This window comes from Neptuniibacter sp. QD37_11 (assembly GCF_047778105.1).
Lineage (GTDB): Bacteria > Pseudomonadota > Gammaproteobacteria > Pseudomonadales > Balneatricaceae > Neptuniibacter.
The window spans coordinates 1,152,347-1,267,689 of the sequence record NZ_CP180552.1; the positions used below are offsets into that span (position 1 = coordinate 1,152,347).

The following is a 115,343-nucleotide window of genomic DNA, read 5'->3' on the forward strand; positions in this document are numbered from 1 at the left end:
ACAGACATCTTCCGGTAATGATCAAGTACTAAACTTTGCTGGGCAAGGAGCAGAATTGTGGTGCAAAGGCGGGGAAATTGCTTTTGTACGTCAGATGATCAAGGAAAGTGCTGAATTTGCTGAGCAGTCACTTTGGTTTACCTGCTTGATATCCAAAAAAGATAACCTGCCCATGGTTTACCAAGCTTTAAAAAATGTAAAAGCTAAAAAAGTAATCACTATTGAGATGTATCAAGGGCAAAAACTTACTCGTTTTGTGGCTTGGAGTTTCCACTCAAACCAATTACGAAGCGGTTGGTTTAGTCGGGACTAGATCAATATTTTGGTCCATTATTGAGTATCGTTATCATTAATGAGCTATAGTTAGTTTCCAGTATGGAATCCAAATTGGATCGTAATGTTACATAAGGAAAAGTTGATGTTGGTTAAGTGTCTTGTCACAGCTATTGCGCTTAGTATGAGCATTGCGATGCCTGTTAGTGCTGAAAATCACCACCAACAATCCCCTAAGTATAAAGTGCAGACCTTGACCGAGAACATTTCGATGTTGAAAGGAAAGGGCGGCAATATTGGGTTGTTAACGGGCAACCAAGGCTTGTTGATGATCGATGACGATTACCGTTCGATGTCACCAGCATTACAGAAGACCCTGCAAAAGTTTGGCGGTGAAGATAAGCTGACTTACATTATCAACACCCACTGGCATGGCGATCACACAGAGGGTAATCACCATTTTGGTCATCATGCGACGATCATTGCGCATGATAATGTTCGTGAGCGATTGCTTACCTCTCAAGAGGTTAAGCTCTTCAATATGAAAACGGAGCCTTATCCCGAACATGCGCTGCCTTCTATTACCTATCAACAAGCACTGACGCTCTACATTAATGATGAAGAGGTCGAGTTACTTCATCTAGCTGGTGGTCATACCGATGGCGATTCTGTCGTTTTCTTCAAAAAGGCCAATGCCGTCCATATGGGTGATCTTTATTTCAATGGCTTTTTCCCGTTCGTAGATATCCAGAATGGCGGTAATGTTGCCCGCATGGCAGAGAATGTGGGTCAGGTGCTTGAACTCATTGATGACAAAACCATTGTTATCCCAGGTCATGGCCCTGTATCAAATAAAGCTGAATTGAAGACATTTAAAATGATGCTGGAAGGCACGTTGGCTGAAGTAAAAGCGATGCAAGATAAAGGGATGAACTTGGGCCAGATGCAGTTAAAGGGTCTATCCCCTAAATGGCAAAGTTGGACTAATGGTTTTCTGTCAACAAGTGTTTGGATCGGCATTCTTCACAGCAGTCTTGAAAAATAAGCTTATTCATAACGCGCACTTTTTCTATCTCTAAGTTTTTTGCTTTCAAACCTTCGTTTAGGGGGCGGCGCTTTTGATAGTGAACGCTGTCCTGTTTCTATGACTTCTTTAAAATCAATAAGTAATGACGATGCTTAAGGATAGGTTTATCGATTTTAATTGAGGCTTAATTCCAGAATAAACTCGAAAAAACTGAAATTATATCTACGCTTTGATTATGTGCTTAACAGCGATTACTCGCTGAGTCTGTGACATAAGAAGAGTGTGCCGATGTATAAATTGTTGTCGTTTCTGCGTGGTTTTTCGTTAAAAGCTCGCGTGCGTTGGGCGTTTTTTATTGTTCTAAGTATTGGTATTACGCTCTCTGCCTTTCTTTACTGGCACTATACAGAAAAAAATAGACTCCACGGTCAGGTGCAGCATTTAAGTAACAGCCTGCATGCGGTTGATGAGTTTAGATATAACCTTTCTCGGATCGAGTTAATCAGTGCAGAAATGCTGGTGTCCTATCCAATCGATCAGGACCGATACCTCGAAGCTTATACCGCTCTGCAAGAGACCAAACAGATCTTTAACTTATCTATCGCGCCTTCACTCTCGGGTCGAGAAGGCCTATCCGAATTTAATAAGCTGCTGTTTCATCACTTTACGCTATATAGCCAACAGTTAAGACACTTTCAGAGCCTCCTAGAGGAAGATCGCATTTCCGATGCCAAGCAGTTCTATGTGAAAGCACTGGGTGTGCAGGAATATCACAAGCAAGTAGATTCAGTTGCTGCAGAATTCAGAAAGAAGCTCCTAGGTGTTAAAGGAGACCTACTAACTCACGCAGAAGAGCAAGAAAAGCTCTTTAATACCCAAGGAGGCTTGCTCTTAGTTTTCGTCGTAATTGCTAGTTTCTTGATGGTTTCAGCCACACTCAAGGCGATGTTTAGACCGATAGGATTGGTGAAAAGAACCTTAACCGCTTTAGCTAATAAGAAGACGGCCCAACAGGAGATTTCTAAAGCTGGTCAGCCTCAAGAGATTAAAGAGTTGCTTGAGGCGGCTACAGAGCTGCGAGATGAACTGTTACAAGTTGAAAACCAGCGCTGGATCAAAACTAATATTTCGGAGATCAGTGCTGAGCTCCAGCAGATAAGAACGACCAATGAGCTGGCTAAATCGTTTTTGCAAAAGATCGCGCCTTTGATTCATCTAGGCCACGGCGTTTTCTATCTATTTAACGAGCAGGAGAAAGCACTTCAGCTATTAGAGGGATATGCATTTAGAGAGCGCAAATTTCTTAAGCAGACTATTGCTGTTGGTGAGGGGTTGATTGGTCAGTGTGCTTTAGAGATGGCCCCTATTATTTTAACTGACCCACCAGAAGACTATATCAAGATCAGCTCGGGTGTCGGCGAAGCGAAGCCTAAGAATATCTCTGTTTTCCCTGTGATCCACAATAACAAACTGCTTGCGGTGGTTGAGCTCGCTAGCTTTGTTGAATTTGGCCAAACAGAACAAGCCTTTATCGAGGGTTTACTGCCTATATTGGCCATGAATTTAGAGATCATTGAAAGGAGTAATAAAACCCAGCTATTGCTTAATGAGAGCCGTGAGCAAGCTGAAAAAATGGAACGCCAAGCAACATTGCTTGAAGAGCAAACGGCGGAGATGGAAGGGCAGCAGAGAGAGATTAAGTCGGCAGAAAAACGTAGCCGTCTAATTCTTGAATCAGTAAAAGACGGCATCGTGGGATTAAACACCGAGGGGCGAATCACTTTTGCCAATCCAGCTGCTTATGACTATTTAGGGTTTACCGAGGAAGAGTTTTTAGGTCAAAGCTTCCAAACACTGGTTCATTATGCCGATGAAGATGGGAAACCTTATGCTGAGGATTCACATAGCATCTGCCATACGGCTACTGATGGTGTCGCTCGATCTAGTGAAGACGAAGTCTTATGGCATAAACAGGGTCATTCCTTACCGATTGAATACACATCCACGCCAATTTTTAGTGACGATAAAATTATCGGTGCGGTGGTTGTTTACCGTGATATTACGGAAAGAAAACAAGCGCAAGATGCTCTTAATGAGGCAGCTATTGAGCAGAAAGCGATCCTAGAGTCGGCGACAAGGGCGATCGTACTGCTCAAGGACCGTGTGGTTCAGCAAGCGAATAATAAACTCTCAGAGCTGTTTGAACGTCCTATGGAAGACCTTATGGGGCACAGCACCCTGCAATGGTACCCAGATGAGGAAACGTTCAACTATATCGGTGAGTATGCCTACGGCGAACTTGCGAAAGGTAAGGTTCATCAACAAGAAGTGCAGATGGTTAAAGCTGACGGCACCCTGTTTTGGTGTCATTTGAGCGGCAAAGTTCGTGACGCCGATGATATGTCTAAAGGCACCGTTTGGATGCTTGAAGACATAACTGATCGAAAAGAAACCGAAGAGAAAGTGAATGCTTATTTTGAAAACTCCAGCGATGGCCTTCTGGTTCTAAGTCCAAAAGAGGGCTTTATCCATGCGAACAGAAGAGCTGCAGATATCTTTGGGTTTGATGATGTTAATGAACTACTAAAATGCACACCTGAAATGCTATCCCCTGAATATCAACCAGACGGATTACTTTCATCTCAAGAGATAGAGCGGCACATGGAACTCGCTCTGTTTGGAACTGAGCCTCACCAATTTGATTGGGTTCACAAAAACACATCAGGTAAAGAGGTGCCTTGTGAAGTTTCTTTAGTACCTATCAGCTTAAAGAATAAGCCCGCTCTGATTGTCAGCCTTCGTGACATAGCTGAGCGTAAAGCGGCTGAACAGGAGATGCTAAAAGCGAAAGAGCTTGCTGAGGAGGCAACCCAAGCTAAGAGTGATTTCCTCGCTAACATGAGCCATGAAATCAGAACACCGATGAATGCCATCATCGGCATGTCCCATCTTGCCCTGCAAACTGAGTTGAATACTAAACAGAGAAATTACATCGAGAAGGTCAATCGCGCAGGGGAAAACCTACTTGGGATCATCAATGAAATCTTAGACTTTTCTAAAATTGAAGCAGGCAAGATGACACTCGAATCGACCGAGTTCTACCTTGATGATGTGATGGAAAACATCGCCAGCATTCTTGCCATGAAAGCGGAAGAGAAGGGCTTAGAACTGCTGTTTGATAGCCCTGCTAATATCCCTACCGCTTTGATTGGTGATCCACTAAAACTCGGCCAAATACTGACTAACCTTGCCAACAATGCTGTGAAGTTCACTGACGAGGGCGAGATTGTAATCAGCATCCATGTGGAAAAGATGGAGTCCAAGCACGTTACCCTCCATTGTGCGGTTAAAGATACTGGCATAGGCATGACCCTTGAGCAGAAAAGCAAAATGTTCCAGAGCTTCTCTCAAGCCGATACTTCAACCACCCGTAAATATGGCGGTACTGGATTAGGCCTAGTAATTTCCAAAAAGCTAGTCGAGCTGATGGAGGGTGAGATCTGGCTGGAAAGTGAAGTCGGTCAAGGCACTACGTTCCATTTCACGGCGCGTTTAGGCTTACAAAAAGATCCTATGCATCGCCGAATGTTCCATGCAGAAGAGCTTGATGGCGTCAAAGTGCTGGTGGTTGATGATAATGCTGCTGCTCGCGACATTATCGCTAATCTTATTAACAGTTTTGGTATGCAGGCTGACACTGCCAGCGATGGTGATGAAGCAGAGCAGATCATTATTGAACATCAATCCTCTGAAAATCGTTATGACCTCTTATTAATCGATTGGCAAATGCCGCAAAAAGATGGAGTCACCACTCTGTATGAATTAATGAATAATGAGAGCGTTATCTGTCCGCCCGCCATTATGGTGACTGGTTATAGCCGTGAGGATGCTATCGATGAAGCAAGCGAACGCGGGGTGGAGATAGAATCTGTTCTGACCAAACCTGTGACTGCCTCGTTCTTGCTTGAAGCCATAGGCACATCGCTGAACAAAGGCACAGTGGTCGAAAATCACCGCTCTGCTGTGAAAGAAAAAGAACGTGTTGATCTAGCCGGGCTCTCAGTCTTGTTAGTTGAAGATAACGAGATGAATCAAGAGCTGGCTACAGAGCTATTAGAGCAAGCAAAAATCAGCGTAAAGGTTGCTAATAATGGTCAGGAAGCTGTTGATATCTTATCGATGGAAACAAATTTCGACATTGTATTGATGGATTGCCAGATGCCGGTGATGGATGGTTTTCAGGCAACCGAAAGAATACGGCAGATGGAGAAAGTGAAACACCTGCCAATTATTGCCATGACCGCCAATGCCTTAACAAGCGATAAAGAGCGAGTGCTGAATGCGGGCATGAATGATCATATTGGTAAGCCGATCAATATTGATCAGATGTATGCAACCATTGAGCGTTGGGCCTGTGTATCAAAACGTAATTCTCGTGTTATCGAGTCTGCTCCGGTTACCCAAGACTTAGACTTTCCAGTAATACCTCACGTTGATACAGCCAAGGGACTCTCCAGTATGCGGGGAAACCAAGAGCTCTATCTTAAAATGTTAAAAGGGTTTTATGAGCACCACCGAGATTTTGATGCTCAATTCACCGCAGCGATTGAAGATGAAGATCCTACCGCACCGATGCGCTGTGCCCACACTTTGAAAGGCGCTGCTGCAACCATTGGTGCCACAGAGTTGGAAGTTTTAGCAGAAGAGTTAGAAAGCTTATGCGCCGAAGCAAACTTTAAAGTGGCTGACATTCAAGGCGCTGTTAAAGACGTTGCTGAAGAGGCCGCGTTAGTCGTGGAAAATATAGAGGCATCAGGTCTTATAGCTACGGCTAGTTTGGCATCAGGTCAAAACTGTAATGCAGAAAAACTAATTGCATCTATCCCTAAATTACGAAATTACCTTTTAGAGAGTGATAGTGAAGCGCTTGAGGTTATAGAAGCCCTTGAGAGTGAATTAGGTGGCAAGGCTTTAGAGCTACTTGAGCCAGTTGCGAAGGCGATTAACGTGTTTGATTTCGATCTGGCATTAGAACGTCTTTCGGAGATGGAAGAGGCTATCAACAATCTCTAGATATTTAAGTGTTTGGCTGTAGTTAGTCCCAGTTAAGGGTGTAGCTATACTGTTTTAAACGGCCTGCTAGAAAGACATATTTGCATAATCCAACGCTTTATTAAGCAATGATGGAGTACGTAAATGAGCAAGACGCAGTCTCAGTGGGTAGAAAAACCTACTGTTCTTGTTGTTGATGATACGCCAGATAATCTGGCGCTTATGTCTGCGCTTTTAAAAGATCACTACCGTGTTAAAGTGAGTAACTCCGGCGCCAAAGCACTAGATATAGTCAACTCGGCAACCCCGCCTGATCTAATCCTACTCGATATCATGATGCCCGAGATGGATGGCTACGAAGTTTGTAAGCGCCTCAAAGAAACGGAAAACACAGCAGATATTCCCATCATCTTTTTAACAGCTAAAACAGAAAGCCGCGATGAAACCAAAGGACTGGCATTAGGAGCGGTGGATTACCTAACGAAACCCGTTAATCCAGAGATCCTGATGGCAAGGGTGTCTAACCATTTGCAATTGAAAGCACAAAAAGACTTCTTAGCGGATAAAAATGAGTTCTTAGAAAAAGAGGTTCGTCGTCGTACTCAAGAAGTGACAATGGTGCAGGATGTCACCATTCTTATTCTTGCCTCGTTAGCGGAAACACGAGATTCCGATACCGGTAACCATATTCGCCGTACGCAATTTTACATTCGTGCCTTGGCTGAAAAACTCAGATTCTTACCTAAATACAGCGAACTCTTAACCGACGCTTATATCGATGTGCTGTTCAAATCAGCGCCTTTGCATGATATCGGAAAGGTCGGTATTCCAGATCATATTCTTTTAAAGCCAGGGCCATTTGAGGATGACGAGTTCGAAATCATGAAAAGCCATACCACCCTAGGTAAAGAAGCGATCGAACAAGCGGAAGCTCAGTTGGGTGTTGAAGTGGATTTCTTGAAGGTCGCAAAAGAGATCGCTTACTCGCATCAAGAGAAGTGGGATGGTTCAGGCTACCCTGAGGCCTTAAAAGGCGAAGAGATCCCGCTTTCTGCAAGGCTAATGGCGATCGCCGATGTCTATGATGCCCTGATCTCAAAACGTGTTTATAAAAATGCCATGTCCCATGAACAAGCAGTGGCGATCATCGAAGAGGGCAGAGGCAATCATTTTGACCCAGAACTCGTAGATTGCTTTATCGAAATTAAGGACGATCTACTAGCAATAGCACTGCGCTTTGCCGACAGTGATGAAGGCGTTTTAAACGTAAATTAATCAAAGCTCTGTAATGTGATACTAAGATACGCAAGCGCCACCAAATCACTAACGTATCTTAGCTAATACAGTTTTAACGTCTAAAAGTGCTTTGCATGAAACCTTAGATGCTCTTCTATAAAACTGGCGATAAAGTAATAGCTATGGTCGTAGCCATCGTGTAATCGCAGCTCCACAGGGTTATCCCCAGCCGCAGCTAACAGCGCTTCCGGTTTTAACTGTTCATCCAAAAACTGATCTTTCTTACCTTGATCAATCAGTGTCGGCATAAAGTTATTAGCGTGCTTAATCAGCTCACAGCTATCGTATTGTTTCCAAACCTCTACATCATCACCAAGATACGCACCAAATGCCTTCTGACCCCAAGGGCAGTTGATCGGATTGGTAATCGGGCTAAATGCACTCACAGATGAGAAACGCTGCGAATTGCGCAAAGCGATCATCAACGCGCCGTGTCCACCCATGGAATGGCCGGAAATCGCTCGTTGTTCTGTGACAGGGAAGTTCGCTTCAATCAGGGCAGGTAGCTCAGTCACAATGTAATCGTACATCTGATAGTGCTGTTGCCACGGTGCTTGGGTAGCGTTGACATAAAAGCCAGCACCCATGCCTAAGTCATAGCCGGGATCGTCCGCTACGCCTTCACCACGAGGGCTGGTATCGGGTGTGACAATGGCGATACCTAACTCCGCAGCAATACGCTGTGCTCCGGCTTTTTGAATAAAGTTCTCATCGGTGCATGTCAGGCCAGATAGCCAATACAGCACCGGTACTTTCTCTCCAGCCAGTGTTTGCGGCGGAAGAAAAATAGAGAAGCGCATACTGCAGCTTAAACTGGTGGAATCATGCTGATACTGCTTCTGCCAACCACCAAAGCTTTTGAATTGAGCTAAATTTTCAATCTGCATTGAGTTTACTCACATCCACCCTGAATAGACTTAGGGCGGATTTCGGTTAGGGTTACTTAAGACAATTACTTATCGAAGTGGATGACGCTGCGAATACTTTCGCCTTCGTGCATCAAGTCGAACGCTTTGTTGATGTCCTCTAGTCCCATGGTGTGGGTGATAAAGTCAGACAGCTTAAACTCACCTTGTAAGTAGCGTTCAACGTAGTCAGGAAGCTCAGAGCGGCCTTTAACACCACCAAAGGCAGTACCGCGCCATACGCGTCCAGTCACCAACTGGAATGGACGGGCAGAGATCTCCTGACCTGCACCGGCAACACCGATAATCACCGACTCGCCCCAGCCTTTGTGGCAGCACTCAAGGGCAGAGCGCATCACATCAACATTACCGATACACTCAAACGAGTAATCCACACCGCCGTCGGTTAATTCAACGATGACATCCTGAATCGGCTTGTCGTAGTTTTTAGGGTTAATACATTCGGTTGCGCCTAGCTGTTTAGCTAGATCAAATTTACTTTCGTTGATATCAATGGCGATGATGCGGCTCGCTTTCGCCATGGTTGCACCAATCACAGCAGACAGACCAATGCCGCCCAAGCCAAAGATGGCAACCGTTGCGCCTTCCTCAACCTTGGCGGTATTCATTACCGCACCCATACCGGTTGTCACGCCACAGCCTAATAGGCAAACCTCTTCAAGCGGTGCCGCTTTGTTTACTTTCGCCAGTGAGATCTCAGGTAGTACTGTGTATTCAGAGAAAGTAGAGCAGCCCATATAGTGATAGATCGGCTGACCATCTTTATAAAAACGAGTGGTGCCATCGGGCATTAAGCCTTTACCCTGTGTTTCTCGTATTTTCTGGCAGAGGTTGGTTTTGCCAGATTTGCAAAACTTACACTCGCCGCATTCAGGTGTGTATAGCGGGATCACGTGATCACCCACTTCTACACTGGTCACACCTTCGCCCACGGCTTCAACAATACCGCCACCTTCATGGCCTAAAATGGAAGGGAAGATGCCTTCTGGGTCTTCACCAGAAAGGGTAAAGGCATCGGTATGGCAAACACCTGTCGCCACAATCTTGATAAGCACTTCACCTTTTTGCGGTGGCATTACGTCAACTTCTTCGATGGATAGTGGCTGGTTAGGCCCCCAAGCGATGGCTGCTTTGGATTTAATCATGGCTCTACTCTTTATTTAGGACAGCGTTTTTAATCAATAAGGATCAATGTGCTAAACATTATAGTTTTTTCATAAATCGCTATAATCTAGCTAAATATGAAAATACTTTTACGAGGTTGTAATAATGTTTGGCTGGGAGGGGGTAACCGAATTTGTTGCCGTAGCAGAGACAGAAAGCTTCACAACAGCATCGCAGCGCTTAGGTATCTCTACTGCACAAGTGAGCCGACAGATCAGCGCATTAGAAAAGCGCCTTGCGACAAAACTGTTTTATCGCACAACCCGCAGGGTATCAGTTACAGAAGAGGGTAAGATCTACTATCAACACTGCCGCCAACTGTTAGATGGCCTAGACGAAGCAGAAAGAGCATTAAGCCAGTTACAAAGTCGCCCACAGGGAAAACTAAAACTGACCGCCCCAACCACCTTTGGCGAAACCAAAATTATCCCACTGCTAAACGACTTTATGTTGCAGTACCCAGAACTCGAAGTGGAATGCCACCTAACTAACCAGAAAGTGGCGCTGGTGGAAGAGGGCTACGACTTAGCGATCCGCCTAGGTAAATTGGCAGACTCCAGCATGATTGCAAAAAGGCTCGGTGCCAGACAACAGTTTATCTGCGCCTCAAAAGATTACCTCAACGCCCATGGCCGCCCCGACTCTATCTCTGAGTTAGAACAGCACAACTGCCTAAAAGGCACATTGGATTACTGGCGCTTATTGGATGGAAGCGAAGAGAGGGAAGTACGGATTAAAGGCAGATTCCGCTGCAATAGCGGTTTAGCGCTGTTAGATGCTGCGCTAAAAGGACTGGGGATAGTGCAACTGCCAGATTACTACGTGAAAGAACATATTGAGCAAGGAAGGTTAGTGCCTCTGCTTGAGACCTACCAACCTGAGCCTGAAGGTATCTGGGCTTTGTATCCTCATAACCGCCATCTTTCCCCTAAGGTACGGATGCTGGTGGAGTATTTATCAAATCAGCTTTAGATATATCCATGTTTGTTATGCGGGTAAATGTAAGATTCGCTTGCATAAATCATTACCAAATACTGAGGGGGTAATAGATCTAAATTTAAACTTTTCCTACAGGGTCAGAATTTAGTTTTAGTACCAGTTCCGTTTGACGATGGGTATCTGTTTTCTCAAATATCGATTTTAAATACCACCGTGCAGTTTCATATGAGACTCCTATGATTCTTGCTGCATTTTTTAGTTCGGTTCCTTCTGCTAACTGTTGAGCGAGTCTGGCTTCACTATTAGTAAGGGAATATGAAGAGGTAAGGTGAGTTAATTTAATTGGAGTTGGTGCTGTACTGTTCTTGATGATCACAATTGCTGCTGCATCATTAAATAGAGGAAGTTCTTGTATTGGTAGAGGGAGAAGGTTAATAAAAAAATTATTTGCATCAGTTAATTTTAAATTAACAGGTAATTCTTTATTACTAACTCTAAGTAATTGAATTTGTTCTAATGATTTACAAAGCTTGTCTCGATCTTCTGCTAGTTTGGCAGTTATTCGGCCATTATGGATAAATAAACTTTTGCACCGATCAAAACTATCTCTAGCGGTTTCATTCATCTCAATTAAGTCTCCCTGTTTCGAGATGATCGCAACACCAAGCCCTATGTTTTTTATCAGTAAGTTACTACAACTAGACTTATATTCGAGCTTTTGAAACATAGAAGACATTTCTAATGCACGGCATATATGACGGCTTAGGGTCTTCTGTAACAGTATTTCTTGATCGCTATATTTGCCCTGTTCGAAGGATCGCATCTGGGTAAAGCAAACCAGATTGTTTTTTTCTGCTATCAATACTCCGCCTGAAGTGTGATCAAAGTTTTGCGGTTTCATCCATTCGTTGTAGAAGGCGGTATTGTGATAGTAGTCGCTATCCTGATTCAACTGATTGAATAGCTGTTCAGAAAAAAAATGTCCAGGTAGAAGGTCTTCAAGTTCAGCAAAGGTTGGGTTTAAGAGAGCATAGTCTTTGTTATAACTTGAAAGTGCTTCCTCGCTCACACCTAAAAATGGTATCTGGGTGGACATTAGGGCGTTGTTGTTACTCACAAATATTCCGGTGGCATTAGAGTTAAAGTACTTATTAAGCAGAAGCAGGGTTTCTTCCCAAGATTCGGGATCAATTGCTGATTGGTAGATGGACTCTATGAGTTCATTAAATTTGAGGTAGTCCATTACAAAGTTCCTTTGTTCCTACCTTTTCTATTGAGTGTTTATTCATTATTTCAATGAAACTATAGACACTATCTGGTTTCTTAGACGTTTTACGTTTTTGCTATTTAGCTGAAAAAAAACTGCTTAAAACACTTGTTTTAATATTCCACTCAATTGGGGGGAGGCTTTTTTCGAATTCCTATCCAATAATTCACTTCACAGTAGCTATAGGAATAGCTTTGGAAAGAAGGGCTTAGAGTTTTTATCTTTTTTAAGTGATTGCTTTTAAGACTTGCTTTCCCTATGAGGTTTTCAGGGAATGAGTGAATGTTAAGTTAGGTGAGGGCATTGTTATTTAAACATGAAAAGTTTATTGCTTTTTTTGTTTTAATATTAAAAAAAATAATATAGCTATATTGAGGGCAAATATTTGTATTTAAAAACAATTAGTTATATGTGGCTTTCGTGAGGTCTGCATTTTTTTGTATTCAACTAGAGTGTAGCATCAATAAAATCAGCATATGCTAATTTGCGATTTGGCTTGAGGCCGAGCCTAGGACATGGATGTGCAGTAGAAGTTCCCTTGGATTTAATACATCCATCCTAAAGATCTGGTTACCCCAGTGCCTCATTAATGACCTAAATATGGATAAAAATTGGGAGTTAATGATGAGTGATCAAGTACTAACAGGGACTGATGATTCAGACCTAATCGAAGGCACAACTTCGGATGATAAGATAAATGGCGGCGATGAAGGCGATGTTCTTCTTGCTGGCGATGGGGACGATAAAGTTAATGCTGGTGATGGCGATGACCTCATAGAAGGTGGTGCTGGCGACGACTATATCAATGGTGGTGATGGTTTTGACATCGCTTACTACGATGGTGAAGTTCAGGTTTACGTTAATGACGATGGCGTATTAGAACTATCCGACGGCAAAGGTAATACCATTATTCTTGATGCCGGAGATGATGGCACTGATATTCTGCGAAATATCGAAGCGATTCAGTTCACTAACTACACCTTCTATCTAGATGGCCGCAACAATGCGGTTCTTGCCGTAGATGATGCAGCTTCTACTGATGAAGATACATCGCTATTAAATATTGATGTTCTGTCAAACGACCTAGATCTAGATGGCGATACTCTTTCTGTAACCGGTTTAGATACTTCCGGCTCTACGGGGCTGTTTACCCTGAATCTTGATGGTTCTATTAACTACGATCCTAATGGTGGATTCGAATATCTGGCTATAGGTGAAAGTGCTACGGATTCCGTTATTTATACCGTAACTGATGGCAACGGCAGTGTTGTGACAGGTACGTTAACCTTAACGGTTGATGGCGTAAATGATGCGCCTGTGGCTGCAGATGATGCTGCAACAACTGATGAGGATACATCTGTTTTTGGCAATGTTTTAACCAATGATTCAGATGTAGATGCGTCAGACACCCTGACAGTTACTCCACAAACAGATGTGGCGGGTGATAACGGTGGTACTTTTACACTGTTGGCTGATGGTTCTTTTACTTTTGATCCTAGTTCTGATTTTCAGACATTGGCTTTAGGTGAAAGCCTGACAAGTAGCATATCGTATGATATCTCCGATGGTAATGGGGGAACATCTACGGCAATTTTGAGTGTGTTGGTTAACGGTGTGAATGACATGCCTGTAGCGATGGATGATTTAGCCACTACCGACGAGGACACAGTTGTATCTGGAAATGTTCTAATCAACGATTCAGATGTAGATGCATCTGACATTCTGACAGTTACGCCTCAAACTGATGTAGCGGGTGATAATGGCGGTACTTTTACATTGTTGGCTGATGGTTCTTTTACCTTTGACCCGAGTGAGGATTTTCAGGCTCTAAATGATGGAGAAAGCTTCACTACAAGCGTTGTTTATGAAGTCGTAGATGGGAATGGTGGGGCAGCTACAGCAACTTTAAGCATTGAAGTTTTAGGTGTAACTGATACGGCCCCAAGTGATGCAACTATAACATTCGATTCTTTAATAGGTTTTGAAGATTATAACAATGGTGTTCCATTTAGTTATGACGAAGCTGGTTTTAGCTTTACCGCCACAGGAAATCATGTAGATGGTACTGGAGTCTTGTCTTGGCACGATGGTGGATATAATGCTGGAGACAACGACATTACGATGACTGCTGGAGGTGAGACATTTGATCTGTTGTCTCTAGATATCATTTATAACAGTGGTTTTTCAATTGTCACAGATAATGGAAGTTGGAGTTCAGGTGGTTTAACAGGAACCGATGTAGAAGTGAATCTGACAGGTATTACTTGGGCTACTTTTGAAACATCTTCAACATCAAGTATTGATAATATCGATGTGAGTTTCGGCCTGCCTGATCATTATGAAGGATCATTGAATGCGGGTGAATCAGGGAGTGGTTTTGTATCAAGTAGTGGTTATTGGTATGACCCAAGTCCAACAACAAGCGATTATTGGCAGGTCAGTGGGGATGCTGGTGACACAATAACGATCACTGTTGAACGTACTGAACTGAATTATGATCCAGCGTTTTGGATTGTAGAGGGAACAATTGAGGACCCATCTACATATTTCTCTGGTGGCTCTAACGCAGGTATTGACTATTCTGATCCAGGCGTTGTGAATTTCTCTGATGATGAAATCTATAGCCCCGGTCCATATGGTGATCCACATGAAACCTTTACTCTAGCTGCTGATGGTGAATATACGGTAATTGTTACTAACTATGCTAGTGGCAGTGACGGAGGTGATGGGCTGTTCTCTTATGATATTTTTGTTGCTTGATTAAAGTAATTTAGGGCCGCTTGAGATATCAGCGGCTCTAGTTACTTAAAAAATAGCAAACCATCTAGTTGGTAATAATGAGTGTGTTTAGGATGAACCATCCAGTGTTAAAAATAATTTTATCAGTACGAAAGGCAATTATTTTCTCTTTGGTTTTGAGTTTTTTTATCAATTTGCTTTTATTGGCATCCCCCCTTTACATGCTTCAGGTATACGATCGCGTTTTGAGTAGTCGTAGTCTGGATACGCTTTTTTTCCTTACAATCATTGTTATCTCAGCAATTTTGTGTCTCTGCCTGCTTGAGGCAATTCGTTCTGCTATAGCAGTTAAAACAGGCCTTTGGATGGATAAAAAAGTTTCAAGCTTGTTATTACCTTCAGTAGTAAAAATAAGTTTACAAACTAAATCTGAATTATCAGGTCAGGGATTGAGAGATATGGGAACAGTGAGGAGTTTCATTACTGGAAACTCGATGTTCTCGTTAATGGATGTTCCTTGGATGCCTTTGTATCTATTAGTGCTCTATTTGTTACATCCCATTTTGGGACTCCTTGCTCTAGGAGGGGCGCTATTTATTTTTATGATTGCCGTAGTTAATGAGTTACTGACCCGAAAATATCAGCAGAACTCGAATGCTTTAGTCGCACGAGCGTATGGTTTTTCAGATTCAGTATCAAGAAATGCAGACGTTGTTGAAGCGATGGGAATGGTCCCTCAAATAGTCTCTTCATGGCAAAAAATGAATGATGAATCTTCTAATAGTCAGCAGCGCGCTCTGGGGTTTACCGGTTGGTTAGGAGCTGTAAGTCGTTTTATTCGTTTGGGGCTGCAAGTCGCGATTCTGGGTATGGGAGCGTTACTTGCTATAAATGGTGAAATTTCTGCTGGGGCTATTATTGCTGCGTCTATTCTTGTGGGCCGAGCATTACAGCCTGTTGAACAATCTATTAATTCATGGCGTTCTGCTACTTCAGCTTGGGACGCCTACATTCGGGTAAAACAACAACTTCTAGCTACCCCTGCTTATGACGATCAAATGGAATTGCCTAACCCTGAAGGCAAACTATCTATTGAGGGACTAAGTTACGCATTTCCAGGTTCTCAACAGGCATATTTGAAAGGAATTAGCTTCAGGGTTGGCCCCGGACAGCTATTGGCAATCATGGGGCCTTCTGGCTCAGGCAAAACAACACTTGTACGACTTTTATTAGGCAATCTGAAACCCAATTCTGGCTTTGCTCGTTTAGATGGTATGGATATGTCCATGTGGCACTCTGATGATAGAGGCAAACATATAGGGTACCTACCTCAGGACGTTGAGCTGTTTGCAGGTACAGTGAAAGAAAATATTGCCAGAATGGCCAATGGCGTTACTGATCAGATAATAAATGCCTCTAAAATGGCAGGGGTGCATGAAATGATCATGCGCCTTCCGCAAGGATATGATACCCAGATCGGCAGTCATGGTATGTCATTGTCTGGCGGGCAGAGACAGCGTATAGGTTTAGCCAGAGCTTTATATGGGGAGCCTAAGTTACTTGTACTGGACGAACCCAATTCCAGCTTGGATCAGCAGGGTGAAGGTGCGCTAATGAAGGCTCTGAAAGCCGTTAAAGAGAAGAATATTACCACTGTAGTGATTTCTCACAGGCCTTCCGTATTGGAACATGCTGATCTTGTATTGCTTATGCAAGAGGGAATGGTTGCCAATTTTGGCCCACGAGATGAAGTATTGAAAGTGCAACCGGCTAGTGTAAGTACACCAAGAAATAATGCTGTTCCTATCGGTAAGTCTGCAAAAACTGCTATTTCATACACGATTAAAAAGTAGGGAGACGGTGATGGATAAAGAGCTTTCTTCATTAATATCGAAATATACAGTGGCAGGTTTTTGCGTTGTTGTTACCTTTTTCGGTTTGTTTTTAGGTTGGTCAATACTTTCTCCATTAGACAGTGCAGCTATTGCAACAGGTGAGGTGGGATCAGAGGGCAAACAAAAAATAGTGCAGCACCTAGAAGGGGGAATTGTAAAAAAGATCTTAGTTAAAGATGGAGATCAGGTTAGAACGGGACAGATACTGGTGAGCCTTGATGATACGCAAGCACAAGCAAGTTTGTCTTTGATTGAGGATAGGTATTGGTCATCTATAGCCTTACAGTCAAGGCTGGTAGCTGAAAGAGATGATTTATCAGAAGTTAAGTATCCAGAAAGCCTGATTAACTCTGGCAACAAAAATATTAAGGCAATCCTTACGGCGCAAACCAATATATTCTCCTCGCGCAGAGCATCACTGGAACAGAAAAAAGGGATTCTTGCGCAACGCATTGCTCAATCTAAGGAAGAGATTAAGGGACTCAAAAACGCTGTTCACTCTCAATATGAGCAACTCTTGTTGGCAAAGGAGGAAATCGATGCTTATGACTATCTAGAGCAAAAAGGGATGTCTATGGGCAAGTCGCGTTTGTTGGCTATAAAAAAGGATGCCGCCAGAGTTAGAGGAGAGCGAAGTAAAAACTTAGCTGCAATCGTTCGCACGGAAAAAGGAATCGGTGAAACTGAGCTAAGAATTAGTACCTTAAATGCAGAACACCTAAATGAAGTGGTTGAGCAGCTTCGAACTGTACAAACAGAGTTATTTGATTTGGAAGATAAGCTTCGTGCTGCAAAGGATGTTTTAGACAGAACCAAGATTAGAGCTCCTATAGCAGGAACCATTGTTGGTTTACAGATTCATACCGAAACAGGCGTGGTTGCTCCAGGGGCTGAAGTGTTAGGTATTGTACCTTCCGGCGAACAATTGGTTGTAGACGCGCGAATTAATCCGAAGGATATCGATGTTGTTCGCCCCGGATTACCTGCACACGTTAGGTTTACCGCTTTTAATAGCAGAAATCATCAGCCAGCACAGGCTAAGGTTATAAAAGTGTCTGCTGATAGATTTACAGATGATCGTACAGGTGAGGCGTTCTACAAAGCGACTATTATTGTTGATGATGTAAATGAGGCTCTCAATGGGAAATCCTTATATCCAGGGATGCAGGCAGAGGTGATGATCTTGATTGAGTCTCGCACGCCAATGGATTATTTACTTGAGCCGTTTACGCAAAGCTTAAATAGAGCTTTTAGAGAGACGTAATTGTTGTAATTAATTCGATATTCAGTGCATCGAGCTGATCCATTATGTCTATGCACTGACTTACTAGTTAACTAGTATTGAAGTAATGGTGAAGTGAGACAAAAAAAATAGGCCACTAAGTTAGTGGCCTATTTTATTAGATCAGATAAGTAATTCGGAATTACTCAGCGTAATCTTCAACCGGAATACAAGAACAGAACAGGTTACGGTCGCCGTATACGTTATCGATACGGTTTACTGTTGGCCAGATCTTGCTGCCTTTCAGGTGATCAGCAGGGAAGGCTGCTGTTTCAAGTGAGTAAGGACGGTTCCACTCAGAATCGATAATGTCTGCCATAGTGTGTGGCGCATTACGTAGTGGGTTGTTTTCGCCGTCGATCTCGTTTGCTTCAACCTGACGAATCTCTTCGCGGATTGTGCTCATCGCTTCGATAAAGCGATCTAGCTCAGCTTTAGATTCAGATTCCGTTGGCTCGATCATCAATGTGCCTGCAACAGGGAAGGACATTGTTGGCGCATGGAAGCCGAAGTCCATCAGACGCTTAGCTACGTCTTCTTCTGTGATGCCAGACGCTTCTTTAAGTGGACGCATGTCGATGATGCACTCGTGTGCAACACGGCCGTTACGACCAGAGTAAAGAACAGGGAAGTCTTCGCCTAGTTTCTTGGCTAGGTAGTTAGCGTTTAGGATCGCGTTTTCAGTTGCAGCGCGAAGGCCTGTGCCGCCCATCAGTGCGATGTAAACCCAAGAGATCGGAAGGATAGATGCGCTACCCCAAGGTGCAGCAGATACTGCGCCGTTCTCAGCTTTAGGGCCTTCGATCTGTTGTACTGGGTGGTTAGCCACAAACGGTGCCAAGTGTGCTTTAACACCGATAGGGCCCATACCTGGACCGCCGCCACCGTGAGGGATACAGAATGTTTTGTGCAGGTTCATGTGCGATACGTCGGCACCGATCTCTGCTGGCTGGCTGATCGCTACCTGAGCATTCAGGTTAGCGCCGTCCATGTAAACCTGACCACCGTTATCGTGAACGATCTGGCAGATCTCGCGGATATCTTCCTCATATACACCGTGTGTAGATGGGTAGGTGATCATCAAACAAGAAAGGTCATCTTTGTGCTGTTCTGCTTTAGCGCGCAGGTCAGCTACATCTACGTTACCGTTTTCATCACATGCTGTTAGTACCACTTTCATATCAGCCAGTGCTGCTGATGCTGGGTTAGTACCGTGTGCAGATGTTGGGATTAGGCAGATGTTACGGTGCGCTTCACCGTTTGACTGGTGGTAGTTACGGATTGCCAATAGACCCGCGTACTCACCTTGTGCGCCAGAGTTTGGCTGCATGCAGATCGCATCAAAACCAGTGATCGCTTTTAGCTGATCTTCTAGCTCAGTGATTAGCTGTTTGTAACCTTGTGCTTGATCCATTGGTGCGAACGGGTGGATCTGACCAAATTCAGGCCACGTCACTGGGATCATCTCAGCTGTAGCGTTTAGCTTCATAGTACAAGAGCCAAGCGCGATCATGCTGTGAGCAAGGGAGATATCTTTGTTTTCCAGCTTCTTAAGGTAGCGAAGCATCTCTGTTTCGCTGTGGTAGCTGTTGAATACTGGGTGCTGAAGAATCTCTGATTCACGTACTAGTGCTGCATCAAATGATGTTTCACCAGAAGCAGAGATCTCTGCATCGATGCTGTCTAGGTCTAGACCGTGACCTGCACCTAGGATGCAATCCCAAAGGGTGTTGATGATGTCGCGGTTAGTGCACTCATCACAGGTCATACCAAGCTTGTTATCGCTGATTTTACGTAGGTTGATACCAGCGTCTAGTGCAGCTTGGTAAACCTCTTCAGCGTTATCTAGCTGAATGGATAGGGTATCGAACCAGCTGTTGTTTAGTAGCTGAACGCCTTTAGCCTGTAGGCCTTTCGCAAGAATCGTTGTTAGACGGTTGATGCGGCTAGCGATTGTTTTTAGACCTTGTGGGCCGTGGTAAACCGCGTAGAAGCCTGCCATGTTGGCAAGTAGTACCTGAGCAGTACAGATGTTAGAGGTCGCTTTCTCACGACGGATATGCTGCTCACGTGTTTGCATCGCCATACGCAGTGCTTTGTTACCGCGTGTATCAACAGAAACACCAATGATACGGCCAGGAACCGAACGCTTGTAAGCATCACGAGTCGCGAAGAATGCAGCGTGAGGACCACCGTAACCCATTGGTACACCAAAGCGCTGAGCAGAACCGAATACAACGTCTGCACCTAGCTCGCCTGGTGATTTCAGCATGATCAAGCTCATGATGTCTGCAGCTGCACAGAATAGCGCTTTTTTGCTGTGAACTTTCTCGATTAGCTCTGCGTAGTCGTTCACATCACCATACGTACCTGGGTACTGAACTAGTACACCGAATACTTCGTGCTGATCGATCAACTCGCTTACGTCACCCACGATTACTTCGTAACCTAGTGGCTCAGCACGTGTTTGAATAACGCTGATACTCTGTGGGTGAACATTGCTATCGATTAGGAATGTGTTCGCTTTTTTCGCTTTAGACATACGCTTACATAGCGTCATCGCTTCAGCGGCAGCCGTTGCTTCATCCAGTAGGGAAGCGTTGGCAAGGTCTAGGCCTGTTAGGTCTAGCACCATTGTTTGGAAGTTAAGGATCGCTTCCAAACGACCTTGAGAAACTTCTGGCTGGTATGGCGTGTACGCCGTGTACCAACCTGGATTTTCCAAGACGTTACGTAGGATAACGTTTGGCACGATAGTGTCGGTATAACCCATACCGATCATCGATGTGTTTACTTTGTTCTTTTGCGCAACAGATTTTAGGTACGCAAGTACCTCATCTTCAGAGCGGCTTTCTGGTAGGCCAATCGGTGACTTGAGCTGGATAGACTCAGGTACGGTTTGGCTGATCAACTGATCCATATCAGTTACATCAAGCTCGGCAAGCATCGCTTGTTGCTCGGCTGCGGAAGGTCCAATGTGACGCGCTATAAAGGCATCTTTTTGCTCCAAAACGGAAAGCGGAGCCTGATTCTGTGTCGGCATTTTTAACTTACCTGTGATCAGTTGATTATGGTGTGCTCAAAAAGTGGCTAATGATACCCGTTTTTTGCTCATTTTGTGATAGAAAATAGACAAAAGTTTATTTTAGGAAACCTTGTTCTATATAAGCACTTCTTATCGCTGGGAAATTGATCTGTGTAATTCACAGCAATTAACTTGGTTATGTATGATCATCAACTATCATTGTAAGTAGCACCGATCTTTTTCCGGAGAAAGATCAGTAGGTTAGTTTCACTGTAGGGAAAGGTATGCCAGCGGTAGAGAAGTTAATTAGTCTGCACAAATCTTTACTAGTGCTGAGTCATGGGGAAGGCTTTATTGATTATCCGCGGATATCGAAGCTAAAACACATTATTCAGTCCTGTGCAGAACAGTTGAATGTTTCTCGGGTAAGCGTCTGGAAATTAGATACTGATGCTCAGCGAATCGTCTGCGAGGTTTTGTATCTGCATGAAACTGATCAGTATTACCAAGGTGCAGCACTGTACCAGACTGATTTCCCGAAGTACTTTCGAGCCATCGCAGAAGATCGCTTAATCAATGCCGATAATGCGATTACTGATTCGCGTACCAAAGAGTTTGCCGATTCTTATCTTATCCCCAACGATATCTGTTCTATGTTGGATGCTCCGATCTTCTCCTCAGGAAAGTTACAAGGCGTGATATGCCTTGAACAGGTTGGTGAAAAGCGCGTTTGGGATATGCCCGAGATGTCTTATGTTGCGTCACTGGCTGATCATATCTCGATGATTAATGAACACGAGTTGTGGCTAAGAGATCGAGCGCAGCTGGAGTTTCTTGAACAGTACGATCCACTTACCGGGTTAGAAAAGCGTAACCAGTTTCAAAAGCGGTTGGACTTTAATCAACAAGAGAGTGGGGAAAGTGGGAATCCAAAAGCGCTTCTTTTAATCGGCCTTGATTCATTTGCCTCCATTAATGACCAGTATGGTCATATGGTGGCTGATCATTTGTTGGTGGCCTTTGCCCGACGCCTAGAGAAATTAACCCGTCAGATCGATTGTCGTTTGGCACGGGTAGGTGGGGATACCTTTGGGATATGGATTCCTAATCTTGAAGATACAGAGCAACTCAACTCGCTTACTCATGAGCTAAAACTGACAAGTCGCACACCGCTGAAAATCTGCAATGAAGAGTTCGTCAATGTCAGTAGCAGCACTGGGGTGGTTATCTACCCGATAGAGGGAGAACCGGTTACTAGTCCGATGCGTTGTGCTGAACTAGCTATGCGGCGAGCCAAAGAGAGCACACGTGGTGGCGTACAATATTTTGCTAAAGACTGGTTGGTTCAGCTGCAAAGTAAGCGTACTTTCGAACATGATCTGGTTGAAGCGATTGAACAATCCCTGCTCGTACCTTTTTACCAGCCTATCTATTGTGCTCAGCAAGAAAAAATTATGGGGTTAGAGGCGTTAGTGCGCTGGCCTCACCCTGAAAAAGGATATATTTCGCCTGCTGAATTCCTACCTACTGCTAAAAAGCTCGGTCTGATGGAACGATTGGGCAGTTTGATGTTGAGGAAAGCTTGTGAAGATCTGGTGACATTTGAGCAGCATGGTAAATCGGTCGATTGGGTTTCGGTGAACATTGCCTCTGAGCAGTTACATAACTCGGCGCTTTCCGAAGAAATTGCGTCTTTACTGCAGGAGCACGATCTACCTGCCTGCAAAATCGAGCTGGAAATCGTTGAGGAGTTGATTGGTCAGAACTCTGCTTTTGTCCGCTCTCAATTAGAGGCCCTGTCTAGCCTTGGTGTACGTATGGCGATTGATGATTTTGGCACCGGTTATTCATCGCTTTCGCGCTTAAAGCATATGCCGGTGACTAAATTAAAAATTGATAAGTCGTTTGTAGATGGCTTACCGGATGCCGACAACGATCGTTGTATCGCTAACTCGATTGTGGGTTTGGCTAAAGGTCTGCAGATGGAATTGGTAGCGGAAGGGGTGGAGCTACTCGAACAGGCTGACTATCTCAAACAGATGGGCTGTGAATATCTGCAGGGGTATTACTTTGCTAAGCCTATGTCGAAAGATGAGATTTTAAAACTGCTCTAGATTCGTTATAGATCGGATAAATAAAAAGGCTCCTATGAAAGCCTTTTTAAGAGTTGTTTTTTGAAGCGCTGCTTTAGAGGTTATAGCTTAGAGACTATAAGAGTAACTTAAGCTCAGTGAACCAAAGGAATGGCCGTCGGGCTGGCCTTTAAACTCTTTGCTGCGATGGACTTTGGCAAACGACAGTTTCCAACCTTTATATAGAGCCGCGATACCTACTGCGGCTTCGCCAACTAAAGGTTCTTTATCTACAGAGTGACTGCTTCTAAAGGTATTTCCATCAAGGAAGATATCTCTTAATACCCAGCGTCCATCCATCGACGCAAATGCGTGAACACCCAAATTATTGTCACGGCTACCGCGCTGGTAGCGTCCATCTCCCAAACCTGGCGCGCTATTATCGCCACCACTGCGTAGGGCAGATGTGCCAAAGTCTTGGGGTAGATTCCAACCGACACGCACTTCAGCACCAGCGTTTAGATAGGTCGCAACATTACCGAGGCTACCACCGCCATGAAAGATGGTATCGTATTCAAACAGTGGAGAGATCGGACCTTCTAAGAAGCGATATTTATGTTCGTAAACAAGTTGAATGCCGGGCTCGTTTTTAAGCTGGTTATCCCAACCATTAAACTTTTTAAATCCTCGCAGATCATGAATAAAGTCTTGAGCTTCTTCGCCAAAAGCCCAGGGGCCGACAATACCGATATTTAGCTCTGCTGTATTCATCGAGCGGCGGGTACGGCTATGGTAAGACAGACCACCGTAAAGCCATGCTGCATAAGGACGATCATTGGGATCAAGGGTGAAACGTTCGAGATCTTCTGGGGTGTAGATCTGCTGACCTAAGCTCACAACAACATTACGTTGTATCGGTTCGCCAGTTGGATTGGGTGGATCGAACCTTGGTAAATAGGGGGCAACTTTGCCTACCCACTCTGGCAAATTAGGATCGTCCAGATGGTTGCTCACATTAGGGGAGACCCAAGAGGCTTTAATACCGTTGGTGTAGTTTTGGTCTGTTTCGGAAAACAGATCATTCTCAAAATAAAGATTGAGCGTCCATGGATTAGATTCATTAGCGTCATTGGCTAAAGAAGCGATGGTATCAGCTGATGCGGTGCCTGTACTGAGAAGGGTAGCGGTTAACGCTGCAATCAGTTTTGGGCTATGGGCTGACATTCGAACGTCCCTTTCTTTGTTGCGAGTGGTTTTGGATAAAATTAGCCGAAGGGAAATGTCCCCTCGGCTAAATCTTGAAAACTACTTCTTACGCCACTTGCCGTTTTGTAGCTGGATAAATTGTCCAGCAGGTGTGCGGTCCTGAAGGCGTTGACCCATACGTAGTTCAAATACGGTACGCTCGACACCAGCTTTTTTAGATCCTTTGTCATAAGCTGCGCGGCGCTTTTTATTAATGCCAGCAACCAAAGATTTTAGATCTGCAGTTGGCTTTGAGGTCACTATACCTAGATAGCCGTTGGTACGCTCACCGATTAGACCTTGAGCTTTGGCATCGTCTTTAGAGATAGCCCAAGCAGGTGTTGCAATGATTGATAGCGCTAGGGCTATCATGCTGAATAGCGTTCGAAACTGTTTCATCATCATACCCCTTTAAAAAATATCGCTGTTTTCTGTGAGCAGTTCATCAATTTCCCTATCAACCTTGACCAGAATCTCGTGCTCAATTTTAACATTGAGGTTAATGGTAATAGGTTCGCTAGGTACCGCGACTTCCACGCGGGGTGAACAACCGCTCACACCAGCCAACGCAATTGCTAACGCAAAAGGTGGGAGTAAATGGGTTAATTTCATGGTTGTTCCTCAAATTTGGTTTCAATCTGCGTTAACGGTAACGCTTCTCGATTGTCTTCGTCAATTTATCTGCAAACTGTAATGTTTTGATTAACTTAGGAATATTCTCTTCCACATTAATCGTGAAATCTACCGGATGGCCATTTTGCCAATCTGGATTTCTACCTTTTAAACGGGTTTCCAATAAGGCCGTACCATCCGCTAAATAGTTAAGCCCTATATCCAGCTCTTCATAGTGAAAATTCTGAAGCGCTTCTATCGCCATTTTTAAGCCAACATTCGCCGCAGCATAGGCTTGTACTGCTGGGGTCGGCTCAAACAAAATTTTGCCCCCAGGCGGCAAGCCTTTGATTACACCATCAGTGATGGTAAAAGCGTTATCTTTGTAAGCTAGAGGGAAACTTCCCCCCAATTTACCTTCACCGGATAAGCCTTGCTGCCTTTCCAAAGCCATCACCGCGCCAAGATCTATATTGTCTACCTTAACCTGACTGGTGATATCGGGCTTGCTTGGGTTGAACTCGAAATCTGAGAGGCTAATTAAACCCTCAAAAAGTTCAGCCTGCATACCCTTCAGTTTAAGCAGGTCACCGCTGTTTCGCTGCTGATACTGATAACTTGTTTGCACATTTTTGATTTCAACTCCTGTTGTAACCTGATCCAGCTTAATGCTGCCTGTATCGCGTAATCTACCTGAAGTAGAGAGTCGGGAAGTTGAATCTAAATTAAGCCCTTCGATTAAGGTTTCATCCCAGCTTAGATTTGCTGCTCTGATGCTGTTGTTAAATTGTGCTGAGAACTTGCCGTTCTTTAAGTTACCGCTGCCTTTGTGGAAGAATGTGCCTTTAAGCACGCTTAGCTCTTTTGGGATAGGGGCGTAGGCTTCTAGTGAGCGATCAATCGCTTTTAAGCTGATAGGTTGTACGGACCAATTTAGCTTAGTGTTGCCGTTACTTAAGGTGGTATTTGCACGGCCTTTCAGATCTAGCTTTATAGGAGTGTTGCTCGATACCTGATAGCGATTGCTTAACTGATCTTTATCCCATGTGAATTTAGAACTCAGTTTCAATTGTGGAAATTGGGTTTTCCCTTGGCTCAGGTTTAGCTGAGGGATAGCAATCGAACCGGAAATATTAGACTTAGCCAGATCAATGGAGTCGAGGCTTAACTTAGAACCTATAGGTGAAACATGAATTCCCTCTAGTGCAATCGCACCGGCTTCAATATCTAAATGCAGCGGTGATACATCTGGTATCAAAGCACCATCTAAAAGCAGTTCGCCTATATTCGCTTTGATCGCGAGTGGCTTTTGTAAGGTCGCTTTCAGGTTTTGTATCGGTTCTTTTAAGCTCGGGTGCTTTAGCTCGGGGACTTGTATATTGGTGTCGGCATTAAGCGTGATCTCCGCTTCTTTCAATGAGAACTTAAGCGCACCTTCTAATTCGGTAGAGGCTTTTTCTAGAGACGGAATTGGGTTAAACGCAGTTATTTTTGCCTTACCGGTTTGATCGATCTGGATACTTTTTAACAGTTCATCTGGCGAGAAACGAGTTTGTAGCGGGAAGTGAATTTTGCCCTGCAGTTCGACCATACCTTCCAACTTAGGAATAGGTAGGTTGTGCAATTCGAGTTTTTGTCGCCAGCTTTGCAGGCCAGCCAGTTGGATCTCTTGCGCTGAGGTTAAAGTCAGTTTGTCATCAAACGAGAGATCGCCTGCAATATTAAAGAACGGCTCCTCATCCTCTAACAACCTAAACGTAAATTGATTTTGCTTGTTCAGATTCAGGTCGCTCCAACCAAAATCTTTCTCGTCTCTTAAGGCTTTGACGCGGCTATACAGTTTGTCGTCTTCAAATAGCAGTGCGCCGATAAATTGCCAATCGCTTTGGTTCTCCGGGTAATCCAATTCTAGAGTGACTTGTCCAATTCGAATGGCATCAATCGGGATCTGATTAAACCAAACCGAGGGTAGCGCTTGGCTTAGATCAACCACTTCATTATTGCTCTCACTGCTCTGTTCTGTGGTGTAGGTGATTTTTATATCTGAGCGCGGCATTGATAGCAGTTTGAGGCGCTGCTCCTGCCAGAGTGTATAAGGATTAAACTGTAGGGTGATATCGCTGGATTGATAACTGATGATCTGAGTAGGGGTGTGTTTTTCTAGTTTTACATTAGCGATATGCAGCTCGTTCCAGCTAGGTGTTTGCATATCCAGTTCAACAGCGGAGAAGTCATTTTGCTCCAACCAATATTGTAGGCTTCTGTGTGCAATAACAGGGGAGAAAAAGTAAGCGGCTAAAGGTAGGGCAATTACAAAAGTGAAAGTTAAAAGGAGGCACGCCCATAGTATTTTATGACCTCTGCGCATACTGCCTCCCTTAAACGTACAGCGGTGCTGTTAATCCAGTTCTATATCGTACAAGCGTTCTACGGCATCTTTGAGGTGGAAAATAAGTTCGCCATATTGATCAGTATCGTTCTCTATATCGATATCGCCTAATCGATCAGCGGTTTCTTCTAGAGATTCGCCGCGATTATCGACGCCATGATCCGCTAGCAACCAATACATCAGACCGTAAATCTCAGCAACAGTTTCTACTTGGTCTAAATCTTCGATAATGGCATTGCGGACTTGTTGTAGTGCTGCCATTAAAGGTGCTTTCTCATCGGTATCGAGATAAAGCTTTAGCACCGCATCTGCAGATTCGATTGTATAGCTTTCCTCAGGTGTAGCTTCGTTACTGTTAAGTGCTACCTGAGGAGTGTCTGAATTAATCGCACTGATTAGGTGTCGCATTAACGTAGTTTCCGTACCACATTCATACCGTCGCGAACGGTTAGGAAAAGGTTTTCTACATTTGGATCTGCAGCGATCTCTTTGTTTAGATCGACTAATACGTCATCAATGTCAGATTCTGGCTGTAATACTTTGCCAGACCACAACATGTTATCCAGAATGATCAGGCCGCCTGGGCGCGTCATTTCCAGAACCTTGTGGTAGTAGTTTAGGTAGTTGCGCTTATCAGCATCGATGAAAGTGAAGTCTAGCTCCATATCCAGCGTTTCGATGGTTTCGATCGCTTTGCCGAAGATTACTTCGATCTTGTGGCCGTGAGGGCTACGATCAAAGAATGTTTTGGCAAAGTCGATTGCGCGAGGGTTCGTTTCGCAGCAGATGATCTTGCCATCTTCTGGCATGCCTTCTGCGATGGATAAAGCGGAATAGCCAGTGAACATACCAATCTCTAGTACGTTCTTTGGTTGGTGCAACTGTGCAAGAAGTTTTAGCGTTCTGCCAACTAAACGGCCAGATAGCTTCTGCGGCCAGCCCATGTTTTTGTTGGTTTCATCGATCAGCTCTTGCAGCAATTCAGGCTCAGCTGTAGTGCTTTGAAAGGCATAATCTTCAATTGCTTCGTTAACCAAAAATTCCACTTAAATCTTCTCTAATCTAGGTTCGACGGCGTTAGTTTAACGTTGTCGAGGGTGATAAAAGTCATGACCCAAACTGAAAAAACAGCTTTTATTGGGCGTTATATAAATATTGCCGCGCATAATACCATTTTCTAGCCTGATTGCGTTACGACTGACTCATCGCTATTAAAGGATGATATGCGGTAAAAAGCGTGAAAGATCCTGTGTAATCGGTTGCTTGTCTTCTCTTAGGGAGATACCAGCGGGTTGATCGTCTATTAACCAGCTACCGATCAGTGTGTGATTGTCGCCAAATTTAGGTAATGGATGGCAAGCCTGAACGATGTATCCCTCTTCACCGTAGGGCCCTTCTGCTTTCGCTACTACTTCGCCTTGATTAACGATGCTGATATTGGCGCCTTCGCGAGAGAAGATCGGCTTGCGGACATAATGCGTAAGTTCTGCAGCACGGGGATCATCTTCAAAATAAGCAGGTAGTAGGTTGGGGTGATTTGGAAAGAGTTCCCACAATAAAGGTAGTAGTGCTTTGTTGGAGACTAAGCTTTTCCAGATCGGCTCTAGAAAGGTGGTACCGCTTGGAACAATGTATTCACCGTATTCTTCTCGCTGCATAAACTCCCAAGGGTAAAGTTTAAACAACCAGTTGATCGGTTTACCTAGCTGATCGACAAAGCGCTGGTCTTCATTGATGCCGATATCTTCTACATAGATGAAGTCGTTTAGTAGGCCGGCTTGTTGGGCGCAATCTTGCAGATATTGAACAGTGCCACGATCTTCGATCGTGTCTTTGCAACTTGCTAGGTGCAGTAAGCGAGAAGGCTGGCGAACTTTGAGTGCTTTGAAGCGCTCGATCAGTCGCTCTTGCAGGGAGTTAAATTGATCAGCATTACGAGACAGCTTACCGCGATCCACCTGTTGTTGAAGCCATACCCACTGCCAGAACCCAGTTTCATAAAGGCTGGTGGGCGTATCCGCATTATTCTCTAAGAATTTGGCAGGACTTTTACCGTCATAACAAAGATCGATGCGGCTGTAGAGGCTGTCTTCGCGGGCAAACCAAGAGCGCGCAATCTCATCCCAAAAGGCTTCGGGGATTTGAAAGCGTCGTAGCAGTTCCTCATCACCTACCACGTGCTCAACCACCGCCAGACACATCTGATGAATCTCAGCTGTTGGTTCTTCAATATCTTGTTCTATCTGTTCGAGAGAGAACTGATAGTAGGCGGATTCATCCCAATATGGCTCCCCATACATGGTATGAAAATGGAACCCATATTGTTCAGCAGTTTCGCGCCAATCAGGCCGCTCGGCGCAGGTGACTCTTAGCATCTACAGGTTAACCGCCATAAGAGCGACTGGAGATGGTTTTACCAAAACCACCGCGCCCCATAACGCGGGCACTACCTTTACTGCCTTTGAATGCAGAAGAGCTGACCTTAACTTTGTTCTTATGGTAATCACCAAATAGATCGCCAGATGAGCTTACCCAGCGATGAAAAGCAGGGGTGCCTCTTCGGGTGCTATAGCCTAATCCTCTAGGTCGGTCGAAATCGAGATCGAAGTCTTCCTCGGTACGATGATTTTCGCCCAACATAAAGCCCGTCATTAGCGGGATAAAGTAGGGGGAGTATTCGAAGCACTGATGGTTACCAAAATCATAAGTACAGTTGCTTTCACTACGATATCGAGGTGCGGTGCGTTTCCAATCTGCTAGCGCTTTTTGATAGGCGCTTTCACATCTATCGTCATAGCCTGGGTTATCTAGTTCACATGCAGTGACTGATTTGTAGATGTAACCATCTTCAGAATCACAGCCACTCAGTAGTGCAGCACCAGTAGCGACAGCTGATAGACGTAGTCCGTTTTTCAGCAATGTAGCATCAAATGCAAAATCACTTTTTTGCAGATGGTTTATTTTTGTACGTTTCATCCCTGATGCCTCCTTAGTAGGTCATAGAGGCTGCATTAATAATACCGATGGCGATCGATACCGCACCCAGTACGATACCAGCAGGTGTTTCTCCATCTTGGATGCGTTGGGTGATTTTAGGCATAAACAAACGTACAACCAGATAAGCGATTAACTGAGCGACAAGCGCGATAACTGCCCATACAGCAAAATCTACTAAGGATACGGAGTTGCTGATGGCGCTAGAAAGGGCAATGGTGAAACCGATGGTTGCACCGGAAAGCGCACAGGCAGCCGCCATGTTTTTTTCTTTAACTAGCGCCCAGTCATCATAAGGAGTCAGGAAGGTATAGATGACTTTGAATAGTAGTAGGGCAAACAGTGAAAGACCGAAATAGATAGCAAAGTTGGTAAGCCCGATAAGTAGAGCGTCCATGCGAGACTCCTAAAAATTATGAAAGTTGGGTAATTGCAGCCCAGTCCAAAGCTTTTAAACGGGACTGTGCAATGTAATAAATAGTGCAGCCTGATCTAACACGTTTATCGAGTGAAGGGTTCACTTCTGGTTTACCGTCGTTATCCAGATCAACAGCGATTAGAGTCGCGCCATAATTTTCTTTTAATGGCACGTATAGATCACGTACAGACATCTCTGGTAAACCTTCAGGTACGACAACGGAGAACTGGGTCATGCCTGTGGTTGTGTTGAGAAGTTCGTGATGCAAAATACTGGAGCCCGGGTCCATTGCTGATTTCACCAGCATCTCTGTAGACACAGATGGCGTGCACTCTATGGTTGGGCAGTGTTGTTTGAGCAGGTTACTCAAGCTCTCATCCCTGAAGTAGGTGATGATGTGTGCTTGAGGATTGCGATTGTAGATATTTAAAGCCGCGCTGAGTGTTTGATCATCATGCGCACAATCAATAATGATTGTGGAGGCATCTTCAATATTTGCACGATTTAAGCCTTCATCATCGTTTAGTGAAACGGTACGAACAAATTCGATGTGGCCTGGCATCGGATTTTCCATCTCATCGGCGACGCACAAACAGATCTCTCGATTAAGGTTGTTCTTGGCTTCTGTTTGGAGAAGTTTAAGAAGAGGCAGGGTGCGAACTTCGTTCCAGCCAACGACGACGATATGATTTGAGAGGTTGAGCTCTTTAAGACCCATAACACCTTTTCTCCATTGAAAAGCACTGAATGCAGCAAACTTACCGACGACGAGTGCAAATAGACCAAGACCGAAAGGAATAATGTAGAACGCAACTAATGCTTTGCCTGTTGCCGTTTCGGGAGAGAGATCTCCGTAGCCTACAGTCGAAGCCGTTACGATTAACCAGTATATGTAATCCGAGCCAGTGAGGTTGGATTCACCCGCCCATTCCAAAAACAACCAGCTACTTAGGCCATATAATAGAAGCAGCGCAAGTACAGCCTGCCATTTCATGTTCTTGAAATGACGGTTGAGCAGTTTGCGTAAGCTTTTGAAAACCTGCATTAAAAATCCGTGTACATGGAATTGAGGCGGGATTTTAATCTCATCTAATAATAGATGCAAAAGGGAGCCATTTCTTAACAGTGGGCCTTAAAAGCCTTACAATAGCCCGCCATGAGCGCCTGAAAAAGATCTGTTATGGGCGTAGTTATTAAATGATCCACAATGTTCTGGAGTTTAGTGTGCCTAGTATCGATCCTCTTATCATTTTTCTAGTCTCAGGTGTGTTCTCTATGTCTGGTGCGTTAAGCGCTGGTGCTATCAATAAACTGCCTGAAGAGGATAAGCCTGAATTCGCGCATAAGCGTAACGGTTTGATGACGATCGTTATGGCGGGTAACCTTGCTGCTGTCGCATTGCTATTCTCTATGGCGTACGGTTTCAGCAACCTAGACTGGTGGATCCCACTGCTATGTATGTTCATCACTTTCCCAGTGGTTCATTTAGTTATTCTTCAGCCGATGCTGGGTGAGTTGAAAACGCTGTTTATGTCATCGATTATTTCTGCGGTTTCCCTAGTCGTTTTATATCTCTATTGGTAATTTTCTATGCCTGAGCTGCTAGCTTCATTTGATCTGAATAGTTTGCTGCTGGGCGTATTGATTACAGGATGCCTGTTCTTCTTTATATACAGGCACCTGACTTCCCAAAAAGAAGATCTCTTACAGCAGGTTGCTGAAAGCGAGACCACAATAATCTCGTTAAAGGCGAAACTCGAAACGGAGTTGGCTGCGCAGCAATCTGCCTATCATGAAGTATCTATCCAAAAAGCACGTATCGAAGAGCGCCTGCATGCGCTAGAACCAAGACTACGTGACACGCTTACAGAAAAGCATCAGCTTGATAAACGCTTAGAGCAAACCAAGTTTGAGTTGGCTGATCGGAATGAAGTGATTGCGGATCTAGAAGCGAGATATGAAGCCACTCAAGAAGCGCATTCTGAAAAGCTTCAAGTGTTAGAGCAAGCTCGCCAACAGTTAAAGCAAGAGTTCCAGAATCTCGCTAACCGTATTTTTGAAGAGAAAGCTCAGCGATTCACTCAGAGCAATCAAGAGAATATGGGTCACCTGCTGACGCCTCTGAAGGAGCAATTGGGTGAGTTTAAGCGTCGGGTTGAAGACGTTTACGATAAAGAATCTAAAGATCGTCGAGCTCTCTATGAGCAGATATCTCATCTAAAACAGCTTAACCAGCAGATGAGTGAAGATGCGATCAATCTGACCCAAGCCCTGAAAGGCGAAAACAAAACTCAGGGTAACTGGGGCGAGGTTGTACTAGAACGTGCCTTAGAGGAATCGGGTTTACGCAAAGGCTACGAGTTTGAGCTGCAAGTATCAGCATCAGTTCAAGGTAAACGCTACCAGCCTGATGCGGTGATTCATCTTCCGGATGGTAAAGATGTTATCGTCGACTCAAAGGTTTCCCTTACGGCTTATGAACAATATTGCTCTACAGAAGATAAAGACCTGCGCGAGCGGATGTTGCGTGAGCATTTGATCTCGATGCGAGGTCATATTAAAGGACTGAGCGATAAAGCTTACCAAGGGCTAGAGGGTATTCGGTCTCTCGATTTCGTACTTTTGTTTATACCAGTCGAAGGCGCTTTCTTGTTGGCGTTAGAGAAAGAACCTAATCTGTTTAAAGAAGCGTTTGATCGCAACATCATGTTGGTAAGCCCTGCGACATTGATGGTGACGTTAAGAACTATCCACAATATCTGGCGTTACGAGCATCAGAATCAAAATGCTCAAGAGATCGCTCGCAGAGGTGGTGAGCTGTACGACAAATTCGTTGGCTTTATTGACGCTCTGGATGAAGTAGGGCGTAACCTGCAAAGAACACAAGCTGCTTTTGATACTGCGAATAAGCGGCTATCAACGGGGCGTGGTAATTTGGTGAGTCAGGTGACCATGCTGCAAAGCCTTGGTGCAGATGGCAAGAAGAAGCTTAATTCTGAGCTTGTTGAGCGCGCTTTAGAATCTGACCAGTAAAATTGATAGGAGATCTATATGATAAGTATTGTTGGATATGGCTCTCTTCTATCTGAAGCCTCCGCAAGGGAAACCATTCCAGGCCTTACGAACTTCAGGGTCGTAACTGTCCCCGGTTACAAACGTATCTTCAATAAAGTTGGTGTGGTGTTTATCAGTCGGCATAAGGCTGATCCTGACTCTTTACAGTTGGCCTCCTGCTCGACTTTACCTGCGCCCGGTTGTGAGATTATTTGCAGCCAGTTTGAATGTACTCAAGAAGAGTACGAGGCGCTGTTCGAACGCGAGCATCGGTTTAACTGGGTGGAAGTAGAAACTTTTATTGATGGTCAAAGCTCGACCGGGCTGATGTGCACAGGCTCAAGTGATCAGCACTACCGCTATAGCAAATGCCGCAGCGAGCAAGAATATCATGAGCGTGTAGGGCAGTTTTATGCGGGTAACCTATGGCGAAACGATATTCTGCCATTCCCGCGTTATCTATCCTTCTGCTTGAAAGCGGCAGCGTCGCAGGGAGAGGCTGTTTTGAATAACTTTCTCGACAATAGCTACCTTGCAGATGGCGAAACTACCATTCGTACTTACTTAGATAACAGCGGTTCAAATTGGCGTGAAATCGATAGCGCCTATCATTACTAAAAAGCTCTTTCTGAGCTGTTTACCCCTTTCTCAGTTTTATCCTCTTTATGCTTTCTAGGGCTCTCTACAGAGTCCAGTGTTGAGCTTGTTTTCTGGGTTTGAATATCCGCCTTATACCATCAAGAAATAATTGCTTTTTTGAGGCCAACTTGAGTGCGTTGAACAAAATTCATACAGATTTGCACAAGTTTATTGGTTGTTTAATGAGCATTAATTAATGGAGAGATAATCATAAATGGATTTTGATTTGTTTGTAAATCATCAAAATTAAATATTGATTTTATGTGATTATTCAAAACTTAATTTTGATATTTTAATTAATAATCAATATTGAGTTTTGATTTATAGTTAATTAATCAAAATTAAATTTTGATTTTTGTTGTTTTTTTAACCTATTGAAACGGTTGATTATATTTAAAACAATCGAGCCTGATGCTGGAGTGAGTGAACGTAGTTGTTTGAAATTTATAGAAAAAATTTTCTCAACAATTTCCGTAAGGTGCCGATAAGAAAAGATAGTGTTTTTTTATGAATTGATTTTACGGGCAAATAAACTTTCAGAATTTAAAAAAATTCATCGAAAAAAGGTTGGTTTGTTTTTAGTTATAAGTAAAATTAAGGTTGCTTGAAATAATATTGTTGGCACTGAATATATGACTGCTCACTCTAATATGATCGTTGCGCTAGATATTGGGACTTCCAAGGTGGTTTGCCTTGTGGGAGAGATCAATATCGACGGCTCAATCGATATTGTTGGTATTGGTTCACATCCGTCTCGCGGCCTGAAGAAGGGCGTGGTCGTGAATATTGAATCAACAGTGAGTTCTATCCAGCGTGCAGTAGAAGAAGCTGAGTTGATGGCAGGGTGTAAAGTTCACTCTGTAACAGCAGGTATCGCCGGTAGTCATATTAATAGCCTTAACTCTCACGGTATTGTCGCTGTTCGTGACCGTGAAGTAACAGATTACGATCTTGATCGCGTAATCGATGCTGCCCGTGCAGTTGCGATTCCAGCGGATCAGAAGATTCTGCATATCTTGCCGCAAGAATATGAAATCGATAATTCCGAAGGTATTCGTGAACCACTAGGCATGTCGGGCGTACGTTTAGAGGCTAAAGTTCACCTAGTCACAGGTTCGGTGAATGCCGCTCAGAATATCGAGAAGTGTGTACGCCGTTGTGGTTTAGAGGTTGATAACTTAGTGCTGGAGCAAGTTGCATCCAGTTACTCTGTTTTGACTGAAGATGAAAAAGAACTCGGCGTTTGTATGGTCGATATCGGTGGTGGTACTTCTGATATTTCGATCTTTACAGGTGGTGCGATTCGTCATACCGCTGTGATCCCTATTGCGGGTGATCAGGTAACTAATGACATAGCGATGGCTTTACGCACACCTATGCAGCACGCGGAAGAGATAAAGATTAAATATGCTTGTGCTTTAGCGCAGCTAGCAGGTCCCGATGAAACAATCATGGTGCCTGGAGTCGGTGATCGTCCAGCGCGTACATTGTCGCGTCAGGCGCTTGCTGAAGTTGTTGAGCCGCGTTATGAAGAGCTTTTCAATTTAGTACAAGCAGAGTTGCGTCGCAGTGGTTTTGAAGACCTGGTTGCGGCGGGCATTGTGTTAACGGGCGGTACTTCCAAAATGGAAGGTGCGGTTGAGTTAGCAGAGGAAATTTTCCACATGCCGGTTCGCTTGGCATCACCGCATGGTGTTCGTGGAATGGAAGATATTTTAGGTAACCCAATTTTTGCAACAAGTATCGGGTTACTTCAGTACGCGCATGAAGATCAGGGTGGCGAACCTGCTCAACCTGAGGTTGCAGAGATCGAGCTGGTTGAACAAGCAAGCGTACTAAGCAAGATGAAGACGTGGTTTCAGGGCAATTTCTGATCCCAGTCAAAGGCTAATCGGAATAGAAAATAACTAAGCGCTGTTCAATTATAAAAGCGCATAATCTGGAAGGAGATCGGTATGTTTGAGTTAGCGGATAGCATTCCTCAAAGCGCCGTAATTAAAGTTGTAGGTGTCGGCGGTGGCGGCGGTAACGCTGTTCAGCACATGGTTAGCTCTGCAGTAGATGGTGTTGAGTTCATCTGTGCAAACACAGATGCCCAAGCTTTGGATAACATGCATTCTAAAACAGTTATCCAGATCGGTGGCGAACTAACTAAAGGTCTTGGTGCGGGTGCAAACCCAGAAGTTGGCCGTCAGGCTGCACTTGAAGATCGTGAGCGTTTAGCTGAAATGCTAGATGGTGCGGACATGGTATTTATCACGGCTGGTATGGGCGGTGGTACAGGTACTGGTGCAGCGCCAATCGTAGCTGAAGTTGCGCGTAGCCTAGGTATTTTAACAGTTGCTGTCGTAACTAAGCCGTTTTCATTTGAAGGTCGTAAGCGCCTTAAAATTGCGGACGAAGGTATACAGGAACTGAAAGAGAATGTTGATTCTTTGATCATCATTCCTAATGAAAAGTTACTTCCAGTACTGGGTAAGAACACCAGTCTGATTAATGCTTTCAATACATGTAACGATGTATTGAAAGGCGCGGTGCAAGGTATCGCTGATCTGATCATCCGTCCGGGTATGATCAACGTCGACTTTGCAGATGTGCGCACCGTTATGTCTGAAATGGGCATGGCGATGATGGGTAGCGGTAGTGGCCGTGGCGAAGACCGTGCGACTGAAGCGACGGAAGCTGCGATTAATAGTCCTTTGCTAGAAGACGTAGACCTGAAGGGGGCGAGTGGTATTTTGGTAAATATCACCGCTGGTCTTGATCTGAGCTTAGGCGAGTTCTCGGAAGTGGGTAACATCGTTGAAGAGTATGCTTCCGAGAACGCCACTATCGTTGTAGGTACTGTTATTGATCCTGAGCTTACTGACGAGCTTACAGTAACAGTGGTTGCAACAGGCTTGGGGCGAGCTGAACAGCAGCATGTAGAAGTTGTTAACACAGGCACAGGTCGTGCGTCTGCTGTTGCAACGGCTGCGGGCGCTGCGTCTGATTTCGATCAGCTAGAGTTGCCGGCAGTAATGCGAACTGCTCGTGATTCCCAGCCAAGAGAACGTGCTCAACCAGTAGAGATTCACCGCGAAGTAGAATCTGAACAGCCAGTTATGCAAAAGACTGGTACTGACGACATGGAATTCTTAGACATTCCTGCATTCTTACGTCGTCAAGCTGACTAATTAAACATCTTATACCTTCCAGGTATTACTTGGCCCGGTTTTCTATAACCGGGCCTTTTTTATCCCTGCTATTTCTGTTTTCTACGTTGTTTGTCGGAATACATTCTTTCATCTGCAATCTGTAATAGATCTTTTGCTTCATCAGCATCTGATTCGCTTGGGTATTCCACGCTGCCATAGCTGAACTTCGCAATGATGCCTTGGCCTTTATAGTGATAAGGGCTGCTGTGTGCGATCTCTTCAATACGCTGAATAAGCTCACTCGCTACATCCTGCGAACTGTCTGGTAACAAGATGATGAACTCATCTCCACCATAGCGAATGACTTTGTCTGTCGTGCGCAGGTTCTCTGACAGAATCTGGCAGAAGTGAATCAGAATGCAATCGCCAGCATGATGACCAAACACATCATTGATCTGCTTAAACCCATTCATATCGATCATGCTGATGGTTAAAGGCCTATTCTGCCGATCAGCTCTAGATCTCTCTTCATCGAGTAATCGCTCTAATTGATGACGGCTGTAGGTCCCCGTTAACTTATCGTAGATAGATAACTCTTCTACCTGCTGAAAGGCAGTCTGTAATAACGCTTGTTGAGAGTTAAAAGAGTGCTCAATGCTATTGATCTCTTCTAGCTCTGAGTCGAGTGCTAGCTTTTCATTAAGGTTGTGGTGACCTTCAGTTTCTTTGAGCTTTCTTTCTAGGCGTTTTAAAGGTTTAACTATATGGGCAAAAAGATCGCGAGAGAGAAAGAGGTAGGAAGAGATAACGGTAATAGAGAAGACTAAGAATAAACCCATCAGAACTTCGCTTACAGGAAGGCGGACTCTGTGTGCGGGAAAGGTCACGTCCAACACGCCGGCTATCTCACCTTGGTGTGCTTCGGTATGACAGGCTAAGCACTCCTGTTTGAATCTGAAAGCATGGTAATAATGAATCTGATCCAGCGATTCGATCTGAGTTGCATCCTGTTTGCTGCCTAACAGCTGGCTTATCTCTTCGGTGATTGCTCGATCACCACCAAACTGCTGCTGAACGGCTGCTCCGCGATACATGCTATAGGTGATATCGGGTGCATCCTCATTCATTGAATCAATGAGCTGATTAACTTCCTCATAACTGGTGCCCTGATTCATCGCTTGGCGCAGATCTTTAAATACTAACTGTCCAAGATATTGACCCTCTTGCCGAAGATCCTTTTCGATAGAAAGAAAGATCAATGCAAATACGATCATGGCTGCAAATAAGCAGCTAATCAAAGCAGCTCGATAGAGAGAGTTGAATAGTGTGCTTTTAAGGTCAGTTATGGGCCGCATTTTAGATTTTATATTTATAATTTTTTATTTTTGAGCGTTTAGTTTACTCACAGTTGTTCAGTGTACAACCAATAAAACTAGGCTATTTATTGATCCTTTGATATTTGTAGTATGAATTACTGAAATTGTTTGCCTTTTTTAACCAAACCGCTTGCGGTCAGTCAGTGCTGTGATACAATTCGCGCCGCGTTGGTGTTGAGCATATCAGCTCCACTAATTGCAGGATGGTCAGGTGTCCGAGTGGCCGAAGGAGCACGCCTGGAAAGTGTGTATACGGAAACGTATCGAGGGTTCGAATCCCTCCCTGACCGCCATCTATTAAAAACGAAAAAGCCTCGCTTAACCGCGGGGCTTTTTTGTATCTACAGTTCAGAGGGATGAGAACCCGAGAAGAGGGTTTGAGCCGAGCGTAGCGAGACAACGTGGGAGCCTGCTACCACGGCCCCGAAGGGGTGAAATAATCCCTCCCTGACCGCGATCTATTAAAAACCAAAAAGCCTCGCTTAACTGCGGGGCTTTTTTGTATCTGAAGTTTGGAGGGATGACAACCCGAGAAGAGGGTTTGAGCCGAGCGCAGCGAGACAACGTGGGAGCCTGCGACCACGGCCTCGAAGGGGTGGAATAACCCCTCCCTGACCGTCATCTATTAAAAACGAAAAAGCTTCGCTTAACGCGGTGCTTTTTGTATCTGTTGTTTACGAACATTCAAACACAGGAATATCTTCTATCCGTGTCGTATACCTTGGAGATAACAGTTCCCGTTTCATTTTAAAGTTCTGTTGAATGCCTTGACGGGCTAGGTGGAGGGTGTCTCGACCGTATTTTGAATTGATTTGATCCAGGCACTTCATCAGTTCTGGCTGGTCAGCGGAAGGGGTAAATATATCTGGCTGATAGGGGGTTGCAGTAGATATTTCTAACAGGCCTATTCCGGCTTTGTAGTATCTGATTCCTGTTTGGTATATCTGCTCAGCCAGTTGGCTTGTTACTTTCACTATGACTGCAGTATCGCATGTGGGAGTAGCAAATTGGTGGAATGCAGAGCGTTTGAAAAATGATTCCTTATCGTGGATAGAGTTGTGTGCAAAAACAATGATATTGCTGGTAGCACTCTCTTGGGCCCTTAGTTTTTGCGCGGCGATGGTTGCGTGTGTAGCAAGTGCCTGTTTTAGATCGGTGAGTCCTGTGATGCGTTGTCCAAAAGAGCGTGTGGAGTAAATCTGCTTTTTGGGTGAGCGAACATCGTCCCAGCTTATTCTTGTTAAACCATTGAGTTCTTCTGCTGTATTAGCGATTAAGATGGAGAAGTGCTTTTTCATCAACGCGGGTTTCGTTTGTGCTAGCTGCCAAGCCGTTTTGACGCCGAGAAGGTTGAGTCGCTCACCTATGCGTCGTCCGACTCCCCAAACATCCCTAATTTCCATCTGCTGCAGAATCTGCTTTCTGATTTGGTCGTTATCGATAACGGCAACACCGCTGAAGCCGGGTAGTTTTTTACTCGCGTGATTAGCAGCTTTTGCTAAGGTTGGGGTTGGGCCAAAGCCTACGCCTACGGGGAGCCTTACCTCCTTCCATACCTTCCTTCTGATTTTCATACTCAGCTCATACCAGCCTTCGGGTGGTATGTAGTGGTCAAAGCGTAAAAAGCATTCATCTATAGAGTAGATGTGTTGTTCTGGAGCAAAAGAGGCGCAGAGTTCCATCATGCGTGAAGATATATCAGCATAAAGCTCATAGTTGCTGGATCGGGCAACTACGCCTGCTCTGTCTAGTTGGTCTTTGATTTTGAAATAGGGACCAAATTTGGGAATGCCCATCTTTTTAGCAATAGGGCAGGTTGCGACAATGCAGCCGTCATTATTACTAAGGACAACAACTGGGCGCTTTCGAATTGTAGGGTCAAATATTTTCTCGCATGAAGCGTACATTCCGGAAGTATCGATCAGGGCGTACATCTTAATTGAGCCCCTTCTTTAATGGGCGAAATAATCGAATAGAACGTGTAACCACACCCTCGATAGAAAATTCATCCTGTTCGGATAGTTGGTAGGGTTTATGGCCGGGAGCAGAAGAAAGAAGTTTTCTCTCTTTGATGCTCGCGATTTTGCAGACGAAGTTGCCATTTAGCGTGGCAACAATTACATCGCCTTCCTTCACCGTTTCGGCTCGTGAAACGACAAGAAGGTCATTTGGGAATATTCCAACACCACGCATAGAGCCACCTTCAACAAAGCCTAGGTAGGTTGCATGAGGGTGATCAATGAGTAGCTGATCGAGTGACAGTGCTAGCTCGGTATATTCCGCTGCAGGTGATTCAAAACCACTGATACCGGCGCTGGAGTAGATAGGAATAAAGCGCAACATAATAAGTACTGTTTATATATACAGTACTTATATTATCAGTAGAGATTTAAAGGTGCCAGTTTAAGTTTGTGTTGTGATGGAGGTGGCTGTGTGAGCCTGGGTAAGAGTTTCCGCCGTTACCGTTGGCATGTATTTAAAGAGAGCTTCTAGCGTCAAAGTTTAAACCTCTGAAGGAGTCTCCGAGGTTTCTTCAAGCTTTGCTCTATCTGCTTTAGATATGTAGCGCGGTTTGTTATTTTTTGGCGCTAATTTAGCCTTGGCCTGTTTTAGTCGCTTGGTGTGGATCTGCTTAATTTTTTTCTTGCGGTTCATGTTGTAGCTCGGCTATTTAAAAATCACAGTGATTATAACTGAAAATGGCTTCGATAATGTCAGGGAGCTTGAAAAGGTCTAGACATGTCACTGCGCCGGCTTTCGCGTATCTGGTCGTTTTATAACCCACTGAGAAAGCATAAGACTTATTCGTAGTTTCCCTAGTGCTACGCATAATGATGTAGCAATTTGAGATCTCACTCTTAATGTAAAACTGACATCATGCTATAAGTGATCTAAGGTTTTAGAGCTTTAAAACCGCCCCTTAGCCCTATATGATCGCCAAAAAAATATTTCTTGAGATGAATACCGATGAATAAAAGCCTTCTAACGAATCTGCTTGCCTTTACTGCATTTGCGGCGGGTCTGATTACAGATGATCGTGTGTTATTGACCGTTGGCTTGTTTGCTCTATCTGGTGCGCTAACCAATTGGTTAGCTGTACATATGTTGTTTGAGAAAGTTCCAGGGCTGTATGGCTCAGGAGTGATCCCTGCACGTTTCCAAGATTTTAAGCGCGGCATCAAAACCTTAATGATGGAGCAATTTTTTACTGAAGAGAATATTGAGCGTTTTCTAAGTGCTGATAATGGTAAACAGCCTGATCTACATTTAGCGCCAGTAATTGAAAAAGTCGATTTTGCTCCGACTTTTGATTCGCTTATCGAGGTTATCCAAAACTCTCCATTTGGGGGTATGCTAGCCATGGTGGGTGGCACCGATGCGCTTGAGCCTTTAAGAGAGCCTTTTGTGGAAAAGATGAAAAGCTCAATTGAAGAGATGACACGTGATGAAAATTTTATCACTCTATTAAAAGACGAGCTTGAAAGCCCTGATGTTATGGCTGAGATGCAAGAAAAGGTTGAAGTCATTGTTCAGCAGCGATTAGATGAACTGACACCTAGTTTGGTCAAAGAGATTGTACAGCAGATGATTCGCGAACATTTAGGTTGGCTGGTTGTCTGGGGTGGTGTCTTTGGTGGTTTGATCGGTTTTATCGCAGCGATTATCGGTGTGTAATGCTTCTATGAGAAAAGCCGCAAACGCGGCTTTTTTTGTGCCTGCTTCGGCATGAATGGTCTATGTTTGAGAGACGATAGAAAGGATAGAGAGATATGAATGATTTAAAAAAATTCTATATTAATGGTGAATGGATTAAGTCATCAGGCAATGACGTCTTGGATGTTTTTAATCCGGCGACCAATGAGGTTGTCTCTCAAATTAGCCTTGGTAATAATGATGATGTCGATCTCGCTGTTGACGCAGCTGTTGCTGCCTTTGCATCTTTCTCGCAAACCTCCAAAGAAGAGAGAGTCGCGCTTTTACAGCGTATTATTACTGAATATGAAAAGCGTGCCGAAGCACTTGTCGAGGCGACTACTGAAGAGATGGGCGCGCCATTGGGTTTATCGCGCCAAGCTCAAGTGCCGGCTGGGTTAGGGCATTTTAAGGCGGCTTTAAGTCTGCTTAAAAAGCATGATTTCACTGAGGTTATTGGCTCGACCCGTATCGTTAAAGAACCGATTGGTGTTTGCGGTCTTATTACGCCTTGGAATTGGCCGTTAAATCAAATCACCTGTAAAGTTGCGCCAGCTATTGCTGCAGGTTGTGCGGTTGTACTAAAACCTAGTGAGATCGCTCCGCGCACAGCGCACATATTTGCAGACATTATGCATGCAGCTGGGGTTCCTTCGGGCGTTTTCAATTTAATCGATGGTACAGGGGCAGCTGTAGGTGCTGCGCTGAGTGCTCACCCTAAGATCGATATGATCTCATTTACGGGGTCTACAGAAGCAGGCAAGCAAGTCTCTATTGCTGCAGCTGCAAACTTAAAAAAGGTCTCTTTAGAGTTGGGCGGAAAGTCCGCAGCCATTGTTCTGGACGATGCTGATTTCTCTAAAGTTATTTCTCGTTGTGTGAGAGCGGTGATGGGTAACTCGGGCCAGTCTTGTAATGCTCAAACACGCTTATTAGTCCCTGAATCACGTTTGAAAGAAACCATTGAGATCGCCAAAAAAACAGCGGATTTAATTGTTGTAGGTGATCCTCAATCAGAAGAAACAGTGATGGGGCCGGTGGTATCAGAATTGCAATGGCAACGCGTACAAGCTCTGATTCAAAAGGGCATGGATGAAGGCGCTGAACTCGTTGCTGGTGGTATTGGTTTACCTGAAGGTTGTTCATTAGGCTGTTATGTAAAGCCGACGGTATTCGCAGGTGTTACGCCTGATATGACCATTGCTCAAGAAGAGATATTTGGGCCGGTGGTTAGCATCATGACTTATCGCTCTGAAGAAGAGGCGGTAGCAATCGCTAATGACAGTATTTATGGCCTTTCCGGTGGTGTCTACTCAAGTGATTTGGAACGAGCAAAATCAATAGCCGCTCAGATGAGAACCGGTATGGTTCATCTCAATGGTGCGCCGGTTGATATCAAAGCGCCATTTGGTGGTTATAAACAATCGGGCAACGGTCGAGAGTGGGGGCTGTACGGAATCGAAGAGTTTATGGAAACGAAGGCTATCTTAGGGGATCTATCCGTTTCGTAATTGGATTGTTGAGAGCCTTCTTGGTAACACATATTTACACTGAGCTACAAACGATGCAGTTCTTGCCAGCTTTCTTAGCATTGTACATAGCGATGTCTGCATCGTGGATAATTTGGTCTAGATCATGTGTATCGGGCTTGGATTGAGCTAGACCAATACTCGCTTGAATACTGACTTTATATTCGCCAAATGCAAAGGGATTGCGTGTGTAGGTTAATAGCTGTTCTGCAGTCTCCTTTGCACTCTCTGTATTGTCAGTATCCAGAAGTACGATAAATTCATCGCCTCCATAGCGGGCGATGTTGTCGTTTTCACCCAAATTTGATCGTAGCCTTTCTCCGAACGCTTTGAGTAAACGGTCGCCCATTTGATGGCCGTATTGGTCATTGATCGGTTTAAACCCATCCAAGTCTATAAAGAGCAGGGTGAATGGCTCATTTCGATGAATGCGTTTTTGCGCATCTGCGCGGATAGCAATACGATTCGGTAGACCTGTGACTAAATCGTGGGATGCTAAGTGGCGAGCTTGTTTTTCTGCTTTGTGTAATTCTTCTGTACGTTCAATTACTCGCTTTTCTAACTCCTTTTGGCCGCGGTCTACTTCCTCAGCCATAGTATTGAAGCTAGTCACTAAGGTGTCTATCTCGATACTGGTTAACGAGTCATCTTTTTTGAATGGGAGAGGGTATTGGTGATGCGAAAGGTCCTTTGTCATCTTGATCAGTCGTTTAACTGGTTTCACAACAATGCCTGAGATCCACCAACTTAATAGCGCAACGATGATAAAACAGAGAGCGGCTATTAAGTGGGTCACCTGTTTTAAATCTTTAAGTTTTGATTCCAACTCCGATGTTGGTTGTGGAATCATTACTCCCCAACCTGTGGTTGGTACGGTCGCAAAACCAGCGATCATGTCGGCATTCATCGCAGGAGAATAAAATTGTGCTACTCCAGACTCTCCTCGCATCATTTGCTTGATGATGCTGATTTTGGCTATGTTCTTTCCTGCTTGTTCCCAGGACGGGTTAGGGTGAGCGATCACGGAGCCAAATTGATCAACTATTGCTGCATGCCCTTTATCGCCAAAGCTAATAGATTTCTGAATGTTGTAAAGGTAGTTTGGGTTAATAGCCGCAATCCAGATATTAGATTTGGGGCCTACAGACGTAAGATAGATGGTAGGTGGAGCGTTTTCTGAGATGAAAATTTTAGAGAATTGAATCTCTGGTTTTATCTCTGCTGGTATCATTTCTATTTCAGATAATGATGGCGGTACTAAAACTGCTTGACCGTAGTATCTTTCGATTAGGTCTCCTGAAGAATCATATTGTGCAAAAGCGAGTATGTTGAGCTGTTCCATCAAAGAGATCTGTTCTGGATGGAAGTGAAGGTTTTGCGCGAGTTGAGCACTTGTGTCATACACCGCTTTTACATCGAGGGCATAACGATCTAGTGCAGCGGTTGTGTTGTGCGCAAGTAAAAGATGCTTTTCATGAACAGCAGCAAACTCTTTCTCTAGTGCATTTTGAATCGTCCAATAGGAAAATAGGGCGATAGGAACTACGGAAACGCACAGCATAGCCGTCAATAGGATGAATCTTAGGGGGAATCTTAACGGTTTCATAAATGCGTTTACCTGCGGACGCTTTTACTACAACAAACACTACTATAGATAGTTGTTGATTTTTCGCTAAAAGACAATGGTAAAATCTATTTTTTTGTTTGAAAAAATAGATTTTTATATCGGGAAATATAGAGTTTGAGTCTTTCACCTCGTTTGAATTCAATATTGGAAATGATTAATGGTCAATATGACCATATTTGGGATTGTTGCTGTGACCATGGTTATTTAGGTCAGGCTATTTTGCAGGCAAAGCCTGAGGCTCAAGTACACTTTTTGGATGTAGTGGAATCCATTACCAACAAACTTGAAAAGCATTTAGCTGGTAGCGATTATTCAACTGAACGCTGGCAAGTTCATTGTGAAGATCTTCAAAAGCTCCGTTTGGCCCTTCCCGAAACTGCTACGAATATTCAGCATCGTCATCTACTTATTATTGCCGGTGTAGGTGGTGACCTGACGCTAGATATGGTTCAGGCCGTCTTGCAACATAATCCTAATTGCGACATCGACTTTCTTATCTGTCCAGTACGACAACTTCATAAAGTACGTAGTGGTGTAAAGGCATTAGGTTTGGGGTTGGTTAACGAGAAGATTGTTAAAGATGGAGGACGCTATTATGAAGCGATCCATCTATCTACGTTAAGTGATGTTGAGATTCCTGCAGTTGGCGGATTTATGTGGGATCTAGCGAAAGACGATCATCAACAGTACTTAAGACAGAATATCAGCCATTATCAGCGTATGCAGGCTCAAGGGAATGAAAGTGTGCGAAAAATTCTAGCTGAATATATGAGCTTACAAGAGCTATCAGCTTGACGATTATCTTAGGGAGCTAAGATAGGCCCCCTAAGATATATAACCTGTTGATCGAATGTCAGGTTATTTTACTTTCCACGCAATTTGCTCGCCTGCGCGAATAGGAACCACATTATCTTCACCAAGTGGGTAAGTTGCTGGTACATCCCAGCTTTCTTTAACCAAAGTGATGGTATCTGTATTGCGCGGTAGACCGTAGAAGTCTGGGCCATTCAAACTTGCGAACGCTTCTAGCTTATCAAGCGCGTCAGCTGCTTCAAATGTTTCAGCGTACAGTTCAATCGCAGCGTGAGCCGTGTAGGAACCTGCACAACCACATGCAGCTTCTTTGGCGTGCTTCATGTGAGGCGCTGAATCTGTTCCTAAGAAGAACTTTTTACTGCCAGAAGTCGCTGCTTTAATCAGTGCATCTTGGTGAATGTTACGCTTAAGAATTGGCAAGCAGTAATAATGCGGGCGGATACCGCCAGCCAACATGTGGTTACGGTTGTAAAGTAGGTGGTGAGCTGTAATGGTAGCAGCAACGTTATCCCCAGCCGACTCAACGAACTCGGCAGCATCTTTAGTTGTGATGTGCTCAAGTACGATTTTTAAGTTAGGGAAGTCATTTACCACATCTTTCAAAATCGTTTCGATAAAGATTTTTTCACGATCGAAGATATCAATATCGCCATCGGTTACTTCGCCGTGAATCAATAGCAGCATGCCTGCTTCTTCCATTGCTTCAAGAACAGGATAAATATTCTTAACGGAAGTTACACCTGAATCGGAATTTGTAGTAGCACCAGCAGGGTATAGTTTGGCTGCGTAAACCTTGCCTGTATCCTTCGCTTTCTTGATGTCAGCAGGGTCAGTGTTATCTGTTAGATATAACACCATTAAAGGATCGAAGTTGCCTTGTGGCTTTTGATCCATGATGCGTTGGCGGTAGCTTAGCGCCTCTTCTGTGTTAGTTACAGGTGGAACTAGGTTCGGCATGATGATTGCGCGACCCATATAGCGGCTCACGTCACGGACAGTGTCTTTAAGCTGAACACCATCACGTAGGTGAATATGCCAATCATCAGGGCGTGTAATCGTAAGAGAAGTCATTTGGGCTGCACCACTTATCTATCAGGTTAAAACTTATCTTTTAATTATCCCACGGATTGATGGGAAAAGCTTTTAAACCTTATGAACAAATCGATTTTTTGGTCTGTATAATTGTGGCTAACTCTTGATGATTAAAACAACAAAAAAATAAGGGTTTCTAAGTACTAGAGAGTAATTTTACGTTCATTTAGATTGTATTAATATTGAACGGCTTTTCAGTCTAATTACTATAAAAAATGCGTTAACGGTTTGCTATGAAGTACAAAACCAAAATAATTTTGGCCGTGATAGTTCTCGGTCTAGCCTTTCTTGCTGCGTTGTCCGCACTGACTTTAAATCTCCTTAGAACCACTGCTACAGCAGAAGTAGAACAACGGGTTCAAATAGTTAACACATTTTTAGGCATTACTCTTTTGCCCGAATTAAATACAGATCACCGAGATGGATTAGGGGTTAAAGTAAACGAGTTAATGCAAACTCGTTCGTTGGCGTATTTACAAATTTATGATCAGAACGGGTCGTCAATCATCTCTATAGGTGGGCACAATATGCCTCATACACATGGTCTCGCTGTGTTATGGGGGGATGGTGGAGATATGATTAACCAGCAGTTGTTACTGCGTGGTGCAAATGGATCATCTTATGAAATTCACTATGGTTTGCCGGCGGAGCAAACTAATTTTCTTGTTCAAGGAGCAAGCTATCAAGTATTAGGTTTAGCGCTGTTTGAAATTTTGCTAATGGTTATTGGAGCACATTTAGCGCTTAGGGTGATATCCAAGCAGTTGTCTCATCTAAGAGAGGCAAGTAGTCATATTGCAGCTGGTAATTTTAACTACCGTGTTTCTGAAGAGTCTTGTGGTGAGCTTATTGAAACCGCTCAAGCTTTTAACATTATGGGGGCGCGTCTCGAGAAGTATGAAAAGGATAAAACCAGCGAAAACTTGCACCTGAAAGAACTATCGCAGGCAGTAGAGCAGAGTCCAGTTGCAGTAGTGATGACTGACAGTGATGGGGTTATTACATACGCCAACCCATGTTTTTATCAAACCTCAGGTTACAGTGAGGATGAAGTAATTGGGAAAAACCCAAGGCTACTTCAGTCTGGAGAGACAGAGAAAGAAGATTATATTGACCTTTGGCAAACCATTACGAGTGGTCAAACTTGGAAAGGGGAGCTGTGTAACCGCCGTAAAGATGGCAGTGTTTATTGGGATAAAACTTCTATCTCTCCAGTTAGCTCTGAAAATGGAGAGGTGACTCACTATATCTCTGTGAAGGAAGATGTAACTGCATATAAGCAGATCGAAGAACGGATGCGTGTTGCAACTACGGTATTTGATGCTGCATCTGAAGCGATCATGGTGACAGATCTAAATGGGGCTATCACGATGGTGAATCCAGCTTTTTATGAGATTACCGGTTATCAATCGAAAGAGGTGCTAGGGCAAAGTCCTAGAGTACTCAACTCCGGCCACCATGATGAATCTTTCTATAAGTCGATGTTTGAAGAGCTGCAAAAAAATAATCGCTGGGAAGGTGAGATCTGGAACCGAAGGAAATCTGGAGAGGTTTATCCACAATGGCAAACCATCGCGATGGTTCGTGATGAAGATGGAGAGCCATTGGAATATATTGCTTTGTTTACGGATATTAGTAAGCGCAAAGAGCAAGAAGACGAAATACGCTTCAGGGCTAATTATGATGCTCTAACCCGTTTACCAAATCGTAGCTTATTTAACGAGAGGTTAACCCAGGCTTTGGTTCAGGCTAAAAGGGAAGGAGCGATCCTAGCGCTTTTATATCTCGATTTGGATGGCTTTAAAGAGATTAATGACACCCATGGCCATTTAGCTGGTGATAAAGCGTTACAGCATATTTCACAGCGTCTGACCGAGTGTATTAGGGAATCTGATTGTGTAGCTCGCTTAGGTGGCGATGAATTTGTGATCTTCTTGTCCGGGCTAGAATTTAAATACGATGCTGAAGTTGTGGCTAAAAAGATTATTGATTCTGTACAGCAACCGTTTGCGTACAACGGTGTAAATTTGAAGATGGGTGTGAGTATTGGTATCTCCATCTACCCAGATGACCACTTGCCAGAGAAACTATTTGAGCATGCTGATTCAGCGATGTACGAAGCCAAGCGTGCGGGCAAAAATACATTCCGCTATTTCAGCATTGATTTTGATTAGGTTTTACTTGTGCAGCTGCGGATTCATTCACAGCTGAAGAGGTTATTCGTCTATCCAAACTGTTCTTACGGGTTCGCCGAAGTCATCGTAGATGATTTTTTTACGCGGTTTTCCGCGTTTAGTTTTAGCTACGGTGGAGGTTTTGCTTTTTCGGCGGGCATCGATCGTGGCTAAAAGGCCGTGAACGGGTGTGCGTTCTTGCGGCTTAGTGCGTTCAAAGTTGGATTTATGATGGGTATAGCGCCCATCTACTAGTCCTGATTCGCCCATTTCGACTTGTTTGATTTCCCCGCCTTTTTCCAGAAAACGCGATACCTCAGCATTTAGCTGATCGCGTAACTCCGCTTTGCTCGGGCTTTTCTTAAACATAGTCTTGACCATAGCCTAGGAATTGTATGATTTTAAACCTAAATAGGGGTGCTTGCGAGGATAGTTTTAGCTTATCCTTATTTATAATTATCAATTATCTTGTAAATTAGGCTGCACTTCGCTAGCTGGCTTATATCCAGTGAGCTATGTTAAGCCGGTAAGTATTTATATATTTAAAGCTTTCTTATGCGACTATCTTTACCGTTACGCTTTTCTATACCGGTTATTATTGTGCTTGTTACAGCACTGATAATTCCTAGCTGTCTTTTCTTTGTTGCTCCTATTATTGAGAAACAGCATCAGACCCTGCTGGAAAACGAAGCTCAAAATGTTACTAAACGCCTTAAAAGCACGCTGAATTATCTTATAGAAAGGGGGGATTCTGCAGGTGTAAACCGTGAGTTCCGTCAAAATCTAAAGTCAGATCAGTTAAGCAAAATTTTGGTTGTGGATTCTGCAAACCAAATTCGCTTTTCGTCTCATAATGAAGATCTAGGTAAAACCGTCAGTCGGCGTGTAGACGTCCATTTAGATCTCAATACCATTATTCAAGTTCGAGATAGGCAGATGTTACAGCATGCTTATTTTGAAAAAGAGAATGTGCTTTATTCGTTGATTCCGATTGATCTTCCTGTATTTGGTAAGCCAGAACAAGAGCTAGAACAGGGGGTGATGATTCTTGCGCTAAGTGACAAAGAGGTGAATGAAGCAATCAGAAAACAGCTCGCTGTATTAGTTACGGCACTGTCTGTCGCTATGCTATTCCTTGCCCTGATTTTGATGTTCGTCATCAATCGACTGGTAACTTCACGTGTACAGATGCTGGTTTTAGCGAGTAGATCTTTTTCACGAGGTCAGATAACCGCTTTTGATGATCAAGCTGGGAGTGATGAGTTAGGAATGCTGGGAGCTGCATTCAGTCAGATGGCAAAGCAGATCTCTTCTATACACGCTCAACTAGAAGCTAACGTTGATTTGCTGGACGAATTGCTAGAGAACTCGCCATCGATGATCGTGATTCGGGATGTCGAAGGTCAATATCTAAGAGCAAACCCCGCTTATCTAAAATTTGCAGGTTTAGCTTCGGTGGATGAGCTAAAAGGTGATGTGGCTGAAAAGGAAATTCCTGCTGACGTGATCCATGCCTCTCGAGAGGGGGATGCACAAGTCGTTCAATCGAAGCAGCATTACAGCTGGGAGTTAACTTACGAGTGTAGGGGGCAATTTAAGTCTCTTTACAGTGAGTGTTTTCCTCTTTTTGATGATGATGGTCAGTTATATGCGGTGTGCACGATTACTACCGATATGAGTGATAGAGCGGAAAAAGATAAAGCCCTGCGTCTAGCTCAATATATTTTTGAAACCACTAATGACGGCATTATCGTCACGGATAAATACAACAGAATTGTAGAAGCAAACTCTGCATTTGAGAGGGTTACTGGCTACAGTAAGGACGAAGTGATTGGCCAAGCGCCAAATATCCTCAACTCTCATAAACAGCCAACTTCGTTTTATGAAGCAATGTGGAGAGAGCTGGAGGAGAAAGGGTTATGGTCTGGTGAGATCTGGAATCGCAAGAAAGATGGTCAGATCTATCCCGAATGGCTCACGGTCAAAGCAATTAAAGATGAGCAAGAGAGTGTTACCGGTTACTTTGGTGTATTTACGGATATTTCGGAGCAAAAGAAAACCGAGGCTTCTCTGCGCAACCTTGCTTACTATGATTCCTTGACCAATCTCGCGAATCGGACTTTCTGTAAAGAACGCTTAGCTCATGACATGGAGTTGTCCAATAGGCATAAAGAGTCTTTAGCCTTAGTGTTCATCGACTTGGATTTCTTTAAGCATGTGAATGATTCTTTAGGTCATGAATATGGCGATCAATTGCTAGTTGAAGCAGCGAATCGCATTAAAGAAAAGGTACGTAGCTCAGATACAGTGGTTCGTTGGGGCGGGGATGAATTTATTCTGATTCTGCCAGGGATTTTTCAAGCCAATATGGCCTTGGTTATAGCGAATAATGTCTTGGAGGACCTTAAACGCCCGTTCAGGTTAAAAAATAGCGATGTATTTATTGGGGCAAGTATCGGCATTGCCATGTATCCCCATGATGCTGATAGTGCTGAAACTTTGATACAACATGCAGATGCAGCCATGTACAGCGCTAAGAACCGAGGACGTGACCAAGTATGCTTCTTCGATTCGGAGCTTAACCGCAAAAATCTGCAACAGATTCAGATGAAGTCTGACATTCGTGCTGCCATTGATGCAGAATCCTTCGAAATCTATTACCAAGCTAAAGTATGCCTTACCTCAAGAAAAGTGATCGGCTTGGAAGCGTTGCTTCGTTGGACTGATTTTGATGGCAATAGTATTTCCCCTGCAGAGTTTATTCCTGTAGCTGAAAATAGTGGATTGATCCTACCTCTGGGTAATTGGGTTTTTGCGACAGTTTTTAAACAAGTTGACCAGTGGATGAAACATGGATTGTTGAAAGAGGGGGAGCGAGTCTCTATCAACCTATCACCACGTCAGCTAGCAAGTCCTGATTTGGTATCTGAATTAAGTAAACAGTTAGACCAATATCCTCTAATTGAAGGATATTTGAGTGTAGAAATTACCGAAACAGCGGTTATTGAGAATATAGATCGAGTTTTACCTGTTCTTGAGGCTATTCGAGCTAAAGGGGTTGCGATCGAATTGGATGACTTTGGAAGCGGATATTCCTCTCTAAACTATCTACGTCGTTTACCTGTTGATGTGTTGAAAGTCGATAAAGCATTCACTGCCGAATTGGGCAGCAACAAGTCCGAAAAAGCGATCATGGCGACGATCATTTCAATGGCGCATACATTAGGTATGAAAGTGGTTGCTGAGGGCGTTGAAACTGATGAACAATTGGCGATTCTGACTGAGTTGAAGTGCGATACGGCTCAGGGTTTCTATTTCTCTAAACCAGTTCCAATTACAGAGACAGAAGCGATCTTAGAAACAGGTTTGTGACGGGAAGTGCATAAGGTTTCACTGGTACAAGTCGCTCGCAACAGGTAGCATAGAGCCAATATTTTTAGACGATATAAGTAGCAAAAGTAGATGAGTTATCAGGTTCTAGCGCGTAAATGGCGTCCTGCTAAATTTCAGGAGATGGTAGGGCAAGAACACGTGCTTAAAGCACTGGTTAATGCGTTGGATGATGATCGTTTACATCATGCCTACCTCTTTACCGGTACCCGTGGTGTCGGTAAAACATCGATTGCTCGATTGTTTGCCAAATCTCTCAACTGCGAACAGGGCGTGTCTTCAACGCCTTGTGGTCAATGTTCTGCTTGTAAAGAGATCGCCGAAGGGCGTTTTGTTGATCTTATTGAGGTCGATGCGGCTTCGCGCACGAAAGTAGAAGACACGCGTGAACTGATGGAAAACGTGCAATATGCACCGACCCATGGACGCTACAAAGTGTACCTTATAGACGAGGTGCACATGCTTTCTACTCACTCGTTTAACGCGCTACTTAAAACGCTGGAGGAGCCACCTCCGCATGTTAAATTCCTATTAGCAACAACTGATCCTCAGAAGCTGCCGATCACAATTTTATCTCGTTGCTTGCAGTTCAATCTTAAAAACTTGATTCCTGAGCGAATCGTTAACCATCTGCGAACAGTTCTGACAGCAGAGCAGATTCAGTTTGAAGAACCTGCACTATGGTTGTTAGCGAGATCTGCAGACGGTTCCATGCGTGATGCGATGAGTTTGACTGATCAGGCGATCGCTTTCGGTGCTGGGCAGATTGGTGAAGCAGATGTTCGCGCTATGCTGGGCACAATTGATCAGCGTTTGGTCTATCAGATGTTGTTCTGCTTAGCGGCATCAGACGCTAAAGGCCTAATGGCGGCAGTGACTGATTTGGCTCAGTTTTCACCTGACTATAATACCGTGCTAGGTGATTTGATCGGTGTATTACACCGTATCGCCATGGCGCAAACGATCCCTGATGCTGTGGATAACAGCATGGGAGATAAAGATCAGATTATTGAACTTGCTGGCAAATTAACGGCTGAAGACGTTCAGCTCTATTACCAAGTTGCTTTGATGGGCCGTAAGGACCTTCCTTTTGTTCCTGATCCACGTGAAGGTTTGGAAATGGTATTGTTGAGAATGCTGGCATTTCGTCCTGCTAGTGCTCAGCCGCGCCAAGTTCAGGTTGCATCAAGTTCGCCTCAACAAGTGAGTCAGGCCGCTAATAACCCTGTAACTGCGGAAGTGCTGGCACCTGCAGCTGAATCGATTCAATCAGCCCCTGTTGCACAGGCTGCACCTTCGCCTCAATCTGCGCCAATGCAACCGGCTCCAGCGCAGACGGATAGTCAATCTCCAGCAGTAGAATCTCCACCGCCGTATGAGCCGCCAGTATCAGATGTTCCTCCATTAGGGCAGGCAAGTCAGGTAGCACCCGTGGCGGAGGTAAGCCCTGCAAAAAAGCCTGAAGCGCTAAATAGCCAAGGAGATGAACCACCTCCTTGGGATATGGATGATGTAGGTGGTTTTGATGATTCAGAGCCTTCTAATCGTGCAGCGGAGAATTCATATTCTGAAATGGAAGCAGCGGCTCCTGTTTCAGAACCGGCGCTTCAAGCTGAAGTAACAGAAGATATTGGTGAGATCTCTAAAACACGTGTCGAGGTTGTAGAGTGTTCGCGTAACTTAGCGGAAGTCTCCCTTCCTGACTGGGTACATATTAGTCGTAGCCTTGGTCTAAGTGGCATGACCGAAAGTTTAGCGACTCATCTCTCTTTGGAACAAATATCGCCTGAATCGATGGTTTTACATTACACCAAAGAGCAGAAGACGATGCTGAACGATGTACAGTGTCAGCGTATTTCGGATGCACTGAATGGTTACTTTAATAACCCTGTTCAGGTTGAGTTTTTACAAGCTGAACAGCAGCAGGAAACCCCTGCACAGTTTATAAATCGTAAACGAGAAGAGCGTCATCTATTAGCTGTCGAATCTATTCGTAACGATAGTACGGTACAATTACTCCAAGAGCATTTTGATGCACGGATTGAACTCTCGTCCGTGGTTCCCATCGATAATTAATTGAGGAAAGATATGATGAAAGGCGGTATGGGTAACCTGATGAAACAGGCCCAAAAAATGCAGGAGAACCTGCAAAGAGCACAAGAGCAAATCGCACTTGCAGAGCAAACTGGTGAGTCTGGTGCGGGTCTTGTGAAAGTTGTAATGAACGGTCGTCACGACGTTAAAAGCATCAATATTGATGACAGCTTGATGGAAGAAGACAAAGAGATCTTAGAAGATTTGATCGCTGCGGCGGTAAATGATGCCGTGCGTAAAATCGAATCTTACACTCAAGAGAAAATGTCTGAAGTGACCGGTGGTATGGGAATGCCTCCTGGTTTCAATATGCCGTTCTAATCGATGTCATTCAGTCCATTAATTCAGCAGTTAATAAACGCTTTACGTTGTTTGCCGGGGGTTGGTCCTAAGTCGGCTCAGCGAATGGCTTTTCATCTGTTGGAACGTGATTCTGAAGGGGCGTTATCTCTGTCTGCTGCGCTTGAAAAAGCGGTTGCAGAGATCGGTCATTGCAGTGAATGTCGTACTTTATCCGAGCAGGATGTTTGTGATATTTGCCAGTCAGAAACAAGAGATAAGCATCTGCTTTGCGTACTCGAGTCCCCAGTAGATGTGTTGGCAGTTGAGCAGACGGGTGGGTATAACGGTCGTTATTTTGTGCTCTCGGGGCATCTGTCGCCTATCGATGGCATAGGCCCTGAAGATCTGGGTATTGATCTTCTTTTAGATAAGGTTAGATCGAACGACATCCGAGAATTAATCCTTGCGACTAATCCAACGGTAGAAGGCGAAGCAACGGCTCATTTTATTGCTGCTCAAGTGAAAGATCTGGATGTAAAGGTTTCTCGAATCGCTCACGGGGTTCCTGTGGGTGGAGAGTTAGAATTCGTGGATGGCGGTACGTTAGCCCACGCAATAGCGGGAAGGCGTTCTCTGCTTTGAGGTAAGAATCTCCAGATGACAGAATATAGTTGGAAAAAGCTAGAAGTATCAGCAAGAACACCTGTCTGGATTCGTTCAGAAGATGCGTTAGTTGAGTGTTGTGATAAATGGCGTACGCTTCCAGTCATTGCCCTAGATACAGAGTTTCAGCGAGTTGAAACGTTTTATCCTATCCCTGGGCTTATTCAAGTTGCTGATGATCAATCTTGCTACTTGATTGATCCTTTAGAGATCGAGGATTTTAGTGCGTTGGCTGATCTATTTGCTGATCGATCAGTTGTAAAGCTGATGCATGCAGCAAATGAAGATCTCGAACTATTTCTGAAAATGTTTGGTGTACTGCCAACGCCATTGTTTGATACGCAATTAGGTGGGGCTGTATTGAATTGGGGGTTCTCATTGGGCCTTCAGCGAATGCTTGAGCAAAAGCTGGATATTCAATTAGCGAAACATGAGACCACCTCTAATTGGTTGCAGCGCCCTCTGACAGCAAGCCAAGAATTATATGCAGCGCTAGATGTGGCTTATCTTCCAGCCATATACCATATGCAAAAATCAGAGCTGGAAGCTTTGCAGCGTTATCACTGGGCAGAGCAAGAGAATGAAGCGCTTTTAGCAGAAGCGCTGGTGGATGATGTTGAAGGTTATGGTTATTACCGTCGCTTCACACAAATGTGGAATCTGCCAGAGCACAAAATGGCAGCATTGCGTGATCTAACTGCATGGCGCGAACAGATTGCGAGAAAGCGAGATGTTCCACGTAACAGAATCCTTAGAAATCAGGCTTTGTTACAAATAGTGGAAAAGTGGCCACGCAGTTTATCTGAGTTATCGCGGCTAGATGAAGTGAAAAAGCGTATACTTCGTACTGATGGCGAAGCAATTTTAGGCTTTTTAAAGTATGGACAGGTAAGTGCGGCTAAAAACAGCCCTGCACCTATTCCTAAACCGCTGCACTTCTTTTGGAACAAACATATTAAGAAGCTGAAGGCGATTGCGCGTCGTGTAGCTGAAGAGCAAAATGTCGCCCCTGAAATTTTATTGCGAAGAAAAGAGTTGGAACTACTTATTCGTTCAGGGGTTGATGAGGGTGAGTATCGCTTACCTGAAAAAATTACGGCTTGGAGGCAGGAGCTTCTTGCATCTCAATTGTTAGCCGAATTGCAAAAGATTGAAAAATTAAGAACTGAAGGTGCTTAACCGATGAAAATATGCTCTGTTTACCTGAGCCCGCGTAAAGATGAGATGTATCTTTATGTAGATAAGCGAGATCAACTGAGTAAAGTGCCGGAAGCGCTATTAGAAATGTTTGGTTCGCCAAAGCATGTGATGGATATTCCTTTAACGGCTGATCGTGAGCTGGCTAGGGTTGATACCGAAAAGGTGTTGTCTGATCTAGATGAGAAGGGTTATTTCTTGCAGATGCCGCCGCCAAAAGATGACTACATGCTTGATCTTCATAAAGATCGCCCGGAAACTGGTGTTCGCTAAGTGGTAGCTCAAGAAGTATTTTGGCGCAGTAAGAGTCTACAAGAGATGAGCTCTTCGGAGTGGGAATCTCTTTGTGATGGTTGTGCGCTTTGTTGTCTCCACAAGCTGGAAGATGAAGATACAAAAGAGGTTTTTTATACCTCTGTTGTTTGTCACCTTCTAGATTTTGATACCTGTCGTTGCACCAAATATGAGGAGCGTTGCTCTTTAGTGCCTGACTGCGTCAAGCTTACTCCTAAGGATGTTGATGACTTTCATTGGCTTCCGCCAACCTGTTCTTACCGCTTAATTCATGAAGGCAAAGATCTTCCTGAATGGCACCCGCTATTGTCTGGGCGCCAAGAGACGGTGATTGAGTCAGGTGCTTCGGTACTAACTTGGTACGAAGTCAAAGATAATGAAATCACCGAAGAAGAGTTCGAAGATTACATTATTGAATAGTAGAAAAGCGCCTAAGGCGCTTTTTTTATGCGTAATGTCTAATTTGCTGTTAGGGTTTTCCTAACATAAAGTTATATCTCGTAGTTGGAGATAATGGCTTTGAGCACTTCTGATCAATTTAATCACCTCTCAGTTCTCGATAATTTCGATGCAATTTCTGCGTTCGATTTTGTACCTGATGTTATTTGGATTTTTGATCTAGATCGACATGGCTTCTGGTGGGGAAATGAGCGCGCACTCGAATTTTGGGGGCTGCCAACTGTTCAGGATTTGATTGATAAAGACCTATCGGCTGATACAGAAGGTGCTCGTAAGCGGACCGAGCAAACATTTTATAAAGCAGCGGCTCAAGGGATGACAGTTGACCCTTGGACAACTTATCCAAACGGTAAACCTAAAACGCTCTTGATGCGACATAAAGCAGTGCTGCTTGGTCCTGAAAAGCACCGTGGCATTATTGCGTTTATTAGTGAGCAGGTTGATCTGGGCGAGCAACCTGAGCATCTCATCTTTTCTGAAGCGATTCGTTATACATCAGTTGCTGTTACTAGTTTTGATATGAGTGGTACGCCGATGTTTGAAAATCCAGCCGCAGCAGAATTATATGGCTTTGTTGATGCTCAGAATAATGATGCTTCTGTGTTTGTGTGCCGATTTCACAACGTTAAAGAAGGGTTTGAGCTTCTTGAGAGGGGGCGACAGCATCAAGATGGGCAGTCAGAGCATTTGATGGTAACGAGTAAAGGTGTGCGCCGACATGTTGTGGATCTCCGTACGAGCCGTCATCCATTGACGGGCGATTACCTTCTTTTGGTGTCTGAATATGACGTTACAGAGCTACATAATGCGATTGAGCAGGCAGAAAAGGCCAAGGTAAGGTTAGATAAACTTGCTCATTATGATGCCTTAACCGGGCTGCCCAGTTTGCGGTTGTGTCGCGATCGTATGACTCAAGTGATTGCTCAAGCGCAGCGGGAGGCGAGTTCAGCTGCGATCATGTTTGTTGATCTTGATGGTTTTAAAGCTGTTAATGATAGTTTTGGTCACGATGCGGGTGATCAAGTGTTGGTTGAATTTGGGAAACGTTTGGTTCATCAAGTGCGCGCTGTGGATACGGTGGGTCGTATCGGTGGTGATGAATTTATTATCTTAATGTCAGGGATAAAGTCTGCTAAAGATGTTGAAGTAGTTGCATCCAAGATTATTGCTGTGATGAATGAGCCGTTTTCGATCGCTGATATGAATGGTAAGGAACAAGAGGCCTGTATTGGCGTAAGCGTAGGGATTTCGCTCTTAGAGGAAGGGGCGTTGAATAAAAATGCTGAGGTGCTTCTGAGAGAAGCTGATCATGCAATGTATAAAGTGAAGCGCAGTGGTAAGCGTGGATATAGATTTGCTAGCTAAGTTTAATTAACGAAAACAAAAAAGCCGCAATCAATGATTGCGGCTTTTTAGCTTCAACAAGAAGTGATTACTTCTGGTTGTCTAGCTGAGCTTTGATCAGGTCACCAATTGTAGTTGGGCCAGATACTTCAACTTCAGCGTTACGTACAGCAGAGATTGCTGCTTTCTCTTCAGCCTGTTCTTTCGCTTTGATAGACAGGTTGATAACGCGGTTGCGACGATCAAGAGTGATGATCTTAGCTTCTACTTCTTCACCAACGTTAAGAACAGTAGATGCATCTTCAACGCGATCTACAGAGATCTCAGATACTTTCAGAGTACCTTCGATACCTTCAGCTAGCTCGATAACAGCTGCTTTAGCGTCTACAGAAGTAACTTTACCAGTTACGATAGCGCCTTTGTCGTTAGCTGCAGCGAATTCAGCGAATGGATCGCTTTCAAGCTGTTTGATACCAAGAGAGATACGCTCTTTCTCTGCATCGATAGAAAGGATAACAGCTTCAACTTCTTCGCCTTTCTTGAACTGGCGTAGAGCTGCTTCAGCATCAGCTTCCCAAGTGATGTCAGACATGTGAACAAGACCGTCAAGCTCGTCCTGTAGGCCAACGAAGATACCGAAGTCAGTGATAGTTTTGATAGTACCAGTAACTTTGTCGTTCGCAGCAAACTGCTCAGCGAAAGTAACCCATGGGTTAGCTGTGCACTGTTTGATACCTAGAGAAATACGACGACGCTCTTCGTCAACGTCTAGGATCATAACTTCTAGCTCATCACCGATCTGAACAACTTTAGATGGGTGGATGTTCTTGTTAGTCCAAGACATTTCAGAAACGTGTACCAGACCTTCTACGCCGTCTTCGATAGATGCGAAGCAGCCGTAATCAGTAAGGTTAGTGATGCGTGCCTTGCACTTAGCACCAGCTGGGTAACGTTCTTTGATAAGAGACCATGGGTCTTGAGAAAGCTGCTTAAGACCTAGAGAGATACGACCAGATTCTTTGTCGAACTTGATGATCTTAACAGTGATCTCATCGCCTGGGTTTAGCATCTCTGATGGGTGAGAGATACGCTTCCAAGCCATGTCAGTGATGTGTAGAAGACCGTCAACACCGCCAAGATCGATGAATGCACCGTAGTTAGTAAGGTTCTTAACGAAACCTTTAACTTCTTGACCTTCTTCTAGAGTAGCTAGTAGCTCATCACGCTGAGCACTGTTAGCTTCTTGAAGAACTGCACGGCGAGAAACAACGATGTTGTTACGCTTAGGATCAAGCTTGATTAGTTTGAATTCAAGCTCTTTGCCTTCTAGGTGATCAACGTCACGTACAGGGCGAACGTCTACCAAAGAACCTGGTAGGAAGCCTTGAATGTTGTTGATGCTAACTGTGAAGCCGCCTTTAACTTTGCCGCTGATGTAGCCTTTAACAACTTCTTCAGCTTCAAATTTAGTCTGTAGAACTTCCCAAGCTTCAGCGCGTTTCGCTTTTTCACGAGACAGACGAGTTTCACCGAAACCATCTTCAACCGCTTCTAGTGCAACTTTAACGTCGTCACCGATTTTGATCTCAAGTTCGTTAGCATCGTTAAGGAACTGAGAACGCGGGATGATTGCTTCAGATTTTAGACCAGCATGTACAGTAACCCAGTCGCTGTCGATATCAACAACTTCACCAATTACCAATTTACCTGGAGTCATGTCTAGTGATTGAAGGGATTCTTCAAACAGATCAGCAAAGCTTTCGCTCATTGAATATGTCCTATATAAGGGCTGTTTTATCTCGCTAAGAATGTGAGATTGGATAACAGCACTTCAGCCTGTAAAACCGGATTCACAGGGTCAGTTTAATTATTATGAAGAGGGCGTTTTGACCGGTGTAGCGCCCATTTCAAAAGAAAATGAGCGCACATTATACAGTAAATTAACAGAGAATGTATAAGGTTTTAGCGGATTATTAAAAAGGTTTATCGTAATCGTCTAGTCGGGAGTAAAGTGCTGTTTGACAAGGTTTTACAACTGTATCCAGATCAGTTTTTAACTCACTGGTTAGGTTGCTGCTATCCTGTTTACGGAAAAATTGAGTTATAAGGCGCTCTTCACGAGGGGAGTTGGCTGCGATTTCAATGCCATCCCCTACGCAGAACGAGAATTCGGGCATATAGGTTTTAACGAGATCTTCGCGCTCGCTGTCGGATAGGATTAAGCGTTTTCCACCAATAAATTTCTTATATTCGTTACCAGCAGCTGCCGACATTGCTTCTATTTGTAGGTTAGAGAAGCGTCGGGCATCTGGCATATCGATAAGCAATGTCTTGAGTTGTTTTTCTACAGCGGCAACTTCTTCAACAATGGTCAAAGGGGCAAAATGCTCGTTGAGCTTTTTGTATTCTTCAAGGGCAGCTATTTCGGCTTTAAGCCCTTCAATCTGTTTTTTATAAACTTCTTGCTCGTCTAGAAGCTTCTCATTGTCGGCCATTAAGCCTTTAATAACTTTCTGCGTTGGGGTGAGTTTGTCTTGTGCGAAAGTGGCCGGAAGCTGCTTAGTGCCGAGTTCGCCAGTTGTCTCAGTATGAACATTGCTAGGTAAGACAGTGAAGCCAAATTTTTCTAAGTCTTTTAGGTTTTCCTGATGCTGGCCCTGCATTTCATTATAGGCAAAATAGCCACCGCCACCGAGAATGGCCAATACAATTGGAACGATGATCAGTACTACAAGAAGCTTTCTAGTATTCATTGCTTACTTCTTTCCTATCTTGGCGGCTGGCGTTATTAATCCATAGAAGCGTAGCGATTGCTCGCTAGCATCGAGGCTATTTCTGTTCGCCTTTCTGGGTTTCGTTAGCTGAATATTGCAACTGTAAGAAGGCTGTATCAAGTAGAATTCTTCCACTTTCTACTAGCATAGCTTCAGCTTCTGGGTTGATAGGTCTGCCTTGAGCATCTTTTTCTAGCTCTTCATCAAGCTCTGATAGCGATTTGATCGGAGGTAGTTGTTTTTTGCTGCGACGACGGTTTTCGGCATTCACTTGCCATTCTTCCGCTTTCTCACGTTCAATCTTAAGCGCTGATTCCTGTAGAGGGATAAGGCTGCTTTCCTTGCGTACTTCGTTGAGATGCTCAACTTGTTCACGCATGAAGATGAAGTCAGGATCTGTCAGGCTGCGTGACTGATAGCGTGAGTTAATTTGAGTTAAAAACTGTCTTAGGTTTGGGTATGTGCCATGAGGAGCGGATCTGACTTTGTCCCAAGCAAGTGCTTGATCCAGCGCACTTTCACCAATGATCTCAGGATCATAAAGGGTAGGGAATGTGATATCAGGCATCACCCCTTTATTCTGTGTGCTGTCACCAGAAATTCGATAAAACATAGCGTGTGTCAGTTTAAGCTGGCCGTGGTTAAGGGGTAGTAAGGTTTGAACGGTGCCTTTACCAAAGGTTTGTCCTCCAATAACGATGCCACGGTTGTAGTCTTGGATTGCACCGGCAAAAATTTCAGATGCTGAAGCAGATAGGCGGTTAACAAGAACAGCCATTGGTCCACCGTAGGAGACTTTTGGGTTAAGATCGCGAAGAACCTCAACTCGACCTGTAGAGTCTTTCACCTGAACTGTTGGGCCGCGTTGAATAAATAGGCCTACAGTGTCGTTGGCTTCACGTAGAGAGCCACCACCATTGTTGCGAAGATCTACGATTAGCCCGTCAACATCTTCGTCTTTAAGTTCTTGAATAAGCTTTTCTACATCGCGGGAAGTGCTTTTATAGTCGTCATCACCGCGCTGTAGTGCTGCAAAATCGATATAGAAGGCCGGTATCTCAATTACGCCAAGTTTAAACGGTTGGCCTAGGTGTTCAATTTCAAGTACGCGCTTTTGGGCAGATTGCTCTTCTAGTTTTACTTTATTGCGAACAATTTTTACGATTTTGGAAGGGATGTCTTCGCGCTCAGAAGTCCTTACTTCGAGTCTAACAGTAGTTCCTTTAGGACCTCGAATAAGTTGAACAACATCGTCCAATCTCCAGCCTACGACATCTTCGATATCACCATCTTCACCTTGACCGACACCAATAATACGGTCGGTTGCTTTTAGTTGGCCGGTTTTTTCTGCAGGACCTGCAGGTACCAGGCGCACAATCTGAGTGAATTCGTTTTCACTTTTTAATACAGCGCCGATCCCTTCAAGAGATAAGCTCATGTTGATTTTAAAATTCTCAGATTTTCTTGGTGAAAAATACTGAGTGTGAGGATCGTATTGCTTGGTAAAAGCGTTGGCAAACGATTGGAATACGTCTTCGCTATTAACCTGCAGGCTTCTTTTTAGTTGGTTTTTGTAGCGTTTTATTAGAATTTCTCGTGCTTCTTCCTCGGACTTGTCGGCTAGAAGAAGGTTGAGTAGAGCACTCTTAAGTCGGCGATCCCAAAGCGCATTCATCTCTGGTGTGGATTCAATCCAAGCTGCGTTTTCTCGATCGGTGTTTAGGCTTTCATCAATCGAAAAATCAAATACCTTGCCTTGTTCTAATTCATCAATAATGAACTCTAGGCGACCTTCAATACGCTCTTGATAGCGGTTGAAAATGAAATAAGCTGCAGAGAGTTCTCCTGAGCGGATTTGATCGTCTAGTACTAAGCGATATTTTTCGAATTCATCTATATCGCTTTTGTAAAAATAGCTGCGTGCAGGGTCGAGATCTTTAATATATTGATTAAAGATTTGTCCGGATAGAGAATCATCCAAATTGACTCTGTTATAGTGGCCTAGTTTGAGCGATTCTGTAATTTCTAATAACGTTTGCTTATGCACCGGCTCTGATTTGAGCGGTGTTGCAAGTGCATTGGCAGTACTTGGAATTAGGAAGGATAACGCAGTAAACAACAGTGGCTTTAATAGCGATCTATGCATAATGTAAGTCTTAATTCAGCGCTCTGGATTTAACTATGACCCTAAAAAAGGGTTGTGAGTTCCCTGTCACAGTTTGTTGAGTGTAGACATGCGCGGCACTGTTGTAAAATCAATTGCTTATAAAGAGTGTATGGATTTATTTGGTATTCGTTTATGAACATGAAATTCGTAGGTGTTACAGCTCTGGCGATGGCGCTAGGATTGGTTAGTGGTTGTGGTGAAGATCCTGAAGAGAAAAAGTTTCGTCAAGCGTTGGTTGAGAAGGCGCTTAATGATGACGTCAGGAAAGAAGGTGTTGCCTTTCTAGAGTCAAATGCAAAAGATCAAGATGTAAAAGTAACACCGAGTGGCTTGCAATATAAAGTTGTTCAGGCAGGAGAGGGTGGGAGCCCTAACGTTACTGATACTGTCACTGTTCACTACGAAGGTACTCGTGTTGACGGGCATGTATTTGATAGCTCTTATAAACGTGGTGAGCCTAGTTCCTTCCCGTTAAATCGCGTTATTCGCGGCTGGACTGAAGGCTTAGCTATGATGAATAAAGGGGCGGTTTGGATGTTTTATATCAAGCCGGAATTGGCTTACGGTGCTACTAGCCCAAGTGTTGATATTCCAGCGAATTCAACTTTGATATTCAAAGTTGAGTTGATCGATTTTAAGGCTTCTGAGAAATAGGGTTTTAAATGACAGATTTAATTGCAGATTTACAATTGTTCTTAGAAGCGTCTCCAACGCCGTATCACGCGGTAAAGGAGATGTCGCAGCGTTTGGCTAAAAATGGTTTTATGGAGCTGCGTGAAGAGGATAGTTGGCAGTTACAAGCGGGTGGGAAGTATTACGTTACTCGCAATGGCTCTTCCATAATTGCTTGGTCTTTGCCGCGTGATGTTAATCTGGCAGAGTCTGGATTACGTATGGTGGGCGCGCATACTGATTCTCCTTGTCTAAAAGTGAAGCCGGTTCCTGAACTGAATAGACATGGCTATCAGCAGTTGGGTGTTGAGGTTTATGGTGGGGTGTTGTTAAACCCCTGGTTTGATCGTGATCTGTCTATGGCAGGGCGAGTGAGTTATAAGTCTCTAAAAGGTGAGCGTTCTAAGGCATTAGTCAACTTTAAGGATCCGATAGCACTGATTCCTAGTTTGGCTATTCATCTGGATCGAGAGGCAAATAAAAGTAGAACAATCAATGCTCAAACCTATTTGCCAGTTATTTTAGGGCAAGGGGATAAAGGGTTTAGTTTTAAGCAGATGTTGGCGGATAGATTATCTGCTGAAGGTGTTGAGGATGTGGCGGAGGTACTTGATTATGAAATCTCGCTATACGATACGCAAAGGCCAGCACTGACAGGGTTAAAGAAAGAGTATTTGTCATCTGCAAGACTGGATAATCTTTTAAGTTGCTACATGGGATTGGCGGCATTGCTGCAATCTGATTTTGAGCAAGGGGCGCTTTTAGTCTGCAATGACCATGAAGAAGTAGGCAGTATGAGTTCTTCTGGTGCTCAAGGGCCAATGTTGAGCCAGGTGTTGGAACGATTGATGCCTGCTGTCGAGGATAGGGTGCGGATGATAAGTCGTTCTATGATGATCTCGGCAGATAATGCTCATGGTATTCACCCTAATTTTGCGGATAAGCACGATGCAAACCATGGCCCTTTAATTAATGAGGGGCCTGTAATTAAGCTCAACGCGAATCAGCGCTATGCTTCCAACAGTGAAACTAGTGCGATATTTAGGGATCTTGCTCAGCAGGTGAATGTTCCGGTTCAGGCATTTGTTGTAAGAAGTGATATGGCGTGCGGTAGTACCATAGGGCCAATTACAGCTGCGGAACTGGGTGTGAAAACGCTGGATATTGGTGTTCCGCAATTTGCAATGCACTCAATTCGTGAAATGGCTGGTACTAAGGATGTTATTGCTTTGACGAAAGTTCTGGCGAAATTCTTTGAAGAGCCTACTGTCTAACCATACATAGTTCATATTGGAGCCGGTTGCACTGTCTATGTGATCGGTTCACTTTTCCCTCTCGTAATATTTGTTTCTCTGGAATGTAAGGTGAAACAGATGTTCTCATTTTTAAAGCAGAATCCTGAAAAAAGACTTAAGAAAGAATATAACGCTAAGCTTGAGCAGGCTATGAAAGCGCAGCGTAGTGGTGATATTGAAAAATATTCATTTCTGACGCGTGAGGCTGAAGAGCTTTATGAAAAATTAAAACTGGTTCAGGAAGAAAAATCTTAGCTTTGGTTTATGGTGATTATACTGGGGGAATTGCCTACGAGTTATTATTGAGCTAGGCGTAATGGGCTTGATGTTTACGAGGAAAAACTGCTGCGAATACAATCTAATAGACGACGAAAGCAATGAGTTATCAAATTCAACTCTATTGATTTAGTTAGTCATTGAAAGCAAATAGAGAATATTAAGATGGTCGGAGTGGAGGGATTCGAACCCCCGACCCTCTGGTCCCAAACCAGATGCGCTACCAAGCTGCGCTACACTCCGACGATGATACTTGAGCAGGTGTTTTGGAAATTAACCAATGAAAGTGGTCGGAGTGGAGGGATTCGAACCCCCGACCCTCTGGTCCCAAACCAGATGCGCTACCAAGCTGCGCTACACTCCGACGATCATACCTGAGCAGGTATTTAGAATAATTGCCAATGAAAGTGGTCGGAGTGGAGGGATTCGAACCCCCGACCCTCTGGTCCCAAACCAGATGCGCTACCAAGCTGCGCTACACTCCGACTAAATGGCTCCCCGAGCTGGACTCGAACCAGCGACCAATAGATTAACAGTCTACTGCTCTACCAACTGAGCTATCGGGGATCATCAGCTGTACTATCAAGTTGGCTCCCTGAGCTGGACTCGAACCAGCGACCAATAGATTAACAGTCTACTGCTCTACCAACTGAGCTATCAGGGATTAGCCTTGAAAGTGCGGCGTATCTTAATGACCAAGGGTTGGGGCGTCAAGGGGTTTTTTACAAAAAAACTCAATGATTAGTAGGGTTGATTATAGCGTAAACAATTTTGGCTGAAATTAGCTCAAATTATGTTCAGGTGAGATAAATTCAGCCTGTCTAAGGTGGTTTTTTGATTTCGAATAATTTGATCTAACTTATTAAAAACTAGAAAAAAATATATACCTGTACCTCGGTACAATAGTTTTTGTTTATTTGGGCATTTATAAAGGACAACAATCATCCAGAGATCTGTTTTCTAAGGAATAGTATATATGAATGTAATTGGTACAGTTTCGCTTCTGATTGGAAATGTAGTAGCTGTCAAGGCAGATGGTACAGAGAGGCTTCTTTCATTAGGGGAAGAAGTATATGCAGATGAAATGATACGAGTTGCTCCTGATGCGTCGATTGAGATTGCTATGGATGCAGGAGAACCTGTACGACTGGATGGTGGCCAAAATTGGTTGGCTAATGCTGAGACATATACAGAATCTAATAATTTTGATCTTTCTGAAGCAACGGCGGATGTAGAGTCGATTCAGGCAGCGATCTTAGCAGGTGCCGATCCTACAGCTGTATCGGAAGCAACTGCAGCAGGTGGTGATACGCAAGCAGGTGGTGAAGGTAATGAAGGCTCTTCAACAGTAAATATAGAGCGTACGGCTGAAGAAGTAGATCCTAATGCAGGTTATGAAACGGTAGGCTTTACACGGTCAGATGATACCCTTGAAGTATTTGAAGGAAGTGATGAACAACAAACCTCTGAAGCTCCTGAAGCTGATCCTATAACTTATACCTTTAAACTGTTTGTAGCGAATGAAGATGGAAGCGTATCAGAAGCTGCGTCTGAGATTAGTGAAGAGGGTGAGACCAGCGCTTATTATGTAGTACTTGCGGTAGGTGAAGATGGTCAGCCATTGGCGGACGAAGATCAGCCAACAGGTACGGTTGATGTGCGTTTTACGAATAACGGTGAAACTAGCGATGACGACTACACAATAAGTGGCACGCAAGCGACGATCGGTACAGTATTTAGCTCTACAGCAAGCAATGATGCCCTAGCGGATAACGGTGAAACGTTCACGGTTTCTTTGGTGGGTAACTACAGCGAAGAAGATGACTACGAAGCGATCACTTATGATGAAGCGACCGTCACTACAACGATCATCGATGAAACTTCGAATGACCCAGATAATACAGACGATAATGACAGTGCTTATACGTTCAAGCTATTTGCAGCGAATGCAGATGGTAGCGTATCAGAGGCTGCGTCTGAGATTAGTGAAGAGGGTGAGACCAGCGCATACTATGTAGTACTTGCGGTAGGTGAAGATGGTCAGCCATTGGTGGATGAAGATCAGCCAACAGGTACGGTTGATGTGCGTTTCACGAACAACGGCGAAACCAGCGATGACGACTACACAGTAAGTGGTACGGAAGCGACGATCGGTGAAGCATTTAGCTCTACAGCAAGCAATGATGCCCTGGCGGATAACGGTGAAACGTTCACGGTTGCTTTGGTGGGTAACTACAGCGAAGAAGGTGAGTACGAAGCGATCACTTATGATGCTGCTACAGTGACTACTACAATCACAGATGTGGATGCAGCGGTAACATTTGCAATCAACTCTACACCGTCGATTTCAGAAGAGTTGGAAGAGACAGCGACGTTCACCGTGACGCTGGGTGGCGATCCGCTTGTAGCGGGCAACACAGCTAGTGTTGCTATCACTCCAAGCGGTGATGCAACTTCAGATGAGGACTACAGTGACTTCGTAACAGCGATTACAACTGCGGCGAATAACACACCGGGTGTGAGCTACAGCAATGGTACGCTGACGTTTGACAGTACTTTTACCGGCTCTGATTTCAGCTTTGATGTAAGTGCGATCAATGACGATAACGTTGAAGGCACCGAGACGATCACGGCGACGTTAAGCGGCGAAAGTGTAGATCACGGTAGTGCGTCGATCACCACAGCGAGCACTGACACTGAGATCACAGAACTGGATGCAGCGGTAACATTTGCAATCAACTCTACACCGTCGATTTCAGAAGAGTTGGAAGAGACAGCGACGTTCACCGTGACGCTGGGTGGCGATCCGCTTGTAGCGGGCAACACAGCTAGTGTTGCTATCACTCCAAGCGGTGATGCAACTTCAGATGAGGACTACAGTGACTTCGTAACAGCGATTACAACTGCGGCGAATAACACACAGGGTGTGAGCTACAGCAATGGTACGCTGACGTTTGACAGTACTTTTACCGGCTCTGATTTCAGCTTTGATGTAAGTGCGATCAATGACGATAACGTTGAAGGCACCGAGACGATCACGGCGACGTTAAGCGGCGAAAGTGTAGATCACGGTAGTGCGTCGATCACCACAGCGAGCACTGACACTGAGATCACAGAACTGGATGCAGCGGTAACATTTGCAATCAACTCTACACCGTCGATTTCAGAAGAGTTGGAAGAGACAGCGACGTTCACCGTGACGCTGGGTGGCGATCCGCTTGTAGCGGGCAACACAGCTAGTGTTGCTATCACTCCAAGCGGTGATGCAACTTCAGATGAGGACTACAGTGACTTCGTAACAGCGATTACAACTGCGGCGAATAACACACAGGGTGTGAGCTACAGCAATGGTACGCTGACGTTTGACAGTACTTTTACCGGCTCTGATTTCAGCTTTGATGTAAGTGCGATCAATGACGATAACGTTGAAGGCACCGAGACGATCACGGCGACGTTAAGCGGCGAAAGTGTAGATCACGGTAGTGCGTCGATCACCACAGCGAGCACTGACACTGAGATCACAGAACTGGATGCAGCGGTAACATTTGCAATCAACTCTACACCGTCGATTTCAGAAGAGTTGGAAGAGACAGCGACGTTCACCGTGACGCTGGGTGGCGATCCGCTTGTAGCGGGCAACACAGCTAGTGTTGCTATCACTCCAAGCGGTGATGCAACTTCAGATGAGGACTACAGTGACTTCGTAACAGCGATTACAACTGCGGCGAATAACACACAGGGTGTGAGCTACAGCAATGGTACGCTGACGTTTGACAGTACTTTTACCGGCCCTGATTTCAGCTTTGATGTAAGTGCGATCAATGACGATAACGTTGAAGGCACCGAGACGATCACGGCGACGTTAAGCGGCGAAAGTGTAGATCTCGGTAGTGTGTCGATCACCACAGCGAGCACTGACACTGAGATCACAGAACTGGATGCAGCGGTAACATTTGCAATCAACTCTACACCGTCGATTTCAGAAGAGTTGGAAGAGACAGCGACGTTCACCGTGACGCTGGGTGGCGATCCGCTTGTAGCGGGCAACACAGCTAGTGTTGCTATCACTCCAAGCGGTGATGCAACTTCAGATGAGGACTACAGTGACTTCGTAACAGCGATTACAACTGCGGCGAATAACACACCGGGTGTGAGCTACAGCAATGGTACGCTGACGTTTGACAGTACTTTTACCGGCTCTGATTTCAGCTTTGATGTAAGTGCGATCAATGACGATAACGTTGAAGGCACCGAGACGATCACGGCGACGTTAAGCGGCGAAAGTGTAGATCACGGTAGTGCGTCGATCACCACAGCGAGCACTGACACTGAGATCACAGAACTGGATGCAGCGGTAACATTTGCAATCAACTCTACACCGTCGATTTCAGAAGAGTTGGAAGAGACAGCGACGTTCACCGTGACGCTGGGTGGCGATCCGCTTGTAGCGGGCAACACAGCTAGTGTTGCTATCACTCCAAGCGGTGATGCAACTTCAGATGAGGACTACAGTGACTTCGTAACAGCGATTACAACTGCGGCGAATAACACACAGGGTGTGAGCTACAGCAATGGTACGCTGACGTTTGACAGTACTTTTACCGGCTCTGATTTCAGCTTTGATGTAAGTGCGATCAATGACGATAACGTTGAAGGCACCGAGACGATCACGGCGACGTTAAGCGGCGAAAGTGTAGATCACGGTAGTGCGTCGATCACCACAGCGAGCACTGACACTGAGATCACAGAACTGGATGCAGCGGTAACATTTGCAATCAACTCTACACCGTCGATTTCAGAAGAGTTGGAAGAGACAGCGACGTTCACCGTGACGCTGGGTGGCGATCCGCTTGTAGCGGGCAACACAGCTAGTGTTGCTATCACTCCAAGCGGTGATGCAACTTCAGATGAGGACTACAGTGACTTCGTAACAGCGATTACAACTGCGGCGAATAACACACAGGGTGTGAGCTACAGCAATGGTACGCTGACGTTTGACAGTACCTTTACCGGCTCTGATTTCAGCTTTGATGTAAGTGCGATCAATGACGATAACGTTGAAGGCACCGAGACGATCACGGCGACGTTAAGCGGCGAAAGTGTAGATCACGGTAGTGCGTCGATCACCACGGCGAGCACTGACACTGAGATCACAGAACTGGATGCAGCGGTAACATTTGCAATCAACTCTACACCGTCGATTTCAGAAGAGTTGGAAGAGACAGCGACGTTCACCGTGACGCTGGGTGGCGATCCGCTTGTAGCGGGCAACACAGCTAGTGTTGCTATCACTCCAAGCGGTGATGCAACTTCAGATGAGGACTACAGTGACTTCGTAACAGCGATTACAACTGCGGCGAATAACACACAGGGTGTGAGCTACAGCAATGGTACGCTGACGTTTGACAGTACTTTTACCGGCTCTGATTTCAGCTTTGATGTAAGTGCGATCAATGACGATAACGTTGAAGGCACCGAGACGATCACGGCGACGTTAAGCGGCGAAAGTGTAGATCACGGTAGTGCGTCGATCACCACAGCGAGCACTGACACTGAGATCACAGAACTGGATGCAGTGGTAACATTTGCAATCAACTCTACACCGTCGATTTCAGAAGAGTTGGAAGAGACAGCGACGTTCACCGTGACGCTGGGTGGCGATCCGCTTGTAGCGGGCAACACAGCTAGTGTTGCTATCACTCCAAGCGGTGATGCAACTTCAGATGAGGACTACAGTGACTTCGTAACAGCGATTACAACTGCGGCGAATAACACACAGGGTGTGAGCTACAGCAATGGTACGCTGACGTTTGACAGTACTTTTACCGGCTCTGATTTCAGCTTTGATGTAAGTGCGATCAATGACGATAACGTTGAAGGCACCGAGACGATCACGGCGACGTTAAGCGGCGAAAGTGTAGATCACGGTAGTGCGTCGATCACCACAGCGAGCACTGACACTGAGATCACAGAACTGGATGCAGCGGTAACATTTGCAATCAACTCTACACCGTCGATTTCAGAAGAGTTGGAAGAGACAGCGACGTTCACCGTGACGCTGGGTGGCGATCCGCTTGTAGCGGGCAACACAGCTAGTGTTGCTATCACTCCAAGCGGTGATGCAACTTCAGATGAGGACTACAGTGACTTCGTAACAGCGATTACAACTGCGGCGAATAACACACAGGGTGTGAGCTACAGCAATGGTACGCTGACGTTTGACAGTACTTTTACCGGCTCTGATTTCAGCTTTGATGTAAGTGCGATCAATGACGATAACGTTGAAGGCACCGAGACGATCACGGCGACGTTAAGCGGCGAAAGTGTAGATCACGGTAGTGCGTCGATCACCACAGCGAGCACTGACACTGAGATCACAGAACTGGATGCAGCGGTAACATTTGCAATCAACTCTACACCGTCGATTTCAGAAGAGTTGGAAGAGACAGCGACGTTCACCGTGACGCTGGGTGGCGATCCGCTTGTAGCGGGCAACACAGCTAGTGTTGCTATCACTCCAAGCGGTGATGCAACTTCAGATGAGGACTACAGTGACTTCGTAACAGCGATTACAACTGCGGCGAATAACACACAGGGTGTGAGCTACAGCAATGGTACGCTGACGTTTGACAGTACTTTTACCGGCTCTGATTTCAGCTTTGATGTAAGTGCGATCAATGACGATAACGTTGAAGGCACCGAGACGATCACGGCGACGTTAAGCGGCGAAAGTGTAGATCACGGTAGTGCGTCGATCACCACAGCGAGCACTGACACTGAGATCACAGAACTGGATGCAGCGGTAACATTTGCAATCAACTCTACACCGTCGATTTCAGAAGAGTTGGAAGAGACAGCGACGTTCACCGTGACGCTGGGTGGCGATCCGCTTGTAGCGGGCAACACAGCTAGTGTTGCTATCACTCCAAGCGGTGATGCAACTTCAGATGAGGACTACAGTGACTTCGTAACAGCGATTACAACTGCGGCGAATAACACACAGGGTGTGAGCTACAGCAATGGTACGCTGACGTTTGACAGTACTTTTACCGGCTCTGATTTCAGCTTTGATGTAAGTGCGATCAATGACGATAACGTTGAAGGCACCGAGACGATCACGGCGACGTTAAGCGGCGAAAGTGTAGATCACGGTAGTGCGTCGATCACCACAGCGAGCACTGACACTGAGATCACAGAACTGGATGCAGCGGTAACATTTGCAATCAACTCTACACCGTCGATTTCAGAAGAGTTGGAAGAGACAGCGACGTTCACCGTGACGCTGGGTGGCGATCCGCTTGTAGCGGGCAACACAGCTAGTGTTGCTATCACTCCAAGCGGTGATGCAACTTCAGATGAGGACTACAGTGACTTCGTAACAGCGATTACAACTGCGGCGAATAACACACAGGGTGTGAGCTACAGCAATGGTACGCTGACGTTTGACAGTACCTTTACCGGCTCTGATTTCAGCTTTGATGTAAGTGCGATCAATGACGATAACGTTGAAGGCACCGAGACGATCACGGCGACGTTAAGCGGCGAAAGTGTAGATCACGGTAGTGCGTCGATCACCACGGCGAGCACTGACACTGAGATCACAGAACTGGATGCAGCGGTAACATTTGCAATCAACTCTACACCGTCGATTTCAGAAGAGTTGGAAGAGACAGCGACGTTCACCGTGACGCTGGGTGGCGATCCGCTTGTAGCGGGCAACACAGCTAGTGTTGCTATCACTCCAAGCGGTGATGCAACTTCAGATGAGGACTACAGTGACTTCGTAACAGCGATTACAACTGCGGCGAATAACACACAGGGTGTGAGCTACAGCAATGGTACGCTGACGTTTGACAGTACTTTTACCGGCTCTGATTTCAGCTTTGATGTAAGTGCGATCAATGACGATAACGTTGAAGGCACCGAGACGATCACGGCGACGTTAAGCGGCGAAAGTGTAGATCACGGTAGTGCGTCGATCACCACGGCGAGCACTGACACTGAGATCACAGAACTGGATGCAGCGGTAACATTTGCAATCAACTCTACACCGTCGATTTCAGAAGAGTTGGAAGAGACAGCGACGTTCACCGTGACGCTGGGTGGCGATCCGCTTGTAGCGGGCAACACGGCTAGTGTTGCTATCACTCCAAGCGGTGATGCAACTTCAGATGAGGACTACAGTGACTTCGTAACAGCGATTACAACTGCGGCGAATAACACACAGGGTGTGAGCTACAGCAATGGTACGCTGACGTTTGACAGTACTTTTACCGGCTCTGATTTCAGCTTTGATGTAAGTGCGATCAATGACGATAACGATGAAGGCACCGAGACGATCACGGCGACATTGAGCGGAGAAAGTGTAGATCACGGTAGTGCGTCGATCACCACAGCGAGCACTGACACTGAGATTACAGATGCTGATTTTAATGCACCACCAGCTGCTGATGATGTTTCAACCCAATCTAATTTAAGTACAGATTCACTAGATGCTAATTTCCCAATTGGCAACTATGCATTTATCAAGAAAATCGATATAGGTGGTGGTCTTGATGGTGATCTGTCTGTCGCTGAAAATGATGAAACTGTAGGTGGTGATCCTGCTGATCTTGGGGGTTCTGATCTTGAAACTGCAGAAGATAGTCTGATCTTTAGTATAGATTCTCTTCCAAATTATGGTGACATCTATCTGCTTCAAGATGGAAGCTATATCAAACTTGATGCATCCGAAATTCAGAGTGATCAATTTAGCACATCAGATACTCTTTATTGGGTAGCTGAGCACGATCAAGTCTTAGAAAGTACGGGTAGTACTATTTCCTTCGATTTTACTCAAGGTTTTGATGCTGTTGCTGCTAGTAGTGCAGGCTTGGATGTTATTGCTTATGGTTTGGATGGTACCCAATCTTCTGTCACTCAAATTAATAATGACGGTTTAGGGGTTGATAGTGGCTCTGATGATCGAATCAATCAGATTGAGTATGCTGATGGCAATACTGAAACTCTGTTGTTTGATTTTGATCAACCTGTTACTAACGCAACGATTGGTGTTACTCACTTAATCAATAGCGAAAGTGGCGGTGAGATTGGCGTGGTTCATGCTTATTTGGACGGAGCTTTAGTTGGTACATGGACTTTCACAGCATCTAGTACAGCAGTTGCAGATTTCTCTCCTAGCAATGGAAATGTTGATACTACCTCTATTGGTAATAACAACGGTACTGGCAGTGCTTCATTTACTTTATCGGATATTGCATTTGATCAACTTCGTTTCGTTGGGACGGAGTATCAGAATGAGAATAGCCCATCCGATTCGAGTGATTATTACGTTGCTTCGTTGGCGTACGATCTTGTTGACGATGTTTCGTTTACTTATTCGGTTGAAGATGAAAAGGGTTTAACAAGCTCTTCAGCGACAGTAGCTATTGATGTTAACAGCGATACTCCTGTACCAACCGACTTGTCATCTACTGTAAAACCGTCTGTGTTTGAAGATGTTAAAGAGGTTGAAGAATCGCTATTGGCTTCATCTAGTCCAGTTATTGTCTCTGGTAACTTACTTGCCAATGATAATCTACTGGGCATCGATTCGGAGCTTACTCATATAGATGGTATTCGTGTTGATCCTACTGGCATTACCGTAATTACAACTGATATCGGTGAACTTACTGTTTATACAGATGATTTCAATGGTCGCTTGGCTGGTGATTATGACTACGAACTTACATCTACAACAGATGAGGGCGTTAATGATATCGACCAGTTTGCTTACACTGTAACCAACGTTAATGGTGCAGAGGCTTCAACTAATTTAACGATTAGAGTGATTGACGATGTACCTGTGGCGGTAAATGATTCTGACGCTGTTATAGATACCTCTGTAGTTGTAGAGGGTAATGTTCTATCCAACGATTATTTAAGTGTTGATGTAGATAATAAAGTTACTTCTGTGAATGGTAATCCGGTAAGTCCATCTGGTGATACCGTTATCCAAGGTGCTTATGGTGCGTTAACTATTGATGCCAATGGTGAATACAGCTACGAATATAACGCTACAAGTGAAACTATTCGAGTAAAGGTTAATGATACTCAGGGTGCCGTTATTTCAGCGTATTCTGATACTGAAAGTAGTTTTGCATTTGATTTGTACAATGCTGATGGTTCTCTAAACCTTAATCCGACCATTCAAAGTGACGTTTCCGTTTCTACTCATGGCTCGGCTAGCGCTAACAAACAGGGTTACGGTGTTGCTGATAATAACGGAGCTGCGACATTAGATAATGGTGAATATCTTGTATACGAGCTTTCTAAGGCTGTGTCTGGATCATTTACATTTGTCATTGGTCAATACAATGCTAATCAAACGGATCCTACTGATATTCAGTGGCAGGCGTTTGCTGCTGATGGGTCTCTAATAACCTATGGTGATATGTCTGGAGGTCAGTCAGTAAGCAATGGTACTTATACCGGTAGTGCTGAGGGTATTTCCGGTGAGGTTAAATATCTTGTGTTTACTATCACGGATCCTTCGGGTCAGGGTATAACGCTTACAGAGATTAGTTACGATTACTATCCGACTGGTATTGATTCATTCGAGTATGAAATTGAAGATGCTGATGGTGATACTTCATCTGCAGTTCTGAATATTACGTCTGACGATTATCTAGTAGGCGACAGTCTGGACAATGTTCTAGTTGCAGGTGATGGTGACGATATACTAATTGGACAAGCAGGAAACGATATTCTAACTGGTGGTGAAGGCGAGGATTTGTTTGTTTGGTCTAAGTCTGATCTTGGAGTTGATAACGCACCTGCTGCTGATCAGATTGTTGATTTCAACACTTCGGAAAATGATGTGATCGATCTATCGGATGTACTGTCTGATGGTTCGCATGTTATCTCTGCAGTAGAGAATGTTGATGGCAATCTACAGTTGCAGATCACTGATGCATCTAGCTCTAATGTTGTTCAGACTATCGACTTGAACAACGTTGCAGCGGATACAGATGTAGCAGCGCAACTACAGCAGCTTCTTGATAACAACAACATCGATGATGGTATCAACTAATAATCGATAGAGTTATCAACTAGTTAAAAGCACCCTTTATGGGTGCTTTTTTGTTTTCTAGGGGAAGATGAATTCCCGTCTATATTCAACTACGAATATAGTGGATTTAACCCTTATCCCTAGTCCAATTTTCCGCTAGAATCGGTTCCTATTACCTTATAAAAATAGAACCCTGTTCACGGGTTTAAAGACCGCGGATTAACGCTGAATGCTGTTTAATAAACTTCCTGATAACTTGTTTTTGCCTTTATCCGGGCAGAATCGACAGGTTTATCAGGCTGTACTTATCTCATTGGCCGACCTGTTCTTTGACGAAGATTTGGTTGACCCGTTTGTACCTAAGGATTTGGTACGTTCAACGATCGAAGGGGCGGTAATTCGTCTAGGTGTTCGTCGTTGGGAACCAGAAGAGGATGATTCTGAAGAGGATCAGCAAGAACCTCCTCGTTCAACTGCCGAATATACCAGTCGCATCTATCGTCGCTTGGTTTCTACTGGGTGGTTGGAAGAGGAGCAGCGTATCTATCGCAGTTATGTCCTGCTATCTCCTGCGAATAGCTTCCTGTTACGTACTCTGGTTTCGATTGCGAACCTAGAGAAGCGTAGCTACGGCGGTGCGGTTCTTAACGTATTGAGTTCGTTAGAATCTGCGATCAATGATCCTCAAGGGCGTGGTATTACTTTATCAGAAGCGGCTCAAACAGCAGCTGATTTCAGCGCCCACCTTACAGATATGATGCTTGGCCTGCGTGAGCTAAAGATCAATCTGTCGCAAACCAATAACCCGCAAGAGATTGTACGTAACTTCTTTGATCGATTCGTAGAGCATATCTTGGTTTCAGACTATAAAACCCTGAAAACCAAAAATAACCCGTTCCGATTCCGTCAACAGATTTTATCTCTATTGCGAGAGTTACAGTTTGATACAGTCAAACTGGAACAGTTGATCATGCACTATCAAGAGCAGTTTGAAGTTGATATTCATGATGCTGAAGCGCGCGTGCATCAACATATCAACCGTATTATCCGTATCTTCGAATCAGTGGATCAGCGCTTAGCGATCATTGACGATTTCCGCTACAAGTTGGAAAAACGTGTATCTGACACTGTTCGCTACATGGATAAAACGACGCCGGGTATGGCTTCACGTCTATCCCGCGTAATCGCTCAAATCAGCGAAAAAGATGGCCGCGAAATCCCACGTATCCAAACTTTGGATACAGTTGGTTTCCTTGCGCCGGGTAGTGTTCGTGCGCCGGTTAAACGTCGCACCATTGCAGAACCTCAAGTTATTACGCGTAAAGAGATCGATCCAAAAGTTCTACAGCTTCGCCAACTCTTTAAGGAATACAAAGAGCGTCGTGAAGTTAAAGTTGATCGTATAGAAGCGTATTTAGAACGCCATCTGATTGGTCGTGAAAAGATTAACGCCTCCGATTTCGAGATCAGCTCGATCGAAGATTACATCTGCTTTAGTTACGTCCGCCACCTGAAATCATTAGGTAAGAAAGCGCGTAAGACGAGCGAGCAGTATGAGATTAAATTCCAGGAAAATTACGTGAACGTTGCCGACATGGTTGAGTGTCGTGATTTTTATATAACTAGAAAAGATCATTCAAAGGAAGTTTCAAATGCTAGGTGATCTGCAGAAAATTATCGGTCGCAGCGATCAGTATCAAGCCAGCGATTTTAGCCGTGCGGCGAATCAACTGCTGACCAATCAGTTCCTATATGCGGAGCGTCCTGGGCACCGTGAAAGCTATTTTCTAGTTTCTTCGCATGTAGACTACTTTACTAATCTTTTTGAAGCGATTGGCTGGTCTTTTATCCATCAGCCTGATGAAGCTTATATGGGTATCATCCCTAAAGGTGAAGAGCGCTTTATGCGTTTACGCTTGGATGAATCCTTGTTGCTGCTTTGCATTCGTCAGCAGTATGAACAGCGCTTAGAAAGTTTCGAAGTGGAAGCAGGGCAGGCATATACCAGCACTGATGAGTTGCTTACGGTATATGAAAACTTAACGCGTAAAGAGATTCCAAACGAAACGCGTTTGAAAGAGATCCTTTCCTTGTTCTCTCGTCACGGTGTTATCGAACGCGGTAAACCTGATGAGATGGAACCTAAGAATATCCCGCTTAAGATCAATCCAGTAATCCGCCAGGTTGTGGTTGAAGACTTTATTCGTCAGCTTGAAGGCCTTTGTGAGTCCAACGAGCAAGATGGTGAAGTTGTATTGGATATGGATGAAGTCGCAGAAGCAGCAGTAGAGCCTACTGAAGAAAACAACGAAGATGTTTCAGAAACGGAAGTCGATGCAGAATTAGAAGCTGCTGACGAAACATCTGAAGAGCCAAACGAAGCAGTCGCTGAAACGGCAGAAGAAAAAGAAGAGGTACCAGCTGAATGAAGCAGCTAAATCGAATTATTCTGGTTAACTGGTACGTTCTTGGTGCTGTAGAGATACCGATTAAAGGTAACGTTGCGGTTGTCGGTCCAAACGGTTCTGGTAAATCATCCCTATTGGATGCGATCCAAACAGTATTGATGGGTGGTAACAAACGTCACTTGAGCTTCAACGCATCGGCGGGTGAAAAGAGTGAGCGTAGCCTACGTACCTACTGTCTAGGTTTCCTTGATGACGATGGTAAAAAGAATACTGCACGTCATGATTCGCTTTGTTATTTGGCATTGAGTTTCTTCGATACTGAAACGGCTAAAGAGACGACGGTTGGTGTAGCGATTAGTGCATCTACTGCGTCTGCTGATGAAGATGTTCTAGGTCGTTTTATTCTGCCAGATTGCTCTGTATCACTAGATGACTTTACCGAGAAAACAGGTGAAGGCCGTCTGCCTAAAGCGTGGGATCAAGTTCGCGATCACTTGTATAAGCAATGCCCAGATATGATTCTGGAAAAGCGTTCTAGCCGTTTTGTTCGTGAATTGGTAACGCACCTGAGTTACGACCCAGAGATGCCAAACGATGACGATAAGTTTGTTAAGAACTTTAAGAACGCGCTTAAGTTCGTGCCAATCGACAGCCCTACACGCTTTATTCGTGAGTTTGTTCTAGACGAAAACATTGTCCATGTCGGTGCATTCCGTAAGTCTCTTGATGAATACCGCGCGATGGAAACTAAGACGCGCGAAGTAGCGAACCGAATCGGTGAGCTAGAGAAAGTACAAGAGCTTTGTAATGGTATTCAGCGCAATGTGAAAAACGCTGCAGAATACGAGTGGGTTGTTCACGAAACACGTTTTGAAAATGCAGACCTTAAAAAAGAGGATGCTGCAGAGCGCTTGGAAGATAACCAAGCGAAAGAGGAACAGGTACAGGTAGATCTGGAGAAGAAGAGTGAAGAACTCAACCAGATTATGCAGAACTTGGCCGAAGCCCGTGCAGAGCTAAATACCTCTGATTCAGCTCACAAAGTTAAGGCGCTTGAGTCCTCTATCACAGCTAAAACGCACGAAGTTAATGTTGTGAAAGAGCGCATCCAAGGCGTTTATAACCTGATGCGCACGACAGTCGGTTTTGCTGAAAACAGCGAATTGCTACCTGAGAAATTCCGTCCTGTTGTTGAACAGTGCGTAGAACAGTGGCGTTCTGGTCAGGACATCATGGCGGATCTATGGCCACAATCTCCTGTAGAAGTTGATAACGTTCTAGAAAACCTAAAACGTCAGGTTGAAGGTGTTCGCCGTGATATCGCACGTCGTTATGAGCACTCAGTAATTCGTATCAATGAGCTGCGTTCAGAAATTCAGAACCAGAAAAGTGCCGTTGAAGCGCTAAAACAAGGTCATGCTCCGGTACGTCGTAATACCCGTGAATTGATGGAGTTGCTGCAAGAGTACGGTATTGAGTCCACGCCGATCTGTGAACTAGCGGATATTAACGATGACAAATGGCGTATTGCGATTGAGTCTTTCCTAGGTGCGCGTCGTGAAGCGTTAATCGTCGATCCAGATCGTGTGAAAGAAGCGATCACGCTATACCGTCGTAAAGGTCGTCACCTTAAAGGTTGTCGTATCGTTAATACGACCAAATCTGGCGATTGGCTAAACCGTTATAAAGCGGGTTCACTGGCTTATTTCATCGATACAGAAAATGATCATGCTCGTGCCTATATGAACCGTGCACTAGGCGGCGTGATGGCGGTAGAGACTGAAACCGAACTACTTCGTCATGAGCGTGCATTAACTTATGACTGCATGTTGCAGACAGAAGGTTCGACAACGGCAATTAATGAACAGCAGCCTATTATGGGTATTCGTCGTCGTTCTGACCAAGCTGCGCTTCAAGGTAAGCAGGTTGATCAGCTAGTATCTGAATTCACGCAGCTGGGTAAAAATCACGATACATTGGAAAAACTACGTGATGCGTTAATTACGCTGAACAACGGTTTAGACAATGTGAACGAACGTGTATTCGACTTGGTTAACCAACGCGAACAGCTTGATACAGAGATCGAAGGTCAGCGTCAGGCGATCACCGATCTACGCAACCAAGATGACACGGGCGTGCAACAGCGTATTGCTGATCTGGTTGCTGAGCAGAAATCTACAGAACAGATGCAACGTAGCTTGATGGATAAGCTGCAGAAAGTACGTACGTCCATCATCAAAGATACGGCAGCGCTAGAAGTATTCGACCAAGAGCTAGAAGAGCACGCAACTGCACGTGCTACTTGTGAAGAGAAGGGCGAGTTTGATGCGCAATCTGCACAGGAAAAACGCGATTACCTAGATGAATCATGCTCTGGCGAACTCGAGCGTATTATCTTTGAAGCAGCGAAGAAGGCTCAGTCCGAACTGTCTCTGCACGAGAAGAAGAAAAACGCTGTGCGTGATGGCGTTGCGCAGTACAAAGCGAAATACCATGGCGGTGGCTTAAGCCATCAGCAGCTAGATAAAGTTACACCAGATTCTACTCATGAAGAGCTGTCTGCATTTGTAGATGAAACCGTACAAGCACTTAAAGATTCTGAACTGGCTAACTACAGTCAGAAAGCAGAACGTGCACGTCTAGAAGCAGAAACAGCATTTAGATCTGACTTTGTGGCGCACTTGAACGATCAGATCAACAAGATCAAAGATCTTATTCGTGAGCTTAACCAACATCTAAAAGGTCGTCCGTTCCATAAAGAGATGTACAGCTTCGATATGATGCCTAACCCTGAATTGAAAGATATTCTGGAATTGGTAGAAGCTTACACTCAGATGGATTCCGCGAACGTTGGTTCTCTATTCGATCTGAAATTCGATAGCGATAAGCCTCACAAAGATGCACTGGCGAAGATTCACGAAGTGCTGAAAGATGAAGGCGAGAGCAGTTTGTTGCAGGATTACCGTAACTTCTACAACTTCGAATTGGTTGTAAAAGATCTCGACGGTAACCGTAAAACAACGCTAACTCAGCGTATCAAAACCGGTTCCGGTGGTGAGCACCAAGTACCGTTCTACGTGGCAATTGCTGCAGCCCAAGCTGCAACATACCGTCTACGCGAAGGTAATGATGGCAACCCGCTAGGTGGTATGAGCCTGTCTGTATTCGATGAAGCCTTCAACAAGCTGGATTCTGAGAACACAGTAACTTCACTTGGTTTCATGAGCGATCTTGGTTTGCAGACAATTATCGCTGCACCGGATGAGAAGTACTCACTACTAAGTTCTTGTATGGATACCATCATCAACGTTTGCCGTGATGGTCGTATCGTAGACTTGGATGTTGAGTTCCCAACGCTTCAAGGGCGTGAACTTCTAAACTCTGACAACCCACTAAAAATGATGGCTGAGTTAGAAGCAGAAGATCAAGACGAGCAGGCGCTTGAGCCAGAACCGGCTTAACCCTCTCGGAATAAAAAGGCGCTTCGGCGCCTTTTTTTATTGGCTGGAATATATTACCGAATATTAGCTAGATGTCTTTAAGCGTGGCTTTGGCCAAGCAAGCTTAGGGATCAGGCTAATAAATGGTTGCTTACCACGGAAGATATGCAATCGACCTTTATGTACCTGACCGATGCATTGCTCAACAGGGTCGAGCAAAATCATCATAATCGTACTGACGCTCGGCGGCGGAGCCCCGGCATTTTGCTTACTGCCCGGCAGCGCTTTTACTTCATTCTGTAGGCTGGAGAATTGCTGATGGCTAATGAGTTTCGCCAACGTTTGAGCGTCCCATATATCAGGCTGCGCCATTAAGGGCTCAAGTAAACCGAGCGTATTGGGTGCGACCAGGCAGCGCTCACGGCTAAAGTACTTTCGAACACTCAGATCGGTATGGACTTTAAGTAGGGAGTTATCGCGAACATTACTGTCGAACGCCATCTGCTCCAGACCACTCAAAATTGCATTTAGATCCCAATTACAGCCTTTTATTAAGCGCCAGACAGGTTCCATGCTAGTACGCGAACCTAGGCTGTATTTCACCGCATCATGAATCAATGTGTCTTTAGGTAGTAGAGTGATCTTTAGAAAGGTCGTCTGAAAATCGACCAAGCATTCAGGGCTTTCAATAAAGCAGTATGGCAGTTCACGGCGGCAGAACGCCATCCACTGATCGCGCGAGTTAAGTTGTTGTAATACAGGAATAATCACAGAATTAACTCAATAAAACAGTTTCGTTCGACTAGCCAAAGGTAGTAAGCTAAAAAGCTACCTCAACAGAGGGTAAACTTCATCTCTTTACCCCTATCAGGTGATCAATCAACTGTTATGATGGGTCTAATAATTTATAGCCCGAGTATAACCAAAGCTAAGGATAAGAACCATGAAGTTGCTTAACCGTTCAGCATTTGTTGTTTTACCGCGACAGCCATTTGCAGACTGGACTAATAGTTTAGATGTAGATGCCGACGGTTTACACCAGTGCTTAACTCTAGACGAGCAGCGTAGGGAAGGCACCGTTTATCTGGTCGATGAAGTCAGCACGGAAGAGGATTTCTCTAAAGCGCTAGAAGCTCATTGGCAGTCTATCTTCGAAAGCGAGCTTTCTGCTTGGGATGAGTTGGGCGATCATTGGCCGCGTGAAATTAGCTTTGCTAACTTCCAAGAGTGGTTTGATGTCTATCCGCAAATCATGGCGTTGGATTTAGCTAAACAGCCATTAATGATGGCCAATTTGGAAGATGTATAGCCGAGTTAGTTAAGGGCTTTTGGAGATTTTATGGAGCAGATTGTTAACCCTCATGGACTGAAAATGCACCCAATGCGGGAGCGTTTGTACAGTGAATTACACTCGCGCCCGTTTCAGGTTATTCCAAGTCCGGCTCGCATTACCCATTTAGCAGTGATGTGTAATCCTGAAGAGAGCAAACAGCAGTTTGCGCACCTGCAGGAGTTGTTTAAGCATTTCGGTGTTGAGCCACCCGCAGTTGATGAGCTTTGTTACCACGCGGATTTCGGTAATCTACGTGTGCGCCGTGAGAAGCACATGGAGTTCACTACATATACCTTTATCAATACAGGCATTGAACAGGGCGGTAACCCATTTGAAGTTACTGGGCTAACACCGCTACCAGAAGGTTGGCTTGCTGAAATCCCTGGTACGGTGATGTCGGCCTTCCACGTTTCAGTAGAAGATGCGCGACAAACACATGAGTTGAATCTGCCACTAGTAAAACGCTTCTTTGAAGGTATGCGTTTAGTGGGTAGTAGCCCGCAAAATGGCGATGCCCGTGTGTGGACAACCTTCCAGATGCACAGTGATGGTTTTGGTCGTTTCCTGATCTACAACAAGCAGATGAGTGATAGCCAGCTAGGTCGATTAACTCAGCGTATCATGGAGATTGAGACCTACCGTTTGATGGCATTGCTTTCATTGCCGACTGCGCGTGATATCAATCCAACGCTTGGCGATATGGACCAAAAGCTGGCTGATATTACCGATCATCTAGCCCATAGTGGCGATATCGATGAGCAGGAACTGCTGTTCCGCCTTACCGATATGGCATCTTGGGTGGAAGACTGCAGGGCACGAGCAACCTTTAGGTTCAGTGCAACTTACGCTTACCATGACCTGGTTATTAAGCGCCTTGAAGAGCTGCGAGAAGACGAAGTCTCTGGGCACTTAACCATTACCGAGTTTATGACGCGTCGTTTAACACCTGCGGTAAAAACCTGTCGCGCGACCAGTAATCGTCTTGAAGATCTATCCCGTCGTATCGACCGTGTAGCAGAGATGATGCGCACGCGTGTAGAGCTATCGATCCAATCGCAAAACCAAGAGCTGTTGGCTTCTATGGATCAGCGCTCCAAAGTTCAATTAATGATGCAACATACGGTAGAAGGCCTATCCGTAGCAGCAATCAGTTACTACACTATTGGTTTAATTAAATACCTATTAGATGCCGTGTATAACTCTGGTGTAGATCTGAACAAAGATCTGATTTTAGGTATCTCGGTACCTGTTGTAATCGGCGCTGTTGCATTAACGACACGTAAAATCCATCGACACTTCTTGAAAATGGCTACAGAAGAAGTGGAAAGAATGGATGAAAGTAAAAAGAGTAAAAAATGAGTATTGAAGCGGTAATTAGAAATCGTCTAGAAGATGGTCTGGCAATTGAGCATCTTGTGATTGAAAACGAGAGTCACATGCATTCTGGCCCTGCAACTGACTCACATTTTAAAGTAACAGTTGTGTCGGATGATTTTGAAGGTAAGCGAAAGGTACAGCGTCACCAGCTGATTTTTAGCTTCCTATCCGATCGAATGAACAACCCAATTCATGCCTTGTCGATGCATTTGTTCACTCAGCAAGAGTGGCACGACAGAGGTCAGGCGGTTGCCCCGTCACCGAAATGTTTAGGTGGCTCTAAAGCTGATAAATAACAAAAAGCGACTTCGGTCGCTTTTTTATTTTTGACCGACTGAAAGGTCTGATGAGCTGGATCAAATTCCCTAAAAGTAGCACTATCTCTCAAAAGAATAACCCTATATATTCTAATGTTAGATATATGAAATATAAGAAAAAATAGCCATTGAGATGTAACAGGGGCTGCTATGAAAAATAACCAACCCGTTAATAATACTGAGCGTAAATTCAGTAACGATACGCCGCTGATTTCCACCACGGATTTAAAAGGGCAGATAACATTTGTAAACGATGCCTTTGTGGATATATCAGGTTTTACTCGGGATGAGTTAATTGGTCAGTCTCATAACGTTGTTCGACATCCTGATGTCCCACCACCGGTTTTTGGCGATCTCTGGTCAAAGTTAAAAGAGAATAAGCCTTGGATCGGTATAGTTAAAAACCGTTGTAAGGATGGCTCTTACTACTGGGTAAATGCTTATGTGACTCCGATTGTAGAGTCCGGCCGAACCATCGGCTATCAATCTGTTCGAACAGTGCCTACCTCCGGTCAAGTTTCTCGCGCAAACGATGTTTATAGTCGACTAAATAACAACAGTCGTCGTATCTCGATGCACGATATGTCTATTCAGACCAAGATCATCATTATGTTGTTGTTAGCGGTGCTTATTCCTATGGGCGCAGGCTACTTCACACAGTGGTCACCGATGATCACAATGGGTGCAGGCCTAGGTGCTTTTATATTATGTGCAGGCTTGTCCTATCACTGGTTGGGCCCTCTACGCTACCTACAGTCCCGTGCTAAGCGTATGTTAGATTCAAAAGTACTTGAAGAGATGTACGCTAATTCTGTGAGTGAAGTAGGCTCAATCTATTTAGGAACAATGGTAGATCAGGCACGAATCCGCTCTGCTAATGCCCGTGTTACCTATTCGGCAAAAGAGCTTAATAAACAAGGTGAAGATACGATCGGTATTGCGCGTCAGGCCAATCAAGCGATCGAACGTCAGAGCTTAGAAATTGAAGATGTTTCAGCGCATATTCAAAGCCTCTCCATTGCTATTGAAGAGGTTGCACAGCATGCAAGAACCACTTCCGAAGAAACTAAACAAGCGACCAATACAGCCGATCAAGGTCACTCGATTGTAAAAGGCACAATCGATGCGATTCATCACCTAGCAGAAAATGTTGAGCAAGCGGCTCAGCAGATTGATAGCTTGCGCAAAGCGACCGAAGAGATCGCGAGTAAGACCTCAGTAATCTCTGAGATAGCCGATCAAACTAACCTATTGGCATTGAACGCCGCAATCGAAGCGGCGCGTGCCGGTGAGCAGGGGCGTGGATTCGCCGTTGTTGCGGATGAAGTACGAGAGCTCGCTAAACGTACTCAGCTGTCTACTAAAGAGATCGATACTACGATCGCAGAGCTTCAGGGCGAAGCCGCTCAGGCGATGTCGATGATGGAGAAAAGTCAGGATTCAGCAAAAGGCTGTGTTGATAAAGCCGGTGAAGCGGGTTCTGCGCTGCAAGAGATTATGGCGGGTGTAGGTAGCATTGATGATATGAGTACCATGATCGCCGCTGCATCCTCTCAGCAAAGTAATGCTGCAGAAGAATTAAAGCAAAACATCATGTCTATTCAGGAAGCGGCGCAAGTTGCTCAGTTGGCTGCTCAAGCTACAGAACGATCTTCTGTAGATCTTGCAGATACTTCTAAAACGATTGTCCAGAGTGTAAGTGTTTAAGCTCAATCTGAATTGAAAAAGGCTGCATCTGCAGCCTTTTTTGTGTCTTTTATTCTGTCTTAAATAAGATTGGGTTAGATCAGGTCTTTAGTTTCTAAATTTAACAGATAGCTCTTATTCTCAAGCCCGCCGGCGTAACCTGTTAAATTACCATTACTTCCCAATACTCGATGACAAGGGATAATAATGGGAATCGGGTTGCGGTTGTTTGCCATCCCTATAGCTCTAGCGGCTTTTGGGTTGCCTATTTTCTTAGCGACTTCACCATAGCTACAGGTCTTACCGTAAGGGATTTCGTTTAACGCATTCCACACGGATTGCTGAAACTTTGTGCCATCAGGTGCCAGTGGAACATCAAATCTTACCCGCTTCCCAGCAAAGTATTCGCTTAGTTCAGAAACGCACTGATTGGTGAGCGCGTTGCCCAAAAGCTCGGGCACCGTTTCATTATCTTGTAGGAAATGAATCGAGGTAATAGCACTGTTGTTAGCTTTAATAAGCAGAGAGCCTAATGCGGTGTTCATGATTGCTGCATACATAATATTAACCTCCACTTATATTCTTTTTTATAGTTTGGAACCTGTATTGATGTCCGTCAATGCTTTGTGGTCATCAGAGGAGGAGACTGAAGTCAAAGAGATAAGAAAGAACGATTAAGGGGAACATCAAATGCCTATTGAACATCATGATTTGATTCACGAATTTCCAGAGCACCGTGACCGTATTCACAATCTAAAAATGGAAGATGCACATTTTGCTCGCTTATTCGATGAGTACCATCAGGTGACAAAAGATGTTGAGCGAATGGAATCTGAGGTTGAGCCGGTATGCACTCAAACTGAAGAAGCAGCCAAGTTTAAGCGCCTTAAGTTAAAAGATAAGCTTTACAAAATGCTACAAGCATAATCGCTAAGCCTAATTAGAAAACCCGCAGATATTGCGGGTTTTTTTTTGATTTAATTATTCTAATCCAGAAAACAATTTAGCGAGTACAATTTAGTTATTACTGAGTTTGCGTAAAAAGGATAGTTTGTGAAGCCTTACTACAGTTGGCGCTATATCTTAAAAGTGGCATCCGAGCATAAAACGGAGCTGATTAAAGCGAACATTATCGCTTTCTTTGCCGCTTTGGTTTCTGTTCCGCTACCACTGTTTATGCCATTGTTGGTTGATGAAGTTCTGTTAGATCAACCTGGGTTTATTGTTGAAACTGTTGGTTCTATGTTCCCGCCTGAATGGCATGGGCCGGTGCTGTTTATCGGTGTGATTCTGTTTGTCACATTGTTTTTGCGTTTAGTCGCCCTGATGATGAACGTTTGGCAGGCGCGCCAATTCAGCATTATCTCCAAAGATGTAACTTATCGGATTCGGGTTGGCTTATTAGAGCGGCTTAAAAAAATCTCGATGGCGGCTTACGAAACTGTTGGTAGCGGTGCGGTTTCATCCCACTTTGTGACCGATCTAGATACCGTAGATCGCTTTATTGGTAGTTCGCTCAGTCGTTTACTGATTGCATCCCTATCGATCTTAGGTACTGCCATTATTCTGCTGTGGATGCACTGGCAGCTTGCCCTGTTTATCTTGTTTCTTAATCCGGTGGTGATCTATTTCACCACCATGGTTGCCAAGCGGGTTAAGCACCTCAAAGGTCAGGAAAATAAAGCATTTGAGGTGTTTCAATCGGCATTAACCGAGACACTGGACAATATCCAACAACTGCGTGCCTGCAATCGCGAACAACATTATCTAAAAGGGCTGATCGCAGAAGCCAAAACCGTACGTGATCATTCAACGGCATTTGAATGGAAAAGCGATGCGGCCAATCGCTTAAGCTTTGTCTTGTTCATGATCGGCGTTGATCTCTTTAGAGCGGTTTCAATGCTAATGGTGGTTTTCTCCGATCTGACCATCGGTGAGATGATGGCTGTGTTTGGCTACCTCTGGTTTATGATGGCGCCAGTGCAAGAGATTCTAGGCATCCAATACAGTTATTACGCTGCTAAAGCTGCTCTGCAGCGGATTAACAATTTGGCAGACTTTAAAGAGGAGCCGCAGTACCCAGCCAAGGTTAATCCATTTGAAGGTAAGAAGACCGTCGCGGTTAAGTTACAAGATATTCACTTCAGTTATGAAACCGGAGTCGAGGTACTCAAAGGCGTCTCGGTTGATATCCCAGCAGGGCAAAAGATTGCCTTAGTCGGTGCCAGTGGCGGCGGTAAATCAACCTTGGTACAGGGACTGTTGGGCTTATACCCAATCGAGAAAGGGGAGATGTTCTTTGATGGTGTATCGATCAAAGATATCGGCCTTGCCTGTGTTCGGGATAACGTCGCAACTGTACTTCAGCATCCTGCTCTGTTTAACGGTTCGATTCGTAGCAATCTGACCATGGGCAAAAGCTATTCAGATGAAGAGCTTTGGAATGCCTTAGATGTAGCGCAGTTAAAACCGTTTGTTGAATCCCTAGAGCAGCAATTGGATACGCAGGTTGGGCGGCAGGGCGTAAGGCTCTCCGGAGGACAGCGCCAACGTATCGCTATCGCTCGTATGCTATTAAGTGACCCTAAGGTTGTCGTACTAGACGAGGCAACCTCGGCATTGGATGCAGAGACCGAGCTGAATTTACATCAGGCTTTAAAGAGCTTTCTAAAAGATCGTACTACCATCATCGTGGCTCATCGTTTAAGTGCAGTAAAACAAGCCGATCATGTCTATGTGTTTGAAGATGGCAAGATCTGCGAGCAGGGCAATCATTCAGAGTTATTACAAAGTAATGGCCTTTACTCTAGGCTCTACGGTGAATATCAATAAACGCTATGGCTGAGTTGGTTCATCTTTGGTACATGCTCAAGGTGTAAACTCAGTGAATAATATTTATGGGTCGGCGTGGATCGAATTAAGCTCAAGGCTGTCAATAGGGATAATCAAAGATGCATGGACAGGCTCGAGTAGGCTATAAAACGGTTTCAGGGTATTAATTGCTAAAATGTAATTGATAGTAGAAAGGGATTTTGGCCCGAACAAATCATCTGATATGAAGATCAGATAAGAGGATACACCTATGAGTAAGTATGCAGTTGTTGTGACAATGCTATGTGCGCTAACACTAAGTGGTTGTGTAAGTAATTTAAGCGGTACAACCTATTCGCGTAGTGAAGCACGCCAAGTTCAGCAAGTTCAGTACGGTGTTGTGCAATCTGCCATTCCTGTAGTTATTGAAGGAACCGGTGGTGTAGTAGGTGGTGCAACAGGTGCTGTAGTGGGTGGCATCGCAGCCAGCAATGTTGGTGGTGGCCGCGGTAAAGATATCGCGACAGTATTAGGCGCTGTTGCCGGTGGTGTCGCAGGTAAAAAAGCAGAAGAGATGCTAACACGTGCACAAGGACAGGAGATCACTGTGCGCTTAGACAATGGCAATATGGTATCTATCGTCCAAGAGATGGACGGTGGGCCAGCCTTCGCAGCAGGCGATCGTGTAAGGGTGCTAACCCGTGCAGGTACTGCTCGCGTGACTTACTAAGCCTAAGTTAGCTCTCATCTAAAAAGCCCTTGCTAAATAGCAGGGGCTTTTTTTTAGTTTTCTTTTATGAGCTTTATTTATGAACTTCCTTTAAGAGCGATGAATTCCCTTGAGTAAGGTATGTACTAGCTGTTGTTCAACGTCGTCTTTAGTCATCGCGCCCTGTGCCAGCATCCAAGAAGCACTATAGAGCAGGCTGTCTAATACCGAGACTACCCACTCAGGGGTTAGGTCGGCATTGATCTCCCCTTGGCGTTGTCCTTGCTCGATCCACTGCTTAACTGTCTCCATCTGTTTTCCATACAAATCTAAAAACTCCTGATCCATCTCTACCAGCGTCCAGACCATCTGCAGAAAATGGAAACGATCGGCTAGGGGGAGAAGTGCCGCAATCAATTTGCGAAAAGCAGCCTCTCCCTGATTACCGCTGGTGATAATAGGTTGCATCGCCTCTTTAACAATCTCCAACGATTCGACAGATATGGCTGTAATCAAGCTTTCTCGGGTAGGAAAGTGCCTGTAAAGCGTTGCGCGTCCAACACTCGCTTGGCTTGCTATCTCACTTAAGGATGCGTGCGGGTTGTGCAGCAATACTTGAAAGCTGGCATCCAATAAAGCGCGCTGTGATTTCTTTATACGTAGATCTGTCATTTCAAATTCTCATAATGAGACATTGTTGTATCATAAATGCTCTGCTAATATGATACATGAGTGTTTCATATTATATAAGAGATTTGCCATGACAAAGCTATTTGAACGTTATAAGGAAACAGCCAGTCTTCCTCTAGGCGAGGCATGCAGCTTACCTTTTGCTGTTTATAAAGATAGCCAGGTTGCCGAACTGGAAGCAGATAACATCTTCCATCAGCAATGGGTGTTTGTCTGCGCTACCGGCATTTTAGCTGAGGTTGGCAGTTACTTCGCCTTTACGTTAGCGGGTGAATCTGTTGCGGTGGTTCATGGTAAAGATAGGCATATCCGCGCTATGTCTAACAACTGTAGCCATCGTGGAACACCCTTGTTATCAGCGGGTTTTGGTCATATAGAGAAAAACATCGTCTGTCCTTACCACGCTTGGACTTACTCAGATAACGGCGAGCTAAAAGGTATGCCTTTTGATGCCGCCAAATGTGTAGATAAGCAGCGTCATGAGTTACCTAAGTACGCCTTACAAGAATGGATGGGCTTACTGTTTATCAATCTGTCAGATAACCCGAGTGACCTCCTGAGTAGTTTGAACATGATCAACCCTTATTTACAACACTACAAAATGGAGCGTTTCACACAAGTCTATGGCGGTGCTAGCGAACACTGGAACAGCAACTGGAAGCTAGCCGTTGAAAACGGTATCGAGAGCTATCACCTGTTTATGGTTCATCGTGAAACTCTAGAGGTAAATACCCCTAGCAAAAAGGCCTATTACATTGCCGGTGATGCTAACTGGAGTCTGACCGGTGGTGAGATTGTCGAGCAGCGCAGTGCATTATCTCGATTCTTCACAGGTGATACGCCCGAGCCTCTCAACCACTATGTACTGATTTATCTACCACCAGGCTTTATCGGCATTCTTACCTATGAATCTTTTGATTGGATTGCAGTTACTCCAGATGGCCCAGAACACTGCTTCGTGCATGGCGGAGGGATGGCAGAACACGCGCCTGATAAAAGTGATAAAGCCAGTAGTGAGTTCGCTGCGGCGTTTTTGCAGGAAGACAAAGATATCTGTGAACTGGTGCAAAGCGGTATGGGGTCTAGGCACCATAAAGGCGGTACGTTGCTGGAAGTAGAGCGGATCGTCGTGGACTTTCATCAGTATTTAGCTAAACACTTATTTGGCGCACAGGTCAGCCCTTTCCATGAAAGCGATGAAGCTGGAATGTTTAAATAATTAGCAGGGGTAAAACATGATACGTGCCATTATTTATGCGGTTCTGGTGTGCGGAATAATGACCATCGGGCTGGTGGCTATAGATCTGAATAAGGATAAGCCGGTTTCTGCTCTATCAGAAAAGAAGGAACTATCTGAAGTTGATAAACAGCCCTCCAAAAAGGATGAAACAGCAAAGGCTATTCCTTCAAAGGCAAAAGCAGCAAAGGACGCTCCGACAAAGGCCAAAGATGATCAAGTTAAACCCCAACAGGTAAGCCAAAAAGCAACAGGCATCACGCTAACCGCTTTAATTAAAGGTTTGCGTAACGATAAAGGTCAGATCATCGCTCAGCTGTTTGATAACCCAGATACGTTTAACAACAATCGTTATGATCAAGCCGTCCGCACTTTGGTGATACCTGCCAAAGGTTTTTCTGGAGAGCTGAATTTTAATCAGTTACCTCACGGTGAGTATGCACTGGTGCTATTCCATAATGAAAACAGCAACCAGCAGTTTGATCAAACTGGCTCTTTGATTGAGGGTTATGCCTACTCAAGTAATGTCGGTAAAACTGCGGTAGTGAATTATCGACAAGCAGCCTTCCATGTTGATAGCGATAAAAAACTAATTATTAGCCTGATTTATCACTGAGGATTTGTATGGGAACGTCAGCACCAACAAGCGTAAAAGTAAAAGCCTCGGCCCCTAGTCCCGTTGAGGCTAAGGGGAAGGATGAGGTTAAGAAAGGTCAGCAGCCAACGCCAAAAAACGCCAAGGTTTGGCCTTGGAAAACGCTCTTGGGTCTAACACTGATTCTGACCGAGTTATGGCTAAATACAGGCATTATCTGGGGCGTATTTATGCTGTTGTGGGCCATTATGGGCATCAGCTCAGGACAGACCTATATTCTTGAGGTTTTGCAGCGTAAAGAGCACCCAATTCTGTTCTGGTTTACTATCCATCTATGGCTGCTGTTTGCAGCATTCTTCTTTGTGAGTAATCAGCATATCTATTCTTTATGTCTAGCTGTGGTTGCAAAGGTAACTGCTGTGTTTGGTTGAGTTAATAGGGTCTAAGCCGTGTAGCTATAGCTCGTATTACTAACTAATCTAAAAGCCCTTACTAAATAGCAGGGGCTTTTTATTGGCTTGGTTTGCTGTCTAAGGGTTAAAAGCCCAAATATTTGATAGTTGCTTTTTATCTAGTGCTGAGTTAAAAATTCTTAAGAAACAAGTGGATGTAATTCAGGCGTGGGGGGCTATGGTCCCGTTTATCAATCGATATAGAGCATGCATGGTTTGTCATGGAAGAAACTTTGTAATTTCGTGTTTATTCCTTCCTTTTGAGTTCGTTACATCTGTTTTCAATAAATGCGGTTAGGGTAGATTTACGAATCCCCGTATATACAAATGTTCAGCTTACGATGGAGAATGTATGCCAGCACATACAGAAATAAATCCTCTTAATTTTGAGGTTTTGGAAGTTGTTAATGATCTTAATGGTTTCTCTGTAGCGTGGGGAATCAGGGAAGATGGAACCAAGCGCCTTCAATGCGCTGGTATGGAGAAGGGATCATAAAGGCTATCCAAAGACATTTGGCAACCCTGTTTGGTTTATGTTTCCAAATGAACTGAGCTTACCAATATTGCAATCGTTGGATGCATACAATCTTTTGCATCGCGGTGTAGAAAAAGCTTAAAACTCAATATCACAACGCCATTGTGTGGCCGGACTCGCTGACGCTCGCCGCGAAATTTTCAACATTGGGTCAACAATCAAATACAAAGGAAATAACCTTGATTGAATACATAAAGATATTCGAATTGCATGGCGAAAAAGATGTAATTCTAAACTTTGACGATGATATAAAAATCATTATCGGAGATAACGGAACAGGCAAAACAACTGTTCTAGGTGCCCTATATGCGATTCTATCTCAGAACTATCATAAGTTAAGCAAACTTGATTTTGAGAAAATCGAGCTCCGATTTAAAAGTGGAGATTTAATTAAAATAAGCAAAGATGACCTCGGAATTAGTACATATTTAGAGTTGCTTGAACATCCGGTACTTGAAGAAGTTCAAAATACTTTATCTCCTGATGATTTGATTGACTTAATAAGAACTGTAAAAGGATTACCTTATTCTAGAGTTCAGCATATGGCGAACTTTAGAAAAGTATTGAGAAGGGTTAGTTGGCATAGTAGAGAGCTGTATGATCGACTTTCTTATGTTGCTGATAAAGTCATTAATGAAGAAAAAGCAACAACGGTTAGTGATGAAATTAAAGAAACCGTTCAAAGAAATGTTAACGGTACAATTCTTTACTTGCCAACATATAGGAGAGTTGAAGAAGCGATAGGTAATCTAGGTTATTTGGAGGATGATTTTAGATCAAAAGACCAGCTCATTCAGTTTGGAATGGATGATGTGAAATTAAGATTTAATAAAATCAAAAATGAACTAAAAGAATCTGCTGTTACTTTATATACGAACCTTAATGGTAAGATGCTTACGCAGTTGACCTCAGACTATAAAGCCACAGAAAAAGAATTTGCTAAGATTGAAAAGACAGAAGAACTTAAAATCGTTCTTGAACGAATTGGAGATAGCATTACTGGAACAACTAAAGAACGAATATTAAAGTTAATAAATAACGGAGAAATTAAAAGAGACCGTTACCACCCATTAGTCTTTGTATTGAGTAATTTGATTGATGTTTATCTTGAACAGAAAGAAACTGATGACTCAATTAAGAAATTTGTTGAGATTGCAAACAAATATCTGGTAAACAAAAAATTCAGTTACGACGAAAATAGTGTAGACATTAAAGTTGTTAACAAAAAAACTAAAAACACCGTTGAACTAGAAAATTTATCTTCAGGTGAGAAACAGTTGATTTCTTTGTTTTCAAAACTTTACTTGAATAAAGCTCAAGATTATATCGTGATTTTTGATGAGCCAGAACTTTCCCTATCCATAGAATGGCAAGAAACATTATTGCCAGACATGATTGCATCAAGAAAGTGTAAATTCCTCGTTGCAGCAACTCATTCCCCCTTCATTTTTGAAAATGAGTTAGATGATAAAACTGGAATTATTGAAGTAACAAGGGAAGGTTAAATTTAGTGATGGATCGTGCTGAAATGATGCGGAAGAAGCGTCAGTCTTCTTCTGTTGACCTATTAAAGTTAATAAAAAAAATTGACTGTTTTGACTCAACTTTAGTGTGTGTATTTGAAGGTGAAGATGCAAAATACTATGGATCCCGTATTGATCAACACTTTGGTGATTTTAAGAGAAAAAATTTGTCATGCAAGGGTAAAGATAAAGTATTAACTTTAAAGAAGAATGTTGAGAAAAACAGTTCCATTAAAGGAGCCAAAATACTCTATTTCATAGATAAAGACTTTGATGAAAAACAAGAGGATATCAACCTATACTGTACCCCATGCTATTCTATTGAAAATTTATATGCCGACTACAATGTTCTTAAGCGTGTACTTACTGATGAGTTAGGTCTTTGCGACTTCAGGCATAATGAGACGATAGAGGTAATAATAAAATCTTATCAGGGTTTTGAGTCAGAATGCGATAATAAGTTAATTGATTTAAATGCTTGGATCATGGCAAGAGTGAAAGAAAATGATTGTAGTGTCAAACTCAACCTGAATAATCATGATGTGGAAAAATTCATTTCCTATCATGAAGGAGTTGTCGAGAAAAAATACTCTATCAACCATTTAGATTCTATCTTCTCAATTGAGCATAAATTATGTCAAGACCTTCTGAAAACATGTGCCGCTGTTATACAAGCTTCAGAACTGAAGAGTTCTTGTAGAGGTAAATATAGGCTTGAATTTTTCAGGTTGTACCTTGTTAATCTTTTTGAGATGGCGAGGAGAAAAATTGGCTACTTTGAAGGTCTTAAGATAAAACCGAAACTTAGTCTAGCCAAAACGAATGTAGTTTCTGAGTTATCTCAGTACGCTAACACTCCTGATTGCTTGGGATTATTCCTAAGTAACTGCAGGAATAGAATTACAGCATAGGAGATCTAACAAGTGGTTTAGGTGGCGCCTAAGGCGCACCTGAACCAAGCGTTAGGTGCAAGGAGAGACAATGCACTTAGTTGAAAAAGATGATCAAGCTAAACACCTGAATTCCAGAATTGAGGAGTTTTTGAAATGGTCAAAGAAAAAGTATAAATTCAATAATAGATTCCATGTTTTTTTACTTTGTTTAGGTTTGGTTAGTAGTTCTTTTACTGGTTATTTTGGGTTGGTATCTACAGAAAACTCAGTTTTAGCAGGAAGTTTAGGTATATTTACTACGTTTTTAATCGCGTTACAGAACGCTTTTAAATTCAACGAAAAGTCATATGTTTATTTGAATTTACATAACGATGCAAAGAATCTAAGAGACGAGCTATCTTACGAAGTAAACAACAGATCTGATGTTATAAATGTATCTAATAAGTTCAAAAAATTAAAAACTAACGGTCTTGAATCATTGCCAAAAGAATCCAACTTAGAATCAAATCAAAATAGTTAAAGGGGGGGAGTCCTTTGATTAAGGGGCGTTACAGCTCAAGGAAGATTGGCAATTAATGGGGTCAGAGCCCTTTAATTATTGGTGGTTATCGGCTGGTGAAATACTTAACAAGTAACCACAGCTGATCTTTGCAGTATTCTTCCTGTATTTAGCGGCGAAAGCCCTTAAACCCGCCTCACTCCGAAAAATAACAAACCGATGTATCAGCTGAATGCTTTGCCTGATACATCGCTTTATCTGCACGCTGTATCAATATCTCTGCACTGCCTGCATCTTCTGGGAAGATGCTAATCCCGATACTAGCCTCAATAATATGTTGCGCCGGCTTTAGATCAAACGGGGCTACAAGGCTGTTTAGGCATTTCTCTGCAACTAATATCGCTTGTTCGCGCTTTTCGATATCAATCAGGGCCACAAACTCATCGCCGCCGATGCGGGCAATGGTATCGGTGGAGCGGAAGCAGTGTTTTAAGCGTTTAGCGACTTCGCGTAGGACTTTATCGCCGGTGGCGTGGCCGTATTGGTCGTTTACCGGTTTGAACTTATCTAGGTCGATATAGATAACCGCCAGTTGGCTCAGTTGCCTTTCTGCTCGGGAAATTGCGCTTTCGAGGCGGGAGTAGAAGAGACGGCGGTTGGGTAGATCGGTGAGTGGATCTTGATAGGCTTTGGTCAGCAGGTTGTCTGCCATAGCGCTATGGGTTTTTTCGTCACGTACGATCAGTACAAATTTATTGGCTTGTACCGATTGGCCTTGAACCGCGTTCAGGGTGGCGAAATAGGTTCTGTGATCGTGACTGCAGATCTCGCCGCACCAACTGCCATTGGATTCGGTTAGTTTGTCCAGATCGATAGCGTTACGTTCTGGGCTGTATAGCAGTTCGCTCAGTTGTAGGCTTTGCGTTTTATCTTTCAGTTGAGGGAATTGAGTTTGTGCAGCTTCGTTGCTGGATATGATCTCGCCTTCGTCGGATAGAATGATGCAAGGATCTGGGGTGGCATCAAACACTAAGGAGGCGAGGAGTAGGTTCTGCTCGGCTTCGCGCTCAAAGGTAACATTACGGCCTATGCCCAGGACACCCGTCTCTGTTGAGTTGCTCTCTTTCAGCGGCAGTTTGTACATATCCAATAAGCGGCGACGACCATCTTTGTAGGAAACCCATTCGTCGCAGCGTTGTGCTTCTAGCGTTTCTCTTACCTCTTTATCTTTATTGGCAATGTATTCGGCTGAGGTTTTCGACATCAGCTCATAATCGGTGCGGCCCAAGATATCTTCGGCGGGCGTATCCAGAAACTCTTCAAAGCTTTTGTTGCACAGTTGATAAACCCCTTCAGGGCTTTTGGCAAAGATAAAATCAGGAACTGCGTTGATAATGGTGTGCAGCAGCTCTTGCTCGCGCTCTAGCTCTTGCTGGGCTTCGATAAGATCGGTGATGTCATGTAACACCACCATCGCACCTAGATCCGTGATCAGTGAACCAGAGTAGGAGGTGAACTTGCCTTCAAAGGTATGCAGCTGTTGGCAGATAGAGGTCTGGTTGATGCGAACTTTATGTTTTTTTCCCATAAAGGCTTGTTCGAGCGCACTTTTGATCTGCTGTTCGTAGGCTTTGGTGCCATGAACTTCGGCAACGGTTTTGCCGATAAATGCATCTTTATGAATACCAAAAAAGTTTTCGTAGCCTTTGTTTACCGCCACAAACGTATTGTTTTGATCAACGATGGCAATCATATCGCTGAGTTGATCAAGCATAGATAGCTCTGTTTGTGGGTGTAGCTTAGAAGGATCGTTCTGTTGTTCGTTCATACTGACCTTGGCATTTTGATCAAACTTCTATTGAGCGAGCAATATCGTTCAAAAGCCTTTTTAGGGGCGGCTACGAATAAAATATTCGTAATGTCTTAAGTAAGGGTAAAAGAATAAAACATACGTTTAAATTAAACAATTGTTTGAGATTGGCGCTCCGATAATTTACACAGTGGGGATCAACATACCTAGGAGAGAATGATGACCCCTTTATTTATGAAAGCCCGGCATTTTTTTGAGGATATTTGTCCCGCTCAGGATGACACACTAAAACTGGTTGTTGTTACCCATCTACTTGATACGCCTCCGGTTTTTTTGGATGCGTTGGAGCAATTTTGCCGTGTAAAAATGGTTTTGCCAAAGCCTAAAAGTATCAGCCGCTCAACACTGGAACAAGTAGAACAAAGGTTTCAGGTGGTGATTAAAAAGCGCTCTCAGATCAGTTCGGTCGAGGTCATATCAGCAATTTTGAATGAATATATCCCAGAAGGGGATATGATCTTAGTCGATATTGGTGGCTATTTTGCTTCTGCGCTGCCGCAACTGCCTGATCGATTAAAAGCCAATCTGCTGGGCGTGGTAGAAGTCACAGAAAATGGCTTACAACGTTATCTTGAACACGAGCAACTGCCGGTACCGGTGCTTTCGGTTGCCCGTAGCCCCCTTAAAAGTCCCGAAGATTATCTGACCGGTCAATCGATTGTTTACTCTGCCGAGGCTTTGATGCGTGAATGCCACCAAATTATGAACGGCGGTAATGCGGTGGTGTTTGGTTATGGCAAGATCGGGCGCTCGATTGCTAAGGCGCTGCATGAAAAGAATATCAATACCAAGGTGGTTGAGATCGATCCGATTCGTGCGATCGAGGCGAGATCGCGCGGTTTTGATCTGATCAATAAAGAGGATGCCTTGCAGAGTAGTGATGTGATCTTTTGCGCGACGGGGAATCAGTCACTGAATAATCATGATTTTAACCGTATCAAAAACGGTGCGTTTATCTTTTCAGTGACGTCGTCTGACGATGAGTTGGAACTGAGCCGTGCTGATACCAATTTCTCGGTGAGTCAGGAAACCCAGCATATTGCACGATATGAGCGTTTAGGTCAGTACTTTTATTTGGCCAATCGGGGTAACGCGATCAACTTTATCCATAACGCTGAGGTTGGCCCTTATATCTACCTTGTGCAAGGCGAGGTGATTAAGGCGATTAATTATATCCGTTCTCAATCTTTGCCAGCGGGATTGGATCAGTTGCCTACGCCAGAAAGGCGAGATCTGGCTGAGCGTTGGCTTGCACACTTTGGTTAACCTGAAAAGTAGTAGAAAAACAGGTGCTCGGTTGTGCTTCCGAGCCTTGTTTTACGTGTTCTCACTGGCAGAATTACTATAGAATCCCTGCTTTATTAGCGCACTATTAAGAAAGCAGTATAAATATGTCTGAAAGTCATCAAGCCCATATAGGTTTAACTGATCCTAAGAGCCCTGAGAATGTTGGGGCGATCATGCGTGCAGCGGGTTGCTACAACGTGCAATCTGTTACCTACACGGGCAATCGTTTTAACAAAGCGCAGGAACAGAATAAGCGACTGCAGACAGATACGCGCAATATGCTGGAGCGTATCCCGCTAGATCATATTGAATGCTTTAAAGCGTCGATTCCAAAAGGTGCTAGACCGGTTGCGATTGAGCTGGTGGAAGGAGCGACTTCATTGATCGACTACGAGCACCCAGAAAATGCTTACTATATCTTTGGCCCAGAAGATCGCTCGATCGATAAAGAGGTCGTGGCTTGGTGTGAAGATGTGATCTACATTCCGACCGTTGGCTGTATGAACTTAGCCGCAACAGTGAATGTTGTGCTTTACGATCGAATTGCTAAGTTAGGCCCAAAAGCTTCTGGTGATGAGTTGATCCGCAGATCGCGTGATCGCAATAATCAGCTTAAGGTTTAACGACAGGCTGTATTGAAAGGCGAGATAACTAGCCTAGTAGGTGAACTAGGCTAGCTGAAATAAGCGTATAGAAAGCTAACTTACTTATCTGGTGCGTGGAAATATAGGTACAGATCGATCAGCAGTTCTGGAATCTGCGCGCACATCTCTGCACATAGTTTCTCATCTTCACGAATCTTGTTGATGTCATCTTCTTCAAACAGTTCAGATGCAACCATTACTGGCAGCAGCATCTCAGCTACTTCTTCTTGCTTCTTGCTACCGAACCATTCTTCTTCCTGAGTGAACACGCCTTCCATAAAGGCTTGTGACCACCATGCTAGAGGCGAGATATCTTCATCCTCTTCAGCGTCTAGAGACAGTTCGCACGGTAGTTCGATTTCGCCGTCACTGTATAGCTGTCCGCCAATCGTGCTGTATAGGCGTTTTAGTAGGCCCATGATCTCAGCTTCTTGCGTTTCTGATTCCCAGTTTGGCGTCTGATCAAAAACCAGTTCCATCCACGTGGATTCATCAAGAGGAGTAGGGCTGATATTTAGCGCGCTAAACAAGCCGTGAACGCCGATAAGATCAAGGCAATCTTCTGAAACAGCATCGGAATAAAGGAAGTCGTCCAGTAGATCCAGTTCTGAATCGGTAAGTGCATTCGCTGAAGTGAGAGTCATGAATATATTCCTAAAAGGTTATGCTGATGATTTTAACTTGCTTGGTCAGATTTAGCAGTATTTTTTAAGCTCTATTTAAGTGCGGAATTCAATACGGTTGTCAGTGACAAAGGCACGCGCTTTCTGGATAATCCAGCCATGAATTCAAGCGCGTTACAGATCCTCAAAGAGGTTTTCGGTTACGATCAGTTCCGAGAGCCCCAAGCCGAAGTTATAGATACTCTGGTAAATGGCCATGATGCCTTGGTGGTTGTGCCTACAGGTGGTGGTAAATCACTCTGTTATCAGCTGCCTGCATTGATGAGGCAGGGCACGGCTATTATTATCTCGCCGCTGATCGCGTTGATGCAGGATCAGGTGACTGCGCTGTCACAATGGGGTATTCGTGCTGGGTGCTTGAATTCGAGCATGGATTTCTCTTTGATCAATGAAACCGAGCATCAGTTAAGATCCGGTGGTTTTGATCTACTCTATATAGCGCCGGAACGATTACTTCAGCCGCGCACGCTCTCTCTGCTTCAGTCCTGCCAAATTGCACTCTTTGCCATCGATGAGGCTCACTGTGTTTCTCAGTGGGGGCATGATTTTAGACCGGAATATTTGCAGCTAAGCCAGTTGGCTCAGTTGTTCGCTGGTGTGCCGCGTATTGCGTTAACGGCAACCGCGGATGAGCGCACTCAACAAGAGATTGTTGAGCGATTAGCGTTGATCAATCCTGCTGAATTTATCCAAGGTTTTGACCGCCCGAATATTCGTTATCGTATCGGGCAAAAAGACAGCGCGAAAAAGCAGCTGTTAAAGTTTCTTAAAGATGAGCACCCGAAAGACTCCGGTATCGTTTACTGCCTTTCTCGCAAGCGGGTAGAAGATACTGCAGCGTGGTTATGTGAGCAGGGCTTTAATGCCTTGCCTTATCATGCGGGACTTGCGGCAGACCTTCGAAGTCATAATCAGCATCGCTTTTTGACTGAAGAAAATATCATCATGGTCGCAACTGTTGCGTTTGGTATGGGCATTGATAAGCCGAACGTGCGCTATGTGGCTCACTTGGATCTGCCAAAAAGCATTGAAGCGTATTATCAGGAAACTGGCCGTGCAGGCCGTGATGGATTACCTGCCGATGCCTGGATGGTTTATGGCTTGCAGGATGTGATGTTCCTGCGTCAGATGTTGGAAGGCTCGCAAGCGCCAGCAGAGCAGAAGGTGGTTGAGCGCCAGAAGCTAGAAGCGATGCTTGGGCTGTGTGAGATCACGAGCTGCCGTCGTCAGGTGCTTTTAAGTTACTTTGGTGAGAAAGATCATCAGCCTTGTGGCAATTGCGATACCTGTTTAGAGCCTGTTCCTGTTTGGGATGGCACTGAAGCGGCACGTAAAGCCTTATCGGCGGTTTACCGTTCTGGGCAGAGTTTTGGTGTGAATCATGTGGTCGATATCCTGATGGGGAAATCGAATGAGAAAACCAAAAACTTCGCCCATGAAAAGCTTTCTACTTGGGGCATAGGCAAAGAACTGGATAAGAACCAGTGGCGCTCTGTTTTCCGTCAGCTGGTGGCTCGTGGATTGTTGGGTGTGAATGTCGATCAGCATGGTGTTTTGCACCTAACCGATAAGTGCCGTCCGCTTTTACGCGGCGAAACCAAAATCCAACTGCGTAAAGACCAGCGTCAGCATACACCTTACCGTAAAAACCAAGTACCGCAGAGCCAGCTGGAAGCTGAAGATTATGCGCTATGGAATGAGCTTAAAGCGGTGCGTAAACGCTTGTCTGATGAGCAGGATGTACCGCCTTATGTGATCTTCCACGATGCAACGCTGATGGAAATGGTGATGTATCGCCCGCAAACCTCAGATCAGTTCAAACGCTTGAACGGTGTGGGCGAACGCAAACTGGACCTTTACGGTGCTGACTTTATTCAGGCGATTGAAGAGTTCGAGGATCAGCACAAAGCCGATAATGTCGCGACTCAGGCAATGGAATCGGTTGTGCTGTATCGCAGTGGCATGACGGTTGATCAGGTTTCGAGACAGCAGCATCTATCGGTTAATGCGATCTACGGTCACTTAGCTCAAGCGATCCAAAAAGGAGAATTGGCGGTTCAGGATGTGGTCGATCTTCCTGAGAAAGAGTTCAGTCATATCGAACAGGTGATGCTGGAGTGTCAGCAGGAGTTTGGCCAAGCGTTAAAACCTGTGCACGAAGCCTTGGCTGGTGTCTATGAAGTTGGGGTTCTTCGTTGTATTAAGGCAGGGCTGGAATCCGCGTGAGTGAAGATCTGAGTCTCTCAGCTTTATTCATTAGCGGTTTTATTTCGGCTACGTTGTTACCCGGCGGTTCCGAAGTTCTACTGGCTTGGCAGCTCTCTCAAGATGTTCATGATCCGTGGAGCCTTTGGGCTGCAGTGACCGCGGGCAATGCCTTGGGCGGTATTGTGACTTTCTTAATGGGCTGGGGAATTGCCCATTACTATCCTTTACGCGCACTATCATCACCTAGACAACAGCAAGCGCAACGATGGCTTACTCAATATGGCCCTGTGGCTTTGTTATTGTCATGGGTACCGCTAATCGGTGATCCGCTTTGTTTGGTTGCTGGCTGGTTAAAAACCAATTTTTGGCTTAGTGTACTGATGATCACTTTGGGAAAAGCGATCCGATATCTGATTATTGTGGGTGTGATTTAAGGGATTAATTGGAGGGGCCGTTCGTGGGATTAGTGGCTAAATCGCAACGAAGTACATGGGGTTGGCTACGTTTAATTATTCTGATCCTAGCGTTAATCGTGGTGGCGATGAATGCTTGGCTATCACAGCTACGCTCAACCGATTGGGATCGGCCGCTTTGGGTGGTGATCTATCCGATTAATGCCGATCAAGGCGCTGATACCCAACTCTATGTGGATGCCTTATTAGAAGGCCATTTCGACGATATCGAGCATTTTATGGCGCGGGAAGCGCGTCATTATGATCTGCCCCTCGAAACACCGCTCGAAGTTTATCTTGCTCCCCCTTTGACTGAGCACCCTCCAAAACCGCCACATAACCCGAGTATGTTAGATAGTGTTTTATGGAGTTTAAAGCTGCGTTATTGGGCTTGGCAAAACGATAGTTGGACTGGCTCAGCGCCTGATATCAAAGTCTATTTGAAGCTGCATTCGCCTAAAACTCATCAAGTACTGGAGCATTCCTTAGGTTTGCAGAAAGGGATGATTGGTGTGGTGAATGGTTTTGCTAGTGTCGATTATCAAGCACAGAATAACTTTGTGACTATACATGAAGTACTGCACACCTTAGGGGCGACCGATAAATACGATCTCAGCAATAACCAGCCGATCTGGCCAGATGGTTATGCAGACCCTGAACTAGAGCCATTATTGCCGCAAGCTTATGCGGAGGTGATGGGTGGTCGAATTCCACGGACGTCGACCACAGCAGAGATGCCTGAGAGTCTTGAGCAGGTTTTAGTTGGCGAAAAAACTGCTCAAGAGATCAATTGGGTTCAGCCTTAATCTTACGAGTATTTATTGCTCGATAACGGATTTCAGCGCTTTAACAATATCCCCTTCAAGTTCAATCAGAAGATCCTGAGCTGGACTTTCTGGATTGATCTGACTTGGGCGTAAGAACTTGATATAGGTTGTCTCGTTTTTGTGTTGCAGGGTGATAGAAAGAGGGCAGAGTGCGCCCATATCTGGGTCTTTGTTAATCACATGGTTGGCGTACCAAGGATTACAGAAGACTAAGCTGCGAATCTCTTCATAACCGTGTTTGTTGTAATCAGCACCCCAGAGGTCTTTGTAGTGAGTCAAAGAGCGGCCAATATTGGGCTCGAAGATGACATAAAAGCGGCTCTCTTCTAGAGCTTGGCTGATCTCCGTGTGGTTTATATCAAAATCCCCCTCCATCTCAAAAGATAGAATAGGGTTAGCAAAAACGGTGCTGCTCGCTAGCAGAGTTGCCGAGAAAACCAGTCTTTTGATCAGCTTAAGCATTACTTGCTCCAAAGAATCCATTTACCGATGAAAGTTCAGTTTAGTGTATCACCGCATCTTAGCCGAGCAAGCGTGAAGGTGTAGGACTTCTTAAGATCATCTAGTGTATAATCTGCGCTCCGAAATAGAGCTGAAGACCATGACTACTAGCAACACCTCATCAATTGAAGATCCTCAACTAACTGACGCCGAAGCTGCTGCCGAGCAGAAGAAGCAGAAAACCCGTATGAACAAGCTGCAGAAGCGTCTGCGCCGTGAGATGGGTCGCGCGATTGAAGACTTCAATATGATCGAAGATGGCGACAAGGTTATGGTCTGCCTTTCTGGCGGTAAAGATTCCTACGCGATGCTTGATATCCTGATGAATCTGCAGCGCAGTGCCCCAATCAATTTTGAGCTGGTGGCGGTGAATCTGGATCAGAAACAGCCGGGCTTCCCTGAGCATGTTTTGCCTGCTTATTTGGAATCGATCGGCGTACCTTTCCATATCTTGGAGCGTGACACGTACTCAGTGGTTAAAGAAGTGGTGCCTGAAGGTAAAACGACCTGTGCACTATGCTCGCGTTTACGTCGTGGTTCTCTGTACGGTTTCGCTGAAGAGATCGGTGCTAACAAAATTGCACTAGGTCATCACCGTGACGATATTCTAGAGACGTTGTTCCTGAACATGTTCTACGGCGGCAAGCTTAAATCTATGCCACCAAAACTGGTTTCTGATGACGGTAAGAACATGGTTATCCGTCCGTTAGCTTATGCGCGTGAAAAAGATATCGCTGCCTTTGCTGAACTACGTGGCTTCCCAATCATCCCTTGTAACTTGTGCGGTTCTCAGGAGAACCTGCAACGTCAGGTGATCAAAGAGATGCTGCAAACTTGGGATAAGAACTTCCCTGGTCGTATCGAAACCATGTTCCGATCTTTACAGCACGTTGTGCCTTCACACTTGGCTGATACTGAACTGTTCGACTTTAAGGGCTTGAAGCACGGCTTCCCTCACGGTATTGATCCAAACAGCGACACTTCTATGCGTCCGGATAACGCGCCGACAGAAGAGGCGGTACAGACGTTTAACCCTCAGAAGATCGACGTTCTTTCTCTCTAGTCTTTCCATTGTTTAATGATGCATGTCCGAAATTGTCGGATATGTGTCATTGATGACATTTCGGTTTCGCGTAATACTGCTATCACGGGTTTAATAGCCGTGGGAGTATTACGTGAAAACTATCGCCGTTCTTGGCTATGCTGATTGCCAAATTCTTGATGTGACCGGACCATTGCAGGTATTTGCATCGGCTAATCGGGCATTAGGGCAAGATTTCTACCAGATTAAAATTCTTGGGTTATCGCAAGAGCCTATAGTGACCAATTCGGGGATGCGCTTAGTTCCTGATCAGTGCTATTTCGATGCTACGGATATCGATACGCTGCTGTTTGCAGGTGGCCGTGGGGTTGATCTGCAACGCAGAAATCAGGAGCTGATTAACTGGATACAGGAGCAGGCTAAAAATGTTCGGCGTATTGGCTCTGTCTGTAGCGGTGCTTTCCTCTTGGCTGAAGCGGGTTTGTTGGCGGATAAAGAGGCCGTATCTCACTGGCAGTGTTGTGACCTGTTAGCCGAAGAGTTCCCTGATACGCGGGTTAACTCCGATGCGATCTGGATTAAACAGGGCGATCTGTATACCTCCGCAGGTGTTACCTCAGGCATTGATTTGGCCTTGGCCCTCGTCGAGGAGGATTTAGGTCATGAGATCGCGATGGCGGTTGCGCGAGAGCTGGTGGTATTTATGAAACGTCCCGGTGGCCAGGCGCAATTTAGCACTCAGCTAGAAGCTCAGTTAAAAACCACAGGGCCTGTTGCTAAGGCAGTTGCTTATATCGAACAGAATCTAAGTGCAGAGCTTAATCTCGCCTTATTGGCCGAACATTGTTGTGTCAGTGAGCGGCATCTGTTTCGTCTATTCAAAAGTGAGTTTACGCAATCGCCAGCCACTTATATCGAAAACAGTCGCTTAAGCTTGGCTCGGCAGTTATTAGAAAGCGGTGCATTGAATCTACAGCGGGTAGCTGAACAGAGTGGACTAGTATCCGCTGACAATCTTCGTAGAGTCTTTATTCGCCGTTTAGGTATTAACCCAAGTGAGTATCGGGATCGGTTTGGTTCTGTAACTTGTGATCAAGCATCAAAGGATATTAATTCATGAATCTGAATGTTTTCTTGCTCTCCGGTTGCCAAGCCTTATTAACGACCGGAAATATACTGTTAGTCTCGGTAGTGGCTTTGATCGGTCAAAATCTAGCGGCAAGCCCTTCTATGACGACCTTTCCGGTGGCGACCCAGTTTATTGGTTTGATGCTAGCAACCATTCCTGCCTCTCTGATCATGCGCCGTATAGGCCGCAAAAATGGATTCTACTTGGGAAATTCGATCGGTATTTTGGGTGCGGCATTGTGTATTCTTGCCCTGCAAGGAGAGCAGTTCTTTCTATTCTCGTTTGGTACGTTCCTTTTAGGGATAGGTATTGGCTTTGGTACTTTGTACCGTTTTGCAGCAGTAGAAGTCTGCGATGATCAGTCGAAAAGTAAAGCTATCTCCTTAGTTATGGCCGGTGGTGTTGTAGCTGCCGTTATTGGGCCGCAGTTGGCTATCTATAGTCAGGATTTGTTAGGCGAAGCGGAGTTTGCTGGTGCTTTTGTTGGATTATTAGGCCTTTACGTTATTGCACTTTGTTTGCTGTTTTTTACTCATATTCCCAAAGAAGTGGTTGCTGAAGAAACTGATAAAGCACGTCCGTTACTGACGATTGTTAGGCAACCCCCCTTTATCGTTGCCGTTGTTGTTGCAATGGTGGGTTATGTAGTGATGAACCTACTGATGACAGCAACGCCTTTGGCGATGGCCCGTTGTGGTTTTACCTTTGCTCAAGCGGCTCATGTTATCGAGTGGCATGTGTTAGGTATGTTTGTACCTTCGTTCTTTACCGGCAGTTTGATAGCACGATTTGGCCTTAATCCAGTTATGTATGCCGGCGCCGTATTTATGTTGGCCTGCATTGGTATTAACTTGATGGGCGTATCTGAATGGCATTTTTGGACGGCATTGGTGTGTTTAGGGATTGGCTGGAACTTTATGTTTATCGGCGCAACTCAACTGGTTACCACAACTTATAGACCTTCAGAGAAAGCTAAATCTCAAGCGGCGAATGAGTTTTTAGTGTTTAGTATGGTGACAGTTTCCGCAATGTCTGCCGGTTGGATGGAGGCTGTATTGGGCTGGCAAGCAATGAATTGGATTGTTTTACCTTTGATCCTTTGGGCAGTAGCAGTTATTTTCTATATAGGCCGCTCTCATTCTGAGCCTGTGGCTGCTACCTAAGGAAGGAATATGAAGTCGCCACAATTTTTATCTATCGTGACCTCATCGCCAGTTAAAGTGAGATTGACCAATCTCCCTGAAATAGAGGCTTTAGGCATCACTACTGTATGTGAATCTAACTTACAGCGATTCACTGCTATGGATAATAACAGGGCGTTGGGGCTTGCAGATTATCTTGCAGAAAACCCTGAAGAAACTGAGGTATGGTCTGCAGCGTTTTATCCTGAACTACCCCTTGAGGCCGTTGAGATACAACCTTATTCAAGGGCGCAGCGTGGTTTACCCTGTTTGTTTTCCCAAGTAGGGGAGTTACCCGGCATCGAAGATGGTGATCGTTTTCCTGTGGGAGATCAGTGGCCACTAAGCTGTAGCCCTCAAGAGCGAGCGTTTAGCTTGTTGCAGGAGCGGATGCGTAAGCTATGGAGCGAAGGGCGACCGGATGCTGAGATGAAATTAGCTTTAATCGCTGATTATGCCGGACGCTTAAATCGATTAAGCGGTCATCACTTTATTCATTGGGATGGTGAGTTGCTTTTTGCCTATTCTGGTAACGAAACTGACCTTGAACCTTTGGCTTACCAGAGCTTTTCATTTAGAGAACTTTGTTTGAATTTGGGGGTAGATCTAGAGCTTTCTTCAGATGATCTTGTTACCGGTGTTATTGTCGCTTCCCAGTCTTTATTGGGCGACGAAGCTATTCCTATCAATCCGGGGAACACCTTATGTTTCAGGCAGGGGGAGCTATTTGAACAGTGTGAACCTGTAAGTTTTTGGGAAAGGGTTGAGTAGCTCTTTCCCAAATCTAAATAGTAAGCTTTTGCCAACAACCGCTTCCATTATTGATCCAGCTTCTTGTTTTAATTTGTTTTTTAATATTCCTTCATAAAATCGAATAGTTGACTATATTTAAGTTACTTAAGGATATAGAGTAGTGGTATTACCAATTAAAATATTGGTCATACCTTTGGCTGTTTGTATTAGTAAGACGGTAAGGCGCAGTAAGATTTATGAAGGAAAATGTAGTTCCTCAAGTAGGTATCCCACCCATGGCAATCGTTGATATGACAGATCAATCCATGCTTATTCAAGTATTTGATCGCATCGTCTTGCCAACCTTTGTTCTTGATAAAGACCACAGGATTATTTATTGGAACTCAGCTCTTGAGGCGATTAGTGGTCTTAGCAGAGAAGAGATGGTCGGTACTAAAGATCAGTGGAGGCCTTTTTACTCCTCTGCGCGCCCTTGTCTTGCTGACTTGATCCTCGAAGGCGGCAAAGACGAAGACGTTAAACACTACTATATGAATAAGTGTCAGCGCTCAGAGTTGATCGAGGGGGCTTATGAAGCCGAAGATTTCTTCCCTGACTGTGGTGTCGATGGTGAATGGCTGCAATTTACAGCTTCCAGCATTGTCGATTCCAATGGCGATTTAATAGGTGCTATTGAAACCTTCCAGAATATCAGTGGACGTAAAAAAGCTGAGTTTGAACTACTTGAGCGAGAGCGGATATACAAAGAGTTAAGTATCACCGACAGCTTGACCGGTCTTCATAATTCTCGTCATTTTTATGATCAGATGGAAAATGCGTTGGAAACTGCCCGCCGTTACCATCATGGTTTTACTTTATGCTTTTTTGATCTGGATGATTTCAAAAAGCTCAATGACACCCATGGTCATTTGATGGGCGATAAAGTGCTTGAAACCTTCGGTGCTTTGGTTCGCTCTTCCCTACGAACCTTAGATAGTGGTTATCGCTATGGTGGTGAAGAGTTTGCGATCTTACTGCCTTCGACCGATGTTGATGGCGCTGAAACGGTGGCAGAAAGGGTGCGTGAAAGTTTGCAGAACTATCAGTTTATCTTGCCTGATGGTGAAACCATTCGTTGTAGTGTCAGTATAGGTGTAACCGCTTATACCGTCGGTGATAGTGTGCAGAGCTTGATGCAACGTGCAGATAATGCGCTTTATAAAGCAAAAGAGCAGGGTAAAAACTGTATTGTCACAGTTTAGCTTTTCACAACCGCTTCTCTATGTAATCATCTGCCTCCGTAACTTGGAGGCAGTATGAAGAGTTTTCTTTTTTCTACAGATAATGATCGTGGTGGCGTAATTTTGTGTGATTTGGACACCTTGCCAGAAGCGGTCGACTATTTGAAACAACGCTTTAAAGGGGTTGTTCGAGTAGAGCAGGGCCGAGACTATTGGTCCGAGGAAGAAGGCTTTGCAAGTTTGCCCGCACCAGCTGAAGAAGATAACCCTCAAAGCAGCGGCTGATGGCTGTTCTACTATCTTGTTTATTCGAGTTAATCTTAGCGTTCCACAATAATTAGTAACTGACATTAAAAGTCCAGTTCAGTAAAGTAGATAGCTCTAATTACCAACCCTCGTTGGTGAGCAATTTTTACTGCATCAGGGCACGGATGTTTCAGGTTTATCACTCCAACTCGATATTGGTCCTTAAGGATCTCTTAGTTGAATTAATTCGACGCGACCCGATCGCGGATCCCTTTATCTCTGAGCAAATTCTGGTGCAAAGCCCAGGTATGGCGCAGTGGCTCAAGCTCGAGTTAGCACAGGCATCTGGGATCGCTGCATCCATCGATTTTCCTCTGCCGGCATCGTTTTTGTGGAAAAGCTTTTCCAACGTTTTAGATGATGTGCCAGAGCGCTCTGCCTTTACTAAGGTAGCCATGGCTTGGAAGTTGATGTTGGTGTTACCCGATCTGCTGACTCAACCTGAATTCCACCCGTTACAAACCTATTTGGCTGATGATGAAGAGGATTATCGCCTCTATCAGTTGTGCAATAAAATTGCTGATATCTTCGACCAATATTTGGTGTATCGTCCCGATTGGATCGCTGATTGGGAACAAGGCGGAAATCTAGCCGCTGCCCGTCATAGCTGGCAGCCAGTCCTATGGCGAGCATTGACCGATTACACTCTGTCCTTAGAGCAATCTCATTGGCATAGGGCCAATATGTTTGGCGATTTTGTAAAACTGCTTCGTCAACGCTCTAACTTTGAACAGTTACCGCCACGTTTGTTTGTCTTTGGTATTTCAGCGCTACCGCAAAATTATATCCAAGCGCTACAAGCCTTAGGTGAACAAGTTGATGTGCACCTGATGATTATGAACCCTTGTCGCTACTATTGGGGTGACATTCTAGATGCTGCTCAGATCGCGCGAGTAAACCGTCGCTGGTTTGGCAAACCCGAGCTAGAGATGAGCGAGTATGCCCAAGGAAACCCGCTTTTGGCGTCTATGGGCAAGCTTGGGCGTGATTATATCTATCAGTTGCAAGATAACGCGGTTGAAGAGATCGATGCTTTTGCTGAACCGGAAAGGCACTGTTTGCTGAACAGCATCCAGCAGGATATTTTGGATTTAGATAATCCGACCTCATTCCCTGAAGATCCTAGTCATAGCGAAACAAAACATAGCGTTGATGAGAGCGACCGCTCAATAGTGTTGCATAGCTGCCATAGCCCGCTGCGCGAAGTAGAGGTTTTACACGATCAGCTGTTAGCCAAATTTGAGGAAGACCCTGAGCTAAAACCTCGCGATATTATTGTGATGATGCCGGATGTGGCAGCTTACGCGCCTTATATCGAGGCGGTATTTTCCAATGCACCTTCTGAGCGTTACATCCCATTTTCTATATCGGATCGCAGCAATCGTCAGGAAAACCCTTTGTTACTTAGCTTTGAAAAAGTACTCAAGCTAAATAGCAGCCGCTTTACCGTATCTGATGTTTTAGAGTTACTAGAAGTACCTGCGATCTTACGTCGATTTGGTTTGGATGATGATAGCTTCCTGCGTTTGCGCTACTGGGTCGACCAAGTAAACATTCGCTGGGGGCTGGATGCTGAACAACGCAGTGTCTGGGAGCTACCGCTATTTGAGCAAAATAGTTGGCGCTTTGGTTTGCGCCGTATGCTGGCAGGTTATGCATTAGGCGAACAAACGGCGTATTGGCAAGAGATAGCGCCCTACACTGAAGTGGAGGGGCTCGAAGCCGAATTACTTGGCAAGCTCGCTGATTTTATTGATCTGTTGGAAGAAGCGAAAACCTACTTCAGCCAGTCGCTCTGTTTAGATGAATGGGTTGCGGTGATTAACCAATTGTTGGAAGCGTTTTATCTTGCCGATGAGCAAGATGAGATCGCTTTGAACTCTATTCGCCAGACGCTACAGAATCTGCAAGAACAGCTATCAGATGCAGAATTTAATCAGCCGCTGTCTTCCTTAGTGATCACCGATTATCTGTTGAACGGGATGAACCAGCAACGCTCATCCCAACGCTTTATGATTGGTGCGGTTAACTTCTGTACCTTGATGCCGATGCGTTCGATCCCTTTTAAAGTGGTTTGCTTGCTTGGCATGAATGATGGTGCGTACCCGCGGAGTATTCCTCCGGTAGGTTTTGATTTGATGACCGACTATCCGCGCAGAGGTGATCGTTCCCGTAGAGATGATGACCGTTATCTATTCCTAGAAGCGATGTTATCTGCCCAAGAGCAGCTTTATATCAGTTTTGTCGGACGCTCTATTCGCGATAACAACCCTAAAATACCTTCGGTCTTGGTCAGTGAACTACTCGATTATATTGAACAAGGTTATACCTATGCTGCCGATTCCAGCCTGCCGTATACCGATAGTGGGCAAAAACTGCGGCAGTCGTTGATCCAACAGCACCCGTTAGTTGCTTTTAGTCCGCAGTACTTTGCTGAGCACTCGCAGTTGTTTAGTTATGCCGCTCAATGGTTACCCGCTGCTGGGGCTGATACTAAGCCTCTGCTGAAATTTATCAATCAGCCGTTGGAAAACGAAACGCTAGCCGAATTAGAACTCTCTGATTTGATTCGTTTTTTGAAAAGTCCATGTCGCAGCTTCTTTAATCAGCGGTTGAAAGTGTATTTCAGTCAGAGCGAGATCGAAGCGCAGGACGAAGAGCCGTTCGCGCTGGATAACTTGGAATCTTATCTGATCAAGCAGCGTTATCTGGATACGGCGTTGGCAGATCAATCGTTAGATCAATTGGATCAAACGGTATTGGCCGAGGGTATTCTTCCGGTCGCTCAGGCGGGCGAGTTAACACTGCAGAAAATACGTCATGACTGCGAAGAGCTTGCCGAGAAAATAAGGCCTTTATGTGAAGGTACCCCTGAGCGAGTTGAAGTTAATTTAGATCTGGACGGTGTACGTTTACAAGGTTGGATTGACCATTGCTATCCTGATCATCTGTTGCGTTATAGACCGGCGCAAGTCAATGCTCGGGATCGCTTATCTACCTGGGTTGAGCATCTAGTTCTGTGTGCA

89 protein-coding genes, 6 tRNA genes and 2 other RNA genes (2 of these 97 running past the window's edge) are annotated in these 115,343 nt (G+C 44.6%); 62 read left to right on the top strand and 35 right to left on the bottom strand.

The features are described 5' to 3' along the window. The 4 genes from rlmF to ACMXYT_RS05195 all read left to right on the top strand — a co-directional run. Window positions 1-313 carry the final stretch of a 23S rRNA (adenine(1618)-N(6))-methyltransferase RlmF gene (gene rlmF, locus ACMXYT_RS05180; protein WP_415911953.1) on the top strand. It extends 680 nt beyond the left edge of the window, so only the last 313 of its 993 coding nucleotides appear in the window; its start codon lies beyond the left edge, outside the window; the stop codon is at window positions 311-313. Window positions 314-418: 105 nt separating this feature from the next. Beyond that, entirely contained in the window at window positions 419-1,318 is a 900-nt protein-coding gene (locus ACMXYT_RS05185; protein WP_415905465.1) for an MBL fold metallo-hydrolase, read from the top strand. Between the two features lie 270 nt (window positions 1,319-1,588). Continuing rightward, a complete protein-coding gene (locus ACMXYT_RS05190; RefSeq protein WP_415905466.1) occupies window positions 1,589-6,373 on the top strand; it encodes a response regulator in 4,785 nt (1,594 codons plus the stop codon). A 123-nt stretch (window positions 6,374-6,496) separates the two neighbouring features. Next, the gene (locus ACMXYT_RS05195; RefSeq protein WP_415905467.1) at window positions 6,497-7,627 is read left to right on the top strand and encodes a response regulator; all 1,131 of its coding nucleotides are present in this window, start codon (window positions 6,497-6,499) and stop codon (window positions 7,625-7,627) included. A gap of 80 nt (window positions 7,628-7,707) precedes the next feature. Here the strand turns inward: ACMXYT_RS05195 and fghA are convergent, their stop codons facing one another. Together fghA and ACMXYT_RS05205 are read right to left on the bottom strand one after the other, a co-directional pair. After that, the gene (gene fghA / locus ACMXYT_RS05200; RefSeq protein ID WP_415905468.1) at window positions 7,708-8,535 is read right to left on the bottom strand and encodes an S-formylglutathione hydrolase; all 828 of its coding nucleotides are present in this window, start codon (window positions 8,533-8,535) and stop codon (window positions 7,708-7,710) included. A gap of 65 nt (window positions 8,536-8,600) precedes the next feature. Further along, window positions 8,601-9,719, bottom strand: coding sequence for an S-(hydroxymethyl)glutathione dehydrogenase/class III alcohol dehydrogenase (locus ACMXYT_RS05205; RefSeq protein WP_415911954.1), 1,119 nt, complete (start codon window positions 9,717-9,719; stop codon window positions 8,601-8,603). A 124-nt stretch (window positions 9,720-9,843) separates the two neighbouring features. On the opposite strand from ACMXYT_RS05205, the gene ACMXYT_RS05210 reads away from it, so the two are divergent. Further along, a complete protein-coding gene (locus tag ACMXYT_RS05210) occupies window positions 9,844-10,710 on the top strand; it encodes a LysR substrate-binding domain-containing protein (RefSeq protein WP_415905470.1) in 867 nt (288 codons plus the stop codon). Window positions 10,711-10,795: 85 nt separating this feature from the next. Here ACMXYT_RS05210 and ACMXYT_RS05215 read toward each other — a convergent pair whose 3' ends face one another. Then, window positions 10,796-11,920 carry a helix-turn-helix transcriptional regulator gene (locus ACMXYT_RS05215; protein WP_415900523.1) on the bottom strand — a complete coding sequence of 375 codons (1,125 nt, stop codon included), beginning with the start codon at window positions 11,918-11,920 and terminating at the stop codon, window positions 10,796-10,798. A 648-nt stretch (window positions 11,921-12,568) separates the two neighbouring features. Between ACMXYT_RS05215 and ACMXYT_RS05220 the strand changes: the two genes are divergently transcribed. The 3 genes from ACMXYT_RS05220 to ACMXYT_RS05230 all read left to right on the top strand — a co-directional run bounded on the left by ACMXYT_RS05220 (window position 12,569) and on the right by ACMXYT_RS05230 (window position 17,842). Continuing rightward, a complete protein-coding gene (locus ACMXYT_RS05220) occupies window positions 12,569-14,704 on the top strand; it encodes an Ig-like domain-containing protein (protein WP_415905471.1) in 2,136 nt (711 codons plus the stop codon). A gap of 92 nt (window positions 14,705-14,796) precedes the next feature. Then, on the top strand, window positions 14,797-16,536 hold the full coding sequence (locus ACMXYT_RS05225; protein ID WP_415912195.1) for a type I secretion system permease/ATPase: 1,740 nt from the start codon (window positions 14,797-14,799) through the stop codon (window positions 16,534-16,536). A 10-nt stretch (window positions 16,537-16,546) separates the two neighbouring features. Then, entirely contained in the window at window positions 16,547-17,842 is a 1,296-nt protein-coding gene (locus ACMXYT_RS05230) for an HlyD family type I secretion periplasmic adaptor subunit (RefSeq protein WP_415911955.1), read from the top strand. A gap of 160 nt (window positions 17,843-18,002) precedes the next feature. Here the strand turns inward: ACMXYT_RS05230 and gcvP are convergent, their stop codons facing one another. Continuing rightward, a complete protein-coding gene (gene gcvP / locus ACMXYT_RS05235; protein WP_415911956.1) occupies window positions 18,003-20,903 on the bottom strand; it encodes an aminomethyl-transferring glycine dehydrogenase in 2,901 nt (966 codons plus the stop codon). A 266-nt stretch (window positions 20,904-21,169) separates the two neighbouring features. On the opposite strand from gcvP, the gene ACMXYT_RS05240 reads away from it, so the two are divergent. Then, complete coding sequence (locus ACMXYT_RS05240; protein ID WP_415911957.1) at window positions 21,170-22,999, top strand: EAL domain-containing protein; 1,830 nt, start codon at window positions 21,170-21,172, stop codon at window positions 22,997-22,999. A gap of 87 nt (window positions 23,000-23,086) precedes the next feature. On the opposite strand, the gene ACMXYT_RS05245 is transcribed toward ACMXYT_RS05240, so the two are convergent. From ACMXYT_RS05245 to ACMXYT_RS05290, 10 genes are all read right to left on the bottom strand, one after another. After that, window positions 23,087-24,181 carry a lipid A deacylase LpxR family protein gene (locus ACMXYT_RS05245; protein ID WP_415911958.1) on the bottom strand — a complete coding sequence of 365 codons (1,095 nt, stop codon included), beginning with the start codon at window positions 24,179-24,181 and terminating at the stop codon, window positions 23,087-23,089. Between the two features lie 81 nt (window positions 24,182-24,262). Next, window positions 24,263-24,601 carry a YdbL family protein gene (locus ACMXYT_RS05250; protein ID WP_415881782.1) on the bottom strand — a complete coding sequence of 113 codons (339 nt, stop codon included), beginning with the start codon at window positions 24,599-24,601 and terminating at the stop codon, window positions 24,263-24,265. Window positions 24,602-24,613: 12 nt separating this feature from the next. Beyond that, window positions 24,614-24,814, bottom strand: a complete 201-nt coding sequence (locus ACMXYT_RS05255) for a YnbE family lipoprotein (protein ID WP_415881781.1) — start codon at window positions 24,812-24,814, stop codon at window positions 24,614-24,616. Window positions 24,815-24,845: 31 nt separating this feature from the next. Continuing rightward, window positions 24,846-27,182 carry a YdbH domain-containing protein gene (locus tag ACMXYT_RS05260; protein WP_415911959.1) on the bottom strand — a complete coding sequence of 779 codons (2,337 nt, stop codon included), beginning with the start codon at window positions 27,180-27,182 and terminating at the stop codon, window positions 24,846-24,848. Between the two features lie 30 nt (window positions 27,183-27,212). Next, window positions 27,213-27,611 (bottom strand): hypothetical protein, encoded by a 399-nt coding sequence (locus ACMXYT_RS05265; RefSeq protein WP_415911960.1) that lies wholly within the window; start codon window positions 27,609-27,611, stop codon window positions 27,213-27,215. Next, complete coding sequence (locus tag ACMXYT_RS05270; RefSeq protein ID WP_415881778.1) at window positions 27,611-28,249, bottom strand: O-methyltransferase; 639 nt, start codon at window positions 28,247-28,249, stop codon at window positions 27,611-27,613. The genes ACMXYT_RS05265 and ACMXYT_RS05270 overlap by 1 nt, the downstream gene beginning before the upstream one ends. Before the next feature lie 165 nt (window positions 28,250-28,414). After that, window positions 28,415-29,578: a glutathionylspermidine synthase family protein gene (locus ACMXYT_RS05275; RefSeq protein WP_415911961.1), complete on the bottom strand. Its 1,164-nt coding sequence runs from the start codon at window positions 29,576-29,578 to the stop codon at window positions 28,415-28,417. Between the two features lie 7 nt (window positions 29,579-29,585). Next, window positions 29,586-30,179 carry a DUF1190 domain-containing protein gene (locus ACMXYT_RS05280; protein WP_415911962.1) on the bottom strand — a complete coding sequence of 198 codons (594 nt, stop codon included), beginning with the start codon at window positions 30,177-30,179 and terminating at the stop codon, window positions 29,586-29,588. A gap of 13 nt (window positions 30,180-30,192) precedes the next feature. Then, a complete protein-coding gene (locus ACMXYT_RS05285) occupies window positions 30,193-30,594 on the bottom strand; it encodes a DUF350 domain-containing protein (protein ID WP_415911963.1) in 402 nt (133 codons plus the stop codon). Window positions 30,595-30,610: 16 nt separating this feature from the next. Further along, window positions 30,611-31,660, bottom strand: coding sequence for an ion channel (locus ACMXYT_RS05290; RefSeq protein ID WP_415911964.1), 1,050 nt, complete (start codon window positions 31,658-31,660; stop codon window positions 30,611-30,613). Between the two features lie 152 nt (window positions 31,661-31,812). Between ACMXYT_RS05290 and ACMXYT_RS05295 the strand changes: the two genes are divergently transcribed. The 5 genes from ACMXYT_RS05295 (at window position 31,813) to ftsZ (ending at window position 37,484) form a co-directional block, all read left to right on the top strand. Next, window positions 31,813-32,199, top strand: a complete 387-nt coding sequence (locus tag ACMXYT_RS05295) for a hypothetical protein (RefSeq protein ID WP_415887523.1) — start codon at window positions 31,813-31,815, stop codon at window positions 32,197-32,199. Between the two features lie 6 nt (window positions 32,200-32,205). Continuing rightward, window positions 32,206-33,648: a DNA recombination protein RmuC gene (gene rmuC, locus ACMXYT_RS05300; protein ID WP_415911965.1), complete on the top strand. Its 1,443-nt coding sequence runs from the start codon at window positions 32,206-32,208 to the stop codon at window positions 33,646-33,648. 18 nt (window positions 33,649-33,666) lie between these two features. After that, a complete protein-coding gene (locus tag ACMXYT_RS05305) occupies window positions 33,667-34,287 on the top strand; it encodes a gamma-glutamylcyclotransferase (RefSeq protein ID WP_415900537.1) in 621 nt (206 codons plus the stop codon). Between the two features lie 653 nt (window positions 34,288-34,940). Next, window positions 34,941-36,182: a cell division protein FtsA gene (gene ftsA, locus ACMXYT_RS05310; RefSeq protein WP_415881770.1), complete on the top strand. Its 1,242-nt coding sequence runs from the start codon at window positions 34,941-34,943 to the stop codon at window positions 36,180-36,182. A gap of 81 nt (window positions 36,183-36,263) precedes the next feature. After that, window positions 36,264-37,484, top strand: a complete 1,221-nt coding sequence (gene ftsZ / locus ACMXYT_RS05315; RefSeq protein ID WP_415887527.1) for a cell division protein FtsZ — start codon at window positions 36,264-36,266, stop codon at window positions 37,482-37,484. A gap of 68 nt (window positions 37,485-37,552) precedes the next feature. Here the strand turns inward: ftsZ and ACMXYT_RS05320 are convergent, their stop codons facing one another. After that, window positions 37,553-38,800, bottom strand: a complete 1,248-nt coding sequence (locus ACMXYT_RS05320; RefSeq protein WP_415911966.1) for a GGDEF domain-containing protein — start codon at window positions 38,798-38,800, stop codon at window positions 37,553-37,555. 226 nt (window positions 38,801-39,026) lie between these two features. Between ACMXYT_RS05320 and ACMXYT_RS05325 the strand changes: the two genes are divergently transcribed. From ACMXYT_RS05325 to ACMXYT_RS05335, 3 genes are all read left to right on the top strand, one after another. After that, window positions 39,027-39,114, top strand: a tRNA-Ser gene (locus ACMXYT_RS05325). A gap of 42 nt (window positions 39,115-39,156) precedes the next feature. Next, a non-coding RNA gene (locus ACMXYT_RS05330) (RtT sRNA) lies at window positions 39,157-39,278 on the top strand. Window positions 39,279-39,320: 42 nt separating this feature from the next. Next, a non-coding RNA gene (locus tag ACMXYT_RS05335) (RtT sRNA) lies at window positions 39,321-39,442 on the top strand. Between the two features lie 53 nt (window positions 39,443-39,495). On the opposite strand, the gene ACMXYT_RS05340 is transcribed toward ACMXYT_RS05335, so the two are convergent. The 3 genes from ACMXYT_RS05340 to ACMXYT_RS05350 all read right to left on the bottom strand — a co-directional run bounded on the left by ACMXYT_RS05340 (window position 39,496) and on the right by ACMXYT_RS05350 (window position 41,476). Continuing rightward, window positions 39,496-40,755 (bottom strand): Y-family DNA polymerase, encoded by a 1,260-nt coding sequence (locus ACMXYT_RS05340; protein WP_415911967.1) that lies wholly within the window; start codon window positions 40,753-40,755, stop codon window positions 39,496-39,498. Window position 40,756: 1 nt separating this feature from the next. Then, window positions 40,757-41,164 (bottom strand): S24 family peptidase, encoded by a 408-nt coding sequence (locus ACMXYT_RS05345; RefSeq protein WP_415881766.1) that lies wholly within the window; start codon window positions 41,162-41,164, stop codon window positions 40,757-40,759. A gap of 159 nt (window positions 41,165-41,323) precedes the next feature. Next, window positions 41,324-41,476: a DUF2986 domain-containing protein gene (locus tag ACMXYT_RS05350; RefSeq protein ID WP_415885222.1), complete on the bottom strand. Its 153-nt coding sequence runs from the start codon at window positions 41,474-41,476 to the stop codon at window positions 41,324-41,326. 312 nt (window positions 41,477-41,788) lie between these two features. On the opposite strand from ACMXYT_RS05350, the gene ACMXYT_RS05355 reads away from it, so the two are divergent. After that, window positions 41,789-42,496, top strand: a complete 708-nt coding sequence (locus ACMXYT_RS05355) for a DUF445 domain-containing protein (protein ID WP_415900566.1) — start codon at window positions 41,789-41,791, stop codon at window positions 42,494-42,496. A gap of 95 nt (window positions 42,497-42,591) precedes the next feature. After that, the gene (locus ACMXYT_RS05360; RefSeq protein WP_415900567.1) at window positions 42,592-44,025 is read left to right on the top strand and encodes an aldehyde dehydrogenase family protein; all 1,434 of its coding nucleotides are present in this window, start codon (window positions 42,592-42,594) and stop codon (window positions 44,023-44,025) included. 34 nt (window positions 44,026-44,059) lie between these two features. Here ACMXYT_RS05360 and ACMXYT_RS05365 read toward each other — a convergent pair whose 3' ends face one another. After that, window positions 44,060-45,649: a diguanylate cyclase domain-containing protein gene (locus ACMXYT_RS05365; RefSeq protein ID WP_415900568.1), complete on the bottom strand. Its 1,590-nt coding sequence runs from the start codon at window positions 45,647-45,649 to the stop codon at window positions 44,060-44,062. A 135-nt stretch (window positions 45,650-45,784) separates the two neighbouring features. On the opposite strand from ACMXYT_RS05365, the gene ACMXYT_RS05370 reads away from it, so the two are divergent. After that, window positions 45,785-46,465, top strand: a complete 681-nt coding sequence (locus tag ACMXYT_RS05370) for an SAM-dependent methyltransferase (protein ID WP_415900570.1) — start codon at window positions 45,785-45,787, stop codon at window positions 46,463-46,465. A gap of 63 nt (window positions 46,466-46,528) precedes the next feature. On the opposite strand, the gene pyrC is transcribed toward ACMXYT_RS05370, so the two are convergent. Further along, window positions 46,529-47,557, bottom strand: coding sequence for a dihydroorotase (gene pyrC, locus ACMXYT_RS05375; RefSeq protein WP_415911968.1), 1,029 nt, complete (start codon window positions 47,555-47,557; stop codon window positions 46,529-46,531). A 254-nt stretch (window positions 47,558-47,811) separates the two neighbouring features. On the opposite strand from pyrC, the gene ACMXYT_RS05380 reads away from it, so the two are divergent. After that, window positions 47,812-49,752 carry a diguanylate cyclase domain-containing protein gene (locus ACMXYT_RS05380; protein ID WP_415911969.1) on the top strand — a complete coding sequence of 647 codons (1,941 nt, stop codon included), beginning with the start codon at window positions 47,812-47,814 and terminating at the stop codon, window positions 49,750-49,752. Window positions 49,753-49,794: 42 nt separating this feature from the next. Here ACMXYT_RS05380 and ACMXYT_RS05385 read toward each other — a convergent pair whose 3' ends face one another. Next, on the bottom strand, window positions 49,795-50,121 hold the full coding sequence (locus tag ACMXYT_RS05385) for a hypothetical protein (protein ID WP_415911970.1): 327 nt from the start codon (window positions 50,119-50,121) through the stop codon (window positions 49,795-49,797). A 186-nt stretch (window positions 50,122-50,307) separates the two neighbouring features. On the opposite strand from ACMXYT_RS05385, the gene ACMXYT_RS05390 reads away from it, so the two are divergent. The 8 genes from ACMXYT_RS05390 to ACMXYT_RS05425 all read left to right on the top strand — a co-directional run bounded on the left by ACMXYT_RS05390 (window position 50,308) and on the right by ACMXYT_RS05425 (window position 59,496). Next, a complete protein-coding gene (locus tag ACMXYT_RS05390; RefSeq protein WP_415911971.1) occupies window positions 50,308-53,124 on the top strand; it encodes an EAL domain-containing protein in 2,817 nt (938 codons plus the stop codon). Between the two features lie 90 nt (window positions 53,125-53,214). After that, a complete protein-coding gene (gene dnaX, locus ACMXYT_RS05395; protein WP_415911972.1) occupies window positions 53,215-55,218 on the top strand; it encodes a DNA polymerase III subunit gamma/tau in 2,004 nt (667 codons plus the stop codon). Window positions 55,219-55,230: 12 nt separating this feature from the next. After that, on the top strand, window positions 55,231-55,557 hold the full coding sequence (locus tag ACMXYT_RS05400; protein ID WP_415911973.1) for a YbaB/EbfC family nucleoid-associated protein: 327 nt from the start codon (window positions 55,231-55,233) through the stop codon (window positions 55,555-55,557). Window positions 55,558-55,560: 3 nt separating this feature from the next. Beyond that, window positions 55,561-56,160, top strand: a complete 600-nt coding sequence (gene recR, locus ACMXYT_RS05405) for a recombination mediator RecR (protein WP_415904047.1) — start codon at window positions 55,561-55,563, stop codon at window positions 56,158-56,160. A gap of 15 nt (window positions 56,161-56,175) precedes the next feature. Further along, entirely contained in the window at window positions 56,176-57,360 is a 1,185-nt protein-coding gene (gene rnd, locus ACMXYT_RS05410) for a ribonuclease D (RefSeq protein WP_415911974.1), read from the top strand. A 3-nt stretch (window positions 57,361-57,363) separates the two neighbouring features. Then, entirely contained in the window at window positions 57,364-57,651 is a 288-nt protein-coding gene (locus ACMXYT_RS05415) for a YcgL domain-containing protein (protein ID WP_415896574.1), read from the top strand. After that, on the top strand, window positions 57,652-58,092 hold the full coding sequence (locus ACMXYT_RS05420) for a YcgN family cysteine cluster protein (RefSeq protein ID WP_415904045.1): 441 nt from the start codon (window positions 57,652-57,654) through the stop codon (window positions 58,090-58,092). 99 nt (window positions 58,093-58,191) lie between these two features. Then, entirely contained in the window at window positions 58,192-59,496 is a 1,305-nt protein-coding gene (locus ACMXYT_RS05425; RefSeq protein ID WP_415904044.1) for a diguanylate cyclase domain-containing protein, read from the top strand. 67 nt (window positions 59,497-59,563) lie between these two features. Here ACMXYT_RS05425 and rpsA read toward each other — a convergent pair whose 3' ends face one another. The 3 genes from rpsA to ACMXYT_RS05440 form a co-directional block, all read right to left on the bottom strand. Further along, window positions 59,564-61,243 (bottom strand): 30S ribosomal protein S1, encoded by a 1,680-nt coding sequence (gene rpsA, locus ACMXYT_RS05430; protein WP_415885208.1) that lies wholly within the window; start codon window positions 61,241-61,243, stop codon window positions 59,564-59,566. 205 nt (window positions 61,244-61,448) lie between these two features. Then, window positions 61,449-62,228, bottom strand: coding sequence for a hypothetical protein (locus ACMXYT_RS05435; RefSeq protein WP_415904043.1), 780 nt, complete (start codon window positions 62,226-62,228; stop codon window positions 61,449-61,451). 76 nt (window positions 62,229-62,304) lie between these two features. After that, entirely contained in the window at window positions 62,305-64,395 is a 2,091-nt protein-coding gene (locus ACMXYT_RS05440; RefSeq protein ID WP_415911975.1) for a carboxy terminal-processing peptidase, read from the bottom strand. A 153-nt stretch (window positions 64,396-64,548) separates the two neighbouring features. Between ACMXYT_RS05440 and ACMXYT_RS05445 the strand changes: the two genes are divergently transcribed. From ACMXYT_RS05445 to ACMXYT_RS05455, 3 genes are all read left to right on the top strand, one after another. After that, window positions 64,549-65,070, top strand: a complete 522-nt coding sequence (locus ACMXYT_RS05445) for an FKBP-type peptidyl-prolyl cis-trans isomerase (RefSeq protein WP_415900590.1) — start codon at window positions 64,549-64,551, stop codon at window positions 65,068-65,070. 8 nt (window positions 65,071-65,078) lie between these two features. Then, complete coding sequence (locus ACMXYT_RS05450) at window positions 65,079-66,362, top strand: M18 family aminopeptidase (protein WP_415900592.1); 1,284 nt, start codon at window positions 65,079-65,081, stop codon at window positions 66,360-66,362. A gap of 99 nt (window positions 66,363-66,461) precedes the next feature. After that, entirely contained in the window at window positions 66,462-66,638 is a 177-nt protein-coding gene (locus ACMXYT_RS05455) for a DUF6435 family protein (protein WP_415901101.1), read from the top strand. 187 nt (window positions 66,639-66,825) lie between these two features. On the opposite strand, the gene ACMXYT_RS05460 is transcribed toward ACMXYT_RS05455, so the two are convergent. The 5 genes from ACMXYT_RS05460 to ACMXYT_RS05480 form a co-directional block, all read right to left on the bottom strand. Continuing rightward, window positions 66,826-66,902, bottom strand: a tRNA-Pro gene (locus ACMXYT_RS05460). Window positions 66,903-66,946: 44 nt separating this feature from the next. Next, window positions 66,947-67,023: transfer RNA gene (locus tag ACMXYT_RS05465), tRNA-Pro, on the bottom strand. Window positions 67,024-67,067: 44 nt separating this feature from the next. Next, a tRNA-Pro gene (locus ACMXYT_RS05470) sits at window positions 67,068-67,144 on the bottom strand. A 6-nt stretch (window positions 67,145-67,150) separates the two neighbouring features. Beyond that, window positions 67,151-67,226: transfer RNA gene (locus ACMXYT_RS05475), tRNA-Asn, on the bottom strand. A gap of 21 nt (window positions 67,227-67,247) precedes the next feature. Beyond that, a tRNA-Asn gene (locus ACMXYT_RS05480) sits at window positions 67,248-67,323 on the bottom strand. A gap of 312 nt (window positions 67,324-67,635) precedes the next feature. Between ACMXYT_RS05480 and ACMXYT_RS05485 the strand changes: the two genes are divergently transcribed. The 4 genes from ACMXYT_RS05485 (at window position 67,636) to ACMXYT_RS05500 (ending at window position 83,578) form a co-directional block, all read left to right on the top strand. Further along, window positions 67,636-77,730 (top strand): retention module-containing protein, encoded by a 10,095-nt coding sequence (locus tag ACMXYT_RS05485; RefSeq protein WP_415911976.1) that lies wholly within the window; start codon window positions 67,636-67,638, stop codon window positions 77,728-77,730. Window positions 77,731-77,938: 208 nt separating this feature from the next. After that, complete coding sequence (locus ACMXYT_RS05490; protein ID WP_415895839.1) at window positions 77,939-79,372, top strand: Wadjet anti-phage system protein JetA family protein; 1,434 nt, start codon at window positions 77,939-77,941, stop codon at window positions 79,370-79,372. Beyond that, window positions 79,362-80,138, top strand: a complete 777-nt coding sequence (locus tag ACMXYT_RS05495) for a DUF4194 domain-containing protein (RefSeq protein ID WP_415911977.1) — start codon at window positions 79,362-79,364, stop codon at window positions 80,136-80,138. Before ACMXYT_RS05490 ends, ACMXYT_RS05495 begins: the two co-directional genes overlap by 11 nt. Next, window positions 80,135-83,578, top strand: a complete 3,444-nt coding sequence (locus ACMXYT_RS05500) for an SbcC/MukB-like Walker B domain-containing protein (protein WP_415911978.1) — start codon at window positions 80,135-80,137, stop codon at window positions 83,576-83,578. Before ACMXYT_RS05495 ends, ACMXYT_RS05500 begins: the two co-directional genes overlap by 4 nt. Before the next feature lie 63 nt (window positions 83,579-83,641). Here the strand turns inward: ACMXYT_RS05500 and ACMXYT_RS05505 are convergent, their stop codons facing one another. Then, entirely contained in the window at window positions 83,642-84,328 is a 687-nt protein-coding gene (locus ACMXYT_RS05505; RefSeq protein ID WP_415904034.1) for a hypothetical protein, read from the bottom strand. A gap of 172 nt (window positions 84,329-84,500) precedes the next feature. On the opposite strand from ACMXYT_RS05505, the gene ACMXYT_RS05510 reads away from it, so the two are divergent. From ACMXYT_RS05510 to ACMXYT_RS05525, 4 genes are all read left to right on the top strand, one after another. Beyond that, window positions 84,501-84,866, top strand: coding sequence for a hypothetical protein (locus ACMXYT_RS05510; protein WP_415895843.1), 366 nt, complete (start codon window positions 84,501-84,503; stop codon window positions 84,864-84,866). A 30-nt stretch (window positions 84,867-84,896) separates the two neighbouring features. Continuing rightward, window positions 84,897-86,249, top strand: coding sequence for a DUF3422 family protein (locus ACMXYT_RS05515; RefSeq protein ID WP_415911979.1), 1,353 nt, complete (start codon window positions 84,897-84,899; stop codon window positions 86,247-86,249). Next, window positions 86,246-86,563 carry a BolA family protein gene (locus ACMXYT_RS05520; RefSeq protein WP_415881734.1) on the top strand — a complete coding sequence of 106 codons (318 nt, stop codon included), beginning with the start codon at window positions 86,246-86,248 and terminating at the stop codon, window positions 86,561-86,563. The genes ACMXYT_RS05515 and ACMXYT_RS05520 overlap by 4 nt, the downstream gene beginning before the upstream one ends. Before the next feature lie 171 nt (window positions 86,564-86,734). Next, window positions 86,735-88,291 carry a methyl-accepting chemotaxis protein gene (locus ACMXYT_RS05525; protein ID WP_415911980.1) on the top strand — a complete coding sequence of 519 codons (1,557 nt, stop codon included), beginning with the start codon at window positions 86,735-86,737 and terminating at the stop codon, window positions 88,289-88,291. Between the two features lie 74 nt (window positions 88,292-88,365). Here ACMXYT_RS05525 and ACMXYT_RS05530 read toward each other — a convergent pair whose 3' ends face one another. Further along, the gene (locus ACMXYT_RS05530) at window positions 88,366-88,830 is read right to left on the bottom strand and encodes a methylated-DNA--[protein]-cysteine S-methyltransferase (RefSeq protein WP_415911981.1); all 465 of its coding nucleotides are present in this window, start codon (window positions 88,828-88,830) and stop codon (window positions 88,366-88,368) included. 130 nt (window positions 88,831-88,960) lie between these two features. Here ACMXYT_RS05530 and ACMXYT_RS05535 point away from each other — a divergent pair, with 130 nt between their 5' ends. From ACMXYT_RS05535 to ACMXYT_RS05545, 3 genes are all read left to right on the top strand, one after another. After that, the gene (locus tag ACMXYT_RS05535; protein ID WP_415881731.1) at window positions 88,961-89,197 is read left to right on the top strand and encodes a YdcH family protein; all 237 of its coding nucleotides are present in this window, start codon (window positions 88,961-88,963) and stop codon (window positions 89,195-89,197) included. Window positions 89,198-89,323: 126 nt separating this feature from the next. Continuing rightward, window positions 89,324-91,102: an ABC transporter ATP-binding protein gene (locus ACMXYT_RS05540; protein ID WP_415911982.1), complete on the top strand. Its 1,779-nt coding sequence runs from the start codon at window positions 89,324-89,326 to the stop codon at window positions 91,100-91,102. Window positions 91,103-91,352: 250 nt separating this feature from the next. Next, on the top strand, window positions 91,353-91,811 hold the full coding sequence (locus ACMXYT_RS05545; RefSeq protein ID WP_415881729.1) for a glycine zipper 2TM domain-containing protein: 459 nt from the start codon (window positions 91,353-91,355) through the stop codon (window positions 91,809-91,811). A 90-nt stretch (window positions 91,812-91,901) separates the two neighbouring features. Here ACMXYT_RS05545 and ACMXYT_RS05550 read toward each other — a convergent pair whose 3' ends face one another. After that, window positions 91,902-92,462, bottom strand: coding sequence for a TetR/AcrR family transcriptional regulator (locus ACMXYT_RS05550; RefSeq protein WP_415911983.1), 561 nt, complete (start codon window positions 92,460-92,462; stop codon window positions 91,902-91,904). Window positions 92,463-92,550: 88 nt separating this feature from the next. Between ACMXYT_RS05550 and ACMXYT_RS05555 the strand changes: the two genes are divergently transcribed. From ACMXYT_RS05555 to ACMXYT_RS05585, 7 genes are all read left to right on the top strand, one after another. Continuing rightward, window positions 92,551-93,699, top strand: coding sequence for an aromatic ring-hydroxylating oxygenase subunit alpha (locus ACMXYT_RS05555; RefSeq protein WP_415911984.1), 1,149 nt, complete (start codon window positions 92,551-92,553; stop codon window positions 93,697-93,699). Window positions 93,700-93,715: 16 nt separating this feature from the next. Next, window positions 93,716-94,333, top strand: a complete 618-nt coding sequence (locus ACMXYT_RS05560; RefSeq protein ID WP_415911985.1) for a DUF2141 domain-containing protein — start codon at window positions 93,716-93,718, stop codon at window positions 94,331-94,333. Between the two features lie 8 nt (window positions 94,334-94,341). Next, window positions 94,342-94,743 carry a hypothetical protein gene (locus tag ACMXYT_RS05565; RefSeq protein ID WP_415911986.1) on the top strand — a complete coding sequence of 134 codons (402 nt, stop codon included), beginning with the start codon at window positions 94,342-94,344 and terminating at the stop codon, window positions 94,741-94,743. A gap of 373 nt (window positions 94,744-95,116) precedes the next feature. After that, on the top strand, window positions 95,117-95,260 hold the full coding sequence (locus ACMXYT_RS05570) for a hypothetical protein (RefSeq protein ID WP_415911987.1): 144 nt from the start codon (window positions 95,117-95,119) through the stop codon (window positions 95,258-95,260). A gap of 218 nt (window positions 95,261-95,478) precedes the next feature. Continuing rightward, window positions 95,479-96,804 (top strand): AAA family ATPase, encoded by a 1,326-nt coding sequence (locus tag ACMXYT_RS05575; RefSeq protein WP_415911988.1) that lies wholly within the window; start codon window positions 95,479-95,481, stop codon window positions 96,802-96,804. Window positions 96,805-96,812: 8 nt separating this feature from the next. Continuing rightward, a complete protein-coding gene (locus tag ACMXYT_RS05580; protein WP_415911989.1) occupies window positions 96,813-97,733 on the top strand; it encodes a DUF4435 domain-containing protein in 921 nt (306 codons plus the stop codon). Between the two features lie 70 nt (window positions 97,734-97,803). Further along, entirely contained in the window at window positions 97,804-98,235 is a 432-nt protein-coding gene (locus ACMXYT_RS05585; RefSeq protein ID WP_415911990.1) for a hypothetical protein, read from the top strand. A 175-nt stretch (window positions 98,236-98,410) separates the two neighbouring features. Here the strand turns inward: ACMXYT_RS05585 and ACMXYT_RS05590 are convergent, their stop codons facing one another. Further along, the gene (locus ACMXYT_RS05590; protein ID WP_415911991.1) at window positions 98,411-100,042 is read right to left on the bottom strand and encodes a diguanylate cyclase domain-containing protein; all 1,632 of its coding nucleotides are present in this window, start codon (window positions 100,040-100,042) and stop codon (window positions 98,411-98,413) included. A 201-nt stretch (window positions 100,043-100,243) separates the two neighbouring features. Here ACMXYT_RS05590 and ACMXYT_RS05595 point away from each other — a divergent pair, with 201 nt between their 5' ends. Both ACMXYT_RS05595 and ACMXYT_RS05600 read left to right on the top strand, forming a co-directional pair. Beyond that, the gene (locus ACMXYT_RS05595; RefSeq protein ID WP_415911992.1) at window positions 100,244-101,350 is read left to right on the top strand and encodes an adenosylhomocysteinase; all 1,107 of its coding nucleotides are present in this window, start codon (window positions 100,244-100,246) and stop codon (window positions 101,348-101,350) included. A gap of 125 nt (window positions 101,351-101,475) precedes the next feature. Continuing rightward, window positions 101,476-101,994 carry an RNA methyltransferase gene (locus ACMXYT_RS05600; RefSeq protein WP_415894836.1) on the top strand — a complete coding sequence of 173 codons (519 nt, stop codon included), beginning with the start codon at window positions 101,476-101,478 and terminating at the stop codon, window positions 101,992-101,994. A gap of 80 nt (window positions 101,995-102,074) precedes the next feature. Here ACMXYT_RS05600 and ACMXYT_RS05605 read toward each other — a convergent pair whose 3' ends face one another. Continuing rightward, window positions 102,075-102,659: a YecA family protein gene (locus ACMXYT_RS05605; protein ID WP_415888627.1), complete on the bottom strand. Its 585-nt coding sequence runs from the start codon at window positions 102,657-102,659 to the stop codon at window positions 102,075-102,077. 138 nt (window positions 102,660-102,797) lie between these two features. On the opposite strand from ACMXYT_RS05605, the gene recQ reads away from it, so the two are divergent. The 3 genes from recQ to ACMXYT_RS05620 are packed head-to-tail and all read left to right on the top strand — an operon-like array spanning window position 102,798 to window position 106,164. Next, on the top strand, window positions 102,798-104,924 hold the full coding sequence (recQ, locus tag ACMXYT_RS05610) for a DNA helicase RecQ (RefSeq protein WP_415911993.1): 2,127 nt from the start codon (window positions 102,798-102,800) through the stop codon (window positions 104,922-104,924). Then, a complete protein-coding gene (locus tag ACMXYT_RS05615; RefSeq protein ID WP_415911994.1) occupies window positions 104,921-105,340 on the top strand; it encodes a YqaA family protein in 420 nt (139 codons plus the stop codon). The genes recQ and ACMXYT_RS05615 overlap by 4 nt, the downstream gene beginning before the upstream one ends. A gap of 23 nt (window positions 105,341-105,363) precedes the next feature. After that, window positions 105,364-106,164, top strand: a complete 801-nt coding sequence (locus tag ACMXYT_RS05620; RefSeq protein ID WP_415911995.1) for a hypothetical protein — start codon at window positions 105,364-105,366, stop codon at window positions 106,162-106,164. Window positions 106,165-106,176: 12 nt separating this feature from the next. Here the strand turns inward: ACMXYT_RS05620 and ACMXYT_RS05625 are convergent, their stop codons facing one another. Next, entirely contained in the window at window positions 106,177-106,647 is a 471-nt protein-coding gene (locus tag ACMXYT_RS05625; protein ID WP_415911996.1) for a DUF302 domain-containing protein, read from the bottom strand. A gap of 226 nt (window positions 106,648-106,873) precedes the next feature. On the opposite strand from ACMXYT_RS05625, the gene ttcA reads away from it, so the two are divergent. The 7 genes from ttcA to recC all read left to right on the top strand — a co-directional run. Then, window positions 106,874-107,749, top strand: a complete 876-nt coding sequence (gene ttcA, locus ACMXYT_RS05630) for a tRNA 2-thiocytidine(32) synthetase TtcA (protein WP_415898231.1) — start codon at window positions 106,874-106,876, stop codon at window positions 107,747-107,749. Between the two features lie 112 nt (window positions 107,750-107,861). Then, window positions 107,862-108,848, top strand: coding sequence for a GlxA family transcriptional regulator (locus ACMXYT_RS05635; RefSeq protein WP_415911997.1), 987 nt, complete (start codon window positions 107,862-107,864; stop codon window positions 108,846-108,848). Continuing rightward, window positions 108,845-110,020 (top strand): MFS transporter, encoded by a 1,176-nt coding sequence (locus tag ACMXYT_RS05640; protein WP_415911998.1) that lies wholly within the window; start codon window positions 108,845-108,847, stop codon window positions 110,018-110,020. The genes ACMXYT_RS05635 and ACMXYT_RS05640 overlap by 4 nt, the downstream gene beginning before the upstream one ends. A 9-nt stretch (window positions 110,021-110,029) precedes the next feature. Further along, window positions 110,030-110,809, top strand: a complete 780-nt coding sequence (locus tag ACMXYT_RS05645; protein ID WP_415911999.1) for a class II glutamine amidotransferase — start codon at window positions 110,030-110,032, stop codon at window positions 110,807-110,809. Window positions 110,810-111,027: 218 nt separating this feature from the next. Next, window positions 111,028-112,032 (top strand): diguanylate cyclase, encoded by a 1,005-nt coding sequence (locus tag ACMXYT_RS05650; protein WP_415912000.1) that lies wholly within the window; start codon window positions 111,028-111,030, stop codon window positions 112,030-112,032. Window positions 112,033-112,086: 54 nt separating this feature from the next. Further along, window positions 112,087-112,296 (top strand): hypothetical protein, encoded by a 210-nt coding sequence (locus ACMXYT_RS05655; protein WP_415897875.1) that lies wholly within the window; start codon window positions 112,087-112,089, stop codon window positions 112,294-112,296. Between the two features lie 146 nt (window positions 112,297-112,442). Next, window positions 112,443-115,343, top strand: partial view of an exodeoxyribonuclease V subunit gamma gene (recC, locus tag ACMXYT_RS05660; RefSeq protein ID WP_415912001.1) — the 5' portion only. It continues 375 nt past the right edge of the window; the window shows 2,901 of its 3,276 coding nt (coding positions 1-2,901); its start codon is at window positions 112,443-112,445; its stop codon lies beyond the right edge, outside the window.

Coding starts and splice junctions, on each gene's coding strand:
- ACMXYT_RS05185 (WP_415905465.1), top strand. CDS start 419: ATGTTGGTTAAGTGTCTTGTCACAGCTATTGCGCTTAGTATGAGCATT.
- ACMXYT_RS05190 (WP_415905466.1), top strand. CDS start 1,589: ATGTATAAATTGTTGTCGTTTCTGCGTGGTTTTTCGTTAAAAGCTCGC.
- ACMXYT_RS05195 (WP_415905467.1), top strand. CDS start 6,497: ATGAGCAAGACGCAGTCTCAGTGGGTAGAAAAACCTACTGTTCTTGTT.
- fghA (WP_415905468.1), bottom strand. CDS start 8,535: ATGCAGATTGAAAATTTAGCTCAATTCAAAAGCTTTGGTGGTTGGCAG.
- ACMXYT_RS05205 (WP_415911954.1), bottom strand. CDS start 9,719: ATGATTAAATCCAAAGCAGCCATCGCTTGGGGGCCTAACCAGCCACTA.
- ACMXYT_RS05210 (WP_415905470.1), top strand. CDS start 9,844: ATGTTTGGCTGGGAGGGGGTAACCGAATTTGTTGCCGTAGCAGAGACA.
- ACMXYT_RS05215 (WP_415900523.1), bottom strand. CDS start 11,920: ATGGACTACCTCAAATTTAATGAACTCATAGAGTCCATCTACCAATCA.
- ACMXYT_RS05220 (WP_415905471.1), top strand. CDS start 12,569: ATGAGTGATCAAGTACTAACAGGGACTGATGATTCAGACCTAATCGAA.
- ACMXYT_RS05225 (WP_415912195.1), top strand. CDS start 14,797: ATGAACCATCCAGTGTTAAAAATAATTTTATCAGTACGAAAGGCAATT.
- ACMXYT_RS05230 (WP_415911955.1), top strand. CDS start 16,547: ATGGATAAAGAGCTTTCTTCATTAATATCGAAATATACAGTGGCAGGT.
- gcvP (WP_415911956.1), bottom strand. CDS start 20,903: ATGCCGACACAGAATCAGGCTCCGCTTTCCGTTTTGGAGCAAAAAGAT.
- ACMXYT_RS05240 (WP_415911957.1), top strand. CDS start 21,170: ATGCCAGCGGTAGAGAAGTTAATTAGTCTGCACAAATCTTTACTAGTG.
- ACMXYT_RS05245 (WP_415911958.1), bottom strand. CDS start 24,181: ATGTCAGCCCATAGCCCAAAACTGATTGCAGCGTTAACCGCTACCCTT.
- ACMXYT_RS05250 (WP_415881782.1), bottom strand. CDS start 24,601: ATGAAACAGTTTCGAACGCTATTCAGCATGATAGCCCTAGCGCTATCA.
- ACMXYT_RS05255 (WP_415881781.1), bottom strand. CDS start 24,814: ATGAAATTAACCCATTTACTCCCACCTTTTGCGTTAGCAATTGCGTTG.
- ACMXYT_RS05260 (WP_415911959.1), bottom strand. CDS start 27,182: ATGCGCAGAGGTCATAAAATACTATGGGCGTGCCTCCTTTTAACTTTC.
- ACMXYT_RS05265 (WP_415911960.1), bottom strand. CDS start 27,611: ATGCGACACCTAATCAGTGCGATTAATTCAGACACTCCTCAGGTAGCA.
- ACMXYT_RS05275 (WP_415911961.1), bottom strand. CDS start 29,578: ATGCTAAGAGTCACCTGCGCCGAGCGGCCTGATTGGCGCGAAACTGCT.
- ACMXYT_RS05280 (WP_415911962.1), bottom strand. CDS start 30,179: ATGAAACGTACAAAAATAAACCATCTGCAAAAAAGTGATTTTGCATTT.
- ACMXYT_RS05285 (WP_415911963.1), bottom strand. CDS start 30,594: ATGGACGCTCTACTTATCGGGCTTACCAACTTTGCTATCTATTTCGGT.
- ACMXYT_RS05290 (WP_415911964.1), bottom strand. CDS start 31,660: ATGCAGGTTTTCAAAAGCTTACGCAAACTGCTCAACCGTCATTTCAAG.
- ACMXYT_RS05295 (WP_415887523.1), top strand. CDS start 31,813: ATGATCCACAATGTTCTGGAGTTTAGTGTGCCTAGTATCGATCCTCTT.
- rmuC (WP_415911965.1), top strand. CDS start 32,206: ATGCCTGAGCTGCTAGCTTCATTTGATCTGAATAGTTTGCTGCTGGGC.
- ACMXYT_RS05305 (WP_415900537.1), top strand. CDS start 33,667: ATGATAAGTATTGTTGGATATGGCTCTCTTCTATCTGAAGCCTCCGCA.
- ftsA (WP_415881770.1), top strand. CDS start 34,941: ATGACTGCTCACTCTAATATGATCGTTGCGCTAGATATTGGGACTTCC.
- ftsZ (WP_415887527.1), top strand. CDS start 36,264: ATGTTTGAGTTAGCGGATAGCATTCCTCAAAGCGCCGTAATTAAAGTT.
- ACMXYT_RS05320 (WP_415911966.1), bottom strand. CDS start 38,800: ATGCGGCCCATAACTGACCTTAAAAGCACACTATTCAACTCTCTCTAT.
- ACMXYT_RS05340 (WP_415911967.1), bottom strand. CDS start 40,755: ATGTACGCCCTGATCGATACTTCCGGAATGTACGCTTCATGCGAGAAA.
- ACMXYT_RS05345 (WP_415881766.1), bottom strand. CDS start 41,164: ATGTTGCGCTTTATTCCTATCTACTCCAGCGCCGGTATCAGTGGTTTT.
- ACMXYT_RS05350 (WP_415885222.1), bottom strand. CDS start 41,476: ATGAACCGCAAGAAAAAAATTAAGCAGATCCACACCAAGCGACTAAAA.
- ACMXYT_RS05355 (WP_415900566.1), top strand. CDS start 41,789: ATGAATAAAAGCCTTCTAACGAATCTGCTTGCCTTTACTGCATTTGCG.
- ACMXYT_RS05360 (WP_415900567.1), top strand. CDS start 42,592: ATGAATGATTTAAAAAAATTCTATATTAATGGTGAATGGATTAAGTCA.
- ACMXYT_RS05365 (WP_415900568.1), bottom strand. CDS start 45,649: ATGAAACCGTTAAGATTCCCCCTAAGATTCATCCTATTGACGGCTATG.
- pyrC (WP_415911968.1), bottom strand. CDS start 47,557: ATGACTTCTCTTACGATTACACGCCCTGATGATTGGCATATTCACCTA.
- ACMXYT_RS05380 (WP_415911969.1), top strand. CDS start 47,812: ATGAAGTACAAAACCAAAATAATTTTGGCCGTGATAGTTCTCGGTCTA.
- ACMXYT_RS05385 (WP_415911970.1), bottom strand. CDS start 50,121: ATGTTTAAGAAAAGCCCGAGCAAAGCGGAGTTACGCGATCAGCTAAAT.
- ACMXYT_RS05390 (WP_415911971.1), top strand. CDS start 50,308: ATGCGACTATCTTTACCGTTACGCTTTTCTATACCGGTTATTATTGTG.
- dnaX (WP_415911972.1), top strand. CDS start 53,215: ATGAGTTATCAGGTTCTAGCGCGTAAATGGCGTCCTGCTAAATTTCAG.
- ACMXYT_RS05400 (WP_415911973.1), top strand. CDS start 55,231: ATGATGAAAGGCGGTATGGGTAACCTGATGAAACAGGCCCAAAAAATG.
- recR (WP_415904047.1), top strand. CDS start 55,561: ATGTCATTCAGTCCATTAATTCAGCAGTTAATAAACGCTTTACGTTGT.
- rnd (WP_415911974.1), top strand. CDS start 56,176: ATGACAGAATATAGTTGGAAAAAGCTAGAAGTATCAGCAAGAACACCT.
- ACMXYT_RS05415 (WP_415896574.1), top strand. CDS start 57,364: ATGAAAATATGCTCTGTTTACCTGAGCCCGCGTAAAGATGAGATGTAT.
- rpsA (WP_415885208.1), bottom strand. CDS start 61,243: ATGAGCGAAAGCTTTGCTGATCTGTTTGAAGAATCCCTTCAATCACTA.
- ACMXYT_RS05435 (WP_415904043.1), bottom strand. CDS start 62,228: ATGAATACTAGAAAGCTTCTTGTAGTACTGATCATCGTTCCAATTGTA.
- ACMXYT_RS05440 (WP_415911975.1), bottom strand. CDS start 64,395: ATGCATAGATCGCTATTAAAGCCACTGTTGTTTACTGCGTTATCCTTC.
- ACMXYT_RS05445 (WP_415900590.1), top strand. CDS start 64,549: ATGAACATGAAATTCGTAGGTGTTACAGCTCTGGCGATGGCGCTAGGA.
- ACMXYT_RS05450 (WP_415900592.1), top strand. CDS start 65,079: ATGACAGATTTAATTGCAGATTTACAATTGTTCTTAGAAGCGTCTCCA.
- ACMXYT_RS05455 (WP_415901101.1), top strand. CDS start 66,462: ATGTTCTCATTTTTAAAGCAGAATCCTGAAAAAAGACTTAAGAAAGAA.
- ACMXYT_RS05485 (WP_415911976.1), top strand. CDS start 67,636: ATGAATGTAATTGGTACAGTTTCGCTTCTGATTGGAAATGTAGTAGCT.
- ACMXYT_RS05490 (WP_415895839.1), top strand. CDS start 77,939: ATGCTGTTTAATAAACTTCCTGATAACTTGTTTTTGCCTTTATCCGGG.
- ACMXYT_RS05495 (WP_415911977.1), top strand. CDS start 79,362: ATGCTAGGTGATCTGCAGAAAATTATCGGTCGCAGCGATCAGTATCAA.
- ACMXYT_RS05500 (WP_415911978.1), top strand. CDS start 80,135: ATGAAGCAGCTAAATCGAATTATTCTGGTTAACTGGTACGTTCTTGGT.
- ACMXYT_RS05510 (WP_415895843.1), top strand. CDS start 84,501: ATGAAGTTGCTTAACCGTTCAGCATTTGTTGTTTTACCGCGACAGCCA.
- ACMXYT_RS05515 (WP_415911979.1), top strand. CDS start 84,897: ATGGAGCAGATTGTTAACCCTCATGGACTGAAAATGCACCCAATGCGG.
- ACMXYT_RS05520 (WP_415881734.1), top strand. CDS start 86,246: ATGAGTATTGAAGCGGTAATTAGAAATCGTCTAGAAGATGGTCTGGCA.
- ACMXYT_RS05525 (WP_415911980.1), top strand. CDS start 86,735: ATGAAAAATAACCAACCCGTTAATAATACTGAGCGTAAATTCAGTAAC.
- ACMXYT_RS05530 (WP_415911981.1), bottom strand. CDS start 88,830: ATGTATGCAGCAATCATGAACACCGCATTAGGCTCTCTGCTTATTAAA.
- ACMXYT_RS05535 (WP_415881731.1), top strand. CDS start 88,961: ATGCCTATTGAACATCATGATTTGATTCACGAATTTCCAGAGCACCGT.
- ACMXYT_RS05545 (WP_415881729.1), top strand. CDS start 91,353: ATGAGTAAGTATGCAGTTGTTGTGACAATGCTATGTGCGCTAACACTA.
- ACMXYT_RS05550 (WP_415911983.1), bottom strand. CDS start 92,462: ATGACAGATCTACGTATAAAGAAATCACAGCGCGCTTTATTGGATGCC.
- ACMXYT_RS05555 (WP_415911984.1), top strand. CDS start 92,551: ATGACAAAGCTATTTGAACGTTATAAGGAAACAGCCAGTCTTCCTCTA.
- ACMXYT_RS05560 (WP_415911985.1), top strand. CDS start 93,716: ATGATACGTGCCATTATTTATGCGGTTCTGGTGTGCGGAATAATGACC.
- ACMXYT_RS05565 (WP_415911986.1), top strand. CDS start 94,342: ATGGGAACGTCAGCACCAACAAGCGTAAAAGTAAAAGCCTCGGCCCCT.
- ACMXYT_RS05570 (WP_415911987.1), top strand. CDS start 95,117: ATGCCAGCACATACAGAAATAAATCCTCTTAATTTTGAGGTTTTGGAA.
- ACMXYT_RS05580 (WP_415911989.1), top strand. CDS start 96,813: ATGGATCGTGCTGAAATGATGCGGAAGAAGCGTCAGTCTTCTTCTGTT.
- ACMXYT_RS05585 (WP_415911990.1), top strand. CDS start 97,804: ATGCACTTAGTTGAAAAAGATGATCAAGCTAAACACCTGAATTCCAGA.
- ACMXYT_RS05590 (WP_415911991.1), bottom strand. CDS start 100,042: ATGAACGAACAACAGAACGATCCTTCTAAGCTACACCCACAAACAGAG.
- ACMXYT_RS05595 (WP_415911992.1), top strand. CDS start 100,244: ATGACCCCTTTATTTATGAAAGCCCGGCATTTTTTTGAGGATATTTGT.
- ACMXYT_RS05600 (WP_415894836.1), top strand. CDS start 101,476: ATGTCTGAAAGTCATCAAGCCCATATAGGTTTAACTGATCCTAAGAGC.
- ACMXYT_RS05605 (WP_415888627.1), bottom strand. CDS start 102,659: ATGACTCTCACTTCAGCGAATGCACTTACCGATTCAGAACTGGATCTA.
- recQ (WP_415911993.1), top strand. CDS start 102,798: ATGAATTCAAGCGCGTTACAGATCCTCAAAGAGGTTTTCGGTTACGAT.
- ACMXYT_RS05625 (WP_415911996.1), bottom strand. CDS start 106,647: ATGCTTAAGCTGATCAAAAGACTGGTTTTCTCGGCAACTCTGCTAGCG.
- ttcA (WP_415898231.1), top strand. CDS start 106,874: ATGAACAAGCTGCAGAAGCGTCTGCGCCGTGAGATGGGTCGCGCGATT.
- ACMXYT_RS05640 (WP_415911998.1), top strand. CDS start 108,845: ATGAATCTGAATGTTTTCTTGCTCTCCGGTTGCCAAGCCTTATTAACG.
- ACMXYT_RS05645 (WP_415911999.1), top strand. CDS start 110,030: ATGAAGTCGCCACAATTTTTATCTATCGTGACCTCATCGCCAGTTAAA.
- ACMXYT_RS05650 (WP_415912000.1), top strand. CDS start 111,028: ATGAAGGAAAATGTAGTTCCTCAAGTAGGTATCCCACCCATGGCAATC.
- ACMXYT_RS05655 (WP_415897875.1), top strand. CDS start 112,087: ATGAAGAGTTTTCTTTTTTCTACAGATAATGATCGTGGTGGCGTAATT.